Below are 112,655 nucleotides of genomic sequence, written 5' to 3'. Positions count from 1 at the left end.
GACCCGCGAACTGCTGGCCGGCTTCAACCTGATCGTCGCCCGCGACCGCGACGACGCCATGCGCATCGCCCGCGACTTCCCGTGGGCACGCTTCGGCAGCATCGAAGTGCGGCCGCTGGAAGACATGGACGCCGAGCGCGAACGCTGCGGCGCCCCGGCTGCGGCTATGGCAGCAGCCGTACCCTGATCTCGCGCGGGCCGACGCCCTCGTTGCCGCTGTAGTCGCGCACGCTGGCGCGCACGATGTACTCGCCCGGCGGCAGCGCCGCCGGCTGCCAGCGTCCGGTTTCCATCAGGCCGTCGCGCACGGTGTTGGTGGCCAGGTAGCGGAACCGGGTGACCGCGCTGCCATGTACGGTGATGCCGCTGTCCGGTGCGTAGGCCACGCGCACCGCTTCCCGCTGCGGCGGCATGCGGTTGAACACGATGTTCCAGCGCGGCTGCTCGTAGCCCTGCAGCGGTTGTCCCGTAGCATCGAGGATCTGGTAACCCACCTGGTACATGCCCAGGCGGCGCCGCGGCAGGTTGTTGTCGACCTGGTCCCAGGCCTCCACCACGATCTGCACGCCACGCCCCTGCCGCGCGACCATCACCACGCCATCGCTGCCTGCGGCCATCGGCCGGTCGTTGTCGTCCAGCAGTGCGACATCAGTGATGCGCGGTGCGAAGTGATCGGCGTAGTTATGGAAGCCAAGCGCCACCGCATTGGTCTCGAAACCACCGGTACCCACCGCCAGGTGCACGTGCGCCTGGTTGTTGATGCTGCCCAGGCGGTCACCCACATGGATGCGCATGCCACGGCGCACGCGCATCCGCTGCAGCTTGCCCTGCTCGTCGTACAACGCCTGCCAGCGCGCGTCGAACGGTACATCGCGCGGGGTGCGGCCGACGCGCATGTGGATGTACTTGAGGCGGTCCACCGCCAGGCCCTCGGCCTGCTCGCCCAGGTTCCAGGCTGCCACCGGACTGCTGATCTTGCCTTCGGCAATCGCCAGCACGGTCTGGCCCACATCACCGCGCACGTCGAAGCCGCCATGCAGGTGGTGGCGGCTCTCGCCGCTGAAGTTGCCGCGCACTTCGCCGAGGGTGCCGACCACTTCATGCCAACCGTCCTGCGGTGCCAGCGGCCAGCGGCCGTCCGTCTTCGGCAGCGCCGCATCGGCCGCCGGGCCAACCAGTGCCGGTGCCGGCAGGTCGCCTACCGGCAGCGGGCGCAGGCGATGCAGACGGTAGCTGGCGGCGTCGGCCACCAGCACGCTGCCATCTGCATCCATCGCCAGTCCGCTGGGGCGGGCCAGCCGCGGCAGGCGACCATTGCCAACCAGCGCGATCTGGTGGCCCTGCGGCGTCACCTGCACGATGCGGCCATCCATATCCCCCACGTACAGCACGCCGTCGTGGGTGGTGGCCAGCGACAGCGGCCCATTGATCACGCCGCCGGCGGCGACCACGGTGCTGACCGTGCCATCGGCCCCCACCCGGCGCACCGCGTTGTTGAACAGGTCGGCCACCAGCAGCGCGCCCTGCGCATCAAAGGCCAACGCCACCGGCGTATCGAAGCGCGCAGCGGCGCCGGTGCCATCGGCCAGGCCCGGCCGATCACCGCCTGCCAGGGTGCGCACCATGCCGTCGGTGCCGATCACCCGGATGCGGTCATTGAAGGTATCGGCCACGTAGACCTGGCCCTGCGCGTCCACCGCAACGCCCATCGGTGCATCGAAGCGGGCCTGCGTGGCCGGGCCATCGGCGTGGCCCTGTTCACCACCGGCCAGCGTGGTCACCTGGCCATCGGTGCCGATGCGGCGGATCGCATGATTGCCGGTGTCGGCCACGTACAGGTTGCCCTGCGCATCGCCGGCAATGCCCGAGGGCGTATTGAAGCTGGCCTGCAGCGCAGGGCCATCGACACGGCCCTCGCCCTGCCCGGCCACGGTTTCAACGCGGCCATCGGGCAAGCGGCGGCGGATCCGGTTGTTGTCACCGGCATCGGTGAAATAGACGCTGCCATCGGCACTGCGCAGCAATGCATACGGATCGGCGAAGCGCGCCTGCGCGGACGCACCGTCGCGGTCGCCGGGGTGGCCATCACCCGCCAGCGGCTCGATCTGCGCGGTCCAGGCCAGCGGCGTGGGCACCGGGCCTGCAGGGCCGGCCAGCGTTTTCAGCGGGGTGTCCCACCAAGTTGCAGCCAAGCCCACCGCCGTTGCCAACGCCACCCCTGCCGCCATCCATTGCCACCGTGCCATCGTGTTGCGCTGCCTCTGCCTGCCGCTTGAAGAGGCACCGACAATAGACGCTGCGCGTGCGATCCGCCACGGCCGATCATGCGGCAGAAGGCCAGGATTCGCTTCGTCGTGCTTGTCCTCGCTGGCCGTAGCAGGTTCAATGCGGTTCCCACGGATGGAGATTCTCCATGCCCCACGTTCTCCCTCTCACCGCCCTGCTGCTGGCCGCATTGGTCAGCGCGCCCGCCTCCGCCTCGATCACGGTGGCCCCGCAGAAGCCATCGGCCACCGCCGATGCAGTACACGCGGCGTACGCCACGCGCTGGGATGAAGCCATCCAGCAGGCACGCGGCGGCAACACGCTGGGTGCGCTGATCAGCATGGAGCGGCTGATGGAGGATCCGTTGCTGGACGACTTCGATGCCGAGCGTCGCGGCCGCGCCTCGCAGGTCGCCGGCTGGACCGCGCTGATGCAGAAGAAGCCCGACCAGGCCCGCCGCTACCTGCAACGGGCGCAGGAGGCCCTGCCGGAGGATGCACAGATCCTGCTCACCCAGGTGTCGGTGGAACTGTCGGACAACCAGCCGGCCGCAGCCACCACTTTCCTGGTGAAGGCACTGCAGCACGCCGACGCACCGCTGCAGATCGATCACCACGCCATCAACTACCTGCAGTACCGCCTGCGTGACCAGCCGCAGAAGCGCATGGACCTGCTGCAGGCGCTGTTTGACAACGGCTGGAAGAGTGGCGGCCTGGAACCCACCGGGCTGTGGCTGGCGCTGGCCACGCTGCAGGCCGACAACGGCCGTGGCGACAGCATTCCGGCCACGCTGGCGCGCATCGACAGCCCGGCCGAGATCATCCGCCTGCGCAGCGACAAGCGCTTCGATCGCTATGTCGATCGCGGTGACGCGCGTTTCGATCCGGTGCAGGCGGCACAGCGCCACCTCGATGAACTGCGTGTTTCCGGCCTGCTCGACCGCGCACTGGACGCGCGCATGGCCGAGTTCAGCACCACCTTGCTGATGCTGGACCGCAACGAGGAAGTGCTGTCGTTGACCGAGGGCATGGCCGGTGCCGCAAGCAACGGCGAATCGCCTGCCGCCGCGGAAGCGGAATGGGTGGCCTGGCTGCTCAACAGCCGGCTCACCGCACTGCGCCGGCTGGGCCGCACCGATGAGGCACTGGCCACGGCGAAACAGGCCGCCCGCATCGGCGCGCTCGGCCCGGATGGTGTCGAGCACCAGATGAATGTCGGCTTCGTGTTCAGTTCGCTGGGGCGCATGCAGGACGCTGCGCAGGCAGTGAATGACATGCCGGGCCTCGCCGGGTACGGCAAGGCCGCACAGGCGCTGCTGCAGTTCGCCGCCGCCGGCGAGCGCGGTGATGCCAAGGCGCGCGATGCAGCACGCGCGGTGATCCTGGCCCAGCGCGACGATGCCCGCCTGTTCCATCGCGAAATGCTGCTGGAGGAAGGCGACCTGGACGGTGCCGCCGCCGTGCTGATCGAACAGCTGCGCTCGCCGGTTGAACGCGGTGAAACCCTGGCCAGCCTGCAGGACATGCGCACCTATCCGTCATTGCCGGGCGATGTGCGCATCGATGCCGCGTGGCGTGCACTCAAGCAGCGTGCCGACGTGCAGGCCGAGGTGGCACGCGTCGGCCGCATCGAGCGCTACGACCTGGTCAGCAGCTCTACCTCGCGCTGAGCGGCTCGGCTCTACAACGCCACGTGCAGGCAGCACCGTCCGCTAGCGGGCTGGCACTTCAGTGCGGATGCCCATCGCTTCGCGGTAGCGCGCGTACAGCGCCATCACCTTGTCCACATAGGCCAGGGTTTCGGCGTAGGGCGGCACGCCCTTGTAGCGGGTGACCGCACCGATGCCCGCGTTGTACGCAGCCGCCGCCAACGGACGATCGCCGTTGTAACGGCGCAGCAGCGCGCGCATGTAGCGCGCGCCGCCCTCGATCGACTGCTGCGGCGAGAACGGATCGCGCACGCCATACTCCTGTGCGGTCTCCGGCATCAACTGCATCACGCCCTGTGCGCCCTTGGTCGAGACCGCCAGCGGATTGAAATTGCTTTCGGCATGGGCGATCGCGCGCAGCCAGGCATCGTCGACGCCGGTGGCTTTGGCCGCGGCCTTGAACTGCCTGGCGTGCTGCGCGAGCTGCGGCTTGCCGACCTTGCCCAGGCCCTCGTGCGCCGGCTCGCCCGGCGGCGTGGCCACGGTGAACTTCAGGAATACCCGCGAGCCGGGCAGGTTGCGGGTGGAATAGACCAGCACGCCGTCCTGCTCGCGCTCGTACAGCACACCACTGAACACGCCCATGTTGCCCCACAGGTTCGGGGCCTGGATGGCATTGTCGTCGATCTCCTTCGGCGTGCACCGCGATCCCGGCTCTGGTGCGGTGGCCAGGCTGACGGTGTTGCCCTGCACGCAGCGATAGACCGTGCGCGCGGCAGCCATCCCGGGCCACAGGATGGGCAGCAGCACCAGTGCAAGCAGGAGAGGTCGATGGGACATGGCGGCCGGATGATCCGGCCGCGCCCGCGAATGTTGGGTGAATGGGGGCCGGCAGGGCTGCGTCCTGCACCCGTGGTAGTGCCGGCCGCTGGCCGGCCACCTCAACGGCAACAGCCGTTTTCACGCGAGGAGGCGGGGTGGGTCCCGCGACCTGCCGGGGTCAGGTCCCGTTGCTGAGCAACGGGACCTGACCCCACTTCGGATCACTTCGCGGCCCTCCGGCGCACCCAGTACCCCGCGCCCAGCAGCACGAACCACACCGGGCTGGCGATCAGCGCCTGGCGGGTGTCGCCCTGCAGGCTCAGCAGCACCAGCACGGCGGCGAAGAACATCAGGCAGGCCCAGCACATGGCGACGCCCCCAGGCATCTTGAAGATCGATGCAGCGTGGCGCTCCGGGTAGCGACGGCGATAGGCCATGTAGGCCACCAGGATCAGCGACCAGACGAAGATGAACAGCACCGTCGCCAGCGTCGTCACCAGGGTGAAGGCGGTTACCAGGTTGGGAATCAGGTAGATCAGCAGCGTGCCGCCCAGCAGGCACAGGCACGAGAACAGCAGGCCACGGGCCGGCACCGCAGCGCGCGACAGTTTCGACAGCCCGCGCGGAGCGTGGCCCTCTTCGGCCAGGCCGTACAGCATGCGGCTGGTGGAGAAGATGCCACTGTTGGCCGAGGACGTGGCCGAGGTCAGCACCACGAAATTGATCAGGCTGGCCGCGGCGGGAATGCCGGCCAGCACGAACAGCTGCACGAACGGGCTCTTGTCCGGCACCACCTGGCGCCACGGGGTGACGGCCATGATCGCGATCAGCGCCAGCACGTAGAAGATGATGATGCGCACCGGAATCGAGTTGATCGCCTTGGGCAGGTTGCGCTCGGGGTCGGCGGTTTCGGCGGCGGTGGTGCCGACCAGCTCGATGCCGACGAAGGCGAACACCGCAATCTGGAATCCAGCGAAGAAACCGACCAGGCCCATCGGGAACATGCCGCCGTCATTCCACAGGTTCGACAACGACGCGGTGTGGCCGCTCGGCGAGGTGAAGCCCCACGCCACCAGACCGGCGCCGGTGATGATCAGCGCACAGATCGCCACGATCTTGATCAGCGCGAACCAGAATTCCATTTCACCGAACAGCTTCACCGTCACCAGGTTCAACGCCAGCAGCAGCATCACGCAGGCCAGCGCCGGTTTCCAGGCTTCAAGCCCCGGGAACCAGAACTGCGCATAGGCGGCGATCGCGATCACGTCGGCAATGGCGGTGACGATCCAGCAGAACCAGTAGGTCCATCCACAGAAGAACCCGGCCCACGGGCCGAGCAGGTCGGTGGAGAAATCGATGAAGGACTTGTACTGCAGGTTGGACAGCAGCAGCTCGCCCATCGCGCGCATCACGAAGAACAGCATCGCGCCGATGATCAGGTAGACGAAGACGATGGACGGGCCGGCCAGGCTGATGGTCTTGCCCGAGCCCATGAACAGGCCGGTGCCGATGGCACCGCCGATGGCGATCAGTTGCAGGTGGCGGTTGGACAGGCTGCGGCGCAGGTGCTCGGGGGGGCGTGGCGGGCTCGGTCATGGGCGCGGGAAGGGGCGGGCGAAGCGTTCGACGGTAGTCCTCCGCGGCGCCGAGCGCCAGCGCCAGACGGCCCCATTGCGTCAAAGCAGGCCGCTTTCACCACAATGTGACCGAATACCGTATTGATCCCATTCCGCCCGGCCCGGCGCCATGCTCAGATAGCCGCACCTGCCCAAGGACCGGCCCGACCATGCGCCCTGCCCCGCCCGCCCTGCTGGAGCCCCGGCCATGAGCCGCCTGCGCGTCATCATCGGCGGTACCGCACTGGCCCTGCTGGCCGCTGCGGTGCCGATCGCGGTCATGGCCTACGCCACCTGGGACCGCGCGGTCAGCGTCGAACAGCAGCGCCTGCGCGACATCGCCGATCGCACCCTGCGCCGCTCCGACCTGTCCTACCAGGAGGCGCTGGCGGCGCTGAAATCCGCCGAAGCCGGTGCCTACGTGTCCTGCAGCCCCGAGCACATCCGGCGCATGCAGACCCTGGTGATGACCACCCCATCGATTGACCAGATGGGCTACTTCGAAGGAGGCAAGCTGCGCTGCACCTCCTGGGGGCCGTTCCTGTCGGATGTGGATCAGCCCAGGCCGGACCACGTCACCAGCGACGGCGCCGGCATCGCGGTGGACGTGCGCCCGGAAATCAGCGGGCGACGCCAGGTGCTGGCGATCCTGTATGGGTCCTACGACGCACTGGTGGACCCACGCCGCTTCGTCGATGTCATCGCCGACCCGAATGTGCGGCTGGCACTGGCCAGCCCCGATGGACGCCTGCTGGCCAAACAGCCCGGCCTGGATCCGGACCTGCTGCAGGCGCTGCTGCGCGACCCGGGCGAAGGCCTGGACCAGACCACGCTGTTCGCTACCGCGCGCAACGAGGAATGGCTGGCCGTCGCCACTACACCGCGCACCGCGCTCGCTGCGGCCTTCCGCCAACAGGCCTGGCTGTACGTGCCGGTGGGCCTGCTGCTGGCCGCCGCCGGCGCCGGGCTGGTGATCTGGCTGTCGCGGCGCCGCCTTTCCCTGCGCGGCGAACTGGCCACCGCCATCCGCCGCCGCGAGCTGTACCTGCATTACCAGCCGATCATCGAACTGGACACCGGCATCTGCGTCGGCGCCGAGGCGCTGGTGCGCTGGCAGCGCCCGGATGGCACCCAGGTGCGCCCTGACCTGTTCATTCCGCTGGCCGAAGAGGCCGGCATGATCGCCGACGTCACCGACCTGGTGATCGAGAACGTGGTGCGCGACATGCGCGAGCTGCTGGTCGCCGACCGCAGCGCGCACATCGCGATCAACCTCGCCGCCGAAGACATCAGCAGCGGTCGCGCCCTGAAGATGATCTCCCGGCACATGGCCGGCAGCGGCATCCTGCCGCAGCAGATCTGGATGGAGGCCACCGAACGTGGCTTCCTCGATCTGGACCGTGCGCGCACCATGCTCGCCGCCGCCCGCCGCGCCGGCCACAGCGTGGCCATCGATGATTTCGGCGTCGGCTTCTCCAGCCTGCAATACCTGCAGCAGCTGCCACTGGATGCGCTGAAGATCGACAAATCATTCATCGATGCGATCGGCACCGAAAGCGCCACCAGCCCGGTCACGCCGCACATCATCGACATGGCCAAGGAGCTGGGCCTGTGGGTGGTGGCCGAGGGCGTGGAAACCGAAGCGCAGCTGGCCTACCTGCACAGCCGGCATGTGGAATTCGGGCAGGGCTGGCTGTTCTCGCGGCCGCTGCCGCGCGATGAGTTCGTCGCCTTCCATCAGAAGCGGCAGCAGCAGTACGGCGCTGCACGCGAACACATGCAGAACCCGCGCAGCGTGCCGATCGAGCGTGAGGGAGTGGAGTAGGACGGCGAACGGCGGAGCCCCTCGTGGCGGATCGCGCCCGGTGGATCCATCAGGTGAGGCCGCGTGGGTAGGTCGCGCAGGGGGCGCTGCAAGTACCCGTCCAGGGCCCGGCCCAGCCGCTGGCGGCTGTGCGTTCGGACGCTTGCGAAGCAGTGCTTCGCAAGCAAAGCGCCCTCACCCATGTAGGCTCGGTCGCCGCCTGCTCGTGTGCGCTGTCCTGCGCACACGGCAAGACCGGGGTTGGGCGTCCTGCGCAACCCACCCACCCGGCCACGGACACATTGCGGCGGCGTCCCGCCACGGAATCAACGGAAGAAAGCGAAAGCAAAGGCAAACGCGGGTCGCTGCGCTCGGTAGATCCACGCCATGCGGGATGGCGTGGACCACGGTAGTGCCGGCCGCTGGCCGGCACCTCCGTAACGTTTGGCCTGCGCCTACGCCCAGGCCTTCGGCCGTGCCAGCAGCCACGCGGCGGTCACCGCCAGCAGCAGCAACGGCAGCCATCCCAGCTGGCGTGGGCCGCTGGCCTGCAGCAGCACGCCGCCTGCCACGCCGCCGGCCGCAATGGCCAGGTTCCAGCCGGTCACCAGCATCGATTGCGCCAGGTCCGCAGCGGCCCCGGCGCGCCGTGCCAAGGCGGTCTGGAACAGGGTCGGCACGGCGCCGAACGCCACGCCCCACAGGATCGTCGCCAGCAGCAGTGCGCTCGCCACGCCAGGCCACACCAGCAAGGCCAGCACCGGCACGATGAAGCCGATCACCGCCGCCCACACCAGCGCATGCAGGTGGCGATCCACGCCCCAGCCGGCAATCGCGATGCCGGCAATGGCCGCCATGCCGAATGCAAGCAGCAGCCGGTCCAGCCAAGCACCGGCACCCGCGTCGACCGCCAGCGGCTCGATATAGGTGTACAGCACGTTGTGCGCCAGCACGTACAGCGCCATCACCAGCAGCGCACTGCGTACACCGGGCAGGCGCCACACGGTCGCCAGCGAAGTGCGTTGCCCGGCCCCAGCGGCCGGCAGCGCAGGCAACGCCCAGCGCGCGTAGGCCAGCAGCAGCAGACCCAGCACGCTCATCAGCGCGAACGCCCAGCGCCAGCCGATCTGCTGCCCCAGCAGCGTCCCTGCCGGCACCCCCAGCGACAGCGCCAGAGGCGAACCGACCATTGCCACTGCGATGGCCCGTCCCTGCAGCGACGGCACCACCATGCGCGCGGCATAACCGGCCACCAGCGACCACAGCAGTCCACCGCTCACACCGGCCAGGAAGCGCGCAGCCAGGATCAGCGCGTAGCTGCTGCTCAACGCCGTCAGCGTATTGACCACCACGAAGCCGGCGATGGCCGCCAGCAGCAGCGGACGCCGTGGCAGGCGCTGGGTCAGCGCGGTCATCGGCAGTGCGGCCATCACCGAACCCAGCGCATACACGCTCACCAGCTGGCCGACCGCCGCATCACTCACGCCCAGGCTTTCGCCCATCGGCCGCAGCACACCCGCCGGCAGGGTCTCGGTCAACAGGGTGATGAAGCCGCCACCGGCCAAGGCAAGCAGGCCCGCCCACGGCAGGCGCGTGGCCTCGCCGGCCGGACTGGCGGCATCGATGGCATGGCCGCTCATCGCGTTGCCCCCAGGTCGGCATAAATCGCATCGCGCAGTTCATCGACAAAGGCGCCATCCATGCCTTCGTACAGGGTGTTGGTCAGCGCCACCACGCTCAGCCCGCGCGCCGGATCGACGAACCAGCTGTGCCCGTACGCGCCGCCCCAGCGCCAGCTGCCCACGCCCTGCGGGGTACCGCTGGCGGCGGCATCACGCAGCACCGCAAAGCCCAGCCCGAAGCCCCAGCCGGCCGGTTCCGGCGGCCCCTGTTCGCCCACCTGCCCGGTGGCCATCTCCTCCGCCAGCGCGGGTGGCAACAGACCAGAGCGCTGTACGTCGCGCAAGGCCTCGAGCACCGCCATCACCTCGTCGGCGGTGCCGACCAGGCCCGCACCGGCCGAGGCGAAGCGGCTGGCATCGGTGGCGCGCGCAAGGCTGTACTCGATGCCGACCGTGCCCTCGAACGGCGCGACCATCTCGCCTTCCTGCAGGCGATGCGGCTGCGGCGTGTCGCTCACATAGGGCGTTGCCAGGCGCTCGGCAGCGCGGGTGGCGAACGCCGTATCGCGCAGGCCCAACGGGGCAGCCAGCAGACGCTCGAACAGCGCCTGCAGTGGTTCACCGGTCGCGGCTTCGGCCACCGCACCGGCCACGTCCACGCCCAGCGAGTACAGCCACTGGCTGCCCGGCTCGAACAGCAGTGGCGCCTGCGCGATCCGGCGTACGTTCTCGGCCAGGGACACCGGGCTGGCGTCCATGCCATCGCTGACGCCGGCCCGGGCGTACGGTCCGTGCGCATCGGCTTCCAGGAAGCGGTAGCCCAGCCCGCTGCTGTGGCTGAGCAGCCGGCGCAGGCTGATCGGCGGCCTGCGGCCATCGGCCAGTGCCGGCCGGAAGTCCGGCAGCCAGCGCTGCACCGGCGCATCGAGGTCGAGCACGCCCTCGGCCACCAGGCGCAGGATCACCGTGGCCAGCAACGGCTTGCTGACCGATGCCAGCCGGAACAGCTGATCGCGCTGCATCGGCCTGGCCGACTCGCGATCGGCCAGCCCGGTCGCGCTGGCATGGCGCAGCACGCCGTGCTCGCGCACCAGCACCACCGCACCGACCAGGCGCAGCGGGTGGACCTGCTGCAGCAGCCGCTGCACCGAAGGCAGCGTCGGTGCAGGTTCAAGGGAAAGAGCGGCATTCATCGCGGTGATCCGTGGGGAGAGGCCCGCCACGTTAGGCAGCACGGCGCGGCGCAAAAAGCCGGTTGCCGCTCCGGGCATCATGGACCGTGCAGTCCGCAATCGGCATCATGCCCGGAGCTGTAACGCCGCAAGGGCTGCGCGAGGCCCCGCACCACAGTGTTGCGATGGCCGCGCCGCGTGCCGCGATCACCCGCCCCTACCCTGCCGTTTTCATTGCCGGTACGCCCATGTCAGTCCTGGACAACCTCGCCAACCTGCAGACCTTCGTGCACGCCGCCGACACCCGCAGCTTCGTCGAGACCGGTCGCCTGCAGGGCATCTCGGCATCGGCCGCCGGCAAATGCGTTGCGCGGCTGGAGCACGCACTGGGCGTGCGCCTGTTCCACCGCAGCACGCGCAGCATCACGCTCACCGCCGAGGGCCAGCTGTTCCTGGCACGCTGCCGGCGCATCCTCGACGAGCGCGATGCCGCGCGCACCGAACTGGCGCAACCGCACGCTGCACCGAGCGGCACGCTGCGCATCGGCCTACCGTTGGTGGGCGACCTCACCCTGCCGTTGATGGCCGAGTTCATGGCCGCGTATCCGGACATCCGCCTCGACCTGGATTTCAGCGACCGGCTGGTCGATGTCATCGAGGAAGGCTTCGATGCGGTGCTGCGCGTTGGCGAACCCAGCGACTCGCGGATGAACGCACGCCGGCTGGGCGTGTTCCCGCGGCGTGTCGTCGCCTCGCCGGGCTACCTGCAGCGTCGCGGCGTTCCGCGCACGCCGGCGGGACTGATGCAGCACACGCTGCTGCACTATCGCTTCCCCACCACCGGCAAGCTGGAGCCGTGGCCGATCCACTGGCCCGATGACGAAGCACCGCAGGAACTTCCGGTGCACATGGTGGCCAACACCATCGAGGCGCGGGTGGCGCTGGCACTGCGTGATGTCGGCCTGGCCTTCGTGCCGGTGCACTCGGTACGCGAAGCGCTGGCCGACGGCCGCCTGGTCACCGTGCTGGAGGATCATGTGCACTCCTGCGGCACCTTCCACCTGCTGTGGCCGTCGGGCCGACACGTACTGCCGAAGCTGCGGGTGTTCATCGACTTCGTCGGCGCCCGCCTGGACACCGTGCCGTAGATCCACGCCACGCATGGATGCTTCTTGTGGAGTCGAGCCATGCTCGACTCACCGGCACCCCAAGCGAAGATCAGCCGAGCGTGGCTCCGCGCTACAGCTGCACGCAGCCATTCAGCCAACCCCGCTATACTGCCCGCTCATTCCTCCCAGAGGCTCGCGACCAATGCGCCATTGATGCCGCCGTCTTCCCAGCAGACGGCCTGACTCTTCCCGCCCCTGCGCGCAGGGGAGAACCCGGCATCCATGGAGGTCGCATGACCACACATTCCCTCACGCTCGATCGCGTGTCGTATCGGCTGGCCGACGGCCGCCCGCTGTTTTCCGATCTGTCGTTTTCCTTCGATCCGGTCGCCACCGGCCTGGTGGGTGCCAATGGCACCGGCAAGAGCGTGCTCGCACGCCTGCTGGCCGGCCGGGTGCGGCCAGAGAACGGGCAGGTGCGCAGCAGCGGCCGCGTATTCCTGTTGCCGACGCCTGGCTATCCACCCGCCGGCACGGTCGCTGAACTGGCCGGCGTCGGCGCGGAACTGGCCGCGCTGCAACGCATCGAAGCCGGCAGCGTGGATGAGGCCGACTTCGCCTGCGTCGGCGACCATTGGGATCTGCGCGAGCGCCTGCAGCAGCAATGGCAGGCGCTCCGCCTGCCCGACGATCTCGATCCCGCCCAACCCGCCGCGCGTCTCAGTGGCGGCCAGGCCATGCAGGTGGCGCTGTCCGGCGCCTGGGCCAGCGGCGCCGATTGGCTGATCCTGGACGAACCCAGCAACCACCTCGATGCCCGCCATCGCCAGCGGCTATACGAACGGTTGCGGCAGTGGCGCGGCGGCCTGCTGGTGATCAGCCATGATCGCGAGCTGCTGGCGCAGATGCAGCAGATCGTCGAGCTCGATGCGCGCGGACTGCGTCGCTATGGCGGGCCGTGGCAGCACTACGCCGACGCGCGGGCCGCCGAACGCGCAGCGGCCGCCGCACAGCTCGACCACGCACGGGCCCAGCACCGGCAGCAACAGCGCAGCGCGCGCGAGCAGCACGAACGCCAGCAGCAGCGCCAGGCACGTGGCAATCGCGATGCGAAGCAGGCCAACCAGGCACCGATCCTGCTTGGCCGGCAGAAACAGCGTGCAGAGGCCAGCCACGGGCGCGCGCAACAGGTCCAGGCCGATCGTCTGCAGGCCAGCAGCGACCAACTGCGCGCAGCGGCTTCGGCAGTTCACGCCGCGCCAGAGCTGGCGCTGTTCGCCGGTGACGGTGAACGCGGCAGCGCACGTCTGCTGCAGGCGGAGTCGCTGGTGCTGCCGCATGGTTGCAGTGCACCGTTGCAACTGGAGGTCCGCCGCGGCCAGCGCATCGCCGTGGTCGGTGACAACGGCAGTGGCAAGTCCACGCTCCTGCGCGTGCTGGCCGGCCAGCTGCCTGCACGCAGTGGCATCGTGCAGCGTCATGCACCACTGGCGCTGCTCGACCAGCAGCTGCTGGGGCTCTCCGGCGAACGCAGCATTCTCGACACCGTGCAGGCTGCCAACCCGGCGGCCGATACCGGTGAACTGCGCACACGGCTGGCCCTGCTCGGGCTGGACGCGCAGCGCATCCAGCGTGCAGCCCATCGCCTCAGCGATGGCGAACGGGTAAAAGGCGCGCTGGCCAGCGTGCTGTATGCCGATCCCGCACCGCAGCTGTTGCTGCTGGACGAGCCTGGCAATGCACTGGATCTTGATGCCCTGCAGGCGCTGGAAGAACTGCTGGCGGCATGGCCGGGCGCGCTGCTGATGGTCAGCCACGACCGGCACCTGCTGCAGGCGTTGCGGCCGACCCACGTGCTGCAGGTGGGCACCGGGGGTTGGCAGTGGCGTGACGCCTTGTAGATCCACGCCATGCGTGGGTCCACTGCAGCAGCCGAGCATGGGCTCGGCTCTACAGGATTGGCCGCGACGGATCACATTGTAGAGTCGAGCCATGCTCGACTCCGCCATGCATCCATCCACGCATGGCGTATCGACCAGGGGTAGTGCCGCCCGCTGGCCGGCAACCCATGGATCCTCAGTGCACCGTCACCGCTTCCACACCGGGAACGCCTGCGGCAGCTGTTGCCACAGCAGCGGCCCCGCACGCAGTTCCTGATCGTTGAGCAGGCACGCGTCCAGCTCCGCACGCACCGCACGCTCATCCATGTGCACGCCGATCACCACCAGCTCCTGGCGGCGGTCGCCCCACAACGGGTGCCACACGCGCTGCATCGCCGAATGCGCGGCTGCATCCGGGAAGTCTTCCGGTCCCGGCAACGGTGCGCTCCAGCAGTCGGCCTGCTGCCGCGCCCAGCCCAGATCGCTGTACGGCAGCGGCGTGGGCGGCAGCAACGGCGGCGTGTCCTCCAGCCCGGCACGCACGCGATCGCGTGCGGCGTACCAGAACCCCGCCGCCTGCGTCCGCGTCGCGGCGCCCACGGTGTTCAGCTCGCCCACCCAGTCCATGCGGTTGGCCAGCCAGAACCAGCCCTTGCTGCGGATCACGCCGGGCATGCCCGACTGCAGCGCACGGGCGAAGCGCGCGGGATGGAACGGTCGCCGCGAGCGGTAGACGAAACTGGCGATGCCATATTCTTCGGTCTCCGGCGTATGCTCGCCACGCAGTTCCTTTACCCAGCCCGGCGCACGTTGCGCACGCTCGTAGTCGAAGCGGCCGGTGTCCAGCAGCTCGGCCAGTGGCACGTCACCGAAGCGTGACAGCAGCAGCTTCGCGTCGCGGTTCAGGCCACGCAGCACGGCCAGCGTGTCCTGCAGCACTTCGTCATCTGTCTGGTCGACCTTGCTGACCACGATCACGTCGGCGAACTCGACCTGCTCGCACAGCAGGTCGACTACGCCGCGATCGTCATCCGGCCCGGCCTGCTGGCCGCGCTCGGCAAGGCGCAACGTCGAGCCGAAGTCGGCGAGGAAAGCGCTGCCATCCACCACCGTCACCATCGTGTCCAGGCGCGCGATGTCACTCAGGCTGAAGCCCTGCTCGTCGCGTACCGCGAAGGTGGCCGCCACCGGCATCGGCTCACCGATGCCCGTCGACTCGATCAGCAGATAGTCATAGCGCCCCGCATCGGCCAGGCGCCGCACTTCCTGCAGCAGGTCATCGCGCAGCGTGCAGCAGATGCAGCCATTGCTGAACTCCACCAGCGTCTCTTCGGTGCGGTGCAGTTCGGCGCCGCCCTCGCGTAGCAGCTGCGCATCGATGTTGACCTCGCTCATGTCGTTGACGATGACCGCCACGCGCAGGCCCTCGCGATTGCGCAGGATCTGGTTGAGCAGGGTGGTCTTGCCGGCTCCGAGGAAGCCGGACAGCACGGTGACCGGAAGGCGACGGTCGGCGCGGGAAACAGTGTTCATGTCGGAGCGGGTTGGCTGCGGAACGGAAATGTTACTGTATAACAATTGCTGCGCAAGGAACCTCCCCCGATGAAGTCGCCTTCTGCCGCCCTGCTTGATGCCGGCGCGGTCGCCCTGTCCAGCCTGTGCCTGCTGCACTGCCTGGCGCTGCCCCTGCTGGCCGCCGCGCTGCCGCTGTTCGGCACGTGGGCCGAAGCGGAATGGGTGCATCTGCTGTTCGTGGCCATCGCCCTGCCGCTGACCGGGTATGCACTATGGCGGGCCGAGCGCCGCCATCCGTTGCCGGTGCTGGCCTGGGCCACCGCCGGCGCCGGGCTCGGCCTGCTGCTGGCCGGCGCGCTGGCGTTGCCCTCGCACGACTGGGAAACACCGATGACCGTCACCGGCAGCCTGTTGCTGGCCGCCACGCACATCTGGAACGCGCGGCACCGGCACGGGTAATGCCGGTCGCTGGCCGGCAACTTCACGAACGGGGAAGGCAACCTGCGGTTGCCGGCCAGCGGCCGGCACTACCCGGTCATTTGCCGTAGCGGCGCAGCAGTTCGACCAGCACTTCGGCCTCGGCCGCCCGCTGCTGCGGGTCTTCGGCGCCGACCACATGTTCCTGCAGATGCTCGTGCAGCAGCTCCATCAGCAGGCTGTGGGCGGCGCCGCGCACCGCAGCAACCTGCACCAGCACGTCCGCACAGTCGCCGGCCTCACCCTCCGGCCTGTCCAGCGCCTGCTCCAACGCCGCCACCTGGCCGCCGATCCGGCGCACCCGGGTCAGCAGCTGCTTTCGATTCCTGTGTACATGGGCCATGGGCGCATCGTATACCCTATGAGGGTATCCTTCCACCCTCTGGTCTTCCCATGCACCTGGACGCCCTCGCCGCCGCCCGTCGCCACGAACACCGCTTCGACGACGGCAACCCGCTGGCCGAACGCAATACCCGCCGCGCCCTGTGGCTCACCGTCAGCATGATGCTGGTGGAAATTGTCGGCGGCTGGTGGTTCAACTCCATGGCCGTGCTCGCCGACGGCTGGCACATGAGTTCGCACGCACTCGCGTTGGGCCTGGCAGTGTTCGCCTACCGCTGCGCGCGCCGCTACGCGCACGACCCGCGCTTCGCTTTCGGCACCTGGAAGATCGAGATCCTGGCCGGCTATACCAGCGCCATCGCCCTGCTTGGCGTCGCCGCGCTGATGGCGGTGCAATCGCTGGAGCGGCTGTGGGTACCAGCGCCGATCCACTACAACGAAGCCATCGCCATCGCCGCGGTCGGGCTGGGCGTGAACCTGCTGTGTGCCTGGTGGCTGCACGACAGCCCGGGCCACGCGCATCATCACCATGGCCATGACCACGGGCATGGCCACGACCACCACGACCACGGGCATGCGCACGGTCACGACCTCAACCTGCGCTCGGCCTACGTCCACGTGCTGGCCGACGCCGCCACCTCGGTGCTGGCCATCGTCGCCCTGCTCGGCGGCAAGCTGCTTGGCCTGACCTGGCTGGACCCGGTGATGGGCCTGGTCGGCGCCGTGCTGGTCACGGTGTGGGCGATCGGCCTGCTGCGCGACAGCGGCCGCATCCTGCTCGACGCGCAGATGGACGCGCCAGTGGTGGCCGAAGTACGCGAGGTGATCGAACAGGGCCCGTGGCCGGCACGCCTGGCCGACCTGCACGTCTGGCAGGTGGGTCGCGGCAAGTACGCGGTCAGCGCCAGCGTGGTCACCAGCGACGCCACGCTGGATGCCGATACCGTGCGCAGCGCGCTGGCGATCCATGAAGAGCTGGTGCACGTAACGGTGGAGATCCACCGCAGCGCGTGAGACATCCGGTAGTGCCGGCCGCTGGCCGGCAACCCCATGAACACCGCACGCGATCTGCAGTTGCCGGCCAGCGGCCGGCACTACCGCTAGAGCTTCAGCATCATCCGCAACAGGTACATCAGCAGCGGCAGCGCACTCAGCACTGCACCGCCGATGCCGATCCACGGCCAGCGCTCACCGCGCACGCGCGAGGCCACGGCCAGGCCGCCCCCCACCAGCGCCGCACCCAGCACGCCCACGCCCAGCCCTGCGGCCATGCCATTGCCACCCGCGGCGACCGCCGCCTGTGCCGCCACGGTGCCTGCCCCCCACCCCACTGCAATACCCAGCCAACTGGCCACGCCACACCACGGTGCCTTGCCCTGCGCCATCCGAAAACCCCTGTGTCCTTGCCGAATTTCTGTACGGGCCACGCCCGCGTGCTGCCTACACTAGCCGCACCTGCCCTGTAGGGACATCCCATGCGCGCGCTCCGCCTGCTGCTGCCCGGTGCCCTCCTGCTGCTCACTGCCTGCGGCGACGATGCACGGCTTCCCTTCTCCGCCGACCCATTACAGGGCTGCTTCGCCACAGGCGCGCGCAAGCCCGCCGACTTCCGCATCGACAAGGAAGGCGGCCAGTACTTCGTTTCCTTCAGCCGTGGCGCGCAGTGGCAGCGCGAACCCAATGCCCTGCACAAGGCCACCCGCAGCGAGATCGGCCGTTACTTCCGCGACGGCGCCGAGCAGATCGACAGTGCCCTGATCCGCATGTCCGGCGGCTTCGGCATCTTCCACTTCAACAAGGGCGCGACGCTGAAGGGCAAGGCCGGCGACAGCGACTACATGGCGCTGATGCTGATCGGGGCTGGGCCGGTGTATGCGGTGAAGTGCGATTAGGCAATGGATCAACATTCAAACTAGTGAGAAAAGTTTGAAATGTGGTCAAGCACAGCGCAGGTCACAATCTGAAACATGAATATGTTTGAGCCTGATGTCTCCGCAACCGTAGAACGGAGACTCGCAGATGAGCAATCGCACGCTGATCCTGTGTCTGGCAATCGCCACGGCCTCGCCTGCATTCGCAGAAACACCATTGAGTGTCGACAAAACGGAGCTCGGCACCAAGGGGGAGATCATCATTGTTCGCCGTACAACTTGGCCGGACTTCGACGGCGGGCAGATTCCAGTTGATCAGCATCTCAAGCCGGATGGATTTGGACGCCTGATCTATCGATACAGCGACCAGCCGGAGGCGACCAAGCTCTATCATCAAGCCTTCTGCGCTTCCATGGATATGGAACCATCTCAAGGCGAAGGGACGATTGAAGGGCCTGCAGCAGGCTGGGCATGCACTCGTGAAAACACACCTGGTAATCCAACCTCAAAATTGAATTCGAAGAGTATTGACTGGGTTACGGCAACTGCGCCGAATGGACGTGTGCCTGTGGGTGTTTCCTATTACTCAACAGGCCAGATGAACGCAGAGAGCTCCGTCGCCGGAGCCCGAACAGCTAAGATTGGTGTTGACAACGGCAGATGCTACCTTAGCGATACACGTCATTACTCATCCCCCTTCTATCTCAGCGAGGGAATTGGCGTCGTCTGCACCGTAATGGAGTCACGGTTCGTGAGCACCTCCCTGGACGTGTGCATACCAAAGCAATGCGCATCCAATCGCGGAACTCAGTTCGCCCAGTAGGCAACTGATCTTAGGCGGCCTTCAGCCTTTCACTGAAGGCCGTGCCGCGGCATCCCGTCATACTGATTGATTGCACACGCCTCACAGACCGTTGTTCTCAACGACCATGGTCAGAAACCACTCTTTCAACCCATCATGGGGGCTGCGGTAACATGCCCTCCCCCGAACCGCCCCGGTACCCGCCGTGCCCCATTACACCGGCCCCCTGCTGACCCGCGACAGCGCCGACACCCTGCGCCGTGCCCATGACAAGGGCGCCGCCGACTGGCAGGGCTCGCTCGACCTCGGGCGCAGCCAGGACAGCGTGGCGCTGGACGCGGACGGCTTCCACTTCCGGGGCCAGCCCTACCCCTGGCCGGGCAAGCTGAAGGACCGCACGCTGTACTACTGGGATGGCGAGGACTTCGCGCCGATCTCGCGCTACAGCGGCTCGCTGATCAAGCTGGTGCCCACCGAATGGGGCGCACCGACCTTCGAGATCGACGGCATCAAGATGCTGCCCACCTCGAAGCTGTCGCCGTTCGAGGATGCGCGCCGCAAGGTCGAGCTGGTCGCGCCGGCCGGCAAGGTCATCCTCGATACCTGCGGTGGCCTCGGCTACTTCGCCGCCTGTGCGCTGGAAGCCGGTGTCAGCCAGATCCGTTCGTTCGAGAAGAACGCCGATGTGATGTGGCTGCGCACGCTCAACCCGTGGTCGCCGGATCCAGACTCGGCTGCCGCCGGCGGCCGCCTGCAGTTCAGCCACGGCGACGTCTCGCAGCAGATCGAACAGGTGGCCAGCAACAGCGTCGACGCGATCCTGCACGACCCGCCGCGCTTCGGCATCGCCGGCGAGCTGTACTCGCAGGTGTTCTACGACCACCTCGCCCGCGTGATCCGCAAGGGCGGCCGCCTGTTCCACTACACCGGCGCGCCGAACAAGCTGACCAGCGGCCGCGACGTGCCGCGTGAAGTGGCCAAGCGCCTGGAAAAGGCCGGTTTCAAGGCCGAACTGGCGCTGGACGGCGTGCTGGCCGTCAAGCGCTGAGCCTTACTCCGAATCGACCTTGGCCAGCTTCATCACCCACGCCGGCACCTCGGGTTCGCCGGCGTAGAAGTCCTTCGGCTTGTTCTCCGCCATCGCCCAGCGGTGCAGCCAGCTCGGGCCATAGCGGCCGTTGTAGCCCTCGGCACCCCGCGCGTAGGCCGGGTCACGCATCGCCTCGTCCAGCGAAATGAAGCGATAGCCGCGGCGCTTCGTGGCCGCGACCAGTTCGGCGAAGGTGGCCGCGTTGAGCTCATTGGCGTGCATCAGCCACACCTGCGGCAGCGCGTACCCCAGCAGCGCCTGCGACTGCTTCTCGTAGTAATCCAGCTTGTTCAGCATGTACGGCACGTAGCCCTTGCGCAGCTGCGCCAACGTCGCCGCGCGCGCGGGCGAGTCCGCCTGCTCGTTCATCACGTTGGCATAGGCGAACGCCCACACCCACTCGCCGTTGTCCACCGTCACCGGCGCCACGCGGTAGCCATGCTGCTTGAAGAACGCATCCATCTGCGCGCGCTCATCCGCGGTGCGCCCGGCGCGCAGGTAGGGGTGGCGCATCCACTGCGGCGCCTGCCCCTGCTCAGCCAGCAGCGGCCGCAGCACCGTCTCGCCGCGCAGGAAATCCTGCTGGAACGCCGCCACGCCCTTCGCATTCAGATCCATGTGCGAGTAGGTGTGGTTGCCCAGCACATAGCCCGCATCGCGCCAGTCGCGCAGCATCTGCACCCGCGCCGGCTGCACCTGTCCATCCACCTCAAGCTTGTTCTCGTTGACGAAGCCGACCACCGGCACGCCTGCCTGGTGCAGCTGGGCCATCAACGCCTCATGCCGCGCCTGCAGGTCCGGCGGCGCAATCTGGTCAAGTCGTGCCCATGGCAGGTCATCGATGGTCACCGCGATACGGCGGTCCACCTCGGCGGCATGTACCGCCAGCGAACACAGCAACAACGGCAACGCACGCAGCAACAAGCGCATCGGGTCTTCCCTGGAGTGGCGAGGCATCGACTGTAGCGCGATTGCCGCGCGCCGCCGAGCGTGCTCAGCCCGCCCGGGCCCGCGCGATCGCACGCCACAGGGCAACGCCGCCGGCCATTGCGGCCAACAACAGCACCGTCAACACCAGCGCCAGATCATCCGGATTGCGCAGCAGTGGCGCGTTCACCCGCGTCAGGATGTGGAACACCACGCGCTGCGCCTGCTCCAGCGGTACATCACCCTCCGACACCAGCTCCACCAGGCACGCCGTGGGTGACAGCAGCGCCACATTGCTCCACGCATTCTCGTACAGGTGCAGCACCCATCCGGCCAAAGCCAGTGCGCCACCGTGCAGCACCATAAGCGCCACGTTCGCAGTGCGCAGCCGATCGCGCAGCCACAGGGCACGGCTTGCGCATACCGCCATGGCCCCCAGCAACGCCAGCACCACGCCTACCCATGGAATCCAGCCCAGGGGCTGCCAGTCATCCAGTGCGCCCGCACGCGCCATCACTTGTTCGGCAACCTGCAATCGCGCTTGGGCGTCCGGGCCCCCACAGGCCGCCGTCACCGGCTCCAGCAACAGCTCCACGCGGTAATGGAAGAAGCCGGCAGCCAGTACCACAGACAGCAGCGCGACCCACTGGAGCATCAACAGGATCGGCCCCTGCCCACAGATGCGGCGGATTCGGGAAGTGGCGGCGCTCATCGGTTCATCCATGACAGCAAAGAGCCATCCTAACCAAGCGCTTCGCACGTGTCGGCTGGCGGATGCGACACGCACCACGCAGCGCCGTTACGATGACGAGGTTGATTGAATCCGTGTGTGCCAAGCAGGATGTTCCCGATGGTGATGCTGTACCTGATCGTACGAACGCTGCTGCCACTGCTGGCGTTCGTGCTCGCATGGTGGCTGCTGGCGCGCCTGATCAATGCGCGCGTCGCCCGGATGCCACGCGTCCCGTTGAACCTGCCGGAGCACAGCAGCAGCCCCCGCAAGAACGATCGACGCATCTACGCGCGCAAGCTGCGGCGGAAGCCGGGCCTGCGTATGGCAACCCGCGCCGCCACCGCACCCCGCAGCTGGCACGTCGCCGCGGCCATCCTCTTGCTGATGGCGCTGATCGCCACCGTGCTGGCCATCCCCGATGGCGCACGCTTCCAGGTGATGGTGGGCAATCTCATCGGTTATCCGGGAATCGTCATCGAGGCGCAGGTTCCCGTGGCCGCACAGCCCGTCGTGCTGCAGGCATGGCAACCCGCGCTCGCACAGCTGGGGCGGCCCACGGCGATGCGCTACCCGATCGGTCGCACCGGTGGTGAGCATGAAGCCCATGCGGTCGTACCCGTGCAGGTACGGCTGCAGGGTGATCGCCTGCAGGTGGCCGTCGCGCGACCGGTAGACGCTGAAATGCTGCGTGTAGAACTGGCACGGCTGGCCGGGTTGCCAATCGAGGCCATTGACGTACAGCAACGCGACGTTGCGCCGTGGAGGGAGTCGGGCTGGCAGCCACTGCCCGGCCCTTAGAGCAGAGCCCATGCTCCGCTGCCCTTTACCCCTTCCCCGGACGGCACGCGCTGCGCGCGCCAGCCGAGCATCGGCTCGGCTCTACATCAAGCCCACACCCAGCCTTTGAATCACGACCCTCGCGGCAGCTTCGCCGCCCACATGTTGTCGACCAGGTTGGGATAGCGCCGCCCGTTCTCCTCGGCACGTTGCCGTGCCGCCGCCTTCTGCGCATCCGACAGCGGTTGCGACGTCTGGCCCTTGGGGTTGGGCTTCTTCCACGGGGGGGTTCTGGTCTGGCGCATGGCCGCAGCTTAGCGCTTCAGGAAGTTCAGCAGGGCCAGATTGAAGCGGTCGGCGTGGCTGGTGTTGCAGCCATGTGGCGCGCCTTCCAGGATCACCACTTCGCTGCCCTTGATGGCCTTGTGGGTACGCTGGCCGGAGCCCTCGAACGGCACGATGGCGTCACTGTCGCCGTGCAGGATCAAGGTCGGCACCGTGATCTTTTTCAAGTCATCCCGGAAATCGGTCGTGGCGAACGCCTTCATGCAGCCCAGTGCCGCCGTCTGGTCGGATTGATGGCACAGCGCGATGGCCGCCTGGCGCGTTTCTTCGGTCACCATCAGCTGGCCATTGGCGCTGAAGAAGTCGCGGGTGAAGCCGTCGAAGAACGCCTCGCGGTCCTTCTCCAATCCGCTGCGCATTTCATCGGCCTTGGCCTGGGGCAGCGGCCCCTCCGGGTTGTCGTCACTGCGCAGCAGGAACGGCGGCACCGCCGCAGCGAACACCACACTGTGCAGGCGATCCTGGCCGTGGTTGGCCACGTAGCGCGCTACCTCGCCACCGCCCATCGAGAAACCGACCAGGGTGACATCGCGCAGGTCACGTTCCTCGATCAACCCCGCCAGGTCCGCCGCCAGGGTGTCGTAGTCATAGCCGTCGGCCGGTTTGTCGGAGCGGCCGAAACCGCGCCGGTCGTAGCTGATCACGCGGTGCTGTGCATCGCGCAGGATCGCCACCTGGGTCTTCCAGGCGTCGGCAGACAGCGGCCAGCCGTGGATCAGGATGACCGGGCGGCCGTCGCCACCAGTGTCTTCAACGTGCAGGCGGATGCGGGAAGCAGGCATGGGCGCTCCTGTGGAAGGGGAGGATTTCAGGCTAGTGGCCGTCACCTGTGGCGGCTGTGAGGGAATCCCGGCCGCTCATGACATCCCCTGCACAGGCAACGGCCTCAAGGCTGGAACAGGGCCGCCAATATGGGCATTCATTCCGTGGCGAGGCCGTTTCGTCGGAAGCCGGCTGCAGCGGCCCAAACGCCATGCCAGCCTGCGTGAACCCTCCCTGGAGCCTCACCATGCTGCTGCTCACCCTGCCCTTGCTGGCCGCCGGCCTCGTTGCCGCGCCAGCGCCCGCCGACACCCTGCGCGCGCAGGTCCGCCAGGCCGACACCCAGCTGTTCGCCGCCGCCTTCGAGGCCTGCGATGCCGACAAGGCCGCCGCGATGACCACCGAAGACATGGAATTCTTCCATGACAAGGATGGCAAATCGGCCAGCAACCGCGAGGACTTCCGCCGCAGCGTGGCCAGCCTGTGCAGCAGCGCGCGCAAGGGTGGCTGGCAGCTGCGCCGCGAGCTCGTGGAATCTTCGCTGCAGGTGTTTCCGCTGCACGATGAGCGGGCGCTCGAAATCGGCGACCACCGCTTTTACGAGCGCGGCAAGGACGGCGTGGAACGCTGGACCGGCCAGGCCCGCTTCATCCAGGTCTGGCGCCGCGTGGGCGGGCACTGGCTGGCCGAACGGGTGATCAGCTATGACCATCGGCCGGCGGACTGACGTTTCCGGCGCCCTTCACCGGCCGGATCTATACTGGCAGAGTTAACCCCGACCCACCGCTACCGTTCGATCGCCATGGCAGAGATCACCCCCAACCACCCCGACTACGGCCTCAACCAGCAGATCCGTCAGGGCGTGGCCGCACTGGACGCCCAGCATGGCCGTGCGTTCGACCAGACCAGCGAACGCCTGACCGCCAGCCTGACCGTGCTCGCCCGCGAGCAGGGCCTGCAACAGGTCGACCACGTGCTGGTCAGCAACGCCACGGCCCAGCACCCGGCCGGACACAACATCTTCGTGGTGCAGGGCGACCCGGCCAATCCAGCGCACCTGCGCGCGATGATGCCGACCGCGGTGGCGGCGCAGACGCCGGTGGAGCAGTCGATGCAGAAGTTGGGGTTGGGTGTGCAGCAGCAGGTTGAGGCGCAGGCGCAGGAAATGCAGAATCCCGCGCCTCGGATGGGGTGATGCTTCTCTGAAGCTATCTTCACGATTTACGGCATTTTCCAGTAATGGACCTCAATAGAGATAGCGCCGCCCGGCTGACGTCTCGCCACAGAGTAAACACCGTTGGCGTGCATCAGCGTGCGATCGTCGGCGGGCAAGCCCGGATACTTGTCGGCTGCTTGATAATCGCCATAGTACGCAATCCAAAGCCCTACCCACTCAAGCTCTGGTTGAAAATCCCTCAACTGTTGACTTGAGACAAGAAGCCCGCCGAACAACCCAACTACGCCCAGAAGCCGTGCCAATGCGATGTTCTTCTTCCCTTCCAATCTATTCTTTACACGCCGGCCGACAGAAGGGATCAGCATCGCCAGAAGTGGCACTCCGAGCGCCACCAATCCCAACGTGATTTGCCAGACAACGGTCGCCAAGCCTACAAGCAACATTGCCAGCGTCAGCCAAACAAATATGTAAAGCGGAAGCGCTAGTGCTCCGGTAGCCATGACGAAATCCTGCCCCGGAAGACCGGTTGCGCTGGTCATGATGTTTCGCGCGATCATGGCCGCCCCAAGAATAACCCCCAAGTGCAGCATCAGCATTAGCCTGCGCACATAGCCATACCTCCATGCCCCCTGAAAAATTGGGATAAGCCAGGTCATCAACCCCAGCGCCATCAATGTATAGCCAAGGACAAGAGCAGCCTGGCAGCTGTACTGATTCCCGGTTCTTACCACCTCAAAAATCCACACCGCCAGCAGTGATACTCCGAGCAGGTAGAATTTTTTCTCCAAATCCAGCGCTCTGAGGCGATCAACAGTGCGCGCAAGAATTTCCATGTTTTCCGAACTCAGTAGGAGCGGCCAGCATTCTGCAGGTTCATCAATTTGTTGACCACTGTGGATCAAGTCCACAGTGGTCACTCGTTCGACTCCTTACAACTGGATGCGCGCCACGCTCTCGTCAGCGCCCTTGTCATCCTTCTCGCCGTTCTTGATGCTCACGAACAACACGTTGTTCTTCGCATCCAGCGCCAGGCTGTTCGGGTGGGTCGGCACCGTGTAGGTGGCCACCTTCTGGTAGCTGTCACTGTTGTATGCGGTCACCGTACCGGCTTCGCGGTTGGTCACGTACAGGCGCTTGCGCGGTGCATCCAGCAGGATGCCCAGCGGGCCGGCATCGGTCGGGATGCTGGCCAGTTCCTTGCCGGTGCTGCGGTCGAGCACCAGTACGCGCTGGCCCGGATGCTTGCTGACCAGGCCGCTGCTCTTGGCCTGGTAGCCACGCAGGAATTCCGAGCCCTGGTCGGTCACGAACAGGCGCTTGCCCGCCGGGTCCAGCGCGATGTTCATCGGCTGCTCGGCGGCGATCCTGTGCTGCGCCACCACCTTGTTCGAATCGGTACCCACCACCACCAGGTCGGCCAGCAGGTTGCTGGTGTAGACGCGCTTGTTGGCCGCATCCAGTGCCAGGCCCGGCGCCTTGGCATTGCCCAGGCCGTCGATGGTGTTGATCACCTTCAGCGTGTTCGTATCGATCACGAACAGCACGCTGCTCACGTCCGGCTGGCTGCTGTGGCCGGTCACGTACAGGCGGTTGGCCGCGCTGTCGACCACCAGCTCGCGCAGGTCATGGGTGTAGGCGGCCTTGCCGTCCTTGCCGGTCTTCTTCTCCATCAGCTGGATGGTGCCGACGGCCTTGTTCTGCGCGGTGTCGACCACGGTCACCGACAGGTCCACGGTGTTGCCCACGTACAGGCGGTTGTGGGCGTCATCCAGCACCACGCCGAAGGCTTTGCGCTCCAGCGGGATGCGGGTTTCCACCGCCAGCGTGGCCGGGTTCAGGCGCAGCACCTGGGCCGGGCCGGCGTCATCGCCGAAACCGCCAGAGGAGGCCACGAACACGGCGTTCTGCTTCGGGCTGTAGGCCAGCTCGTACAGGCCCTTGGCCACGGCCTGGCGCTGTACAGCGGCGGTGGCACTGGCGGCGGGCGCGTTGTCGGCGAACGCGGAGGGCACGCCGAGGCTGAGCGAAACGGCAACGGCCAGCGCGGCCGAGCGGAAGAGAGGAGTACGGAACATGCGAGCGTCCTTGAATGGGCACGGGAAGGTGTCCTGGCTCGCTGGGCCGTACTTCGACGGCCCGCCCCGCATCTGTCTGCGCGGGGTGGGCTGGCTGGGGTTGCGGGGGGAATGGTAGCAGGTGGGGGGCGTGGCGTGCGCCGGCGCGGGCATGGCCGACGCTCGACCTCGATGCTGCGCCCGCCGCTATGCCATCCGTGGACCGTGGCTCTGCTGAAGCTGCTGCTCCTCCTGCAGGCGCTGCGCGTCTCGCTGCGGCTCATTCTGCTGCAACTGCGCGACCCGATCGAACGAGGCCTCCACCGGTGCCTGCGCAGCCACCTCCGCCGGCATGCTGGCGCGCTGGTGTGCCGGGTCACTGCGGTCCCCCTGCACGATGAACAGCTTCGGTGCGGTATCACCGCGCTGCTCGCCCAGCACCACTTCGTCCACGCGCGAGAACTGCTGCTCCTTCGACAGCGCGAGCAGGCTGGCACTGACATTGCCGTTGCGCGCCCCGAAAGCGCCGAGGTCGGCCACCTGCTGGTGGATCTGGTTGAGGCGGGCATGATCGTCGTGCGCCGGGTCTGCGGGCGTGCCGCTTGCCGCGAGGGTGCTGTTGCCGCGCCACTGCTCGCCGTTCTCGGTGAACATCCACTCGCGGAAGGTCTGCTTCGGCATCGGGTTCCACTGCACCTTGTCCAGCTCGCTGCCCTTCACCTGCTGCGGAATGGCGTTGACCGCGCGGATGTTGTCCAGGACCCTGGTAGCGCCCTCGTAGTTGCTGATCTCCCCGGCCAGCCCGACCGGGCGCAGCCCAGCGTGGTTCAGGGCACCCCATGCGAAATCGGTGCACGCGTTGGAGAAGAAGTCGTACTCCATGTCGAAGCCGTGCTTCTTCGGGTTCGCCGAGAACTCGAGGATGCGGTCGTACTGCTCCTTGCTGATCTCGATCGTGCGCTCGAAGCGGGGCTTGTCGTAGACCCGCAGATCCGTGTCATCGACTTTGCCCAGCGAGGGATTCGCACGGTCGTTCCCCATCGTGAATCCCCTGCTCACGGGTACCGGGTCATTTGATCGCGCCAGCGAAAGAAACATGTGCCCGGCAAATGACGGATCCAACAATCTCTTCTGGCCCGCGTCGCCCACATCGACTCTCGGCGTGCCCGGTGCGGCGAGATGAATCGTGACCGTATAGCGCTCTGCTTCCTTGCTCATGTCTTACTTCCCTAGCGATTGATATCCAACAATCAGTTCGGCTTGGAGCCCTTCCAACTGCGGGCGGTCCTCCATCAGGTCGACAGTCAACCGATACCGGCCCGGCTCCAGCCAACCGACCTGCGCGAACTGAAGCACCTGATACAGCATCTCATCCGAGTGCAAACCGGCCTCGATCAGTGCGTTGTCATCCAAGCTTGTATCAGCCAGATATCGCACAACCTCATCTTCTGGAATTCTCTGTGAGTCGCGCCCGTCAGGAGTGCTCTGCCATAGCTGTACAGGACCAAGTGCGCCGCCATCAATCCGCTCCAGGCGCAATCGCGTGGGTGGCTTTCCCAGCCTGATCTTCTCCCACGCGTCCAGCAACGAGCGCCCATCGGTATCCTGCAGCCGCAACCCGATGTTCAGGATCGGAATGGCCGGCTTCTGGGGCGCCGGCAAATCAAACGTGACCTCGGCAATCCGACCGGCCTTCTGCAACTGCACGGCCCGCGTGAGCGGCACAACCGTGCGGGCCTCGGCCTGTGCGCGCGTCAGCAGGGACGGCGCAACCTCAGGCGCTGGTGACGCACGGCATGCCGTCAGCGCGCCCAGCACCGCCAGTACCACCAGCCCCCGCCGCAGTGGCCGCGTCATTGCTCCTTCAACCGCAGCGAATCGGCCACATCGGTCTTGGCCGCCACCTCGGTGGCGATGCTGGCGCGGCGGTGCCCCGGGTCGTTGCGGTCGCCCTGCACGATGAAGATGCTTTCGGCGGCATGGCTGTTCTGGGTCGGCCGGCTGAGCAGCACGTGGTCCACGCGCGAGAGATTGTTCTGCTTGGCCAGCACCAGCAGGCTGGCGCTGATGCGCTGGCTGGCTGCATCGAACGGGCGGCCGTGCGCGGCGTCCAGCTCCGCCACCTTCTGGATCAGCTGCGAGAACAGGCGATGGTCTGGGTGCGAAGGGTCCAGCAGCGTGCCGGCCACTTCAATCGGCGTCGGCGGCGGCTCGTCGCTGGCGCGGTCACCCTGGCGATGGTGCTCGGCCTCGTGCTCGGGCATCGCGTTGTGGGTTTCGGCATTCAGGTCGCTGCCCGGGAACGGCGCGGCGATGCACTGGATCTCCGGCAGGTTGAACAGCACCGCGAACTCGCCCAGATTGCTGCCGCCATCCAGCGTCGCCGGCAGCGGATGCAGGCCAGCGTAGTGCAGGGCCGCCCAGACGAAATCGCTGCAGCGATTGATGGTGGCCGGGCGATCAACGTCGAATTCGAACTCGGCCGGTTCCTCGGCGAAGTCGCGCAGGCAGCCGTAGTGCTCCTCGGTGATTTCCAGGGTGCGGCTGTAGTACGGGTCCAGGTGCTCGTCGGCATCGTCGTGGCGCACCTGTGCGTACTGCACGCCGGTGCGGGTTTCGCCCGGCGCGTGGCACGGTGGCGCGAAGCCATAGCTGTGGGCCTCGTCGCCCGCAGCGACCTGCAGGTACATGTGGCCGCGCGGCGAGATGCCCCCACTTTTCAGCGGGGTGCCGGGCGCGGCCAGATAAAGGGTTGCGGTGTAGCGTGTTGCCTGCTCCATGCCTGTTCAGCCTTGATGGGTACTGCGGTCCTGGGCGGATGATGGCATAGGTGGGATGGGGGGCAGGTGGAGGTGAAAGCAGTTTCGAGGCCGAGGCGCTCGAAACTGTGATCTGCCGTGCAGTCGCTGGAAGTCAGCCCATCTGCAGCGGCGCCCGGGTTTGTTCCATGGCCAGCTCCTGCGGCGCCAACGAGGCGCGCTCCTGCTGGGCTTTCGAAATCTGCTCGACCTTCGCAAAGGACTGCTCCACTGGCGTTCGCGCGGCCTCCTCCGCCGCCATCGACGCCCGCACGTGGGCCGGATCGTTGAGCTCCCCCTGCACAACGAACAGTCGCTGCGCCGAACCATCGCTTGGCGCATTGCCCAATACCACATGATCAACGCGCTCCAGCCCGCTCTCCTTGGCCGTGGCCAACAACCCCACTGAGATCCTCTCGCTGGTCGCATCGTAGGAACGGCCATGCCCCTCATCGATACCCGCCACTCCCTTGCGGATGGAGTCGAGCATATCCCTGTCCCCCCGCGGCAGTTGCTCATCGCTGATGATTCGCTGGAACAGCGTTCTCTCCGGCATTTTGTTGTAGTGCTCGGTATTCAACGCGCTGTCCGGAAAAGGCGCCCGGATACTACGGATGTACTCGATGTTGGTGAGAGGCTTGAGGCCGCCTTGGAAATCCTTGTCCTGCATGAAAAGCGCATTGGTGCGATGAAGTCCCGCGTGGTTCAACGCACCCCAAGTGAAATCGATACAACTATTGTTGAGCCCGTGATACTCCGTATTGAACCCGTGCTTGTCCGGCGCATCACCAAATTCTTTGAGCTTTTCGTACTGATCTTTCGAGATTTCGAGCGTTCGCTGGTAAAAGGGATTCTGGTAATCACCCGCGTCGGAGTCATAAACCTTGCCGGGACCGGTCGTTGCCCCGTGCTCCTTCGGCGCAAAGCCATAGCTGATGCTCTCACGGCCATCGCCCACCGTGTAGTAGACGTGACCCGCGGCAGACGTTCCGCCCCCCAACAGCGGGGTTCCTGGCGCCGCAACGTAGATTGTCACGCGATATCGTTCGTCCATGAAGCGCTCCTATTTTGACTTGTGCTTGTAGGCGACCAGCAATTCTGCCGGGATTGGCGCAAGGCGCGGTGAGGGGTCAAGTAACTCCACACTCAGGCGATAGCGGCCTGGAGAGAGATTCTGGCCCCACGCCATCGCCAACTGCTTGTAGTGCCCTTGCAGACTGGACAGCCCCGCCGCCTCAAGTGAAGTGTCGTCCACGTCATCGAGCCACACCGTTGAAACTTGCCCATCAGCGTTGATCGGCACAAGAGTGGCGGCCGTTCCTGGCTGCTGCTCAACACGCACGAGTGGAGCATTTGCCTCACCCATTTCCCCGAGCCGAGTGAGGTGCACGCGTGCAGGCAGACCAGCGCGTCGAATCATCAAGGCCCGCTCAAGCGCTGCTGCGCCATCCTCCCCACTTACGCGGACGGCAACCAGGAGTGTTGGCGCGGCGTTTCTACCGGGCGGCTCAAGATTGAACTCTACAACCATGGGCTCGGCCATTGACGTCAACGTAAGCGGCCTGACAAGCGGCACATTGTTCTGCGCAGCACCGGAAGAAGGCTCAGATCGCGGCGGTGCTGTCTGAGCCTGGCAAGCGCTTAGCAGTAGTAAGGCCAAGCATGCGCCTGCCCCCAGCATCCGTCGTCCCAGTCGCAGCATCGTCCGTCCTCGCTTCAACTTTGATTGATAGGTGTTTTCTCACCAGACCTTCTTATACACGCAGGCCTGGAAGCAATCCATGACGACTGCCACCACAGAACGGGAGAGCTGCAAATTGGACAGCGGCTGATTAGTCGCCATGGGCTGCAGAGCACGAGGCATTGACGACCCAATGCGTGCTTGTCCCAGCGCAGCCTATGAAACACCCAATCGTTGAGGCTGTTGACTGTCCAAGTCCTATTTCACGTTGTAGTTGGCGACGAGAAGCTCGAAGTTGAGATGCGCAACGTCTGGATTGCCCTGCAGGTTGGTCACCTTCAGCCGGTACTTCCCGGCCGTCAGATTCCCGGAATCAGCACGGGCCACCTCTTACTCCCTGTCGGCCAGGGACATGTCGTACTTTCCTGCATTGACCAGACTGTTCGAATCCGCGCCGACGGCGCTCCTGTACTCGTACACGTCGCCCTTGGACGGTTGATAGCGGCTGCCCTGCCAGACAGAAGGCAGATCGCGATTCAATACCTGTAGTGCTATAGGCGTTTCGGAGTCGCTCTCCAGCTTCCACAGCTGCACCTTCAGGGGAATCCGGGCGTCTTCAAGGAAGGCGACATCGCCCGGCTTCATGTCCGGGCGCTTGGCAGGCCCACCGGTACGGAAGCCGATCAGGAACGTGCGAGGTTTGGGATCCTTCTCCCAAGGCGGCGGCAGTTCGAAACGCGCCTCTACCGTCGCACCTGCATGGACCAGGTCCATCGGTTTGGCGACGGGGAAACCATCGCCATACATCTGGGGTGCCTGCGTACCACAGCCGCCCATAAGCAGGGGCAGCAGTACCATCCATGGCCTCAGTAGGTGTCGCATCCGTTCCTCGCATTCGGGCACTCACGTGTCGGCAGTCTATACACCGCACCGGCCGGCAGGACCTGAACTGGCTTCACATAACCTTGGGGTGGGACGGGGATTCCTGCCGATGAACATTGCACGGGCCAGTTCTGGAGTTAGCAGGCATGCGATGGTGCAGGCACTATTCCTGCACTCTGGAGGATGCCCATGACCAATATCGACCCCGCATGGCTGGAAGCCTTCGACAAGGGGCTTCTCTACCTGTTCGCCATCGACCACAGCGACGCCAGCATGGATGAGTACCTGCTGGGCTGCTACGCAGACCTTCCTCCACGCGAAGCAGCACTGGCGTTCGGCAGCGACTACGACCTGGAGCGCGACGACGCGCTGTGGCCTCGGCCTTGCGTAGCAATGAAAAGTTAAGCCGTGTCGCAATCGGCCAACTTCGGATCTCAGCCGTGCGGGCGGATTGTCGCTTTTGAGACCCCGATCCTCTGCAAACCGTGCTTTTCAATGCGCATTCGGGCGGTAACTTAACACCGGCCGAAACCACTGCACCGCAAGGGTTCTGCCGCGCGCGCGCCATGCAACAATGCCGTAAGCGTCAGCATCTGCGGCCTCTGCGGCCTACGGTTTCTTGGCATCTCGCAACCATGCGAGTACACCTTGGCATGCCACCTCACACAGGGTGGCACGGGCGTCGAAAACCCGGTCAACAACCATGTGTTTGCGCTTGTCAGCCGGCGTCACGTTTGTGTGACGCCGGCTGGCAATCCGTTCGCGGTCCATGGCGGGCGGTGCGTGGGGGTCTTCGGACCCGCCGGATTGGTTGTTGACCGGTTTTCGAGCCTCGCATCGTCCGCCACTTTTATCGGTGGCGCTGCTGTCTGTCCTGTACGGAGCACTGCCATGAACACATCGGACTTCCGTTCCCTACACGCGCATTACGATCCGGACAACGCCGAGACCGAGCGCGAACCTTCCCCCGATCCCAACGCTTTCGTCGCCACGCTGCGCCGCATCGGATCTGGTGCAGCTGCGGATGGCCAGCCTTGGCCGGAGCGGCATCAACTGCCTGGGCGGTGTCTTCAGCTGGCGGACGCGGATTGCGCGCTGGCGGGTCTGCGTGTGGTGGCGGAGCTGATGCTGGCCGCAGAGCGGACCCGGCAGAACGGTGCGCCCGAGGAGTACGTGGGGGATCGGGTGATGGAAGGGTTGAAGATGGCTTGTGTGGCGTTGACTGCGCAAGCCAGTGCTTGCTTGCAGGTGCGCGGATAGTGCCTGGGTTAACGGTTTTGTGCGCTGCGGCTGTGACGCTGCATCGCCGCCCATGAGGGTTCCGCCCGAAGTTGTCACCACCACGCTCATGGTTATGGGCATGGTGATCGCGGATCACTACCTTCCCCATGCCACGCTGGAGGTGCAGGTCTACCCCAGGCTGTCGGATGCTGAGTTCAGGCTTATGCGGAAGGAGGCTGAGGCGTTTGCGAAGGCCCGGGATGGCGAGGGGGTAGTGGTAAGTTCAAGGGATGAGAGTGCGCGGTACTTTGAGCTACGGGCAAACGGGAAGCCGGTGATGCTGGTGGACAATTCCGTGGCGCAACTAATGGTGATGGTTGCTGGGGATTCGCAGGAGCGGGTTCCGGATTTGCGAAGTTTGCAGCAGCAGTGGCGGGTGCGGACGCTGCCGGATTGGGAGCGGAGGCGCTGATTCGCTCAGTGATCAGACGTGGGCAACCATGAGTCGAGGCATGCGGGCCTTACCTTTGAGCCTTCTGGGCATCGCTAAGGCGCCCCGATATTGGGGCGGCCTGCTAGCGGATGCTCATGCCTACTTTTTCAACAGCACATCCCGATGGTAGCTGAGGTAGCGAGCCTGAGCCGCAGAGAACGGAATGCGGGGTGTCCTTTGCACGACATCCCATTTCACCCGGACCGCATCTGGCAACTGGCTGCTAAGAATTAGACCACCATCATCCTCAAAGGAGATGTAGCCCCGATCGAACAAGCGATCGATGTGGGGTGCGAGCATGAGGCCGTTGTGGCCATCAAGGCGCTCACTGTTCTCGCTCTTTGACCACGGCTTGATGTGACTAGCAACCAGAAAGCTGGCATCACCGGTCCCGGTCACCCGGCAGGCGTTCTCAATGTCGCTGACATTCTTTCGGTAGACACCCTGACCTTTCCTGGCCTTGATCAGCTGGAGCTTCTCGGTCTCGTCAATATTTTTGTCATTCACGATGTCCTGGACCGGCCCCTCGTCCTGCCACTCTCCGACATCATCAAGATCGACTTCGAGGAGCTCCAGCAGCTTGGCAGCCATCGCCTCGGGTACTGGGAACAGGTAGGCCTGATTGCCCTTGCCGTCAGCCTTTAGGGGTGAGTGCTTCACAGGAAGCAGCGGCCCAATCTGAGCCATGTAGTCACTCACCTTCAGCGGAACATCCACCAGATGGTAGTCCACCGAGACGGCCCAACCATCCTTGCGCCATTCCTCGTCCGTCTTCCTGAATTCCTCAGGGCGATCCATCGAATAGTGAGCGCCATTGACGATTGCGATGGCCTTGATTCGGGTGCTCGCAAACGCAAAAACCACGTCACCCGGTCGCACTTGAGTCATGTTCTCGTAGGAGGGGTTAATTTTCCCCTTTACGTTCGTCTTAGGCGACCACAGGTAACCTGCCTTAACGGCTTTGTCGAAGGTCTGCTTCTGGTTCACCCACCAGTACCTCATCCCCGTCCCCTGTCCAACCCAATTGATGCGGCCTATTGGCCGTGGAGACGGTGATAGTACATTCCCATTGTCGTAATCGACACCCCTCGCTAGTCTGCAGCGCCTCCGCGCGTGAACGGCAGCAATCTCCGGATCAGCCACGCAGCTTGACCCTCCATAAGCCGATAGCTAGTCAGGGACAGTCAACCCAGGCGCCTAATGCGCACGGGTTGCATTTGCATTCCCAGCAAAGCCGCAGAACCGCCTATGCCATTGATTTGAATAATTTTTTCTCAAACAGCATTGACAAGGAGGGGGGGTAGCTGGCCAAATACCTACACAAGACAATGTGGGTACGAAGTAGATGGCGGTCGTAACGTCCGGAAGTCACCGTTTCACGCCGGACCCGGGGCTCGACGCCTCTGGAACCGCGCGCCCGTACATCCCCGGGCACTCGGATCGACAGATTCTCTCAGAAGCGATCAAGAGCGCTTGGGTGCGCTCGCGGCATGCTATTGATAGCGGAGATAAGTCTGCCATCCGCCAACTGCACCTACGTGCAAAATCCGCTGATTCATCTGTTAACTACAAGGATCTCCTTGCTGACCTAAAGCGCCTGAAGTCATATTTTCCACAGGCCGCAAAGATCGATCCAGCGAAGATCCGGCCAATCGTAGTTCCAGTTCGCCCCAGGACTAAAGAGGAGAGACTATTCAAGATTTCAAGGGGATACTGGACTATGCCCTACTCGAAGGGATATGGGAGGCGACTTAGATTCCTTGTAATGGACGAGTATCACGGCGCGGTAATAGGAATTATCGGACTTCAATCCCCGTCGGCGGATCTTGCGTGCAGGGACAAATACCTTGGTCTAGACAGACAATTCAAGCTACAGGCAGTAAACAATACACTGGACGCATATACCATAGGCGCAACTCCTACTTATGCCCCACTCTTGGCCGGAAAACTTGTAGCAGGATTTCTGCACTCCCCCATAATTCGCCAAGAATATTGGAGAATTTACGGCGGAAAGAGAACCACCCAGCTTGGAATGCGTATTCCTCAACCGCTACTAGCCATAACCACCGCAAGCGCGTTTGGCCGGAGCTCTATCTACAACAGGATCAAAGATAGCAACGGAACACTTGCGAAACCATTGGGGTACACGAAAGGCTTCGGGACACTCCACCTCGAGGAGATCTACCCACAAATCGTAGAATGGCTTGTAAACTCCAAAAGGCACGTCCCCGCGGGCTTCGGCAACGGACCTAAGGTGCGCTGGCAGAACATCATGCGGGCTCTGACTGATCTAAATCTCTCAAAACACTACCTGGAGCATGGCCTTAAGAGGCAGGTGTATATTTTTGAGCTTGTGGAGAACCTTATCGGTGTTCTTCACGAGCATCAGACCCCGTCGTTCAGAAAGTTCGAAGATGAGTGCTGGTCGGAATACTGGAGGGAGCGCTGGTGCCTTCCAAGAGCCCAGCGCAATCCTAATTGGTATCACTTTGACTCGTACCATGAGATGCAACAAGCTTTGACACAGAGCTGATTATTTCTTATCGCTCTTGAATCCAAGAATGAGACCAATGAATGCCAGAGTAAATACAATCACGGGAAGAATGAAATGATAGTAATCGTTGCTGCTAGCTGTCGGCGCTTTGTACGCTGCGGCGCCAGCTGCGCTGGCCACCATGAATGACGCAACCCAAGGCATTACCCGGCCGACCTTCATAGGGAAATCGTAGCGCGCAAGCGCAACCTCTTCACGCTTCTTTGCGGAAGTAAGACCGTTGCAGGATTTTGCTTCAGCGGGCAAAGATTGACAGAAAGAGACGGAGCGGATAGAGAGATGCCCGCCGACCGTTCGAAATAGAGCAGAAGTAGTTAACTTAACAACTCGAACGTCCCTACGCGAATCAATTCGGACGCGGCGACTGCTCTCGAAACTCGCTGAAGAATGCGAAAGGTCAAAGCAAATTTCCCCGAGTGGATCTTTCAAAGCATCTGCACCAGGTGCCGCGATAGTATGGACGTGCATACTTAAACTCCGACCCGCCTCCATTCTTATGCACCCACTTTCCTCGAGCCTCTTTCGCACTCCAGGACCAATCCCTGCAATATAGAACAGAAACGGGACCAGCCCCGAAACGCACTCGCCGCCCTGCTGGCAGCCTATCGACTCCACTTCGAAGAAAGATGCTGCTGCCGCCTCCCACCCCGCGATGTCTTCGCATGTTTCCAGCGCAGCGCTATCCAACGTCAGGCGCTCGAGGTACTTTGCATCCTTGCCAGGCACATAATTAAAATCATCCGTAAGGCCGGGAGCTAGCGTCCTGACGTTCTCCCAGAATAGGCCGTTATATGACGTCTTCCTGACAAACGATGATAGTGAAACATCAAGCACAAGCACTGACCCCTCGCAGCTTGCGCCAACGACTTCAGCTAATCTGACCGGCCTTACTACATTGCCTCCGGAGTTACTGGTAGCACCTAGGCAAATAATTGCTGAATCACCTTCGATCGATCTTCCATGGGCAACATGGGCCCAAAGCCTCTCGCTAACATAAGGCCGCCGATAACGGAGTCGCAATCTGGCACCCATTGGTAACCCGACTGCGTGCATCGCGTCCTCAATAAACCTCCGATGCCGAAGGGCTGTGAGACAAAGCCAGTACTTCTTCTCCATCATGATTCTTCCGAACCATCGGCACAGACTAGAACAGCCTGTCCAACTGCTGAAAGATTTTTTACCATTGCACCCACGTCTCCTATGTCGATAATGTACTTTCGACCGATGCCATCGGAGTATGCAGATGGAACGAATTTTTGTGGACGTGCGTGCACCACTGAAATTTCACTCCTCGCAGCAACAGCAAACGCGGCGCCGACAGCCTGCAGTTTTGAGCCCATATGGACTAGGTAAAGATTCTGTCCCGACCTAGCATCAGCTTCCCTAAGCACTATCCTCGCAGCATCAGCAGGAGAATGAGTTTCGCAGTCGACTTGAGCTTCTTCGAAGCTTGGCTTGAGCGGGCCGCAATCCGAATTTACGTCGGACTGCGCCATTAGCTTTCGAATCACCTCAATCGTTTCTTGACGACGCCAAATGTGCTCCTCGTTCGTAGTTCTTGGCAGAACCCAAAGCACATTTCGTTCAGCCAGAGTTTCTACCGCTTCGCCACAAAAATTCAAACAACGTGCCACCCTCAATACCGAGTGCGATGGGAACGCTATGATATGGCTGCCCGCGGAATCCTGATGCCTGCCTGGGAAGACGGCGTTATTCCACACTGTCGCCACGCCAAGCTCTGGCGCCTCAAGAACCTCATCACCATCCGAGGATCTACGAGCGACACTGTATCGAGCGGCTTCCGCGTAAACGATTCTTGCACTCACGTCCGGAAGAACCTGCGAAAGCGAACCTAGCACGCTGAATATGAAACTTGAAGACGCACCACTTATATCGAATAGGATACTCGAAGGATTTATGGATTCTGAAATACGAAGCACCGAGCGCAGAACATCCTCTGGAACGTCTGCGTCCACATATCTAATATCAGACGACATTTGACGCAGAAGTGGCTCTACCTGATTAAATCTCAGATCGTTATCTTCCGGATTTGTCTGGTATCGACCGACGAGAATCACCTTGAACCTCGAGCCAGGGGATGCGTTCAACAGCTCGGGAAATGCGCGCACACGCTCCTCGAATCCAGCAGCAAGCACAAGAACATCTGCATTGCACTCAAGATTCTCTACTGGACGAATGGCGGGAAATTCCAGCATTGCCTCTTCCACCGACCTTTTGCGAACAGAAAAACTCTTCCGCGCCGTCATGACTGTATCATCCCTGCGAAAAGGTCGCCCGTCCCCGCCGCAGACGTGTCAGCTGATCGGCTCCACACCCGCTCTGTGAATGATTTTTCGCGATTCAATAGGAGGCAAAGTTCCTGCAGACTTCGTACATCCATGTAGTTTTTCCTAACTAGAGATGTTCCGTAGCTCGGCAGAAGAGAAGACCGAACCTGAATACGCAAAGTTCTTTTGTGCGCCTTGCTTCGCCCCTCTCCCAGATCAATAAATATTGAACGGCGAATTAATTCTTTGTAAAGAAGCCCAGCATGTTCACTTCCAGTGATCTCCTTTAATTGATCCAATATCGTTCCATTTTCTTCCAGGTCGATCTCTAGCCTATATCTGCGCTGCGGCACATCGTGCGCACTGTCATCATCCCGCTGAATTGGCGCTTCCATCAGTATCCTCCGCGCAAGACGAGCGAAAGTATCTAGAACCCCCTTCATCTCGGTTCCAAATGGATGACAATACTCCACCCGCTCCACCAGAGCTTTCGACACGTACACTATTGCTTCATGCTGGTGCCTCTTTGGAATGAGCTCGGAAAAATCCGAATTCACGCCGGCGCGCTGAAACATTTCGCGAACCATGAAGAGCACGGTCGCTACGTCGCCTGACCACGCATTCGAGAGAACCTCGAGCCCGTGGTAGTAGTAGGAATTACCCATACCCGCATTTCGAATTGAGATGGCCAATTCAGTGTCATGTTTGTGAGTACTTTCTCCGATTAGATTACTTACCCGCCCAGCGTATCCAGCCGCGTCGAGCCGCTTGTCAATCAGTCCCTCTACAAATCGGCGTCTTTGGCTCGCGATCTCTGGGGAGCCGCTTATCATCTGATTTCCAGTGTCAGTTACTATAAACTCTCTATTCTGATCAAGCTTCGCTTCGTCTATGTGAGAGCTTGAAAATCCATAGGGCTCACATGAGACCTTGAATACACAGGCAGAATCACGCTGCCACAGAATGGGATTTAGTACCGCCTGAACCTTCTCACCAAGGCGCTGCTGTGTAAAATCGTCGAGCAGGAACACTAGAGGCTTCTCTTTCAATCCTGGCATCAACCTTACTGCTGAGCGCGTCAAATCACGAAGGAATGTTCCAGGAAGTACGATACTGGCAGCGCATCCCTCCAACATGCTTCGGGCAAGCTTGATGCGTATACGATCGAACTCATCTGCAACCCCCTGTGCAGCGTTAGTTCCGACCGCGGTTATGTGTTTCATTTCAACGCCCATATCGTTGGCGATGAACTCCACGAGTCGCGCCACGCTTCCCTCATTGACGCCCAGCACGTCGCTCACCCGCTTGTTCAAACATGCCATGGACAGAGTGCGAAAGAGCTCCCGTGCCGCGACAAGGTTGAAGAACGTCACGATATCTGGTGCAAGTTGCTCGACCCTACCGCGCTCTCTCTTAATCCACAGCAGATCATTCTGGAGATCACTGGCACAGCCAATGTATATTCCGACATATTTCATCGTGGACAACGCATCCTCAGAAATTTCGCCTGAAGCCAGATGCGTTCGGAGCGACATATATCTAAATACCATGGATTTACCACAGCCCCTAGGCCCCGTTAGTACGGTCGGAGTAGGATCGCGAACATTTTCGAACCAACCAAGATTATCCACAAACAACTTAAGCAGCATTTGGTCACTCGCCAAATGCTCAGCGCTAATTGCGGTAAATGGTGAAGCCAAGGCTGTCCCGCTCGCAGAGCGAGTTGGCGAATAGAGTGATCTTCTAACCTGATCTAGTTGACCATGAAGTGACCTGGCATCGATGAAGTTCCGCGTGGGATCCTCCTCGGCCAAAAGTTGTGCAAATTCGAACAGGGCTCTCAGAAACTGCGGATAGCGTGCCGATAGAGCTCTGTCCCGATGGATAACATTGTGAATCCTTACGATGCACTTTACGTATGACGACCAGTCGTCATGCATCTTTTGCGTCGGAGTATCACGACGCTTAATGGATCCCAAATCAATAACACTTATATCGTATTCATCCGACCCGGGCTCAGAAATTATTATTTCCTCTGTCCTTCGAGCGAGCATCACGTTACCTAGATGAAGATCATCGTGTTTCAGCCCTTTCGCTTCCAAGTACAAGACTGCCGATAGGAGTTTTCGCAGAACGAGCAGCGCCAGCTCTGGATTCAATTGGTTAGGTCGCTCCTCCATGATCTGCTCCAGAGTGTTCCCTTCGATCCAGCGACCGATGAAGCACAGCCATGCTGTGTCCATTTCGGGCTGCTGCGGCAGTCCAGTTAGAACTCCTACAAGCTCGTGGGATAAAATTGGCGCGTTGGCATCTATCTCGCTAGCAATTAGCATTTCGTCTTGGAGCTTTTCGGGACTGTAGTCCTCCCTAAGACAAATTTTTGCGGCACATATTCTATTGTTGGCCGCATTGCGTACGCGTAGCGTAAAGCCTTTATTGCCGACGCGGCGAGCCACGCCGGGAACACGCCCGTCCTGCTGCCGGTCCAGCACTTCGAATGCCATTTCTGCGGTATTTGAAAGACGTATCCGAAGCTCTGGTGGGAATCGACCTCCATCGAGCAACCAGTCCCTCATGGGTTTCGAAATTTCCACCCGCGACTTTTGCGCTTCCTGCATGTTCTCTTCGGCACGTATCGAGCTACTCGCGCAGAATACGTAAACCGCCCCGTGTTGATGAACCCGCTTGATGATAGCCTGCTGGAACGATCGCGAACTAGCCCAGGACTATACGTCTCGTGCAAGCCCGCCTGGAACTCAAGGAGTCGCACCACATGCGAAGTTCCATTGCCCCTCCCCATTCTCAGCGGACATTTGAGCTAGATTGTCAGATCAAGGCTTGTTGCAGATCATAAAAAAAGGGCGGCCAATGGCCGCCCTTTCTCACGTCAATTAATTGACTACATCAAACCCCGACAGGATTAGCCTTCTCCGGATCAATCTTGTACTGCTTGATCGCCCGGGCCACATCCTTCGCGGTCATCTTCCCTTCCTTCGCCAGCGCCGCAATCGCGGCATGCGCGATGTAGTAGCGGTCCACTTCAAAGAACCGACGCAGGTTCGCACGCGTATCCGAGCGACCAAACCCATCCGTACCCAGCACCGTATAAGACATCGGCACGAACGCACGAATCTGGTCCGCATACGCACGCACATAGTCGGTGGCGGCAATCGCCGGGCCCTGGCGGCCTTCCAGCAGCTCGGTCACGTAGGCCTTGCGCTGCTCACCTTCCGGATGCAGGCGGTTGGCACGCTCCACGTCGAAACCATCGCGGCGCAGTTCGTTGAAGCTCGGGCAGCTCCAGATGTCGGCGGTCACGCCGAAGTCCTTGTCCAGCAGCTCGGCGGCGGCAATGGCTTCGCGCAGGATCGTGCCCGAACCCAGCAGCTGCACGCGCAGCTCGCCCTTCTTCGGCTTGCCGGCGTCGGTCAGCAGGTACATGCCCTTGACGATGCCTTCGGCTGCGCCTTCCGGCATTTCCGGGTGGGTGTAGTTCTCGTTCATCAGGGTGACGTAGTAATACTCGTCCACCTGGTCTTCCATCATGCGCTTGGTGCCGTGCTGCAGGATCACCGTCACTTCGAAGCCGAAGGTCGGGTCGTAGCTGCGCACGTTCGGGATGCCACCGGCCACCAGATGGCTGAAGCCATCCTCGTGCTGCAGGCCTTCACCGTTCAGCGTGGTGCGGCCGGCGGTGCCACCCAACAGGAAGCCGCGGGTACGCATGTCGGCGGCCTGCCAGGCGATGTCGCCCACGCGCTGGAAGCCGAACATCGAGTAGTAGATGTAGAACGGCAGCATCGGCACGTTGCTGACCGAGTAGCTGGTACCGGCGGCCATCCACGAGCTGATCGCACCCGGCTCGCTGATGCCCTGCTGCAGCACCTGACCGCTCTGGTCTTCGCGGTAGAACATCAGCTGGTCGGCGTCGACCGGCTTGTACTTCTGGCCGAACGGCGCGTAGATGCCGATCTGGCGGAACAGGCCTTCCATACCGAAGGTACGGGCTTCGTCGGCCACGATCGGCACGATGTGCGGGCCCAGTTCCTTGTCACGCAGGGTGATGTTCAGGCTCTGCACGAAGGCCATGGTGGTGGAGTAGCTGCGCTCGCCGCTGCTCTTCAGCAGGCGCTCGTAGGCTTCCAGCTTCGGCGCCACGAAGGTCTTGTCGGCCTTGCGGCGGCGCTGCGGCAGGTAACCGCCCAGCGCGGCACGGCGTTCCTGCAGGTACTGCACTTCCGGCGAATCCGGGCCCGGGTGGTAGAACGGCACCTGGCCGTCGGCCAGCTGCGCATCGGTCACCGGAATGTTGAAGCGGTCGCGGAAGTGGCGCACCGCTTCGTCGTCCAGCTTCTTGGTCTGGTGGGTGGGGTTCAGTGCCTCACCGGCGCTGCCCATGCCGTAACCCTTCACGGTCTTGGCCAGGATGACGGTCGGCATGCCCTTGGTGTTCACGGCCTGGTGGTAGGCGGCGTACACCTTGTGCGGGTCGTGGCCACCACGGTTCAGGCGCCAGATGTCGTCGTCGGAAAGGCCGGCGACCATCGCAGCGGTTTCCGGGTACTTGCCGAAGAAATGCTCGCGGGTATACGCGCCGCCGAAGGCCTTGCAGTTCTGGTATTCGCCGTCGACGGTTTCCATCATCAGCTTCTTCAGGACGCCGTTGGTGTCCTTGGCCAGCAGGGCATCCCAGTAACCGCCCCACAGCAGCTTGATCACGTTCCAGCCGCCGCCACGGAACACGCCTTCCAGTTCCTGGATGATCTTGCCGTTGCCGCGCACCGGGCCGTCCAGGCGCTGCAGGTTGCAGTTCACCACGAAGATCAGGTTGTCCAGGCCTTCACGGCCGGCCAGGGCGATGGCACCCAGGGTTTCCGGCTCGTCGCTCTCGCCGTCGCCGATGAAGCACCACACCTTGCGGTCGGACTTCTCGATCAGGCCACGGTTTTCCAGGTAGCGCATGAACTGCGCCTGGTAGATGGCGGCCAGCGGGCCCAGGCCCATCGACACGGTCGGGGTCTGCCAGTAGTCCGGCATCAGCCACGGGTGCGGGTACGAGGACAGGCCACCGCCGTCCACTTCCATGCGGAACTTGTCCAGCTGCTCTTCGCTGATGCGGCCTTCCAGGAAGGAACGCGCGTAGATGCCCGGGGCGCTGTGGCCCTGGATGAACAGCAGGTCGCCCGGGTGGTTCTCGCTCGGGGCGCGCCAGAAGTGGTTGAAGCCCACGTCGTACAGGGTGGCGCCGGAGGCGAACGAGGCGATGTGGCCGCCCAGGTCACCCGGCTTGCGGTTGGCGCGCACCACGGTGGCCATCGCGTTCCAGCGGATGATCGAACGGATGCGCCATTCCAGCTCGGCGTTGCCCGGGCTCTTGGCCTCGAACTGCGGTTCGATGGTATTGACGTATTCGGTGGTGGGAGAGAACGGCAGGTAGGCGCCCGAACGACGGGTCAGTTCCACCATGCCTTCCAGCAGCTGATGCGCGCGCTCGGAGCCCTCGACATCAATAACGGCCTTCAACGACTCGATCCACTCCTGGGTTTCCACAGGATTCGGGTCGTTGTTCAGCACCTCGTTCAACCAGTTCATTAGCGCTCCCATAACCGCACGCACGCGCGCGACTGTTGTATAGATTTCTAGACCGCAAAGTGTAGCGCACCAAGGGCTTTCGTCACTTGGCTACGCAGGCGTATGGATGCAACCGGCCAGTGTCCGCAAGGGGCTTGCCGGGCCCGCTGATGGCCCTGCGGCAGGCCTTGGCGGCTGCGCGGGCTGTCGCTTGCGGGCCGCTGCGCCCATGTGCAGGACGCAGTGTTACCGCTGCCGATGACGGTTGTAGGGCAACCCCGGCACCGCTGTAGGGGCGGTTTGGGCAACGGTACTGAACCGGCGACAACATGTCGCACCTGCCTCTGGATCGGTACCGGCAGCGGGTCCAGCGTGGGCCGCGAGTGAGGGGCCTGGCGGCCCTGCTCCCTTCCACGGTTCGCCGGGGCGCCCTGCAAGGGGCGCCCCTTTTGCTGTGCACGCGGCCGCCCGTGGCCCAAAACGGACCTGCTTGTGGCCGGATCGATGATTGCCGGCTTCGATATATCGATATATCGTTTGCACACTCGTTTACCGATATATCGAAATGAGCCGCGTCTCCTCTCCCAGAACCCGTTCCACCGATCCGGATGTGCCCCGCCGCAACGGCCAGCCGCGCGTGCTGAGCCGCGGCGACCTGCGCCTGCTGGTGCTGGCCCTGATCGGCGAGCAGCCGCGCCATGGCTACGAGCTGATGCAGCTGATCAGCAACCAGTTCATGCAGGCCTATACGCCCAGCGCCGGCACCATGTACCCGCTGCTGGCCAGCTTCGAGCAGGCCGGCTGGATCGAGGCCGAGGAAGTGGACGGCAAGCGGATCTTCCGCATCACCGCTGCCGGCGAGTTCGAGCTGAAGGTGCAGCGCACCCAGGTGCGGCTGGCGCAGCGACGTGCCTTCGACCGTGCCCGCGAGATCACCAAGGCTTCGCTGCCGCCGCCGCTGGCCACCGCCCTGCGCGAGTTCAAGCGGGCGCTGGTGCATCACCACGGCCGCTGGGCCGAGGGTGAGGCGGACGAAGTGGCGGCGCTGCTGACGCGGGCATCGGCCCTGCTCAACGGTACGGCCGGTAGCGAGAGCCCACCCATTTCAACGACCCAGCCAGACTGAATCCAGCCAGGTCTCCCCTACGCCGCGCGCCCCCGCGCGACACCTTTACAGGTATCCCCATGACCGAACACAACAACACGCGCCTGCGCCTGGATGTGCGCTTCCGTGAACTGACCGTGCTGCGCACCGAAGAGGTCACCCCGCACATGCGCCGCATCGTGCTGGGTGGCGACGACCTGGCCGGCTTCGATTCGCCCGGCGCCGACGACCACATCAAGCTGTTCTTCCCCAACGCTGCGGGCGAGATGGTGTTGCCGGTGCTGACCGCCGAAGGCCGCAGCTATCCAGCCGGCAAGGAGCCTTCGCCGTCGCGCGACTACACCCCGCGCTGGTGGGACCACGAAACCGGCGAGCTGGCCATCGACTTCGTACTGCACGACCAGGGCGTGGCCGGGCCGTGGGCCGAGCGCGCGCAGCCCGGCGACACGCTGGTGATCGGCGGCCCGCGCGGCTCGTTCGTGGTGGCCGACAGCTACGACGCCTACGTGCTGATCGGCGATGAAACCGCGCTGCCGGCCATCGCCCGCTGGCTGGACGTGCTGCCGGACGGTGCCGAGGTGCAGGCCTTCATTGAAGTGCGCGACGAAGCCGAGCGCCAGGACCTGCCGCAGTACGAGAACGTGCGCATCCACTGGCTGGAGCGCAACGGCTTCCCAGCGGCCAGCAGCACGCTGCTGGAAGACATGCTGACCGACTTCGAGGCCCCGGACGGTGATGTCTTCTACTGGATCGCCACCGAATCGCGTCGGGCACGGATGATGCGCAAGTTCATCGAAGGCCACCTGGGCGTACCGCGCGACTGGATTCGTTCCACCGGCTACTGGAAGGCCCACCCGGACGAAGCCGACGGCGATTGACCGGGCAGCCGGCGGGTTGCGCGCCGTTGCCCGCACGCCCATGACTAGGTAGAGCCGAGCCCACGCTCGGCTGCTCTCCGCTCCGCCATCGGAAAACCCTCGCGCGCGATGAGCCGAGCATGGGCTCGGCTCTACGGGTATGCCGCCGCCCGGTTCAACGCATCAGCCGCCAAGCAATGCGACAATCGCGCTCCTTTCCTGCAGCAACGAGGCCCACATGGCCAAACTGACCCTGGCCAGCGTGGATGCGCTGCGTACCCGCTTTGCCGATGACGCCGCCTGCGATGCGGCGCTAGCCGCCTTCGCCGACGCCGCTGCCCTGCGCGCGCCGCTGCGCGAGCTGGTGGCGGCACAGCACCGCTACCTGCAGGCCGAATTCGAAGTGGCCCAGGTGGCCGACGTGCTGCGCCGCGACCAGAAGTACGCGCCGGTGGGCCGGCCGTCGGTGCACATCGTGCAGCTGCGCAAGCAACAGGCCGCGACCAAGCAGGCGGCGCTGATCGCACGCCAGGTGGTGGCGCAGGCCGCGCAGACGTTCGCACGGGCCAGCGGGCTGGCGGTGAAGGCCAAGCAGAGCCCGAGCGAAGCGTGCGTGGCATGGTTGGGTACGTTGCGCTGAGGGATCGTGCGGACCAACGGTCCGCACCCACCAGATGCCGGTTGGCACCTGCCGGGTAGTGCCGGCCGCTGGCCGGCACCCCCCTCATCATCGGGCACCTCGCAAGCAGCCGGCCAGCGGCCGGCTCTACCAGAACCCAAAAAGAAGGCCCGCTTTTCAGCGGGCCCTCTGCCTTCTCACGACGAGTGAGCGGGGTGCATCAAGCCGCCGGCTTTTCGCCGGTGGCTTCGGTGGTGATGCGGATCTTCACTTCATCGCTGACGTTCGGAGCGTAGGCGCCGACGCCGAAATCGCTGCGCTTCAGGGTGGTGGTGGCGTCGAAGCCGGCGGCCGGAACCTTGGCCATCGGGTGCTCGCCGCCGCCGTTGACGGTGACGTCCAGGGTGACCGGCTTGGTGATGCCCTTGATGGTCAGGTCACCGGTAACGGTCAGCTTGTTGGTGCCGGCCGCTTCCACCTTGGTGCTCTTGAAGGTGGCATCGGCGAACTTGGCGGCGTCGAAGAAGTCGGCGCTCTTCAGGTGCTCGTCGAACTTGGCGGTGAAGCTGTTCAGGCCGCTCAGCGGCAGCTTCACTTCCACGGTGGACTTGGTCACGTCTTCAGCGTTGTACACCAGGGTGCCTTCGACGTTGCCGAAGTGCGCGCTCGGGTTGGAGAAGCCGAAGTGGCTCCACTGCGCCAGCACGTCGGTGTGGCTCGGGTCCAGCTTGTAGGTGCCCGAGGCGATCTTGATCGCTTCGGCGGCCGGCGCGGCAGCAGCGGCATCAGCGGCCGGGGTGGCGGCCTGCTCGGTGGTGGCCGGGGCGGCGGCATCGGCCGCCGGGGCAGCGGTGTCGGCCGGCTTGGAGCAGGCGGCGATGGCCAGGGTCAGGGCCAGCGGCAGCAGCAGTTTACGGGTGGCGCTCATCTGAGGAACTCTCCGGATCGTAGGGTGGGTACACGGTGCAGCAATGGCCCGCCGCGGAACAGCGGGCCCGAAACCGATACAGCGACTTACGCGATGCGCGCCGCTTCGTCGAACGACAGGCGCGGCAGGCGCGGGAACAGGCCCGCCGGGTCACCGTAACCCAGGTTGACCAGGAAATTCGACCTGATGGAGGTGCCGGCGAAGAAGGCTTCGTCAACCTTGGCCGGGTCGAAGCCGGACATCGGGCCGGCATCCAGGCCCAGCGCGCGCGCAGCCAGGATCAGGTAGGCGCCCTGCAGGCTGCCGTTGCGGATGGCGGCTTCGTGGCGGCCTTCCTGCGGGCCATCGAACCAGGCCTTGGCATCGGTGTGCGGGAACAGGTACGGCAGCTTCTCGTGGAAGTCCAGGTCGAAACCGATGATGACGGTGACCGGCGCAGCCATGGTCTTGGCCAGGTTGCCTTCGGACAGCGCCGGGGCCAGCTTGTCCTTGGCTTCCTTCGAGGTGACGAAGACGAAGCGCGCCGGCGTGGTGTTGGCCGCGGTGGGGCCCCACTTCACCAGGTCGTACAGTTCCTTCAGCAGGCTCTCGGGGACCGGCTTGTCGAGGAAGGCGTTCTGGGTGCGAGCCGTGCGGAACAGCTGGTCGAGGGCGGCGGCGTCGAGCGCGTGGGACATCGGTGGATCTCCAGGGCGGCGAAGGGAAGTCAGTGCCCGCGGGCGGCGCGGGGCGAAACGACGAGCCGCAGTGTAGAGTGTCGCGACTGTTGCAACACCCAGCAGGGCTGAAACGAATTAATGCCAATGGTGAAACGATCGAGCGCGCCATGGACGGTCACTGATGGCCGCGCGGGCAATGTCCGCCAGGCGGTCGCGCTGGCCTCGGCACTGCGCCAGGGCACCCACCGACCGCTGCTCCTGCAACCGCGCGCGCCCTGGCGCTGGCTGTCGCCGCAGCGCCTGCCCGGCGATGTCAACGGCTACGGCGAGGCCTTTGCGTCACTGGCCAACGAGGCGCCGGCGCTGGCCATCGGCTGCGGGCGCCAGGCGGCCGGTGCCCTGCGCGTGCTGCGTGCACGCGGCAGCCAGGTGGTGCAAATCCTCGACCCGCGCATCGGCGCCCGCCATTGGGACGTGGTGGTGGTGCCCGAACACGATGCCCTGCGCGGCAGCAACGTGCTGACCCTGCTCGGCAGCCTCAACCCGGTGGACGATGACTGGCTGGCCTGGGGCCGCGCCGCGTTCGCCGGCTTCAGTACCCTGCCCGGCCCGCGCACCGCACTGCTGGTCGGCGGGCCGACGCCGCTGGCGCCGTGGGATGAGACGGCAATGGTCGGTGTGTTCCAGGCGCTGGCCGAGCAGATCCGCAGCGAAGGCGGCAGCCTGCTGGCAACGACCTCGCGTCGTACGCCGCCGGCCCTGGCCGAGGTCCTGCGTGCGAAATTCGCCGACCTGCCGCACGTGATCTGGGGCGATGGCGGCGACGGCACCAATCCCTATGGCGGCCTGCTCGGCTGGGCCAACCGCGTGGTGGTCTCACCCGATTCGGTGAACCTGCTCTCTGAGGCCTGCGCCACGCGCATGCCGGTGATGGTGGCGCTGGCCGAGACCGCGCAGGGCCGGCTGGCCCGCTTCCAGCAGCAGCTGCGCGAGCGCGGGCGCCTGCAGCCGCACTGGCTGGACTGGCAGTACGACCGCATCGAGCCACTGCGCGAGACTGCGCGGGTAGCGGCGGAAGTGAAGCAGCGCCTGGCATTGGGGTAGTGCCGGCCGCTGGCCGGCAATGCTGCACGCATTACCGAACACCCTGCCGATGCCGGCCAGCGGCCGGCACTACCCGACTACGCGGCGCAAGGGCGTGGATCGCCCGCTGCGCTGAGCAGCGTATGATCGGCGCGCGGGCCTGCCCGCCGTTGAAGGTACCGACATGGATCGTTTTTCCCGCCTGCGCCGCGCCGCGCTGCTGATCGCCAGCCTGCTGGCGACCGCACCGGCCTGGGCCGACAGCACCGCCTGCCGCGAGCGCTACCCGAGCGTGGCGTCGCAGGCGGCGATGCTGGACGTGGCCTGGACCACCGCCGAACGCCTGGACGCGCTGCCCGATGTGGACGTGGTGATGGCCGCGCGCGGTGGCCAGGACCTGAGCCGCTACGGCCTGCGCCACAGCCACCTGGCCTTCCTGCTGCGCGAGGACGACGGCCGCTGGCGTGCGATGCACCTGCTCAACCGCTGCAAGACCGACCGCTCGCAGCTGTACCACGAGGGCCTGGGCAACTTTGTCGGCGAAAGCGGCGGGCATACCGACCTGCGCATCGGCGTGCCTTCGGCACCGCTGCGTGCTGCATTGAAAGCGATGCTGGTATCGCCGTCGATCCAGCCCAAGGCGCTGCACGAAGCGAAGTACAACGTGGTCGCCTACCCGTTCGCCACCGACTACCAGAACTCCAACCAGTGGGTGCTGGAAGTGCTGGCGGCGGCGATGGCGCAGGCCGAAGGCACGCCGGCCATCGTCAAGCGCGAACAGGCGCAGCAGTGGCTGCGCCAGCACAAATACCAGCCCAGCGTGCTGCACATCGGCCTCGGCAAGCGCGTGGGTGCGCGCCTGTTCGTGGCCAACGCCACCACCACCGACCATCCGGCCGGCGAGCGCATCTCCGGCAACTATTCGGTGGTGACGGTGGAATCGGTGTTCGACTTCCTGCACCAGCGCAGCCAGCTGCAGCAGGAACTGGTCATCCCCCATGTGCCGGTGGCCGGTGCCACCGCCGCCGCCCCCTGATTTCCCCGAGGAGAACGACATGCGTCCGCTGCTTACCTCTGTGTTGTCGATGGTGATCGTCACCGGCCTGGCCTGGTCCACGGCCGCCCACGCCGAACGCCGCATCGTGATCATCCACGACCCGGGTCCGCAGGGACCGAGCCTGGAGATGTCTACGCAGATGGTGGCCTCGGCCCGCGCCGCAGCAGCGAAGGAAGCCCAGGACGCGGCCGACGCCGGCCGGCCGCTGGCCCGCCCGCAGCAGATCAAGCTGCCGCAGATGGAGGTGAGTGCCATCGCCACCACCGTCGATGGCCGCCGCGAAGTGCTGCTGCGTGATGCCAACGATCCGCAGAACACCGCATCGATGCAGTATCCGCGCGGCGTCGGCGACCCAGCCGTGCAGTTCACCGTGGGCCAGACCGTGAACTTCGAGCCAACCGGCAACGACCAGGGCTGGCAGCTGAAGGACAACCAGGGCCGCCCGCTGGAATACCTGCCCGAGGCCACCGGCCCGCGCGACATCTTTGACACCCGGCGCTGAGCCGCCGTCCCACGCTGACCAGGAGGTCTCCATGCTCCGTTGCCTGCGCGTTCCCACCACTGCATTGCTGCTCTCGGCGCTGCTGGTGCCCACCGTCCATGCCGGCGCCGCGCCGCAGTTGAACAGCAGCGAGGCCAGCGTGATCGTGACCTCGTTCGTGGTGCTGTCGCTGCCGCTGGCGGCGTCGATGGGCCTGTCCGAACTGTCCAAGGCGCCGTTCAAGGCCAGCGAACGCAACGCCAGGGCTGCCCGCACCAAGGCGGTGCCGCTGCCGCCGATGGAAGTGAAGAAGGTGGAGACCACGCCGTCGGGCGAGCGCCAGGTGCAGCTGCAGGTACCCGACAAGGCCGACCACACCGCCACCCTGCGCTGGCCGGTGCAGCCGCAGGGCGAGAACCCGACGGCGGCCTTCGTGGTCGGGCAACGGGTGCATTTCGACCCCACCGAGGCCGGTGCCGGCTGGAACGTGAAGAGCGCGCAGGGCCAGACCCTGGCCTATGTGCCGACGGCCTATGCCGCCGGTGACGTGATGAGTGAAGCGCTGTAAAGCTGAACGACCGGTTTTGGCTTTGCCGCAGGCCGGGCGGATAATGGGCGATCCCCTTTGTCCCCCTGGCTCGCCATGTCCGTGCGTCCTGCCCCTCTGTTTGCCCCGCTGACCCCGCGCGCCCTGGTGCTGGCGGTGCTGGCGATGGGCGCGGTGGTGCTGCTGTCCAACGTACTGGTGCAGTACCCGATCAACGACTGGCTGACCTGGGGCGCCTTCAGCTATCCGGTCGCGTTCCTGGTCAGCAACCTGATCAACCGTCGCTTCGGTCCGGCCCCGGCGCGCCGCGTGGCGTGGATCGGTTTCGCGGTGGCGGTGCTGCTGTCGATCTGGGTGGCCACCCCGCGCATCGCCATTGCCTCGTGCTCGGCGTTCATCGTGGCCCAGCTGCTGGACATCACCGTGTTCGACCGCCTGCGCCGTGGCAGCTGGTGGCGCGCACCAATGGTGGCCACCACCTGCAGCGCGACGGTGGATACCACGATTTTCTGGTCGATCGCGTTTGCCGGTTCCACCTTGCCGTGGGTGAGCTGGGCCGCTGGCGACCTGGCAGTGAAGCTGGCGATCGGCGTCTGCCTGCTGGCCCCATTCCGCGCGCTGCTGTGGAAGATGGCGCCGCTGCGCGCCACCAGCTGAACGCACATGCTCTGGTAGGTGCCAACCTTGGATGGCACATGAGCACGGTAGGTGCCGACCGTTGGTCGGCACGCTCCATCAGAGTTCATCACCGCTGACAGATTGTGCCGACCAACGGTCGGCACCTACCAACAGCGGATCATCCCCGGGCAATTGCTCTAATGGGTGCACCCACTCACCCGAACGGCAACGCCGCCGCTCTGCACGCCGCCGTAATCGCCGCACACGCGTCTTCAATCGCCGGCGTGGTCGGTGCCAGTCGCGGGCGCCGGTCCAGCGTGCAGGCCAGGCCTACGTCGAGCAGCGTGGCATGCGCGGTGTGCAGCGCCTGCGCCGTGGCATCGGGAACGAAACCGATAACTGCCAGCGCATCAATCAACGACGGTGTATCGCGCGGCTGCAGCAGCGCCGGATGCTGCGCGCTGCGTGCCAGCACGCCGGTCTGCAGCAGGAACTCCAGGTCCACCACGCCACCGGCACCCTGCTTCAGGTCCAGCCGCACGGCGTCGCTGCGGTCCAGTTCGGTGCGCATGCGGCCACGCATCTTCAACACATCGGCATACAGCACACCGGCATCGCGTTCGCGGCCCAGTGTCTGCGCACGCACCTGCTCGAAGTCGGCCAGCAGGCTGGCATCACCGGCCACGCCGCGTGCACGTACCAGGGCCTGGTGTTCCCAGGTCCATGCGCGTTCGCGCTGGTACTCGGTGTAGCTGGCCAACGAAGACACCAGCGATCCTTTGCCACCGTCCGGGCGCAGGCGCACGTCGATGTCGTACAGGCGCCCGGCGGCGGTGACCGCACCAAGCAGCGCCATCACCTTCTGCGCCAGCCGCGCATACCAGCGCCCCGGTTCCAGCGGACGTGCGCCGTCGCTGGCCTCCACGCCGGCCGGGTTGTCGTGCAGGAATACCAGGTCCAGGTCGGAACCGAAGCCCAGCTCGAGCCCACCGAGGCTGCCGTAGCCGATGATCGCGAAACGTCCACCGGGAATCGCGCCGTGCGCGGCGCGCATGTCCGCCTCGGCCATCGCCAGCACGGTGGTGACCACCGCCTGCGCCAGCTCGGCCAGTTGCCGCGTGCTGTCCACCGCCCCCTGGCGACCATCCAGCGTGGCCATCGCCATGCGGAAACTGAGCGCCAGCCGCGTCTCGTTGAGCCAGCGCAGTGCCGATTCGGGATCTTCCACCGCCAGCACCTGCCGGCATTCGGCCAGCATGCCGGCGGCATCGGGCATCGGACCGGACACGCGCACGTCCAGCAGTTCGTCCAGCAGCAGCGGGTACGCGGCCAGACGCTCGGCCAGCAGCGCGCTGCGCGCCAGCACGTCGACCAGACGCGCCAGCGCGCTCGGTTGTTCGTCCAGCAGCGCGAGATAGCTGGTCCGGCGCAGCACCGCCTGCAGCAGGCCAAGCACGCGCTTGAGCGCGGCATCGGGCTGCGGCGAACGCGTGGCCGCATGCAGCAACGCAGGCAGTACGCGATCCAGCCGCGCACGCGCGGCATCGGACAATGACTTCACGCCGGTGCCCTGCGCGAAATCACGCAATGACTGGTCGGCGCCGTTGGCATCGAGGAAACCGGCTTCGGCCAGCAACGCCGCGTTGCTGCCCTCGGGCAGGCTGCGCCAGTAGTTGGCCAGCGCGTCGGGCGCGGCCTGGCCCTTGCGCGGGGCCAGCAGCGCGGCGAATTCGGTACTGACCCGCTGCTGCTGTTCGGCCAGCGCCGCGCGCAGCACGTCCCAGTCCGGGTAGCCGAGGCCGACGGCGATGCGCTCGCGGTCCAGCGCGTCGCTGGGCAGCACGTGGGTCTGTGCGTCGCGCAGCATCTGCAGGCGGTTCTCCAGGCGGCGCAGGAACAGGTAGGCCTCACGCAGCGCGCTGCCATCCTCGGGCGCGATCTGCCCCGCGGCCACCAGCGCGTCCAGCGCCACCAGCAGGCGGCGCTCGCGCAGCGCAGGCTCGCGGCCACCGCGGATCAGCTGCAGCGCCTGGCACAGGAACTCGATTTCGCGGATGCCACCGGCACCGCGCTTGATGTCTTCATGCAGCTCGCGGCGCGCGACTTCGGCGGTGATCGCTGCCTTCATCTCGCGCAGGCCATCGAGCGCGGTGAAATCCAGGTAGCGGCGGTACACGAACGGGCGCAGGGTCTGCAGCCACGCCTCACCCGCCTGGACATCGCCGGCGACCGCGCGCGCCTTCAGCCATGCATAGCGCTCCCAGTCGCGGCCTTCGCGCTGGAAGTACTGGTCCATCGCCGCGAACGACAGTGCGACGCGGCCGGCGCTGCCGAACGGGCGCAGGCGCAGGTCGACGCGGTGGCTGAAGCCATCAACGGTGGTTTCGTCCAGCAGCTTGGCCAGGCGCTGGCCGAGGCGGGCGAAATACTCTTCGGCGGCCAGCGCGCGCGGACCGTCGGATTCGCCGCCGTGCGGATAGGCGTAGACCAGATCAATGTCGGAACTGAAGTTGAGCTCGCCGCCGCCGAGCTTGCCGAGGCCGAACACCACCAGCTGCTGCGGCGTGCCTGCGTTATCTCGGACCACGCCGTGGCGCTGGGCGAATTCCTGCTGCAGGGCGTCCAGCGCCAGCCGCAGGCAGTCCTCGGCCAGGGTGGTGGCGCCGGCCAGGGTCTGTGCCACGTCGTCCAGACCGGTCAGGTCGCGCCAGATCAGCCGTGTCGACATGGCAGTACGCCAGCGCCGGATTTGCGCCGGCCAGTCGCTGGGCTGCAGCGGATCGAGCACCGGTGGCGGGATCGGCGGGCAGCCGGGGGTGGCCAGCTGCGCCAGCAGGGCCGGTTGCCGCACCAGCGTGTCCAGTGCGAAATCGCTGGCCACCGCCAGTCGGGACAGCAGCGGCTGCAGGTCGCTCGGGATGGGCTCGGGCAGGACCTGGGCCAGACGCGCCAGCGCGCGGTCGACAAGGGGCTGCAGGGGGGCGGGCAGGTCAGCGGGGGCGAGGGTCATGGGCGGATTGTATCGACCCGGTGGGGACGCGACGGACCCGGTAGTGCCGGCCGCTGGCCGGCAGATCCGATGACCTGGTAGTGCCGGCCGCTGGCCGGCAGATCCGATGATCCCGCCGAAGGTTGCTGGGGTTGCCGGCCAGCGGCCGGCACTACCGATACTGGGAGCCGCGTATTCATACTGGGCGACAGGCAATAAAAAAGCCCGCTTGCAGCGAACTGCCAGCGGGCTCTGCTCCCTCCCCCACGTCGGGATGCAGGGCCATCGTGCGGGCTGCGAAAGCACTTTGCACGCTGCACTGCAAAACAAAACCGGTGGGTATGGGTGAGCCCCTGGGGGAAAAGCCATTCCACGAAGGTAGAACCCCCCGTACGGATGAGGATGGCCGATAATCGGGATTCCCCCCAGAAACACTGTCGTCATGTCTGTTGATCGCATCGCCAACGCGCGTCTCCGTGACCGCGTGGTCTCCGCCGAGGCCGCAGCCGCGCTGATCCAGCCCGGTGAAACCGTGGCCATGAGCGGCTTTACCGGCTCCGGCTATCCCAAGGCCGTTCCCGTCGAACTGGCCCGCCGCATCGAAGCGGTGCACGCCCAGGGCCAGCCCTTCCAGATCAAGCTGATGACCGGCGCCTCCACCGCGCCGGAACTCGATGGCGCGCTGGCCAAGGCCGATGGCATCGCCATGCGCATGCCGTTCCAGAGCGATCCGGACGCGCGCAACCGCATCAACGAGGGCAAGCTGGATTACATCGACATCCACCTCAGCCACGTCGCCCAGCACGTGTGGTTCGGCTTCTATGGCGAGATCGATACTGCCGTCATCGAAGTCTCGGCCATCCGCGAAGATGGTTCGCTGGTGCCCTCCACCTCGGTCGGCAACAACAAGACCTGGCTGGACCTAGCCAAGAAGGTGATCGTCGAGGTCAACGAGTGGCAGCCGGCCGGCGTCGACGGCATGCATGACATCTACTACGGCACCGCGCTGCCGCCGCACCGCAAGCCGATTCCGCTGGTGAACGCCAACGACCGCATCGGCGATACCGCGCTGCGCTGCGACCCGGACAAGATCGTGGCCGTGGTGCGTACCAACGGCCCGGACCGCAACAGCCCGTTCAGCCCGATCGATGCGACCAGCGAACAGATCGCTTCGCACCTGATCGAGTTCCTCAAGCACGAGGTGAAGAAGGGCCGCCTGCCGCCGAACCTGCTGCCGCTGCAGTCGGGCGTGGGCAACATCCCCAACGCTGTGCTGGCCGGCCTGGCCAAGAGCGGTTTCCGCGACCTGGCCGCGTTCACCGAAGTGATCCAGGACGGCATGCTCGACCTGCTGCGCGACGGCGTGCTGAGCTATGCCTCGTGCACCGGCTTCGCGCTGAGCCCGCAGGCCAACGAGACATTCAAGGAGAACATCGATTTCTACCGCGAGCGCATCATCATGCGCACGCAGGAAATCTCCAACCATCCGGAACTGGTGCGCCGTCTGGGCTGCATCGGCATGAACGGCATGATCGAGGTGGACATCTACGGCAACGTCAATTCGACGCACGTGATGGGCACGCGGATCATGAACGGCATTGGCGGTTCGGGTGACTTCGCCCGCAACGGTTTCCTGTCGGCCTTCCTGAGCCCGTCCACTGCCAAGAACGGCACCATCTCGGCGATCGTGCCGATGGCCAGCCATGTCGACCACACCGAGCACGATGTGTCGGTGATCGTCACCGAACAGGGCCTGGCCGATCTGCGCGGCCTGACCCCGCGCAAGCGCGCGCAGGTGCTGATCGACAACTGCGCGCACCCGGACTTCCGCCCGCAGCTGCAGGATTACTTCGACCGTGCCAGCCGCGAGAGCTACGGCAAGCACACCCCGCACCTGCTGCCGGAAGCGTTGTCGTGGCACCAGCGCTGGCTGGATACCGGCACAATGAAGGGCTGAGACCCGCTACGGACTTCGGGTAGAGCCGGGCGCTGGCCGGCTTCCCCCTACAGCCGGCCAGCGGCCGGCTCTACCTTCACGCGGTGCGCAGGCTCGCCAGCGATTCGGCCTGCAGCCGCTCGTAGATCTCGAACTCGTCATTCACCGCCACGCCCAGCGCCTGCTCGAAGGCCTCGCGGTTGGCATGTGCGGCATACGCGCGTTGTTCTTCGCCGCCCAGGTTCGACTGGAAGATGCCCGCGGCACTGACCGGCAGGAAATCCTCGTAGACGATCGGATCGGCCGTGGCCAGGCCGGCGGCCACCAGCACTTCGGCCGGCAGATCGGCCACGCGCTCCGGCGCGGCGCGGCCAGCGTCGGTCAGCTGGTAGCGGTAATACCCCAGGCCTTCCTGGCGCAGGGTGTCATGATCATCCGGGAAGCTGGCGAACACCGCCTGCAGGCGCTGGCCGTAGTCGCCACCGGTACTGCCTTCGCCGCCGGCATCACGTGCCTGCGACAGCAGCTGGTCGTACAGCGCGCGGCCCTTCGGGGTCAGCGCAAGGCCGCGCTGTTCGATCTCGCCGAAGCGCGCGGTGTGGGTGCCGGCATCGCCACCGTCCGCATCCGGGAAATGCACGGCCTCTTCCAGCGCCTTGAAGCTGGTCTGGCGCAGCAGGATCGGGCAGGCGCGGCGCGGCGGGCCTTCGATCACTGCCTTGGCCGCCATGCCATGCTCGATCATTGCCGCCTGTGCAGCGTCGATGTCCAGCGTGCGCGGGGTCAGGTGGTTGATGTGCGGGCCGCGGAAACTGACCACGTCGGCCACCAGCCGGTGCGCGTTGTGCAGCGCGCGGTAGGTTGGCAGGTCGACCGTGGCGTCGCCGTGCCAGCGGAAGGTTTCCAGTGCTTCATCGACGAAGCGCTCGGCATCGGCCTGCGACAGCCCACCGTCACGCTCGGCCAGGTCGATCAGCGCCAGCGCGCCGTCGGTGAAGATGCGGCGGCGTGCCAGGATCTTCGCCGACTCGGCACGCAGGGCTTCGTCTTCGATCAGCTCCAGGCGCAGCAGCGAGGTGAACACGCGGAACGGATTCTGCGCCAGCGCCGCGCCGGTCAGCGGGCGGAACGCGGTGGAGTGCACCGGCACGCCGGCCACCGACAGGTCGTAGTAGCCGACGGGGTACATGCCCATCACCGCGAACAGGCGGCGCAGCGTGGCCAGCTCCTGCACGGTACCGACGCGGATCGCGCCATGACGCTCTTCATCCAGGCGCGCACGCTCGTCGTTGCGCTGCAGCTGCGCGGCCAGCGCCGGGTCCTGGGCAAGCACCTGCGCGTTGATCCCCTCCACCAGTTCCACCAGCGTGCCGTACAGCGGCACTTCGGTACGGTACATGCGGGACATGGCCTGCGCGAACAGGCGGCGGATCACATCAGGCGAAACGAAAGAGGCGCTCATCAGTCACTCGATTACGGGAACGGGGAACAGCTCGGACCCGTATTGTCGCCGGAGCGCGCGGCGGCGGCGATATGCACAGCAACATAAGGAAATCGGTAGTGCCGGCCGCTGGCCGGCAACCCCGGATGCCTGGAAGGGATGCAATAGCCGGCCAGCGGCCGCCGCTACCGCTTCAACTGGCGCTTCAGCGTGGCATCCAGCGTGATCGGCCGGTCCCAGTGCTGGTAGCTGGCCACGATGGCATGGCGCACAGCCCGGTAGTGCAGATTGTCCGGCTTGGTGGGCATGCGCTTGACCACCGCCTCCCAGCCGCCCTCCGGGTCCTGGCTGAAGGCACGCACGCTGTCGCGGCAGGTCTGGCCACTGGCCTTGGCCCAGAAGCAGGCGAAATAGATGTCTCCGGCCTGCCAGCCGTGGGTGGTGAACAGCGCGCTGATGTAGCCGCGCGGCACGTCGGCATAGCGCGACACTTCGTCGAGGAAGGCGTCGGGGTAGCGTTCGGCGTAATGGTTGATGTCCTGCAGCTGGGCATCGACCCAGCTGTCGCCGGTGTCCACTTCGTAGGCGCTTGAGCGCTCGGCGGTCTGCTGGGCCAGCACGGTGGCCGGCACCAGCAGCAGGGACAACAACAGCGCGCGCAGTCGGTGGTTCATGCCCCGATTCTGCCGCAGCCGACGGGCCCTGTCAGGCCGCAGCGGCCTTGGCCTCGATCGCCGCCAGTGCGGCCGGCCAGTCGTGGGCGGTATCGGCAGTGACCATGCGCGGTTCGTCGTCGGCCACGCCATGCTGGGTCTCGTGGGCCCAGGTCACTGCGTACGGGGTATGCACGCCCCAGCCACCCAGGGTGACCACCGGCTCGATGTCCGAGCGCAGCGAGTTGCCGACCATCACGAAGCGCTGCATCGGCAGGTCGAATTCGGCCAGCACGCGGGCGTAGGTCTCCGGGTCCTTCTCGGAAACGATCTCGATGCGCGGGAAGAGCTCGGCCAGGTTGGCGACCTTGATCTTGGCTTCCTGGTGGAACAGGTCGCCCTTGGTGATCAGCACCACCGGGTAGTGCTCGGCGATGGCCGCCACCGCTTCGCGCACACCGTCGATCAGCTCGACCGGGTGGCGCAGGGTGTCGTGGCCGATATCGAGGATGCGCTGGATGTCCTTGGCCTCGATGCGCTGGCCGGTGATGTCGATGGCCGCTTCGATCATCGACAGGGTCATGCTCTTGACGCCGTAGCCGAAGGTGCCCAGGTGGCGCTGCTGCACTTCCAGCAGGTGGCGCGCGGTCTGGGTGTCATGCACGTCGACGTAGCGCGACAGCAGGTCAAGATAATCCTGCTCGGCCTTGCGGTAGTAGTCCTCGCTCTTCCACAGCGTATCGTCACCGTCAAAACCGACCAGGCCGATGGCGCGCGACGGCGCAGGCGTGGGGGTGTTCATCACGCAAGGATACAGGGGCCGTGGTGACGAAAAAAACCCGGGCGGCCGAAGACGCCCGGGTTCCCATACGCCCCGATGCAGGACTTACCTGCCCTGTGCACCCTGCGCTGCGCCACCGGCGCCGGCCTGCTGGGCGGCCACGTAGGCCTTGTACTCATCGGCGCTCAGCTCGCCGTCCTTGTTGGTATCGGCCTGGTCGAACACCTGGGCCAGGCCGGCGTTCACCTGCGCCTCGGTCTTGCTGATGGTGCCGTTGCCATCGGTATCGATGCTGGCCCAGGTCTGGCCACCGCCGTTGGCCTGGGCCGAGGCCGCTGCGGCCGCATTGGTTGCCTGGTCAGCCGCCTGGCCCGCCTGTGCCGCTGCCTGCTGCGCCTGGGCGGCCTCGTTCTGTGCCTGCGCGGCCTGCTGCTTGGCCGACTGGGCCATCGCCGGAATGGCCAGCACGCTGCCGGCGGCGACGATCAGGGCGATCAGGGGCTTGCGGTTGCGAATAGTCATCAGGGGTGTCTCCTACCGATTGGGTGGTGTTGCGCGGCGTGTTGATTCCGCACGGCACCTACCCTGCCACCGCGTTTCTGAATCGATTTTGCGCCGCGACCGGCGTCCACACGCGCGATTAACCACTGGCCTCCACGCATGCGTTAGCGCGGTGGTTAGGGCGAAGTGAGTGCCTCATAAGATGCGCATTCAGCGCCTCTGCACTTAACCGGCAGGCAACGAAAAACCTGCGTCAGTCGACGGTTTTTTCCGATGACCGCGAACTGAACAACACCCACGCAAGAGCAACACCGGCGAGCGCACCGGCGATTTCCAGCACCACACGGCTGCCAAGTTCGTTCGGATCGTGGATGGTGGCCAGGAAGATGCGCGCGTACAGCGGCGATTCCAGCCGCACGATGCCCATGTAGAACAGCTTCCACGCATCGATGCCGGCGGCGATGATCACGGCGATGACGCAGGACCAGCCGATCGCGTGCCCCATCGACCACCGCAGCAGGCGGCACAGCTGCGACCACAGGAGGTACACGAACAGGCCGACCAGCAGGGCGATGGCGCCCGCTTCCAGGGTGCCGAGCAGGCCGAAGTGCAGGGGAAGATTCATCGGGTGGGCAAACGTAGGATGGCGGCCAGTGTAAGGGTATCGGCAGGAGGGCGCTCTGCACCTGCGGTAGCGCCGGCCGCTGGCCGGCAACATCAACGAGAGATGGCGCACCAAATCGTTGCGAGGGTCGGGGTCAGATCCGTTTTTCTATGGAGAACGGCTCTGACCCCAGTCCATCAAGGGTGCCAGCTACCGCACAGGAACGTCGTAGGCGGTAACGGGATCCGGTTCCGGCTGGAACGTGTAATGCCACCACTCCTGCGGATAGTTCACGAAACCACGGCGTGCCATTGCCTGCACCAGTTGTCGCCGGTTCGCCTGCTGAGTCTCACTCAGCCCGCTCGTCTGCGTATGCGCACGTGGCCCGAAGAAGTCGAAGTCAGTGCCCATGTCCAACGGCGTACATGCACCGATGCGGCAATCCAGCAGGCCCAGGTCCACCGTGGCACCGCGGCTGTGGCCGGAGCGCTCGGCGATGTAGCCGTCAGCCAGCAGGCGTGGCTTGTCCAGATCCGGGTACTGCTGCGCCTTGCGCGAGAGCTCGCGCGGATCGTTCACCCAGGCCATGAACGCCTGCACCGAACGCACCGGCCGGTAGCAGTCGTAGAGGCGCAGGCCGAAACCATCGGCGCGCAGGTCCTGTTCCACCTGTGCCAGCGCCTTCGCCACCGGCGCCAGCAGGTAGCACGAAGGCGCCTCGTAGCCGGGCACGCGCGCGCCGGTGAAGTTGTTGGCACCCGCATAGCGGATATCCCGCTCGATGCGCGGCGACAGCGTGCGGATCTCCACCAGTCCGGCGCTGGCCGCGTCGGTGGCCGGTGAAACGCGCGGTGGCTCAGCGGCGCGGGTGGTCGCCGCCAGGGCAATCGCCAGTACGAGTGAAATGCAGGTCCTGGAAGTCATAGCTGAAGTCGGTGTCCGGATCGATGGCGCGCAGGTCCAGTGTTGGTGCGCGGCCTTCGCCGGGCTGCAGCCACGCCTGCGCGTCTTCGCCCAGCGTATCCCAACGCAGCAGCCAGCGCCCCTGCAGCTGCCGCACGGCCCCCTGCAGCCGGGGCGACTTGTCCACGCTGAAGCGCAGGCCGTCCTTGCCCGGGCAAAGCGAGGCCGGCCCCAGCCACGGATCGGTGTAGCGGCCCTGCCAGCGCGGCAGATCGGCGTCCGATGTCGGCCATGCCTCCGACGTCGCCGGCCGCTGATGGCCGCTTGCCGCGCGCGTAGCCTGGTCAGCCTTCAGTTCGGCCAGGTACGCCAGCGCCGGACGCGCCTCATCGGGGGCGGTGAAGCGCTTCAGCGCGGCCTGCATCAATGCGGTGCGCGCATCCTCGCCTTCACCGTTGATCAGCATCACCACGCCCACCTTGCGGTCAGGCAACAGCGCCAGCGACGAGTACATGCCCGACAGGGTGCCGGTGTGCGCCACCTTCCACTGCCCATCCATGTCCGACACCCGCCAGCCATAGCCGTAGCCATAGAAATGCGCGTTGTCCCAGCGCCGCTGGCGTTCACCCAGCGCCATCGGCATGTGCAGGGTCCACAGCGTACGGCGCTGCTCAGCGTCCAACCAGCCGGGCGCGAGCGTGGGATCGAGCAGCACCTGCATCCAGCGCGTCATGTCGCGCAGCGAACAGCGGATGCCGCCGGCGGCCATCGAGGGCAGGTCCGGGCTGATCGCTCCATCCGCGTTCACTACCGCGTTGCGATCACCGCGCCAGGCATGCGGCTGCGCCACGTTGCCCACGCGCTTCACCGACCACGCCCCCACCTGGCAGCGGGTCATGCCCAGTGGTTCGAACACCTGCTCGCGCATCAGCTGGTCATACGGCTTGCCACCCGCTGCCGCCGCCACTTCGCCGGCCACCACGTACATCAGGTTGTCGTAGGCGTAGCGGCTGCGGAAACTGCTGACCGGTTTCAGGTGCGCCAGCCCCGCGATGATGTCGGCACGGGTGAACGCGTTCGGCTCCGGCCACAGCATCAGGTCACCGGCGCCCAGGCCGAGGCCGCTGTTGTGGATCAGCAGGTCGCGCACCTGCATCTGCTCGCCCACCCACGCATCGTGCATGCGGAAGCCCGGCAGATGTTGCTGCACCGGATCCTCCCAGCGCAGCATCCCCTGCTGCACCAGCCGCGCCAGCAGCGCGGCGGTGATCGCCTTGCTGTTGGAGGCGATCTTGAACAGCGTGTCCTGGTCGATGCGGCCGCCGTCGCCGCGGGTCCCCTCGGCGTGGCGATAGACCACCTGCCCGTTGTCGACCACCGCCATGGCCAGCCCGGGCAGGTGCTCGTGCTGGACGACTGCGGCGACGTCGGCATCGAGGGAGGCGGTCGCGGTGGTCTGTGCCACCGCAACCGGGAACACCGCCAGCGCCGCCGCGCAGACGCAGTTTCGAGCCTGCCGTGCGGGCTTCAGTAGGCCCATGTCACGGTCAACTGCGCATAGCGCGGTGACTGGAAGCCGGTGCCGTAGCGGTACAGCGGGTTCGGCGTGCCGATGCTGTCCTGCGGCTCGTAGTCCTGGTCCACGGTCACCACGCGCTGCTGGTTGAGCACGTTGTACACCGCCAGCTTCAGGCGCAGATCGGTGGGAATCGGCACCTTGTACGAGACGCTCACGTCCAGGTCATAGGTCCAGGGCGTGCGGCCATCGCCACCGCGTGGCGAATGCACGAACACGCGCTGGGACGGAACCGTCGCCTGGCAATTGGACACGCACACGTAGTAGCTGTGGAAGTCGGTGTCGTCGAACGGATTACCGGCGCCGAAGCGGGTAATCGGGCTGCCCGACTGCACGCCCAGCGTGGCCGCCACACTGAGGTTCTCGGTCAATGCGTAGCTGCCACGGAACTTGAACTGGTGGCGGCGGTCGTTGGCCAGGTAGCCATAGCCACCGTAGTTGACCCAGGGGTTGTCGAAGTTCTCGGTGCGCCCTGCATCGGCGAAGTCGGTATCGGAGTTGACCGGGCCTTCTGCGTTGCCGCGACCGTATGCAAGGGTGTAGGACGCGTTGAAGCCCCACTTGCCGTCCCAGGCGCGGTCGACCTGCAGTTCCAGCGCCTTGTAGTCACGCTTGGGCTTCACCCAGCCGCGCTGGCCGACATAATTGCCGTTGTCGTCATACAGCGCCCAACCTTCCTTCGAGGTGTCGATGCTGATCCAGCCATCGTTGCGGCCGTCGCAGTCGGTGTCACCCCACACGGTGTTGGTGCGCCCCGGGTTGCCCATGATCCACACGCCGTCGATGGCACCACACTGCCCGGTCGCGGTGATGTTCATGTCATCGATGGCATTGTGCAGGCGCCGGTAGGTCACGCTGGCGCCTACCGACCAGGCCTCGTTGATCATCTGCTGGAAGCCCAGGATCGCTTCATCCTGGTAGACCGGGTCCATGTCCCGGTTCACTTCCGCGCGCAGGTCCGGCACGCTGCCGTCGCCCTGCGAGTTGTCCACTGGGCCGATCTGCGCGCCCAGGTTGGGGATGTTGTTGGCTGCGCCGGTGTAGCCGAGGAACTCATACCAGGTGCGCTCGTCGAGGAAACCACCGGCCTGCTTGATGTTGATGACGTTGGCCACCGGCAGGAAGTATCGGCCCAGGTTGCCGAACACCTTGGTCGTGCCATCGCCGCGCACGTCCCAGGAGAAGCCCAGGCGCGGGGCCAGCATGTCGTCGATCTTGATGTAGCTGCTGCCGTCGCCGCCCTTGTTGTCGAAGGCTTCCAGGCGCAGGCCCATGTTCAGCAGCAGATTCGGCGTCACCTGCCAGTTGTCTTCCAGGTAGTAGGCCGAGTTGATCGTCTCGAAGGCCCCTTCCACTTCATAGCGACGGGTGCGCACGACCACGCCGCTGGCCGGCACCACGCCACCGTTCAGCGAGCTGCCGGGAGTGCGGTAGTAGATGTCGTAGCGGAAGCCGCCCGGGCCCGGATAGGCGCGGCTGTAATCGGAGGTGTTCTCTTCCCGATCCAGGCCGAACCGCAACAGGTGGTCGCCCAACGTCCATTCGAAGTCCGCGCGCGCGGCCTTGCGCGTGTCCAGCGCCGACTCCAGCTGCGAGCTGCTGGTGCAGCTGCGGTCGCCCTGCAGCGACGGCGGCACGCCCTGGCCGGCCGTGCGGTTGTCGAACACGCGGTTGCAGTTCTGGTCCATCAACGAGCTCTGCACACGGTTGCGCTTGTTCTCGCCGTACATCAGCTTCATGGTCAGGTCGTTGTTGACCTGCCAGCTGTAGGTACCGGACCAGTTCTTGCCACCCACCGTGTTGTAGATCTGGTTGCTGCGCTCGCCCACGGTCTGCCCCGTGGCGTAATCGTAGGCGTAGACGTCGGTGAGGGTCTTGCTCTTGTCCGAGAAGCCGAACAGCGACAGCATCTGGGTGTCGGTGATCTGCCAGTCGATCTTGCCGCCCCAGAACGGATCATCGGCCTTGCCCTGGCTCAGGCGCGTGCCGGCATCATTGGTCGAGGTGGGACGGTAGTCGCGCGCCTCGTACATGCCGAAGAAGAACAGGCGATCCTGCACCAGCGCACCGGAAGCGAACACATTCAGCGCGCTGCGGCTGTAGTCGTCGCGGCTGGCGGTGATGTAGCGGCTGCCGCTGCCGTCGTAGCGGTCGCGTGCCTGCGACTGCCACGCGCGCGGCTCGAACACCAGTTCGGCACCGGCCTTGAAATCGTTGCTGCCCGAGCGGGTCACCGCATTGATGACGCCGCCGGTGCTGCGCCCGAACTCCACCGAGTAGCCGCCCGTCTTGACTTGGAACTCCTGGTAGAACGAGAACGGCACCGACGAGAAGCCGACCCGGTTGTAGAAGTCGGTGACGTTCAGGCCATTGATGTAGACGGTGTTCTCGGCCACCGACGAACCGCCGAAGGAAATGCCCTGCCCGCCCAAGGACCCCTTGCCCTTCACCGCGCCCGGCGCGAGCAGCGCCACCGCGGTGATGTCACGGTCCACTGGCAGGCGCGACAGTTCCTCGCGGGTGATGTTGGTGGCCGACTCGGTGGACTTCACATCCACCATCGACACCACCTGCGGCGCCCGCACTTCGACGGTGCCCAGGGTACTGACCGCACCCAGCGGCACGTTGACCGTGGTGGCACTGCCGAGGCTGACCGTCACCTGGCCGACGCGGCTGGCCCCTCCGACGGGCAGGCTCACCTCCATCTCATAGGTGCCGACCGGCAGCAGCGGAATGCGGTAGCTGCCGTTTGCGTCGGCCTGCACGGAGCGCACGAAGCCCGTTGCCGGGTTGCGTACGGTCACCGTGGCACCGGCCGGGACCTGGCCGGCATCGCTGACCAGCCGGCCGACCACTGAACCATCCTGTGCGAATGCGCTGGGCGCGATCACGCCCAGACACGCCCCAAGGGCGACGCACAACGCCGCCCGCTTGATGCTGTAAGCCTTCATCCCCTGCTCTCTCCTGCAAGAATTGAATGGTGTGGAATGCGATGTGTCGCGCTAGCGTTGCCTGGCTGGCAGTACCCGCCACTGGAAGTCGTAGCTCCATTGGTCGAAGTACAGGTTGCCGCCTGCCCACTCGGCCTCGCCACGCTGCGAGTCGACCGTTTCCGAGCGGTAATGCTGTTTGGCCGGCACGAAGGGCTGGCCGAAATCATCGTTGAAGGCGATGCGGTAGCCATCGAGGCCACCCAGGTAGAAGTCGCGCAGTGCCGGTACATCGCTGGCCAGTGCGCCAGTGGTCACGTCCATCGGCAGCCAGCCATACGGCGCCAGGTAGACCTGTCCCCAGTCATGCAGGTTGCTGTAACCACTGCCATCGTCGGAGAACACCATGCCCGACTGCCAGCGTGCGGGGATGCCGTTCAGGCGCAGCAGCGCGATCAGCAGCAGGGTCTGCTGCCCGCAGTCGGCATGGCCGGCACGCAGTGCGTAGTCGCTGATGTTGCTGAGCGTGGAATATTCGCGCGCACCGGCCCACGGAATGCGGTCGACCGCGGCAAACAGCTTGCGCACCACTTCATACGGGCGCGTCTCGCCCTGCAGCACCTGGTCGGAGAACAGCTTCAGCGCCGGGGTGAAGCGCACATGCGGCAGCTGCTCGGCCAGGTAGGGCTTCAGGGCCGGATCGGCCGGGGTCGGTTGCACTACGGCCGGGTTGATCGCGGTATGCCGGGCGAAGATCGTGACCGCGTAGCGGATCTCGAAGCGGGTCGGCTGCCCGGCGACCGCTTTGGCTTCGAGGTAGGCGGTGCGTTGCCGGGTATGGGCCGGAGCCACGCGCGCCTTGCCCGGGCTGCTGCCCAGCCACTGCACCTGCTCCTGCTGGCCGGGGATCTCGCGCGGGTACGGAATCCACGCGCGGATCGTTTCACCGGCGGGCACCACATCGGCTTTCACCGTGAGCGACTGGGTGAATTCATAGCGCTGCGGCAGTACCGACGCCTGGCCACTCTGTTCGGCCGCGGCAACCACGCCTGCGTGGTGGGCGTTGAGCACTTCGTTGGGGCCCGGAGGCGGCATCGGTGCATCCGCGCGGCGGCGCGCGCGTGCTTCGTCGCTGAGCAGGAACAGGTTCGAGGGTGCGCGCTTGAAGTACCAACGCTTGCCATCGATATCGAGATGCTCGATCAGGCCGAGTTGGTCCCAGCGCGCAAATTCCTCGTCGGTCAGATCGGGAATGCCGCGCCGTACGGCGTCCTTGGCGGCGTTTTCGTCGAGGGCGAAATCCAGGCGGATGCGGCGCATGCGCTCGCGCTGGAACGCCTCGTCTGTGGCGGCGGGTGTAGTGGCCAGCTGCGCATCGGCGTCGCGGAAACGGCCGCTGTCGACCAGGTCGATCACCTGCACTCCCCGCGCGCGCTGCTGGCTGCTGCGCTCGCCTGCTGCGTGCGTGGCCGACACCCACAGCAGCAACACGGCAACCAGGCCGGCGGCGGCAGTCAGACGCGGTTTGCGAACGGCAGGATCCACAGCGACACTTCCCCAGCGCGGGTGGTAACGGCTGTGTAACACGGGCCGGGATGTTGGTCAATAATTTATTCTTGCTTTCGGGGCCAAAAGGAATAAATATTCCAACAGGCATTCGAGGAGGGTGTGCACCGCATGAGCCTGGCTTTCCGCGAACGGCACCGGCATTGGCCGCGCCGCTTGACCCTGGCCCTGTGCCTGCTGGCCGCTCCGGCCTTTGCACAGGCGGCCCCACCGGCCGACCCGGGTGCGCCGCTGCCCTATGTGATCGGCCTGCACGAGGCCTATCTGACCCCGCAGTACTGGGCCGCGCGCCTGGACAACGCCGATGCGCCGATTCTGGATCGCGCGCAGATCGAAGCACAGAACGCGCGGATGCGGGCGCAGGACAGCCACATCCAGGACATCGCCACACTGCCCGCCCAGCTTGATGCGGCGACGGTTCGCGCCAGCATCACCGCGCTGTCGAGCTGGCCCACCCGCGCCCTCTACAACGACAAGGGCCAGGCGATCGCACCCGCGCTGCGCAGCACGATCGAAGCCAACCTCGGCCTCGATGCGATTCCCACACAGGTGGCACCGGCCTACGGGCTGGTGGTGAAGCGTGCCGCGCTGCGCACCTTCCCCACCCGCGAGCGCGTCTTCAGCACCGTCGGTGACACCGACATCGACCGCTTCCAGGAATCGGCACTGTTCCCCGGCGACAAGGTCGCCGTGGTCCACCGCAGCGCCGACGGCCGCTGGCTGTTCGTGCACAGCGAGCGCTACAGCGCGTGGATCGAGGCCGAGGCCATCGCCAGCGGCGACAAGGCCACGGTGCTCGGCTACGGCGCAAAGGGCCCGTACCGGATCGTCACCGGCGCCACCGCACAGACCGCCTACACTCCGGAAGAACCGCGTGTCTCGCGCCTGCAGCTGGACATGGGTATACGCCTGCCGGTGCTGGCCGACTGGCCTGCCGCCGAACCGGTGAACGGCCAGCAGGCCCATGCCTCGTGGGTGGTGCAGTTGCCGGTGCGCGAAGCCGATGGCCGCCTGAAGCTGGTACCAGCGCTGCTGCCGCGCTCGCAGGACACCGCCGCCGATTACCTGCCGCTGACCCCACGCCTGTTGCTGCAGCAGGCCTTCAAGTTCCTGGGCGAACGCTACGGCTGGGGCCACGACTACGACACCCGCGACTGCAGCGGTTTCGTCTCCGAGATCTACCGCAGCTTCGGCGTGCTGCTGCCACGCAATACCAGTGCACAGGCAGTCAGTCCGGCACTGGACCGCCTGCCGTTCAGCGGCAAGGACGGCAAGGCGGTGCGCGACCGGGCCGTCACCAGCCTGCAGGTGGGCGACCTGGTCTACATTCCCGGTCATGTGATGATGGCCATCGGCCACGTCGACGGCCGCACCTGGGTCATCCACGATACGGCGGGCGGCAGCTGGTTCGGTGCCGACGGCACGCGCGTGCAGGCCCATCTCAATGGTGTTTCGGTCACGCCGCTGGAGCCGATGATGGCCAGCGATACCGTCCGCTACATCGACCGCATCACCAACATCCAGCGCCTGCGGGCCAAGACCCTCTGAATGAAGATCACTGCCATCGAACTGGGCATGCTGCGCGTGCCGTTGAAGACACCGTTCAAGACCGCTTTGCGCACGGTGGAAACCGTGGAAGACGTGGTGGTGTTGATCCGTACCGACACCGGTCACACGGGTTACGGCGAGGCACCGGCCACCGCGGTGATCACCGGCGATACGCACGGCTCGATCATCGAAGCGATCCGCCACTTCATCGCCCCGCGCCTGATCGGCCAGGACGTGGTCAACCTCAACCACCTGTGCACGCTGGTGCAGACCGCGATGGAGCGCAACACCAGCGCCAAGGCGGCGGTGGAGATCGCGCTGTACGACCTGTGGGCGCAGCTGCACGGTGCCCCGCTGTACCAGATGCTCGGTGGCGGCGACCCGGTGATCACCACCGACATCACCATCAGCGTGGACTACATCGACAAGATGGTGGCCGACTCGCTGTCGGCAATCGAACGCGGCTTCGAGTCGTTGAAGATCAAGGTCGGCAAGGACATCGGCCTGGACATCGAACGGGTCAAGGCGATCCATGCCGCCGTGGAAGGCCGCGCCCTGCTGCGCCTGGATGCCAACCAGGGCTGGACCGCCAAGCAGGCGGTGCATGCGATGCGCACGCTGGAGGAAGCCGGCGTGGTACTGGAGCTGCTGGAGCAGCCGGTGAAGGCCGCGGACATCAGTGGCCTGAAGTACGTCACCGACCGCGTCAACACGCCGGTGATGGCCGACGAAAGCGTGTTCAGCCCCAGCCAGGTGATGGACCTGATCCAGCAGCGCGCGGCCGACATCATCAACATCAAGCTGATGAAGACCGGCGGCCTGTCCAACGCGATCCGCATCGCCGACATCGCCGGCATCTACGGCGTGCCGTGCATGATCGGCTGCATGATCGAATCGAGCATCAGCGTGGCTGCGGCTGTGCACCTGGCCGTGGCCAAGAGCGATGTGATCACCAAGGTCGACCTCGACGGTCCCTCGCTGGGCCAGTTCGACCCGGTCAGCGGCGGCGTGCATTTCAACGAATCGGAGATCAGCATCAGCGACGTGCCGGGGTTGGGCATCACCGAAGTGCGTGGGCTGGAGATGCTGGGTTGATTTCTGCCTTGCGGCTGACGTTGCGTGCCACTGACGCTGGGTCGCGCGTTACTTTTCTTTTCGCGAAAAGAAAAGTAACCAAAAGAAACGCTCCGCCGGCCGCGAGCCGGTGCTACGCACCGGTTCCCTGCGCTCCTCGGCCCGTCGAGGGACGGCGCGGGAACTCGCTACGCTCAGACACCCGCGCCTCTTCGCCCTCGCCGGACCTGCGGTGCTCGGCTCGCTACAAGGCGGACTCAACGTCAAAGGCAACAACTGCATCCCGTGGATCCACGCCATGCGTGGATGCTTTTGCTCTTGCTTCTGCTCTACCCCGTATCCCCTTCGCGGCTGGCACGCGCGCGATCTGTCCGGGATCGGGCGGGTGGGGCTTGCAGGGGTGTCCGCGCCAAGGATGGCGCGGCCAAGCCTCCATGGACGGATTCACGGCGTCCCCTGCAAACCCCACCCGCCCGACCCACTCCATGACCTGCTCTACGCTGCCAACCGCAACGCGTTCCCCTATGCTCCAACGCACGCCCCTCGGACACCCCGCATGCCGCCCCTGCTGAAGATCCGCACCGAGCGTGGGCAGATGTCGGCCATCGAGCGCCGCATCGCCGATTTCATCCTCGACAACGCCCACCTGCTGCGCGACTACTCGTCGCAGCAGCTGGCCAGCGCGTTGGGCATCAGCCAGTCCAGCGTGGTGAAGTTCAGCCAGAAACTCGGCTTCAAGGGCTACCCGGACCTGAAGTACTCGATCGGCCAGGACGTGGCCCGCGCCGGTGCCGACCCGCAGCAGGCGCCCAGCGAACCCGACGGCGGCGATGACTACCTGCGCCTGGGCGAGGCCCTGCGCCGCAGCAAGGCCCAAGCCGAGGAGGAAACACGCCAGGCCAATCCACGCGAGGAGATCGAGCGCATCGTGCAGCTGCTCGACGGCGCACCCAAGCTGTTCGTCCATGGCCTGGGTGACGACGGCCTGTTCGCCCGCGAGTTCGCCATGCGGCTGTCGCTGCTCGGCCTGCTGGTCGTGCCGCACACCGACCCGATCCTGATGCTGGCCAACCTGTCGGCCGCCCGTCCCGGCGATGCGCTGCTGGTGTTCTCCGAATTCGGCAACCTGCCACAGCTTTCGCAGCTGTCGCGGCAGTTCCAGGACATGGGGGGCAAGGTGATTTCCATTACCCGCCACACTGCCAACCCGCTGCGCGCTCATGCTGATGCGGCACTGGCGGTCTGCGCGCACGACCGCACGCCGCAGGTCGCGCAGCTGCTGTACCGTAGCGCCATGCACGCCCTGCTCGATTTCCTGTTCGTGCTGCTCTGCCACACCAATCCGGACCGCCGGCAGCAGCTGGCGGTGAACCTGGAGCGGATCGACCACCTGCTGGATTCCTGACCGGAGCACCTGTTGATGAAATCGCTGGTCCGCCTTGCCACCACCGCACTGCTGCTTGCTGCGACGGTGTCCGTTCACGCGGCGCCGCTGGATGGCGCGCGCCAGCTGATCGTGGTCACCAGCGAAGGCTGGGACAGCACCCAGGGGCAACTACAGGCCTATGTGCGCGACGGCCAGGGCTGGCACCCGCATGGCAAGGCGTTCCCGGTGGCGCTCGGCCGCACCGGCAGCGCCTGGGGCCTGGGCCTGCATCCGGCGCAGGCCGATGGACCGCAGAAGCAGGAAGGCGATGGCCGCAGCCCGGCCGGCATATTCGCGCTCGGCAGTGCGTTCGGCTATGCCGTCACCCGCCGCGGCACCGCCATGCCCTACCAGCCGATGCTGGACAGCAGCTACTGCATGGACGTACCCGGTTCGCCGTTCTACAACCGCATCGTCGATGAAAAGAAGGTCGGCAATGCAGCGGTCAAGGGCTCCACCGAGCCGATGCGGCTGGACCTGCACAACAAGGGCGACGTGCGCTACCGGGAGGGCTTCGTCATCGCCCACAACCCGGACAACCAGCCTGGCAAGGGCAGCTGCATCTTCGCCCATCTGTGGCGCACGCCCGGCGAGGCCACCGCCGGCTGTACCGCCATGCCACAAGCACGCATGCAGGCGCTGCTGGACTGGCTGCGGCCGCAGGATACGCCGCGCTTCGTGCTGCTGCCGCGCACCGAGTACCAGCGACTGCAGGTGCAGTGGCAGCTGCCCGCGCTGAGCGGAGGCGCCCGTTGAGCGCGCAGGACGAACCACAGCTGCAGCGCGCGGTCAGCCGCTGGCAGATCGTCGGCCTGTCGATCAACGATGTGATCGGTAGCGGCATCTACCTGCTGCCGGCCGCCACCGTCGCCCTGCTCGGCCCCTTCAGCCTGTGGGGCGTGGTCGCCGCTGGCATCGTCGTCGCGCTGCTGGTGCTGTGCTACGCGCAGGCCGCCAGCTACTTCGATGAACCCGGTGGCAGCTACCTCTACGCACGCGAGGCCTTCGGCCGCTTCGCCGGATTCGAGATCGGCTGGATGATCTGGCTGACCCGCATCAGCTCGGCGGCCGCACTCAGCAACGCGCTGGCCGATGCGGTCGCGCGCTTCTGGCCATGGGCCGGCGTCGGCATGGGCCGCATCGCGGTGATCGTGGTGTCGCTGGGCTTCCTGACCGGCGTCAACATCATCGGCGTGCGCTCGGCCGCGCGCACCGGCGTGGTGCTGGTGATCGGCAAGATGCTGCCGTTGCTGCTGTTCGTGGCCATCGGCGCGTTCTATATCGACCCACAGCTGGCCTTCTCCGGCCAGCGCCCGGACCCGCATGACCTGCAACGGATGGGTGAGGCCGCCTTGCTGCTGCTGTACGCCTACGCCGGCTTCGAGAACATCCCGGCCGCCGCCGGCGAGTACCGCAATCCACGCCGCGATATTCCGTTCGCGCTGATCACCATGATCATCACCGTCACCGTCATCTATGGCGCGGTGCAGGTGGTGGCGCAGGGTACGCTGGCCGGCCTGGCCAGCTCGGCCACGCCGCTGGCCGATGCCGCAGCCGGTTTCGGCGGCGAGGCGCTGGCGCTGATCCTGACCATCGGCGCGACCATCTCCATCCTCGGTACCAACAGCAACACGATGATGATGGGCCCGCGTTTCCTGTTCGCGCTGGCCCGCGATGGCTACGGGCCGAAGATCCTGGCGCAGGTGCATCCGCGCTTCCATACGCCGGCCGCATCGATCCTGTGCCAGGGCCTGATCGCGCTCGGACTGGCGCTGTCCGGTTCGTTCGTGCAGCTCGCCCTGCTGTCGATGACCACGCGGTTGTTCGCCTACATCGGCACCGCTGCCGCCGTCCTGGTGCTGGCCAAGCGCTACGCGGATCGCCCAGGCGCGTTGAAGCTGCCCGGTGGCCCGCTGATTCCGGTGCTGGCGCTGCTGCTGTGCCTGGCCCTGTTTGCCAGCGCCAGCTGGCAGAACATTGCCGCCGCACTGGTCGCGTTTGCCATCGGCGCGGTGATCTACAGGCTGCCGCGCAAGGATGCCAGCGCCGGGTGATCGATGGTGCCGGGCCACGCCGGGCGGATTGACTTGGCGATCACGCTGCCGGACCGGGCGGTTAACCGCCACGCAGGCACGATCAGGCTTCGTCCATAACGGAGCCTTCCATGACCGAGTACCAGATTCCCGGCCGCGTACCGGACGACAGCACACCGCGCGATGCGGTCAGCAACTACTGGCGCGAACGCTACACCGCCGAACCGTACTACGACGACCAGCTGTTCTTCGAGGACTACGAGCCGGCCTACCGGATCGGCCACGCCGCGCGCGCGCAGGACATGATCCGCGCGTACGAGCAGGTCGAAGCCGAGCTGGAATCGCGCTGGGCCAACGAGCGTGGCCACAGCCGCCTGGAATGGACGCAGGCACGCAATGCGGTGCGCCGTGGCTGGGAAGACGCACAACTGGCGGATCCGCGGCTGGCACGATAGCGCCAGGCTGCTGTAGAGCCGAGCCTACGCTCGGCTCTCGCACCACGTCTATAACGTCGAGCCATGCTCGACTGAGCCGAGCATGGCTCGGCTCTACACCGGATCGATCATTCCTGTTCCGGCAGCGGCGGCACGATCGCGCTGCGCTTGCGCTCGCCACCACCGGCGGCGATCAGGTCGCGGGTGTTCTTCTGCACAGTCACTGCACCGAACAGCGACAGCGCATATGCCATGCCGTAGAAGCCCTTCTCGCTGGGTGCCAGCGTGGCGTTCCACAGGCCGACCAGCAGCAGCATCAGTGCCGACAGCAACGCGAACCAGCACAGCGCGTAATACAGGCCGCTGACCGGAATGCCTTCGACGCGGTCGCGCACGCTCTTCTGCAGCGACACCGCCGCGAACAGGCCGAACAGCAGCAGGGTCAGGTAGTAGCCCTTCTCGTTGAGCGCCATCGTGGCATTGAACAGGCCGATCAGGTACGCCGCCGCCCCCAGCAGCAGGGCCACCCAGGAGGCGGCGATGAAGGCGGTGGACGGCTTGTGGGGCATGGCAGTATTCATTGCAGGTCCTTGGCAGGCAGGCGGGCACGCTTTGCCCGGGCGTGCCCACCCTAGACGATCCCGCCGCGCTCGCACAGGGGGCGCAGGACCTTCGGGCCACGACGCTCACGGCGCCGGTGGTATACAAGGGACAGCCCGGCCATCCGCATCCCCGCACTGGAGATACCCATGACCCGCACGCCCCTGCTGCTCGCCCTCGGCCTTGTGCCGATCCTTGCCACCTCCGCCTGCAATGCCGCCGATCCGGCTTCGGGTACCGCCCAGGCCACAGCTCCTGCAGCCACCGCCACCGACCAGCGGCCGTTCACCGCCACCGACGTCAGCCGCTTCGACCAGCCCTGGGCCATGACCTTCCTGCCCGACGGCAGCCTGCTGGTCACCGAAAAGCGCGGCAAGCTGCAGCACCTGGACCCGGCCAACGGGCAGAAGCACGAGATCACCGGCGTTCCCAAGGTTGCCTATGGTGGCCAGGGTGGTTTCGGCGACATCATCCTGCACCCGGACTTCGCCCGGAATCATGTTGTTTACGTCAGCTACGCCGAGGAAGGCACGCTCGACACCCGCGGTGCCGCGGTGGCCCGGGCCACGCTGGCACTGGACGCCAACGGCGGTGGCCAACTGAAGGACCTGAAGGTGATCTGGCGGCAGAGCCCCAAGGTCAGCGGCGAGGGCCACTACGGGCATCGCCTCGCGTTCGGCCCCGACGGCAAGCTGTGGATCAGTTCCAGCGAGCGCCAGAAGTTCGATCCGGCCCAGGACATGGGCGGCAACCTCGGCAAGATCATCCGCCTCAACGACGATGGCAGCCTGCCCGCCGACAACCCGTTCGCCTCGCAGGGCGGGGTTGCCGCACAGGTGTGGTCGCTGGGCCATCGCAACATCCTGGGCATGGCCTTCGACGCCAACGGCAAGCTGTGGGCGCATGAGATGGGACCCGCCGGTGGCGACGAGTTGAACCTGATCGTGCGTGGCGCCAACTACGGCTACCCGATCGTTTCCAACGGTGACCACTACGACGGCCGTCCGATTCCCGACCACGACACCCGCCCGGAATTCGCCGCCCCTAAGGTGACCTGGACGCCGGTGATCTCGCCGGCCGGCTTCGTGATCTACAGCGGAAGCCTGTTCCCGCAGTGGAAGGGCAGCGGCTTCATCGGCGGCCTGTCGTCGACCTCGCTGGTGCGCGTGGCCTTCGACGGCGACAGCGCGCGCGAAGCCGAACGCTTCAACATGGGCGAGCGCATCCGCGAAGTGGAACAGGGCCCGGATGGCGCCCTGTGGCTGCTGGAAGACGGCAGCAAGGCGCGCCTGCTGAAGCTCACACCGAAGACCTGAGGTAGTGCCGGCCGCTGGCCGGCACCCTGGATCCTTCCGGCATCCTGCGGCTGCCGGCCAGCGGCCGGCACTACCCTTGCCAGACGGCCCCGCACGCGGGGGACCTTCACCTCGGTCTTCGATGGGCGAGCGCACCCGACGGTGCGCTGTGGCTGCTGGAAGACGGCAGCAAGGCGCGCCGGTAGTGCCGGGCGCTGGCCGGCACCCTGGATCCTTCCGGCATCCTGCGGTTTGCCGGCCAGCGGCCGGCACTACCCTTGCCAGACGGCCCCGCACGCGGGGGACCTTCACCTCGGTCTTCGTGATGGGCGAGCGCACCCGACGGTGCGCTGTGGCTGCTGGAAGACGGCAGCAAGGCACGCCGGTAGTGCCGGGCGCTGGCCGGCACCCTGGATCCTTCCGGCATCCTGCGGTTGCCGGCCAGCGGCCGGCACTACCCTTGCCAGACGGCCCCACGAGCGGGGCCGTCTGCGTTCATTGGATGGTGATGACCTTCACCTCGATCTTCGTGCAGGCCTGGTCCAGGCACTGGCCGCTCAACCACACTTGGCCGCTGCCAATCATCACGCCCTGCTGGTTGACGAAGACCTTGCCGAAGTCCTGCCCGGACACCGCCTTGACCACCGCCGGGGTGATGATCTTCTCGTAGTTCCGCTGGAACTCACCGGGGCCAGTGATCTTCTTTCCGTCGCTGATGTTCAGCGGGAAGCGCACTTGCTCGACCACCGCAGCGCGATCTCCGCCAACCACAGCGGCCTTGAACGCATTGAACACCTTCTCGAACTGCGCGGCATCGCCGAGCAGCGATTCGATGCGCGCACGCGCGTCCTCGGCAGGCGCCTCCGCTTCGGGCACGGCCGGTGCGGCGGCAGTGGGTTCAGCGGCAGGCGTAGCTGCCGCGTTGGCCTCCATCGGCGGCGGCGCATCCGCTGCAGGCTCGGCCGGCGGCGCCGGCTGCGAACAGGCCGCCAGCAAGAGGGCGGGAATCAAGACAGCGATCGTGCGCATGCGCGGGCATCCATCGTTGAAGAACACCGATGGTAGCGCCGCCACAGTGACGGCAACAAAAAGGGGACGGAGGGGATTAAGTCGTCAGTGCCACTAACGACTTAATCCCCTCCGTCCCCTTTTTTCGATCAGGCCTTCAGAAGTTCGAACTGCACCGCTTCGCCGGCGGCCGACGAGGCGCACACCCACAGGTCGAACTGGCCCGGCTCGGCACGCAGCACGCCGTCACGGCCGGTGAACGCCAGCTGCTCACGGGTGAGGGTGAACACCACGTCGGTCGACTCGCCCGGCTGCAGCGCTACCTTGCGGAAGTCCTTCAGCTCACGCACCGGACGTACGCGGCTGGCCACGCGGTCGTGGATGTACAGCTGCACCACTTCCTCGCCGGCCACGTCGCCGCTGTTGGTCAGCGTGGTGGTGATGGTCAGGGTGTCGTCCCAGCCGAGCTGTGCCGTGCTCAGCTGCGGCACGCCGTAGGCAAAGGTGGTGTAGCCGATGCCGTGGCCGAACGGGTACAGCGGCTCGTTCGGAATCTCGCGCCAGCGGGCCTTGAACTCCGACATCGTCGGCAGTTCCGGGCGACCGGTACGCGGGTGATTGTAGAAGTACGGCTGCTGGCCGGATACCTGCGGGAAGCTGACCGGCAGGCGGCCGGACGGGCTGTAGTCGCCGAACAGCACATCGGCCACGGCATGGCCGGTCTGCGTGCCCAGGTACCAGGTCACTGCCACGGCCTGTGCATTGCGCACCGCGCCCTGCAGTGCCAGCGCACGGCCGTTGCGCAGCAGCACCACCAGCGGCTTGCCGGTCATCGCCACCGCCTCGGCCAGTGCCTGCTGTGCCGGCGGCAGGGTGATCTCCACGCGCGACTGCGCTTCACCGCTGTAACGCTGCGGTTCGCCCAGCGCCAGCACCACCACATCGGCGCGCAGCGCGGCAGCCACCGCCGCTTCGGTACCGCCCGGAATGGCCGCTTCCAGTTCGCAGCCCGGCACGATTTCCAGCAGCGCTTCGTCGCCGATGGCGGCACGCACGCCGGTTTCCAGGTCCACGTAACGCTGCTTGTCGCCGAACAGCGTCCAGCAGCCTTCGATGTTGTCGCGGTCCTGCACGAACGGGCCGATCAGCGCGATCTTCTGCCCGGTCTTCTGCAACGGCAGCACGTTGTCACGGTTGTTCAGCAGCACGATCGAACGCCGCGCGGCGTCGCGCGACAGTTCGTCATGCGCGGCGATATGCGAGGTATCCGCTTCGCGCGCCGGGTCCAGCGAACGGTACGGGTCGTCGAACAGGCCGATGGTCTCCTTCAGCCACAGGATGCGGCGCACGCCTTCATCCAGCACCGCCATCGGCACTTCGCCGCTCTCGACCAGGCCCGGCAGGTGCTCGGCGTAGAAGCCGCTCTGCATGCTCAGGTCCAGGCCGGCGGTGAACGCCTTGGCGGTGGCATCGCGGTCGTCGGCGGCGTAGCCGTGCGCGACCAGTTCCATGTCGGCGGTGTAGTCGGAGATCACCACGCCCGGGAACTTCCACTCACCGCGCAGGATGTCGGTCAGCAGTTCGGCATTGGCGCTGGCCGGCACGCCGTTGATGTCGTTGAACGAGGACATCACGGTGATCGCGCCGGCCTCGAAGGCGGCCTTGAACGGCGGCAGGTGCACATCGCGCAGGGTCTGCGGCGAGATGTCCACCATGTTGTATTCCATGCCGGCCATCACCGCGCCGTAGGCGGCGAAGTGCTTCGGCGTGGCCAGCAGCGAATCGGCCGCGCGCAGGTCGCTGCCCTGGAAGCCACGCACGCGGGCGGCGGCGAACGCACAACCCAGCACCACGTCCTCACCGGCACCCTCGGCCCCCCGGCCCCAGCGCTGGTCGCGGGCGATGTCCACGGCCGGGGCATAGGTCCAGTGCAGGCCGGCAGCGGTGGCTTCGATGGCGGTGGCGCGCGCGGTGCGCTCGGCCAGGTCCGGCTCGAAGCTGGCGGCCTCGCCCAGCGGGATCGGGAACACGGTACGCATGCCGTGGATGACGTCGGCGGCCAGGATCACCGGGATGCCCAGGCGGCTCTCCTCGGTGGCGACCTGCTGGATGCGGCGGCCCAACTCGGCGCCCACGCCATTGAACAGCGAGCCGACCTTGCCCTCGCGCACCTGCTGCAGCACCTGGTCGGCATTGCGCACGTTGGCTTCCGGGTTCACGTCCGGAGCGAACGGGCGGACCATGTCCGCGAAGACACCCAGCTGGCCGACTTTTTCCTCGACGGTCATCTGGGCAATGAGGGATTCGATGCGATCGGAGGCCACCGGCAGTCCTTGATGAAAACGTTTACAAGCCCGGCATTCTAGCGATCCCGAGCCATTTGGCGAGAGGTTTCTTCGTTCAGTTTCAGCCAACAGCGGGGCCCGTATGGTCCTGCCGGGGGCACCGCAGCTTACTCCGAGCCGGCCAACTGGCGCTGCCCGGCCATCAACATGGCGTCGCTGGAGGCCTGGAACACCCGCAGGCCGAACGCCGGCAGAATCGCCAGCAGGTGGTCGAAGATGTCCGACTGCACGGCCTCGTACTCGCTCCAGGCGGTGCTGCGGGTGAAGCAGTACAGCTCCAGCGGCAGGCCTTCGGTGGTGGGCTGCAGCTGCCGCACCAGCAGGGTCATGTCGGTATGGATGCCCGGATGGCTGCGCAGGTAGCGCTCCACATAGGCACGGAAGGTACCCAGGTTGGTCACCCGGCGGCTGTTGACCTCAGCCACGCCCTGCTCGCGCAGGCGCCCGTTCCACTGCCCCAGTTCCTGCTCCTTGTCACGCAGGTACTCACGCAGCAGCGCGAATTCGCCGAGGAAGGCCAGGTCGCCGTCGTCGAGGAAACCAACGCTGTGCTGGTCCAGGTACAGCGCGCGCTTGATCCGGCGGCCACCGGCCTCCTGCATGCCGCGCCAGTTCTTGAACGACTCGGTCACCAGCTTCTTGGTCGGGATGGTGGTGATGGTCTTGTCGAAGTTCTGCACGGTGATGGTGTGCAGCGCGATGTCGATGACGTCGCCGTCGGCGTTCTGGCTGGGCATCTCGATCCAGTCGCCGATGCGCACGCGGCCATCGCCACTGATCTGCACGCTGGCCACCAGCGACAGGATGGTGTCCTGGAAGATCAGCATCAGCACCGCCGTGGCCGCGCCGAGGCCGGTGACCAGATAGCGCAGGTCGACGCCGGCCAGGGTAGCGACGATCGACAGGCCGGCGATCACGAAGAGGACGATCTTGGCGACCTGCAGGTAGCCCTTGATCGGCTTGTTGCGTGCCTCAGGGCGGCGCTCGTACAGATCGTTGGCCGCATCCAGCGCATGCGAGATGGCCAGCACCACGGTCAGGATCGCCCACGCCTGGCAAGCGCCGATGATGAAGCTGACCAGGCCCGGCGGCAGGTCCGGCACGATGCGGATGCCCGAGGCGATCACCTGGCTGGGCACCACGTTGGACAGGCGCGAGATCACCCGCATCAGGTGGCTGCCGCGGCCGGTGTCAGCGCCGGGGAGGCGGCTGAGCAGGCGCCGCAGGCCACGCAGCAGGATGCGCTTGGTCACCCAGTTGGCCAGGCCAGCCGCGATCAGCAGCGCCGAGATCATCAACGCCAGGTAGGCGCCGGGATAGGGTTCCAGTGTGTTCTGCAGCCGTTCCAGCCACTGTACCGCCACCACCGCATCCACCATCAGTTGTCTCCTGTCTGTTTCGTTGTTGCCAAGGTTGCCGGCCAGCGGCCGGCACTACCGGGGTTGCTGGCCAATGGCCGGCGCGACCGGGTCAGTCCCGCGTGCGTTCGATGATCACGCCCACCGCGCGCGCGCCGCGCACCGCGCCCGGCTTGCTCAGCTTCAGGCGCAGCCACTTCACGTCGAATTCGTCCAGCACGATCTGCGCGCAGCGCTCGGCCAGCGTCTCGACCAGGCCGAACTCCGACTCGCGCACGAACTGCTCCAGGCGCTTGCTCACCGCCTTGTAGTTCAGGGTGTGGGCGATGTCGTCGGTGGCCGCGGGGCGACGGTTGTCGAAGCCCATTTCCAGGTCGAACACCAGGTCCTGGCGGATCCGTCGTTCCCAATCGTAGATACCGATCAGGGCGTCGATCGTCAGCCCTTCGATGAAAACCTTGTCCATTGCGCTTACCGGCACGAATACAGGCGGCCATGGTAACGGCACGGCGGTGAGCCTGCCCGGAACGGGCGGTGAGCGGCCGACAGGGAGACGGCGCCGGAAAAAACAAAGGGCCCCACTAGCAGGGCCCTTTGGTACTACCGTTTGTCCCCGGGGGGAGCTGGAATCCAGCCGCGAGTCCCGGTGGCGCAGGCACGCAGATTAGGCAAGGACCAGATCGCCGGTCAAGGCCAATTCCGACAGGGCAGGTCAGGTATTCGTCCGAGGCAAAACGCAGAAAATCTGCCGCGCGGACAACGACGTTCCCTGATGGTCGCCGCCGCCCACTCTCGCGAACATCGATCCCTCCTTCACCACCGCACATGACGATGGCTCCATACGATGTACTGCGGCGCGCGTTGTCAGCGGAGCGTCTGTCTACTTACGAGAGAATCGCATCGACCTGCAGCCCCGACGTCACAGCCGAATCCCTGTACCTGTGGAACATGCGGATGTGCAGTGCACTGATGATGCCGGTCCATCTGTGCGAAGTGGTCACCCGCAACGCCGCTGCAGCTGTGCTCGCCAGGCAGCATGGCCCGCGTTGGCCGTGGAATGGTGCCTTCCGACGGAGGCTGCCAACCTCATCCAGTACTTCTCCGCGCACGGTACTGGAACAACTTGCCAGCCGCGTCACCGATACACCTGGGATCGTCGCCAACCTGCCGATGGTGTTCTGGCAGCAGCTCTTCACCTGTCGCTTCGACTCCACGCTTTGGATACCCGCACTCAGCAGGGTTCTGCAGCATGCTCCCTCTGCTCATCCCAGTGCCGTCAGGAAAGCCATCCATGCGGATATCGGACGCATCCGCCACCTGCGCAACCGCATCGCGCACCACGAGCCCATCTTGGAACGCGACATCGGCGCCGACCTGGCCGCGATCGGGCGGCTGATCCACGCCCGCTGCCCGCACACGCTGGGCTGGCTGCAGCGCCATGAGCGGGCGACGACGGTGCTGGCGGCGTCGCCGTTGGCAGTGCATCGGTAATGCGTCCGCCGGGCATGGCCCAACGCTATCGGTTCACACCGCCGGCAGGGTCGCCATGTCCCAGCGCGGGGTCACATCCACCTTCGGCGGGCTGCGCTGGCCGGCCTGCAGGCGCAGCGCGCCGGCGAAGGCGATCATCGCGCCGTTGTCGGTGCACAGTGCCGGCCGCGGGAAGCAGGCACGGCCGCCGAGACGCTCGGCCATCTGCTGCAGGCGGGCGCGCAGGCGCTTGTTGGCGCCGACGCCGCCGGCCACCACGATCACGTTGGTGCCCGCTGCTTCCAGCGCGCGCTCGCACTTGATCGACAGCGTCTCGACCACCGCATCTTCAAAGCCACGGGCGATATCGGCACGGGTCTGCTCGCTCTGGTCGCTGTCGCGCCAGGCCATCAGGACCTGGGTCTTCAGGCCGGAGAAGCTGAAATCCAGCCCCGGGCGGTCGGTCATCGGCCGCGCGAAGCGGTACACGCCCGGCGTGCCCTGCTCGGCCAGCCTGGCCAGCTGCGGGCCACCGGGGTACGGCAGGCCCATCATCTTGGCGGTCTTGTCGAAGGCCTCGCCGGCCGCATCATCCAGGGTTTCGCCCAGCAGGCGGTACTGGCCGATCGCATCCACCGCCACCAGCTGGGTATGGCCACCGGATACCAGCAGTGCCACGAACGGCGCTTCCGGCGGGTCGTCTTCCATCAGCGGTGCCAGCAGGTGGCCTTCCATATGGTGTACGCCCACCGCCGGTACCTCCAGCGCCCAGGCCAGCGATCGGGCCACGCCGGCGCCGACCAGCAGCGCGCCAACCAGGCCAGGACCGGCCGTGTAGGCCACCCCGTCGATGTCGCCGACATCCAGACCGGCGTCGGCCAGGGTCTGGCGCACCAGCGGCAGCAGCTTGCGGACGTGGTCGCGGCTGGCCAGCTCGGGCACCACGCCACCGTATTCGGCGTGCAGGGCGATCTGGCTGTAGACCGCATGGGCGCGCAGGGCCGCGCTGCCGGCCAGGCCGGTGTCATACACCGCCACGCCGGTCTCATCACAGGAAGATTCGATGCCAAGGACTCGCATGCCTGCTATTATGACGCCCCTGCCGCCCCCTCGGGGGATGTGCAGATCTCACTGCTTTCGAACCCCCGGCCCGTATTCAGGGTTGGCCGCTTGCAGTTTGTCTATTCGCCGCTATAATGTGCGGCTCGCCGGGCGTGACCCGGTTCTACTGTGTCCCGGAGATTCCATGCCCAGCGTCAAAGTCCGCGAGAACGAGCCCTTCGAGTTTGCTCTTCGCCGCTTCAAGCGCACTTGCGAAAAGGCCGGTGTGCTGGCCGAAACCCGCAAGCGCGAGTTCTACGAAAAGCCGACCCAGGAGCGCAAGCGCAAGGCCGCCGCTGCTGTGAAGCGTCAGCTGCGCCGCTCGTCGCGCGACGTCACCAAGCGTCAGCGCCTGTACTGATCGGACGCATCTTCATTGCGGCGGGGCTGCCTGTCGCGATGGAGCCGAAGCCGGCACGCGCGAGCGTCGCCGGCTTTTTGCGTTTCCGGGTTCGGGCATCCGCCCCGCCCCACCTACCACCACGAGGTTCCTCATGAGCATGAAGCAGCAGCTCACCGAAGACATGAAGGCCGCCATGAAGGCGGGCGAGAAGCACAAGCTGGGCGTGATCCGCCTGATCAACGCTGCCATCAAGCAGCGCGAAGTGGACGAGCGCATCGAGCTGGACGACACCGCCGTGATCGCCGTGCTCGACAAGATGGTCAAGCAGCGCAAGGACTCGGTCAGCCAGTACGAAGCGGCCAACCGCGAAGACCTGGCCGAGATCGAGCGCGCCGAGATCGTGGTCATCGAAGCCTACCTGCCGGCCAAGATGGGCGAAGCCGAGATCGTGGCCGCCATCCAGGCCGCCATCGCCGAGACCGGCGCCTCCGGCCCGGCCGACATGGGCAAGCTGATGGGCGCACTGAAGCCCAAGCTCGCTGGCCAGGCCGACATGGGCCTGGTGTCCAAGCTGGTCAAGCAGCAGCTGGCGTAATCCGGCACACGGGGTCGGATCCCTTTCGCAACGCGAAAGGGCTCTGACCCCATTGATGCACCCGCTTCACCGCACCTTCGTCGGTCGCCTGCTACAACCACACCCATGGTTGAACCCGAGCCCAACGTTCCCGTGTCCCTGCACAAGTACCTCAAGCGCCTGCAGGACAGCTTTCCGATGGCGGTGGCCAAGCGCTTCATCGACGTCGACGTGCTGACCCAGGCCGCCTCCGTTTCCTTCTACGCCCTGCTGTCGATGGCACCGCTGCTGGTGCTGCTGCTGTGGTTGACCGCTTCGCTGTACCCGCCGGCACAGCAGGCGCTGATCGACCAGATCAGCTCGGTGGCTGGCAGCAGCGCGGCTACGGTGGCCGAAACCGTCCTGAAGAACGCCGACAACCAGCCCGACGTCGGCTCGTTGGCGGGGCTGTGGAGCACGCTGCTGCTGTTCGTCGGCGCCACCGCCGTGTTCGCGCAGCTGCAGAACGCGCTCAACCTGATCTTCCGCACCAGTGGCGAGCGCCTGGAGGGCATCAAGGCCTGGCTGCGCAAGCGTGTGTTCTCGTTCGGCGTGGTGCTGGCCCTGGGCTTCCTGCTGATCCTGTCGATGACGGCCACCACGGTGCTGCAGGTGGCCTTCGCGCAACTGCCCTCGATCCTCCCCGCGCTGGGGTACGTCACCAGCCTGCTGCTGTACGCGGTGGGGTTCGCCTTCATGTACCACTACCTGCCCGACCGCCGCGTGGCGTGGCGCCAGGCCTTCATCGGCGGCGTCATCACCTCGGCACTGTTTGCACTGGGCCGCTACGGCATCGGCGTCTACATCGCCACCGTGGCCCCCGGCAGTGCCTACGGCTCGATGGGCGCCCTGGTGATCTCGCTGGTCTGGATCTATTACGCGACCGTGGTCTTCTTCGTTGGCGCGTTGATGACCGCGGTGATCGATGAGCGACTGCGCGCGCGCCATCACCTGGCCGCCGCCGGCATCGATCCGGCCGCCGCCAGCCAGGTGCCCGACAGGGGGTAAACTAGGGCAACCGCCCCCGGTTCCGTCGCGTGGTCCTGTACCGCGCCCTGCCCTGTTGCCCATGGCCCGTATCCCCGACGCTTTCATCGACGACCTGCTGGCCCGCACCGACATCGTCGAGGTGGTGGGCAGCCGCGTGCCGTTGAAGCGCCAGGGCAAGGAATACGCCGCACGCTGCCCGTTCCATGACGAGCGCTCGGCCTCGTTCACGGTCTCGCCCACCAAGCAGTTCTATCACTGCTTCGGCTGCGGCGCGCACGGCACCGCGATCAGCTTCCTGATGAACTACGACCGCCTCGAGTTCCTCGACGCGGTGGATGAACTGGCCAAGCGCGCGGGCATGGACGTGCCGCGCAACGAGAACCCGCGCAGCCCCCAGCAGCAGGACGACAGCCGCGAGCTGTACTCGGCGCTGGACGCCGCCACGAAGTTCTTCCAGAAGAACCTGGAAGGCAGCGAGAAGGCACGCGCGTATCTTGAAAGCCGCGGCGTGGACGAAGAGAACCGCGCACGCTTCCAGATCGGCTACGCGCCGAATGGCTACAGCGGACTGCGCGATGCACTGGGCAAGGACGAGCGGCGCATGAAGCTGCTCGACCGCGCCGGCCTGTTCTCGAAGAACGACCGCGGCCACGTCTACGACAAGTTCCGCGACCGGGTGATGTTCCCGATCTTCGACCGCCGTGGCCGGGTGATCGCCTTCGGTGGCCGCGTGTTCGAGAAGGACGACGGCCCCAAGTACCTCAACTCGCCCGAGACCGCGCTGTTCCACAAGGGCCGCGAACTGTACGGCCTGTGGCAGGTACGCCAGGCCAACCAGAAGATCGAGCGGCTGATCGTGGTCGAAGGCTACATGGACGTGGTCTCGCTGTTCCAGTTCGGTGTCACCCAGGCGGTGGCAACGCTGGGTACCGCGACCACGCCGGACCATGCCGAGCTGCTGTTCCGCAACGCGCCGGACGTGTTCTTCTGCTTCGACGGCGACGCCGCCGGCCGCCGCGCCGGCTGGAAGGCGCTGGAGTCGGTGCTGCCGCGCATGAAGGATGGCCGCCAGGCCTTCTTCCTGTTCCTGCCCGATGGCGAGGACCCGGACACCATCGTGCGCAAGGAAGGCGCCGAGGCCTTCAACGAGCGCCTCAAGCAGGCTACGCCGCTGTCGCAGTTCTTCTTCGACGAACTGACCCGCGAGATCAACCTGGGCACGCTGGACGGCAAGGCACGCCTGGCAGAACGGGCAAAGCCGATGCTGGCGCAGATTCCCGACGGCGCCTTCGGCGACCTGATGAAGCAGCAGCTGGCGCAGCTGACCGGCCTGGGCGGCACTGCCCAGGCCACGCGCGCGCCGATGCCGCAACGCCAGCCGCAGCGGACGATCCAGCCCGTGGCCAAGCGCAGCCTGGTGCGCGGCGCGATCGCCGTGCTGCTGCAGCAGCCGTCGCTGGCGCTGACGCTGGGCGGCAAGCACCACTTCCAGGGCCTGCGCCTGCCCGGCGTGGAACTGCTGCTGGAGCTGCTGGGGCTGGTCGAACAGCGCCCGGACATCAGCACCGGCGCCCTGCTGGAACACTTCGACGGCCGCGAGGAACAGGCCTCGCTGCATACCCTGGCCGCACAGACGCTGCCCGGCACCGAGGCCAGCTGGACCCAGGAACTGCACGATGCTGTGGCCCAGCTGGAGAAACAGCTGCTGGTGCAACGTCTGGAGGAGTTGTTGGCAAAGCAGCGCCAGCAGGGCCTGGATGATACTGACAAATACGAACTGCGCGAGCTGCTGAAGGCGCGCGCCGGACTGCGCCTGTAGAGGGCAGAACGTTTTCACGGAGAGGACCATGCTGCTGCGCCTGACCTGCCTGCTGTTGTTGTCGCTCTGCCTGCCACTGGCGGCCCTGGCCGCAGATGGCCCGCTCAATGAAGTCCGCCCGGGCCTGTATGCCGGCGGCCAGCCCTCCGCCGCACAGCTGCGCGAACTTGCCGCGCAAGGCGTGCGCACCGTGATCGACCTGCGCCAGCCCGGCGAGGACCGGGGCTTCGACGAAACCCGCCTCGCCGAATCATTGGGCCTGCGCTACGTGCGCATTCCGGTGGCCGGTGCCGAGGGGCTCGATGCCGCCAACGTGCGCGCCGTGCACCAGGCCCTGCGGCAGAGCCAGGGGCCGGTGCTGCTGCACTGTGCGTCCGGCAACCGCGCCGGCGCCGTGCTCGGCCTGGTCAACGCACGCTACGAACATGCCGGCCCCGAACAGGCTCTTCAGCTGGGCCAGCGTGCTGGCCTGACCTCGCTGGAAGCCGCCACCCGCCAACGCCTGGCCACGCCGGTCACCTCGCCCTGAACCCTCCGCACCAAGGACTCTGCCCACCATGACCCGCTGGTGGTCGCGCCTGCGACCGGACAACTTCACCCTCGCCCTGCTGTGCACCGTCGGCCTGGCCTCGCTACTGCCGATGAAGGGCGCCGCCGCCATCGTCCTCGACGATGTCACCACCGTCGCCATCGCTGCACTGTTCTTCCTGCATGGCGCGCGCCTGCCGCGCGAGTCGATCATCGGCGGCATGCTGCACTGGCGGCTGCACCTGACCATCCTGGCCTGCACCTTCCTCCTGTTCCCGCTGCTGGGGCTGATGTTCAAGCCGCTGTCGGGCTGGCTGCTGACCCCGGAGCTGTACCTCGGCGTGCTGTTCCTGTGCACCCTGCCCTCCACCGTGCAGTCGTCCATCGCGTTCACTTCGATGGCGCATGGCAACGTGCCCGCAGCGGTGTGCAGCGCCTCGCTGTCGAGCATCCTCGGCGTGTTCCTGACCCCGCTGCTGCTGACCGCGCTTGCGGGCACCTCCGGCGGCGTGCACGACCCGCTGCATGCGATCGGCGGCATCATGCTGCAGCTGCTGGTGCCGTTCGTGGCCGGCCACCTGCTGCGGCCGTGGATTGCCGGCTGGGTGGAACGCCAGCGCGCGCTGCTGCGCTACACCGACCAGGCCACCATCCTGCTGGTGGTGTACTCGGCGTTCGGTGAAGCGGTGACTGAAGGCCTGTGGAGCAAGACGCCGCTGCTCTCGCTGCTGGCCGTGGCGGTCGTGGCCGCCGTGCTGCTCGGCATCGCGATGCCGCTGATTACCTTCATCGCGCGTCGCCTGCGTTTCAACCGCGAGGACGAGATCGCCATCGTGTTCTGCGGTTCGAAGAAGAGCCTGGCCACCGGCGTGCCGATCGCCAAGGTGCTGTTCGCCGGCGGCAGCCTGGGCGCCATCGTGCTGCCGGTGATGATCTACCACCAGATCCAGCTGATCGTCTGCGGCGTGATCGCGCAGCGGTACGCGAAGCGCGCGCCCTGACCCGGCGGGAGGACATCCACGCATGGCGCGGATCAACTGTAGAGCCGAGCCCACGCTCGGCTGACACCTGTGGTCCGGAGTAGATCCACGCCATGCGTGGATGGATTGCCTGACGCTACGGATCCACCAGCGTCCCGACGCTCAGTTCCGGCATCCATACCCACAGGTCGTACGGCCGTTCCGCACCGGCAGCGACCCGCGGCCCCGTGGCAACCTGCTCTCGAAGTGGCCGCGCCATGCAACCGCCCGCGCATCTCCACGTCTGACCACGTTGCGCGCCCATCCGTACGCTGTAGATATCCAGGTCCCGCAGCTGCGACGCCATCGGATGCATCTGCATTTCCGGAGGCATACCTTGCGGCCTTTGCAGCATGGCGTGCACGTTACCAGTCAGCACCAGCATGCGCGCATTGGCCGGTAGGCCTCGATAGAGCCGCCGCAACTCGGCTGCCATGAGGTCATCGCGTACCTGGTTGCCGCCCTTGCTGGCGTTGACGTCATAGCCAACGACGTCGATCACACGTCCCTGCGACTTCAGCACGCGCAGGCTTTCGATCATTGCCAGCATGTCGCGGCTGCGACGGCCGTCATGCTGGTCATCGCGCACGGTCCAGAACGCACGCCCGCGCAGATGCTGGCGTGCCTTCTCCCCGCCATCGGAAGCCAGGTAATCGCGCAGCGTGGGGGTTTCCCCGCGTGGCAGTTCCAGCGCCAGCAGGACCGGCCCGGTGCGGCTGTAGCCGTCCACCAGCTGCCGCACCAGCAGCGGCGTCTCGCGGGTTCCATGGAATTCGCCCAGCACCAGCAGGCGGTGATCACCGGCGTGCTGGCGGATCTGCGCGGCGGTGTCGTCGGCATGCGCGGTCACGGCCATGCCCAGCGCCAGCAGCAGCGCGGTGGTCCAGCGGAAGATCGAATGCATCCCTGCTCGCTCCTTTCCTTGGGGTCAGGAACAGCAATGGCGACGCCGCTGGAAGAGATCAAGTGTAGAGCCGAGCCCACGCTCGGCTGCTCTTCCAATCCCCCCTCAGCCGAGCATGGGCTCGGCTCTACAGGTGGCGCTTCACAACCAGGGCAGGATCCAGTGGTCGACCAGCAGGAACGCGAACAGCGCCATCAGGTAGACGATGGAGTAATAGAACATCTTCATCGAGAACAGCTCATCCGGCGGGTCGAGCATGCGCCAGGCGTACCAGAGGAACACGGCGTTGAGCACGATCGCGCCGCCCAGGTAGAACGCACCACTCATGCCCACCAGGTATGGCAACAGGCAGACCAGCGCCAGCACCACCGAATACACCATGATCTGCTTGCGGGTGTGCGCCACGCCGTGGGTCACCGGCAGCATCGGGATCTCCGCCTTGGCGTAATCCTCGCGGCGGAAGATCGCCAGCGCCCAGAAATGCGGTGGCGTCCAGATGAAGATGATCAGCACCAGCAGCGACGAGTACGCCCAGTCCGACGAGCCCTGCATGCCGGTCACCGCAGCCCAGCCCAGCATCGGCGGCATCGCGCCGGCCAGGCCACCGATGACGATGTTCTGCGAGGTCGCACGCTTCAGGTACACGGTGTAGATCACCGCGTAGCCGATCAGCGAGGCGAAGGTCAGCACTGCAGTGATCAGGTTCACCCACAGCACCAGGATGGTCATCGACAACACGATCAGCACGCCGGCGAACACCAGCACCTGCCATGGCTTGACCTTGCCGACCACCAGCGGGCGCCACGACGTGCGTGCCATCTGCGCATCGATGTGCGCATCCAGCAACTGGTTGATCGCGGCGGCCGCCGAAGCGGCCAGCCAGATGCCGAGGAAGCCGAGCAGGCCGGCGCGCACCTGCTCCCAGCTGGGCACGCCCGGGATAGCCAGGACCATGCCGACCAGGGCAGTGAAGACAATGAGGGCGACGACCTTGGGCTTGGTCAGGTCCCAGTACTGGCGGTAGTTGGAAAACATGGAATCAGTCCGGGGCGCGCAGACGGGCCAGCAGGCTGACCAGCACGAACAACAGGGCAACGGCCACGCCGTTGTGGGCCACGGCCACTTCCAGTGGCAGCGCCAGCTTCACATTGAGGATGCCGAGGGTGACCTGCAGCACCAGCAGCGCGATCAGCGCGCTGGCCCAGCCGCGCATGCTCGGCAACCGGAACAGGCGCACACCCAGCCACAGCAGGTAGATGGCCACCACCACCGCGAACAGGCGGTGCGCCATCTGGATGGCGATACGCGAGGCGCCATCGAGCACGCCGCCTTCGTAGTCCACGCCGATGCCACGCCACAGGGTGAAGCCTTCGACGAAGTTGTGCTGCGGCCACCACTGGTTGGCACAGCGCGGGAAGTTGTCCAGCGATGCACTGCCGCCGCCGCAGGCCAGCGCCGCGTAGTTGGCACTGACCCAGCCGCCCAGTGCGATCTGGGTGACCAGCACCGCCAGGCCGATGCGCAGCAGCCACTTCAGCTTCGGTGCCTCGGCCAGGGTGATCGGCATGTGCGTCGCACGCCAGGCCATCCAGGCCAGCAGCGCGAACATCAGCATGCCGCCCAGCAGATGGCCCATCACCACGATGGGTTTGAGCAGCAGGGTCACCGTCCACATGCCCAGCAGGGCCTGGAAGATCACCACCGCCAGGGTCAGCAGTGCAGCGCGTGCCAGGTCGATGTTGCTCCAGCGCAGCGCGGCGATCAGCAGGATCGCCTCGCCGATCAGGGCCAATGCGCTGGCGGTGCCATGCCAGCCCATCATGTACAGCGGTATGCCAGCGGCCACCAGCACGCAGGCGGTCACCACTGCCGTGGTTCCAAAGCGGCGCTTGCGCGTAGCCAGCAGGGCCAGGGTCAGGATCTCGATGCCCAGCGCGCCAGCCAGGAAGCGGTGCACCTGCTCACGCCAGGCCTTGTGGGTCTCCAGCGGGCGGATCTCCACCGCCGGGTGGCCGATGGTCTCTTCCACGTGCTGCGGCCAGGTGGCCTGGCCATAGCAGGTCGGCCAGTCCGGGCAGCTCAGGCCGGCATCGGACAGGCGTACGAACGCGCCGAACATGATCGTGCTCGCGGTCATGATCATGGCGAACCACGCCAGGCGGTGGAAATTGCGGTGCAGCGCCGGACGCGCGGAAAGGCTCATCAAACGGGACTCACTTCAGTTTCAGCAACGTGGCCATGTCCTTGCGCAGGCCACCGAGGTCGGAACCCGGGGCATGGCGCATGATCACGAAGCCGTTCGGATCGATCACGTAGACCGGCAGTCCCGCCGGATCATCGACGCCCGGCAACGCCGCACGCAGGGCTGGCGACGGAGCCAGCGGCCGCAGCGCGGGCAGCGAGGCGATCGACGCCGGTGGCGTACCCAGCCACAGGATCTCGACATTATCGGCGTTATGGCCGAACAGCTGCCACACCTTGCCCAGCCCCTGCGACAAAGTGACGCACTGCGCGTCGCAGGCACCGGCCGGCGCCACCAGCAGGCGCCAGGTGCGGGTTTCAGGGTTCCACGGATAGGCCTGGCCATTGGCCAGGGTCGGCGCCTGCTGGCGCAGATCGACCGGCGGCTTCAGCAGCTGTCCTGCATTGCGGTGGCCGGTCGGCTGCCAGCCAGAGAAGCGCAATACCGCGGCCAGCGCCATCGCCCCGAAGAACACGGCAAACAGCAGCACCAGGGTCCGGCGGCCGGAGCCGCGCGCCTGCGGGGACGTAGCAGTGTTCATGCGGGGCATTTTCTCATGGTTGGGTAAGGGATGCCGGTAGTGCCGGCCGCTGGCTGGCATCCGGGGATCCGGGAATTGCCGGCCAGCGGCCGGCACTACCCGGCGATGGGCCGTCTCCGGCGCCGCTCCAGCACCAGCGCCACCACCAGCACGGTCAGGGCCAGGCCGAACCACTGCACCGCGTAGCCCAGGTGGCGCCGCGGCGGCAGCGTGTTCGGCAGCAGGTCCAGGTCGCGTTCGTCGCCGAAGGGCAGCGCCGGATCAAGTCGCAGCACCCGTTCAGGCAGTGCTGGCAGGCCAAGCGCTGCCGCCAGGCCCTCGGCCGGCAACCGGCTGGCCAGCCAGCGCCCGGCCTCACCGGTGGCGGAGAACGGCGGACCCAGTACCAGCCCCGCCGAAGGCGGTGGCGCCAGCAACCCGCGCACCGCCACCGGCGAAGGCGGCGCCGGTATGTCCGGCAGCGTGCGATCCGGCGGCAGCGCGCGCCAGCCGAGATCGACCAGCAGCACGCTGCCGTCGTCACTGCGGAACGGGCGATAGATCTTTACGCCGGCACGGCCATGCCGGGTCTGGTTGTCCAGCAGCACCAGGCCAGGCAGGAAGCGACCGTGATCGGCCACACCGTGCAGCGCGCCGGGGGCTGCCAGGGCCCGCGCCAGCGGCAGCGCCTGTGCCACCGCTGGCCCCTGCGCATCCAACATTGACTGTTTGGCATGCATGCGCTGCAGCTGCCACAGCCCCAATGCAGTGAAACCGGCCATCGCCAGCACGGCCAGCAACCATCCGATCACGCGTGTGTGCTGGCGCATCATGACAAGTCCGCGCAAACGCGGTCAGATAGGCACATCCACCCTGCCGTCGAGCCGCGCATGAGTGATTCGCTGAAGACCCTGCTGGTAATCGCGTTTCTGATCGTCATCGTCTGGAACCTGGGCGCCGGCCTGTACTACCTGCTGGTCGACCGCGGCCAGACCAAGCGCACGGTCAACGCACTGACACGTCGCATCGCGGTGTCGGTCGCGTTGATCCTGCTGGTGATCGTGAGCATCTACATGGGCTGGATCAAGCCGCACGGCGTCGGCGGTTGAGGCCACCGACGCGTGCGTGGTCAAAGCACGTAGACGAACAGGAACAGCATCAGCCACACCACGTCGACGAAGTGCCAATACCACGCGGCCGCTTCGAAACCGAAATGGTTGTCGCGGGTGAAGTGTCCCTTGGCCGAACGCAGCCACATCACGATCAACATGATCGTGCCCAGCAGCACGTGCGCACCGTGGAAGCCGGTCAGCATGAAGAACGTCGAACCGTAGATGCCCGAGCCCAGCGTCAGGTTCAGCTCCTTGTAGGCGTGGATGTACTCTTCCGCCTGCAGGGTCAGGAAACCGAGGCCGAGCACCACGGTCAGGCCCAGCCAGATCAGCAGCTGGCGGCGGTTGCCGGCCTTCAGCGCGTGATGGGCGATGGTCAGGGTCACGCCGGAGGTGAGCAGGATCAGCGTGTTGATCAGCGGCAGGCCCCACGCCGGGATCGTCTGGAAGGCACCACCGATCGCCGCCGGGCCATTGGTCGGCCATCCGGCGGAGTAGCCCTGCCAGAGCAGCTCGTTGGTCATCACCCCGCGGCCTTCGCCGCTCAGCCACGACAGGCCCAGGTTGCGGGTGTAGAACAGCGCGCCGAAGAACGCACCGAAGAACATCACTTCGGAGAAGATGAACCAGATCATCCCCATCCGGAACGAGCCATCGACCTGGTGGTTGTAGTTGCCGGCCTGCGATTCGCGCACCACGTCGCTGAACCACCAGAACAGGGTCAGCACCAGCATCGCGATGCCGATGTAGAACGTCCAGCGCCCCCAGCTGGCATCGTTGAGCCAGCTGGCCACGCCCACCATGGTCACCATCATCGCGATGGACCCCACGAAGGGCCATTTGCTCTGGGCCGGGACGAAGTACACGTTGGCGTCGGTCGGTGTCTGGGCCATGTCGGTATCCGGGTCAGGGTGCGGCGTGCGCGCCGTCCGAGGTGGCGGCCGGGGGCAGCCGATCGGACAACGCGTCGTTGCGGTAGAAGGTGTAGGACAAGGTGATCGTCTTGATTTCCGGCGGCAGGTCCGGATCGACGATGAAGCGCACCGGCATGTCGCGCTTCTCGCCGGCCTGCAGCGTCTGCGCGGTGAAACAGAAGCACTCGGTCTTGCTGAAGAAGCCCGATGCGCGTGCCGGCGCCACCGAAGGCACCGCGCTGCCAACGACTGCCTGCTGGCTGTCGTTGCGGGCGAAGTACAGCGCCTCGTTGAGTTCGCCGGGCACCACATCCATGGTCAGCTGCTCGGGATGGAACGACCACGGCAGGCGCGAATTGACGCCGCCATCGAACTCCACCCGCACGGTACGCTTGCCAGCTGCAGCACCCGTACTGGCTTCACCACCCGGGCCGCGTTCCAGGCGCACGCCGAATACCTTTTCGCAGGCAATGCGGTACAGCGGCACCAGCGAGAAGGTCAGCAGGAACACCGCCACTGCCACGCCGATCAGGCGCGGCAGCCCGGCACTGGGTGACGGCGTGCTGGCCGGTGCCTCGCTCATCGGCCGATCACCCCGCTGAGGATGAAGCCGACGTAGACCAGCACCGCGATGGCGCCGACCCACATCGCCGTGCGCCTGGCGCGCTTGCGTTGCTGCTCGATGCTTCCGCCCTGGTAGAGCCGACCGCTGGTCGGCTGCTTCTCATCCACCGAGCATGGCTCGGCTCTACAGGTCTGCAGTGGGCTCTCGTTATGCATGCCCCACCTCAATGCGTGATGTCGTCATGCGCCAGATCCCCCGGACGGATGGTCGGCGGCGTGGTGAAGGTGTGCGCCGGTGCCGGCGATGGCAGCGTCCACTCCAGCCCGCGCGCGCCTTCCCAGCTTCGCGCTTCGGCCTTCTCGCCGTTGCGCAGCGACGACAGCAGGATCACGGCCATCATGAACGGCGTGACGAACATGCCGAACGCACCGATCGAGCTGATCAGGTTCCAGTCGGCGAACGCCACGCTGTAGTCCGGAATGCGGCGCGGCATGCCGGCCAGGCCGAGGAAGTGCTGCGGGAAGAACAGCAGGTTGACGAACACGATCGACCACCAGAAGTGCACCTTGGCCCACTTCTCGCTGTACATGCGTCCGGTCCACTTCGGCCACCAGTAGTACACCGCCGCGATCAGCGCGAACACTGCGCCGGTCACCAGCACGTAGTGGAAATGCGCAACCACGAAGTAGGTGTCGTGGTACTGGAAGTCGGCCGCCACGATGGCCAGCATCAGGCCGGAGAAGCCACCGATGGTGAACAGGATGACGAAGGCCACCGACCACAGCATTGGCGCCTCGAACGTCAGCGAGCCCCGCCACATGGTGCTGACCCAGTTGAACACCTTCACCCCGGTCGGGATCGAGATCAGCATGGTGGCGAACATGAAGTAGATCTCGCCGCCCAGCGGCATGCCCACGGTGAACATGTGGTGGGCCCAGACGATGAACGACAGGAACGCGATCGCGGCGGTGGCGTACACCATCGCCTGGTAGCCGAACAGCGGCTTGCGGCTGAAGGTCGGGATGATCTCGCTGACCACGCCGAAGGCGGGCAGGATCATGATGTAGACCTCGGGATGGCCGAAGAACCAGAAGATGTGCTGGTACATCACCGGGTCACCGCCACCGGCGGCATTGAAGAAGCTGGTGCCGAAGAACTTGTCGGTCAGCAGCATGGTCACCGCACCGGCCAGCACCGGCATCACCGCGATCAGCAGGAAGGCGGTGATCAGCCAGGCCCAGCAGAAGATCGGCATCTTCAGCAGGTCGATGCCCGGCGCGCGCATGTTGAGCACGGTGGCGATGATGTTGATCGCACCCATGATCGAGCTGATACCGGCCACGTGGATGGCGAACACGCTGAAGGCCACGTTGTAGCCGCCCTGCAGCGACAGCGGCGGGTACAGCGTCCAGCCGCCGGCCGGTGCACCACCGGGCAGGAACAGCGTCAGCAGCAGCAGGCTGAAGGCCACCGGCAGCAGCCAGAACGACCAGTTGTTCATGCGCGGCAGCGCCATGTCCGGCGCGCCGATCTGCAGCGGGATCATCCAGTTGGCGAGACCGACGAACGCCGGCATCACGCCACCGAAGATCATCACCAGCGCATGCACGGTCGTCATCTGGTTGAAGAACTCGGGCTTGACGAACTGCAGGCCCGGCTGCGCCAGCTCGGCGCGGATCACCACGCTCATCGCCGCGCCGATGATGAACATGATGAAGCTGAAACCCAGGTACAGCGTGCCGATGTCCTTGTGGTTGGTCGAGAAGAACCAACGCTCGAAGAAACTCTGGTGGTGATGGTGATCGTCGTGCCCAACTGCCGAGTGCGCCATTGCAAAACACCTCTCAGAATCGGTTGTCACCACGGCCGCGAGCGGCCGCGGGCTTTACATCACGCGCCGCTGGCCGCAACCGCAGGTGCGCTGCCGGCTTCGGCAGCAGCCGGTGCCGCCGGTGCTTCGCCCGCAGGCGCAGCCGGTTCTGCAGGTGCCGCAGGGGGGGCGGGCTCGGCCGGCGGTGCAGGCTTGCGCTGCGCCAGCCACTGCTTGAAGTCCTCCTTGGACACCGCCTCGACCACGATCGGCATGAAGCCGTGGTCCTTGCCGCACAGCTCGGCGCACTGGCCGCGATACACCCCGGGCTGCTCGATGCTGGTCCAGGCTTCATTGATGAAGCCGGGGATCGCGTCCTGCTTCCAGCCCAGCGCCGGCACCCACCAGGCGTGGATCACATCATCGGAAGTGATGACGAAGCGGACCTTGGTATCGACCGGCAACACCAGCCGGTTGTCGACGTCCAGCAGGTAATGCGGATGGCTTTCGCGGGTCGGCACGATGCCACTCTGCCGCACGCGGTCGGACTCGCGATCCAGGCGGCTGGTGAAGGTGACGTTCTCGCCGAGGTATTCGTACTTCCACATCCACTGGTAGCCGGTGACCTTGACCGTCATCTCGGCATCGCGGGTGTCGTACATCTTGATCAGGTTGGCCGTGGCCGGCCATGCCATCACGACCAGGATGATCACCGGGATCACCGTCCAGATGATCTCGGCCTTGGTGTTGTGGCTGAAGGTGGCGGCGACTGCGCCCTTGGATTTGCGGAACTTGAAGATGGCGTAGGCCATCGCCCCGAACACGATGACGCCGATCACCGTGCAGATGATCAACGACAGGTTGTTCGATTCCCAGGCCAGGCGCGAGGTCTGGGTCACCCCCTTGCCCATGTTCAGCTGCCACGGCTTGGGATCGGCCGCCTGGGCCCAGGCCGACGCCGGAATCAATCCCCCGGTCGCCAGCATCGCGGCGACCGCGTTCACGCACTTCGTGCCCCACCTGCTGCTTTGCTTCATTGCCTAGACCCTTAGCGTCGTCGGTTGCCGCCATCGCTGGCGGCGAGCAAGCTTTCAAGTGTCTCTGCGAGCGTCTGGCGTTCGGCCGGCGCGAGGAAACTCCCCACCTCCACCTGCCGGCCGCTGGATGCCAGCCGGACCCTCTCATCGTCGGTGAGCAGGCGCACCCAGTGCGGGTGGGCCCGGAACACCGGCGATCCACCGGGTACGGGGATGACCTCCACGTACGCCGGCACTACCCGGATCTCCTCCTGCCGTTCACCGCTGCGCCACAAGGCACGCAGCGCCGCCGCCAGCACCAGGCTGTACAGCAGCGCGAACAGGGGGGCGAATGCATTGCCGGCCCACCACCCGAGGGCGGACACCAGCCACATCGCACCCGACAACACGGTGAACAACAGGACGAACTGCCGGGCATCGAGCGCCCGTGGGGGACGCAGCCGCAGCTGCGTACCTGACCCATCCGGAGCTGGAAGCACCTCGATCATGTCGCAACCGCGTTCCTGCCGCGGGAAACGTCTCGATGGTAGCCCCGCCCTCTCGCCGGTAGCAAGGGTGCATTCACACTTTTTCCGATGCTGCAACACAGCATGAGGTCGGCGGCGCGAATGACGAATTCAGCACAAATCTTGCCGGGTTTGCTGAACACGCCGAATCCACCACCGTTAGTAGCTATCAGCCCTTCATGAAGGTGTCTGCAGGGCACTTCCGAAGGCCGCAAAAATGATTAAAATCGCCAAGTTTTCCACTGGCCGGACCGGCATGAACGCACCTTCCTCCTCCCCTGCCGCCCACGACGCCCCGCGTCCGGGCGCGCTGCTGTCGCCGGAACTGCCGGCGCCCCCCAACCCGTTCCGCCAGGCCATCACCGATGCCTGGTTGAAGGACGAGGCCAGCCACGTGCGTGAGCTGCTGGCGCAGGCGCGCCTGCCCGCCGAGGAACAGGCCAGGGTGCAGGCGCTGGCCGCCGATCTGGTCGGCCGCGTGCGCGTGCGTGCCAAGGACCAGGGCGCGATCGAAGCCTTCATGCGCCAGTACGACCTGGGCAGCGAGGAAGGCGTGCTGCTGATGTGCGTGGCCGAAGCGCTGCTGCGCATTCCGGACCAGGACACTGCCGACAAGCTGATCCGCGACAAGCTGGCCGATGCCGACTGGGAAAAGCATCTGGGCGGCAGCGACTCGGTGCTGGTCAACGCCTCCACCTGGGGCCTGATGCTGACCGGCAAGCTGGTGCAGATGAACGACGCCACCCGCGCCGATGCGCCCAGCGCATTCAAGCGCCTGGTCGGCCGCGTCGGTGAGCCGGTGGTGCGCCTGGCCGTGCGCCAGGCGATGAAGATCATGGGCCACCAGTTCGTCATGGGCCGCACCATCAGCGAGGCGCTGTCGCGCTCGCACAAGGGCGACAACGCCAGCTACCGCTACTCGTTCGACATGCTCGGCGAAGGCGCGCTGACCATGAAGGATGCACTTCGCTACCTGGAAGACTACCGTCGTGCGATCCACGCCATCGGCGGTGATCACAAGGCCCGCGGCGGCCGCCGGGACGGCGACGTCAACAACGCGCCGGGCATCTCGATCAAGCTGTCGGCGCTGTACCCGCGCTACGAGCACGCCAAGCGCGAGCGCGTGCTGAAGGACCTGGTGCCGGGCGTGCTGGAACTGGCACAGCTGGCCAAGAGCTACGGCATCGGCTGCACCGTCGACGCCGAAGAGTCCGATCGCCTGGAACTGTCGCTGGACATCATCGAGCAGGTGTTCTCCGACGCCTCGCTGGCCGGCTGGGACGGCTTCGGCGTGGTCGTGCAGGCCTACCAGAAGCGCACGCCGTACACGATCGACCACCTGGCCGACATGGCGCGCCGCGCCGGTCGCCGCCTGCAGGTGCGCCTGGTCAAGGGCGCCTACTGGGATGCCGAGATCAAGCGCGCGCAGATCGAAGGCTATCCGAGCTACCCGGTGTTCACCCGCAAGCAGAACACCGACGTGTCCTACCTGGCCTGCGCCAAGCGGCTGTTCACCCATGCCGATGCGATCTACCCGATGTTCGCCACGCACAACGCGCACACCATCGCGGCGGTGCGCAGCATCGCCAACGGCGGCGTGTACGAGCACCAGAAGCTGCATGGCATGGGCGACGACCTGTATGCCGAAGTGGTGCCGGCCGACCGCCTGGGCCTGCCCTGCCGCGTGTACGCCCCGGTCGGTTCGCATGAAGACCTGCTGCCGTACCTGGTGCGCCGCCTGCTGGAGAACGGCGCCAACTCCAGCTTCGTCAACCGCATCACCGACGAGCGCGTGCCGATCGCCGACCTGATCCGCGATCCGGTCGAGATGGTCGCCTCGTTCGAATCGATTCCGCATCCCAAGATCCCGCTGCCGGTTGACCTGCTGCGCAGCCAGAACCACGACAGGAAGAACTCCATGGGCGCCAACCTCGCCAACGACAACGAACTGCGCGCCCTGGCCGAGCAGATCAACGCGGCCGTCAAGCCGTGGCAGGCCGCTCCGCTGGTACCGGGTGCGAACCCGGCCGGCGCCTCGCTGCCGGTGACCAACCCGGCCGACACCCGCGAAGTGGTCGGCCAGTGGCTGGCCGCCGATGCCGCCACCGTGCAGAAGGCGCTGGCGAATGCCGTAGCCGCGCAGCCGGCCTGGAACCGCACCCCGGCCGCCAGCCGCGCCGCCATCCTCGAACACGCCGCCGACCAGCTGGAAGCGCGCATGCCGGAGTTCATGGCGCTGTGCGTGAAGGAAGCCGGCAAGAGCCTGCCCGACAGCATCGCCGAAGTGCGCGAAGCCGTGGATTTCCTGCGCTACTACGCCAAGCAGGCGCGCGAACAGTTCAGCCACGCCGAGAAGCTGCCCAGCCCGACCGGTGAATCCAACGAGCTGCAGCTGCACGGCCGCGGCGTGTTCGTCTGCATCAGCCCGTGGAACTTCCCGCTGGCGATCTTCCTGGGCCAGGTCGCCGCCGCACTGGCCGCCGGCAACAGCGTCATCGCCAAGCCGGCCGAGCAGACCAACCTGATCGGCTACTACGCGGTGAAGCTGCTGCACGATGCCGGCGTGCCGGCCGAGGTGGTGCAGTTCCTGCCGGGCGACGGCGCCACCGTGGGTGCGGCGCTGACCGCCGACCCGCGCGTGGCCGGCGTGGCCTTCACCGGCTCCACCGAGACCGCCCGTGCGATCAACCGTGCGATGGCCGCGCGTGACGCCGCCATCGGCGTGCTGATCGCCGAGACCGGTGGCCAGAACGCCTTCATCGCCGACTCCTCGGCACTGCCGGAACAGCTGGTCAAGGACGCGATCGGTTCGGCCTTCACCTCCGCCGGCCAGCGTTGCTCGGCCGCGCGCGTGCTGTTCGTGCAGGACGACATCGCTGACAAGGTGATGACCATGCTGGCCGGCGCGATGAAGGAGCTGAAGGTCGGCAACCCGGGCCTGCTGTCCACCGACGTCGGCCCGGTGATCGATGCCGACGCGCTGAAGATCCTGCAGGACCACGCCGAACGCATGGACCGCGAAGCGCGCCTGATCGCCGCCGCCGAGCTGTCCGCCGAAACCGCCAACGGCACCTTCTTCGCACCGCGCGCGTATGAACTGAAGGACCTGGGCCAGCTGCAGAAGGAAGTCTTCGGTCCGGTCCTGCACGTGATCCGCTGGAAGGGCGACCAGCTCGACGCGGTGATCGACCAGATCAACGCTACCGGCTACGGCCTGACCCTGGGCGTGCATTCGCGCATCGACGAAACCGTTGACCGCATCAGCAACGGCGTCCACGTCGGCAACGTGTACGTCAACCGCAACCAGATCGGTGCAGTGGTCGGCGTGCAGCCGTTCGGCGGCCAGGGCCTGTCCGGCACCGGCCCGAAGGCCGGCGGCCCGCACTACCTGCTGCGCTTTGCCACCGAAAAGACGGTGACGGTGAACACCACCGCCGCCGGCGGCAACGCCTCGCTGCTGACCCTGGGCGACTGATCGCCTGCTTGATGCAGTAAACAAAAAACCCCGCGAACGCGGGGTTTTTTATGCGTTGCTTCCTGTAGCGCCGAGCCCATGCTCGGCTTTTCTGGTGCTTTACAGAGGCTGGGCCACACTGAACCGATTGTCCGCCCGCTTCGCCAGCTCGCCCTGCACGCGTGCGATGCGCGTCTCCAGATCGCCTTCCAGCAGCACGTGCTCGACACCCTCTGCCTGCAGCTGCTCTAGGTACCACGCATGCTGCCGCGCCCGGAAGGCTTCGCCCACGCGCGTGCCATCCTGGTCAAACGGAATATCCGGCGCGCACAGGAACAGCAGGTCGTAGCGTCGTCTTGCCGCTTGCCGCAGCGGCTGCGGCGCCGTGCCTAACATCCAGCCGCTGTAGCCCAGCGTCACCAGCGGCGTGGTATCGCAGAACAGCCAGCGATGCGCACGCCGCACAGCTTCGTCTTCGTGCTGTGGCTGTGTCATTGCGATGCGCAGCAGATCGCCCGGCGTCAGCTCTCCGCCTCGCTGCTCCCACAGCGTGCGGCCATACTCCGGCACCCAGACAGTCTGCAGACGCTCGGCCATCACCCGCGCCAGCGTGGTCTTGCCACTGGACTCGCCACCAATGAAGGCCACGCGCTGCACGTATCCGGCGTACACCTCCGGTGCGAGACCATGGCGGTGCGCGTGCGGATCGGCGCGCAGCTCGGTGCCGCACGCCTGCCCGGCGTCCAATGCGCGTTCGAGCCGCTCATGGCGTACCGGCGCACCGAAGTGCGTGGCCAGCGCCTGCGCGAAGCCGTCACCGTAGTCCTCGCCGGTGAATACCGCCTGCACCGGGCCACCGAACAGGTGCTGGCACAGCCAGGCGGTGAACATGCGCTGCACTTGCTCGCTGTCGCTGTCGTGCGGCAACGCGCGTGGCGGCACGCCATGTTCGGCACACAGGGCTGCCAGCCGCGCATCATCCAGCACCGCCACCGTTGCCCGGGGGAAGCGCGCACGCAACCAGCGTTCGCGGCGAGCAGCGCTGTAGCCGGCAAAGCCCGGCTGCGACCAGCCGATCACCAGCAGCTGCTGGCAGCGCGTGGCGGCGAAGTCGATCAGTCGTTCATGGCCGAGATGCATCGGGCAGAACTTGCCCACCACCAGGCCGCGTGCAACGCGCTCAGGCAGCGGCATTGGCCGCCCTGGCCTCGTCCCGCATCAGGTGCCGCCAATGGCGCAGTGCCACCAGCGCGTTGATCCAGAAGCCCACGTACAGGATCGAGGTCAGATGCAGGCCACGGCTGTAGTACAGCGGCACCGCCACGGTGTTCACCAGCAGCCACACCCACCACGATTCCAGCTTGCGCCGCATCATCAGGATCTGCGCGATCACACTCAGCACCAGCACCGCCGAATCGATATACGGCGCATAGGCATTGGTCAGGCGGGTCAGCATCCAGCCGTAGCCGAAGGTGGCCACCACCGCCAGCGGCGCCAGCCAGGCCCAGGCACGCGGTCGCAGGGAAGTGATCGGCAACGGCGCGCCATGGTCACCACGCAGCCACTGCCACCAGCCCAGCACGCTGATGGCGATGAAGAAGAACTGCAGCACCATGTCCGCATACAGATGCGATCGTTCGAACACGGCAGCAAACAAGGCACAGCCGACGATGCCCAGCCACCAGGTGTGCACGTTGTTGCGGCCGGCCAGCAGGATCGAGCCGGCGACGGCGATGTTGGCGGCCAGCTCCAGCTGGAAGTTCGGGTCGGACAGGTCCATCGCGCCATTGTCGCGTAGATCCGCGCCCTGCGTCGTCGGACCAGTAGATCCACGCCATGCGTGGATACCCTCCGCAAAAAGAAAGCCCCGCTTGCGCGGGGCTCCCCTCGTACTGCTTCAGGCAATCGCCCGGATCAGAACTTGTACTGCATCGACGCCGCCAGCACGTCGCCGCTGACCTTGTACTTGCCGGTCACGGTGTTGGCAGTGGCCGAGGTCGAGGTGATGTTCGGATCCTTGGTGAACAGGTGGGTGTAGCCCACGCTGTATTCCATCTTGTCCGAAGCGGCGTAGGTCAGGCCCAGCGACAGCCACTTGCGGGTGGTGTCCGGCACGCGCACGTCGCGGTGGGCGTCGGTGGTCGGGGTCTGGTCGTAGGCCAGGCCGCCACGCAGGGTCAGCTTGTCGTTCACGCGGAAATCGGTACCGATCGACGCGAAGGTGGTGTCGCGGTAGTGGAACGGCAGCACGCTGTCCGGCTGGTTGGAGTCATAGTCGACCGTGACCTGGTCGAACTTGCTCCACGCCGTGCGCGTGACCTCGGCCATGATCTGCCACTGGTCGTTCACGCGGTGGGTGAAGCCCACGGTGGCGCTGGCCGGCAGGGTGATGGTGGCGCGGCCGTTGCTGTCGATGAAGGTACCCGGGGCGGCAGTGGCCAGGAAGGCGGCCGCGTTCTGCGGGATGGTGAAGTCGGCCTTGCCGTCGGTGATCTTGTGCTCGACCTTCGAGCGGTAGCTGAAGGCGATGTTGGTGCCTTCCACCGGGGTGACCGTCATGCCCAGGGTGTAGCCGACCGACACTTCGTCGCCCTTGATGCGCAGGTAGCCATCGGCGGTGCCCGGCGAGAAGCCGAGCTGGGCGGCCTGGCGTGCAGCGGCCTGCGAGGCCGCCGCAGCCTGGGCTGCGGTGCCGCCGGCAGCCAGCACACGCGCCGCAGCGGTGCGCTGGGCCGTGGCGTTGATCGCGGTGCCGGTGTCGACAGCGCTGGTCAGGTCGACGTTCAGGCGCTCGGCGAACACCGACGCACCGAACGACAGGTACGGGTTGACGTCATAGGAGAACGCCACGCCCAGGTCGATGGCCTGCAGCTCGGTCTTGACGCCGTTGTAGCGGCCAACCCAGTCGCGGTCGTATTCGGTCTTGAAGCCGAACGGCACGGTCAGCGAAGCACCGAAGTGCATGTTGTCGTTCTCGCCGAACGGCACGTGGAAGTACGCGGCCGGAACCGGGGCGATCATGCCGGCGTCGCCGCCGTTGCCACCGGAAATCGGCGCGCCGTTGCCGTACTGGCCCTGGCCTCGGAACTTGGCGCCGAAGCTGATGGCGCTGACGTCGCCCTGGACCAGGGTGCCGTCGAGCAGGCGCATGGAGGCCGGGTTGGTGGCGATGACCGAGGCGTCACCTTCGGTCGAGGTGGAGCCGGCGAACGCGCGGCCCAGGCCCTTGGCACTGTTTTCCTTCAGCTGGAAGGCGGCAGCATTGGCATCGGCGGCGGCCAGCGCACCGGCAACGCCGACGGCCAGCAGGGTCAGTCGGGCAATGGTGGAAGCGGTTTGCATCGTAGTTCTCTCTCCGGTAAGCGGTGATGGTGCTCTGAGTGCGCCTGCGCCCGCCGGGTCCTGGGACCCATCGGAGCGCGCCGGATTCCCCTCCCGACATACGACGCCGTATGCGAGTATTACCCAGAGCTGTTAATGAAACAATAACAGCGCAGGCGGTTTTTTCGTCTCAAAAGCTGAACAGGACCGTCCCCACCGAAAGTGGCCGCACGCTAGGCTATTGGCATGTTCGTCTCGCTCCCGTCCCGCAAGAAGGCGGCCCTGCGCTGGGCCACGCCCGTGCTGTTTGCGGCACTATGGCTGGCGTTCCTGTGGTCGATCTCGCGCCCGGACGATGCCCGCGGCAGCCTCTGGCTGGACTGGGGCGCCCTGTCCACCGGCCTGACCCACCCGCTGGACTGGTGGGCGACGCTGCAGGACGGCAGCGTGCTGCGCCTGTTCACCGCGCTGTTCCTGCACGCCGACTGGTCACACCTGCTGGGCAACCTGGTGTTCCTGCTGATCTTCGGCCTGCCCGCCGAGCGGGTGCTGGGGCCGTGGCGCCTGCTGCTGCTGTTCCTCGTCGGCGGCGCAGTGTCGAACCTGGTGGCGATCTACACCATGGGCAGCCCGGACCAGATCATCATCGGCGCCAGCGGCGCAGTGTCGGCCCTGATCGGCGCCTATCTGGCCCTGTTCCCGGGCGCCCGGCTGGGCGTGGTGATCCCGCTCGGCCTGTTCCTGGAGTTCGTGCGCGCCCCGGCGTACCTGCTGATCGGCGTCTGGGCGGCGCTGCAGGTGGTGTTCGCCCACATCGGCCCAAGCTTCGGCATGGTGGCCTGGTGGGCGCACATCGGTGGCTTCGTGTTCGGCGTCGTGTACGGGGTCTACGTGCGTGCGGCCATCGCCCGCCGACTGCGCAAGCGCCACGGCTTCTGACCGCCCAGGTAGTGCCGGCCGCTGGCCGGCTCCACGCTCCCCCGCTCGTTCGTAGATCAGTCGAGCATGGCTCGACTCTACAGAATCAAGGCTTGGCCGGGGCCGGCGCGGGCTTTGCTTCCGGCTTTGCTTCCGGCTTAGGTTCGACCTTCGCTTCCGGCTTCGCCGCAGCGGCCTTCGCGGCCTTGGTGGCATCCGCCTTCTCGGCTTCGGCCTTCAGCCGTGCGGCCACCGAACCTGGGTTCTTCAGCTCGGCCAGCGCGTCGTTGATCGGGCCGTCGCCCGGCAGCACCGCACCGGCGTGGTAGCCCTCGGTGCCTTCGTCGTCGCCGCGCAGATGGCCTGGCAGGGTGGCTTCGCTGTAATCGCTCAGGCTGGCCGGCAGGGCATCCTCCGCCGACGTAGCGGCGGGCTTCAACTCAACATCCGGCACGATGCCGGTGGCCTGGATCGACTTGCCGCTGGGCGTGTAATAGCGCGCGGTGGTCAGCTTCACCGAATCACCGTTGTCCAGCGGCAGCACGGTCTGCACCGAGCCCTTGCCGAAGGTGCGGCTGCCCACCACGCGGGCGCGCTTGTTGTCGCGCAGCGCGCCGGCGAGTACTTCCGAGGCACTGGCCGAACCGGCATCGGCCAGCACAACCACCGGTGCGCCCTTCAGCAGGTCGCCTGGGGTCGCGTCGAACCGGGCATCGCTGATACTGATGCGGCCACGGGTGCTGACGATGTTGCCCTTGTCGAGCAGATCGTCGGCTACCTGCACGGCGGCCGTCAGCAGGCCACCCGGGTTGCTGCGCAGATCCAGCACCAGGCCCTTGAGCTGGCCACCGGACTGCTTCTGCAGCTGCTGCACGTGCTTCTGGAAGTCCGAGCCGGTATCGGCCTGGAAGGTGCTCAGGCGGATATAGCCATAGCCCGGCTCGAGCAGGCGGCTGCGCACGCTGGTCACGCGGATGGTCTGGCGGGTCAGGCTGACATCGAACGGCTTCGGCTTGCCGTCACGCACGATGGTCAGCACCACCTTGCTGCCGGCCGGGCCGCGCAGCGGTTCACTCGCATCGATCGCGCTGATCGGCTTGCCGTCGATGGCGATGATCAAATCGCCGGCAAGGATGCCGGCCTTGGCTGCCGGCGTGTCGTCGATCGGCGCGATCACCTTCATGCTGGCGTTGTCCGGCTGCTGCTGCAGCTCCACGCCGATGCCCTCGTAGGCACCGTTGGCCTGCTCGTCGAAGGCCTGCGCATCTTCCTTGTTGAAGTAGGTGCTGTGCGGATCAAGGTCGAGCAGCAGGCCACGCACGGCCGACTGCATCAGCTTCTTGTCATCGACCGGGTCGACATAGGCGGCGCGCACCGCGTTGTACACGGCCACGAAACGGCGGATGTCCTCCAGCGGCACCTTCGAGGTCACCGCCTCCTCGCTGTTCGCTGCCTGCCCGCTGGTTTCCTGGCTCGGGGCGGGCGCGGTCTGCTGCGCCCAGGACAGCGCTGGCAACAGGGCCAGCAAGAGGGTGGCGGTACGGGCTGCGCGCATGGATCACTCCTGTCGACGGTGGCATGGTGCCCAAGGCACATGCACCGATTATGCGCGAAGCACAGCTAAATTCCCGTTGAATCCAGCCCGCATCCGGCGGGCCGGGATTCAGCGCCGCTGCAGCCAGCTGTCCGGATTGACCGGCTGCCCGCCACGGCGCAGCTCGAAGTACAGCGCGGTGACGCCCTGGCCGCCGGAATTGCCGACCTTGGCCACCGCATCGCCGCGGCTGACCCGCGCGCCAGCATCCTTCAGCAGGGTGTCGTTATGCGCGTAAAGGCTCATGTAGCCGTTGCCGTGGTCGACGATCAGGATCATGCCGTAGCCGGTCATCCAGTCGGAGAACACCACGGTGCCATCGGCCACGGCCGTGACCGTGCTGCCGGCTGGCGCGCCGATCAGCACACCGCTGCTGGTGCGCCCATCGGGCAGCTTGCCGCCATAGCGGGCCAGCAGGTTGCCGGACAACGGCCAGCCCAGGCCGCCGACCTTCGGCGCCGGTGCCGACGCCACCGCAGGTGGAACCTTGGTGGGCGGCGGTGGACGGCCCTGCGCGGCGGCCTGGCGTGCGGCGCGCTCGGCAGCGGCTTTCTCGGCGGCGGCCCGGCGTGCAGCGGCGCGCCGCTCGGCTTCGGCCCGCGCGGCAGCGGCACGCAGGTTGGCCAGCAGCGTTTCCAGTGCCTTGGCGTCCTGGCCCAGTGCCTGTTCCTTCTCGCGCTGGTCCTTGAAGCGCTCTTCCAGCGAGGCAACGGTCTTTGCGCGATCGCGGCGGTCCGCTTCCAGGGCGGCTGCCTGCTGTTTCTGGTCCTGCTGCGTCCCCTGCAGCTTCTGCTTGCGCTCGGCGATCTGCGCCTGCAGCGCTTCCAGTTCCTTCAGGTCGGCGGTCAGCGTGGTGATCCGCTGCGCACGCTCGCGCTGCAGGTAGCGATGGTAGGCCAGGGCGCGGTTGGCATCAGCCACCGTGTCCTGCGACAGCAGCAGCTTCAGCGGTGCGTGGTTGCCCAGCTGATACGCCGCGCGCAACAGCCCGGCCAGTTCGCGGTGCTGCTGGGCCAGGTTGCCCTGCAGCGTGCTGCGGCGCTGCTCGGCTTCGGCCAGGGCGCGGCCCTGCTCGCGCAGCGCGGCTTCCGTCTGCGCAAGGGCACGGCCGGTGCGGGCGACCTTCTCGTCGGCCTCGCGCAGCTGTTGCGATGCCTGCCCGCGCTGGCCCTCGATCTGCCGTCGCTCCTGCGCCACGCCCTTCAGTTCGGTACGCAGTTTCTGCAGCTTTCGCTCGGTCTCGCGGGTGGTCTGCGCACCGCTGGGCAGCGGCAGGGCCAGCGCCAACGCCAGCCCCAGCAACAGGCAGCGACCGCCGCGGGCAGCAGCGATGTGATGTCGGCGTGATGGGAAGGCATTGTCGCGCAAGGGCTTTCCAGTGACTTCAGGCAGTTGCGGGGGCTACCGGGGAATGGTGACATCTCCGCACGCGGCCTGCCAGCCGCACATCCATCGAGGTCGCCATGAAAACTCGTTCCATTCCGCTGCTGTTGGGCGTACTGCTGGCCACCGGGCCGGTCTGTGCGCAGGAGAACATCAGCAAGGTCAACGGCAGCATCAGCGCCGAACCCGGTCAACGCTACGGCAAGCTGGACACCGTGAACGGCGGCATCCGCGTCGGTGAAGGCGTCGAGACCGGCAGCATCGACACCGTCAACGGCGGGGTGAAGGTCGCCGACCGCGCGCGCACCGGCAAGATCGAAACGGTCAACGGCGGTGTGCGCCTGGGTCGTGAAGTGATCGCCAGTGGCGGCGTCAGCACCGTCAACGGCAGCATCTTCACTGATCGCGGCAGCCAGATCGAAGGCGGCGTCGAGACCGTCAACGGCGGCATCGGCCTGGTCGAGAGCCGCGTCGGCAAGGACGTCGAGACCGTCAACGGTGACATCACCGTCGGCATCGGTTCGCAGGTCAACGGCGGTGTGCATGTGCGCAAGCCGAACTTCAGTGTCTCGCTGACCGCCAGCCGCAAGCCGCGCGTGATCATCGGCCCGAATGCGGTAGTCAACGGCCCCCTGCAGTTCGAACGCGAAGTGGTGCTGTACGTGCATCGCTCCGCGCGCATCGGCCCGGTGACCGGCGCCGAGCCAATCCCGTTCGACACCGAAACCGCCCCGGCGGACTGAACCCGCCGGACCTGCCGGTTCGGTGATACTCACTGTTACTGGTCGCGCATCAGGTGCGGCCGCCCTTTGTTCTCCAGGAATCGACGATGCCCCGCAAACTCCTCCTGTGCCTGGCCGCCGCGGCCGCGCTCAGTGCCTGCAAAGGCGAAAACACGCCCGCCGCCGCGCCGGCCACCGACACCGCTGCGGCGAAGCCGGCCGCCCATTCGTTCTCCCCGGAGATCAATGCCGGCGACTTCGCCGAGATGGTCAAGACGCTGGCCTCGGATGAGTTCGAAGGCCGCGCTCCGGGCAGCAAGGGCGAAGAGCTGACGGTCAACTACATCCGCGACCAGATGCAGCGCATCGGCCTGCAGCCCGGCAACGGCGACAGCTGGTTCCAGGATGTGCCGATGACCGAGACCACGGCCGACGAATCGACCGTGCTGAAGATCACCCAGGGCGGCAAGACCACCGAGCTGAAGTTCGGCACCGACATGGTGGTGGGTACCCGCACCGGCCAGGCCGAGGTAAAGGTCGATGCCAGCGACCTGGTGTTCGTTGGCTATGGCGTCGACGCGCCGGAACAGAAGTGGAACGACTACGCCGGCCAGGACTGGAAGGGCAAGACGGTCGTGATGTTCGTCAACGACCCGGGCTTCCACGTCGAGGACGAGAAGCTGTTCGACGGCAAGCGCATGACCTACTACGGCCGCTGGACCTACAAGTTCGAGGAAGCCGCCCGCAAGGGCGCCGCCGCCGCGCTGATCGTGCACGATACCGCCGGCGCCTCCTACGGCTGGGACGTGGTGAAGAATTCCTGGGCTGGCCCGCAGTACGACCTGCCGGCGAAGGACGATCCGGAAGCGCGTATCCCGGTGCAGGGCTGGCTGAGCGCCGACGCAGCCAAGGCACTGTTCGCCGGTGCCGGCCTGGATCTGGCGCAGGCCTACAAGGACGCCAGCAAGCGCGGTTTCAAGCCGGTGCCGCTGAAGGCCACCGCAGCGGTCGACCTGAAGAGCCAGATCGCCCAGAAGCAGTCGCGCAACGTGGTCGGCGTGCTGCCGGGCAGCAAGCGTGCCGACGAGGCCGTGCTGTACATGGCGCACTGGGACCACCTGGGCAAGCATGAGGGTGAAACCGGCGACAACATCTACAACGGCGCCGTCGACAACGCGACCGGCGTGGCCGGCATTCTCGAAGTGGCCGAAGCCATGGCCCACCAGGACCCGAAGCCGGAGCGTTCGGTGGTGTTCCTGGCCGTGACCCTGGAAGAATCCGGCCTGCTGGGCTCGAAGTACTACGTCGCCCATCCGACCTTCCCGCTGGACAAGATCGCCGGTGTGATCAACATCGATGCGATGTCGGTGGCCGGCCGTGCCAAGGACGTGACCGTCACCGGCTTCGGCAGCTCGGAGCTGGAGGACATCCTCAAGCCGTTGGCCGCCGCCCAGGACCGTACTCTGCACGGTGAGACCGCAGTGCAAAGCGGCTTCTACTTCCGTTCGGATCACTTCAACTTCGCCAAGGCCGGTGTGCCGGCCCTGTACGCCGATGGCGGCGAGGACCTGCGCGAGGGTGGCGTGGAAGCGGGCCGCAAGGCCGCAGCGGACTACGGCGCCAACCGCTACCATGGCCCGAAGGACGAGTTCGACGCGGCCACCTGGAAACTGGACGGCACCGTTGAAGACCTGCAGCTGATGTACGGCGTGGGCAAGGAATTGGCCGGTGGTGATCGTTGGCCGAACTGGTATGCAGGCAACCCGTTCAAGGCCGCCCGCGACGCGATGATGAAGGACAAGGCCCCGGCCAAGTAAAGTCGGGCCATGCCCGACTGAGCACTGTTGAGAGCAGAGCGGCGCCCCCACGGGGCGCCGCTTTTCTTTTGCGTACCGTCGGCGGCTCATCCACGGCTGGTGTGGATCTGCCGGTAGTGCGGGCCGCTGGCCGGCAATCGATTGGTAGCGGCCAACCTTTGTTGGCGCCATGCTTCCTCGCGAAGGGCATCCACGCATGGCGTGGATCAACCGGGCGATGTAACGCCATCGGGTTGCCGGCCAGCGGCCGGCACTACCTGTATTACTGCGCCCAAAGAAAAACCCCGCTGCGCGGGCAGCGGGGTTTGGGGTGTAAACCCTGGCGATGACCTACTCTCGCATGGCTTGAGCCACACTACCATCGGCGCAGCTGCGTTTCACTTCCGAGTTCGGGATGGGATCGGGTGGTTCCACAGCGCTAATTTCACCAGGGAGACGGTTGCAGCAGCGCTTGCAGCGCCAGCTTCGCGATCTTGCCCTTGGGCGGAAGATATCCAGAAAAGCAATGCCTTCACTTAATAAGAAAAACCCCGCTGCATGAGCAGCGGGGTTTTGGGTATAAACCCTGGCGATGACCTACTCTCGCATGGCTTGAGCCACACTACCATCGGCGCAGCTGCGTTTCACTTCCGAGTTCGGGATGGGATCGGGTGGTTCCACAGCGCTAATTTCACCAGGGAGGCTTTTGGAGAGTCGCACT

Annotated in this window: 105 protein-coding genes and 2 rRNA genes (1 of these 107 running past the window's edge); 45 read left to right on the top strand and 62 right to left on the bottom strand. The window is 65.9% G+C overall.

Annotation, left to right across the window (positions count from 1 at the left end):
• Positions 1-187: the 3' end of a YciI family protein gene (locus AC5P66_RS11470; RefSeq protein ID WP_049413606.1), read on the top strand. Its footprint begins 221 nt before the window's first position; the window shows 187 of its 408 coding nt (coding positions 222-408); its start codon lies beyond the left edge, outside the window; the stop codon is at positions 185-187.
• On the opposite strand, the gene AC5P66_RS11465 is transcribed toward AC5P66_RS11470, so the two are convergent.
• The gene (locus tag AC5P66_RS11465) at positions 165-2,246 is read right to left on the bottom strand and encodes an NHL repeat-containing protein (RefSeq protein WP_099495194.1); all 2,082 of its coding nucleotides are present in this window, start codon (positions 2,244-2,246) and stop codon (positions 165-167) included. The genes AC5P66_RS11470 and AC5P66_RS11465 overlap by 23 nt on opposite strands.
• Positions 2,247-2,413: 167 nt before the next feature.
• Between AC5P66_RS11465 and AC5P66_RS11460 the strand changes: the two genes are divergently transcribed.
• On the top strand, positions 2,414-3,934 hold the full coding sequence (locus AC5P66_RS11460; protein WP_111097392.1) for a tetratricopeptide repeat protein: 1,521 nt from the start codon (positions 2,414-2,416) through the stop codon (positions 3,932-3,934).
• Positions 3,935-3,976: 42 nt separating this feature from the next.
• Here the strand turns inward: AC5P66_RS11460 and AC5P66_RS11455 are convergent, their stop codons facing one another.
• A complete protein-coding gene (locus AC5P66_RS11455; protein ID WP_111097393.1) occupies positions 3,977-4,753 on the bottom strand; it encodes a lytic transglycosylase domain-containing protein in 777 nt (258 codons plus the stop codon).
• A gap of 203 nt (positions 4,754-4,956) precedes the next feature.
• Positions 4,957-6,300 (bottom strand): D-serine/D-alanine/glycine transporter, encoded by a 1,344-nt coding sequence (gene cycA / locus AC5P66_RS11450; protein WP_495216382.1) that lies wholly within the window; start codon positions 6,298-6,300, stop codon positions 4,957-4,959.
• A gap of 259 nt (positions 6,301-6,559) precedes the next feature.
• Between cycA and AC5P66_RS11445 the strand changes: the two genes are divergently transcribed.
• Positions 6,560-8,176, top strand: coding sequence for an EAL domain-containing protein (locus AC5P66_RS11445; RefSeq protein WP_049413610.1), 1,617 nt, complete (start codon positions 6,560-6,562; stop codon positions 8,174-8,176).
• A gap of 434 nt (positions 8,177-8,610) precedes the next feature.
• Here AC5P66_RS11445 and AC5P66_RS11440 read toward each other — a convergent pair whose 3' ends face one another.
• A complete protein-coding gene (locus AC5P66_RS11440) occupies positions 8,611-9,795 on the bottom strand; it encodes an MFS transporter (protein WP_099495197.1) in 1,185 nt (394 codons plus the stop codon).
• Positions 9,792-10,970, bottom strand: a complete 1,179-nt coding sequence (locus AC5P66_RS11435; RefSeq protein ID WP_111097144.1) for a serine hydrolase domain-containing protein — start codon at positions 10,968-10,970, stop codon at positions 9,792-9,794. Before AC5P66_RS11435 ends, AC5P66_RS11440 begins: the two co-directional genes overlap by 4 nt.
• 227 nt (positions 10,971-11,197) lie before the next feature.
• Here AC5P66_RS11435 and AC5P66_RS11430 point away from each other — a divergent pair, with 227 nt between their 5' ends.
• On the top strand, positions 11,198-12,097 hold the full coding sequence (locus tag AC5P66_RS11430; protein ID WP_049417321.1) for a LysR family transcriptional regulator: 900 nt from the start codon (positions 11,198-11,200) through the stop codon (positions 12,095-12,097).
• A 254-nt stretch (positions 12,098-12,351) separates the two neighbouring features.
• On the top strand, positions 12,352-13,959 hold the full coding sequence (locus AC5P66_RS11425; protein ID WP_111097143.1) for an ATP-binding cassette domain-containing protein: 1,608 nt from the start codon (positions 12,352-12,354) through the stop codon (positions 13,957-13,959).
• Between the two features lie 186 nt (positions 13,960-14,145).
• Here the strand turns inward: AC5P66_RS11425 and AC5P66_RS11420 are convergent, their stop codons facing one another.
• Positions 14,146-15,471 (bottom strand): GTP-binding protein, encoded by a 1,326-nt coding sequence (locus AC5P66_RS11420; RefSeq protein WP_111097142.1) that lies wholly within the window; start codon positions 15,469-15,471, stop codon positions 14,146-14,148.
• A gap of 69 nt (positions 15,472-15,540) precedes the next feature.
• Between AC5P66_RS11420 and AC5P66_RS11415 the strand changes: the two genes are divergently transcribed.
• A complete protein-coding gene (locus tag AC5P66_RS11415; RefSeq protein ID WP_014645760.1) occupies positions 15,541-15,912 on the top strand; it encodes a MerC domain-containing protein in 372 nt (123 codons plus the stop codon).
• A 76-nt stretch (positions 15,913-15,988) separates the two neighbouring features.
• Here the strand turns inward: AC5P66_RS11415 and AC5P66_RS11410 are convergent, their stop codons facing one another.
• On the bottom strand, positions 15,989-16,273 hold the full coding sequence (locus AC5P66_RS11410; RefSeq protein WP_049417302.1) for a metal-sensing transcriptional repressor: 285 nt from the start codon (positions 16,271-16,273) through the stop codon (positions 15,989-15,991).
• A gap of 50 nt (positions 16,274-16,323) precedes the next feature.
• On the opposite strand from AC5P66_RS11410, the gene dmeF reads away from it, so the two are divergent.
• Entirely contained in the window at positions 16,324-17,286 is a 963-nt protein-coding gene (gene dmeF, locus AC5P66_RS11405) for a CDF family Co(II)/Ni(II) efflux transporter DmeF (RefSeq protein WP_049417304.1), read from the top strand.
• Between the two features lie 86 nt (positions 17,287-17,372).
• Here the strand turns inward: dmeF and AC5P66_RS11400 are convergent, their stop codons facing one another.
• A complete protein-coding gene (locus tag AC5P66_RS11400; RefSeq protein WP_005415073.1) occupies positions 17,373-17,657 on the bottom strand; it encodes a hypothetical protein in 285 nt (94 codons plus the stop codon).
• Between the two features lie 90 nt (positions 17,658-17,747).
• Between AC5P66_RS11400 and AC5P66_RS11395 the strand changes: the two genes are divergently transcribed.
• The 3 genes from AC5P66_RS11395 to AC5P66_RS11385 all read left to right on the top strand — a co-directional run bounded on the left by AC5P66_RS11395 (position 17,748) and on the right by AC5P66_RS11385 (position 19,993).
• The gene (locus AC5P66_RS11395; RefSeq protein WP_099495202.1) at positions 17,748-18,164 is read left to right on the top strand and encodes a hypothetical protein; all 417 of its coding nucleotides are present in this window, start codon (positions 17,748-17,750) and stop codon (positions 18,162-18,164) included.
• A gap of 127 nt (positions 18,165-18,291) precedes the next feature.
• Complete coding sequence (locus AC5P66_RS11390; RefSeq protein WP_143566455.1) at positions 18,292-18,966, top strand: hypothetical protein; 675 nt, start codon at positions 18,292-18,294, stop codon at positions 18,964-18,966.
• Positions 18,967-19,150: 184 nt separating this feature from the next.
• Positions 19,151-19,993 carry a class I SAM-dependent methyltransferase gene (locus tag AC5P66_RS11385; RefSeq protein WP_099591125.1) on the top strand — a complete coding sequence of 281 codons (843 nt, stop codon included), beginning with the start codon at positions 19,151-19,153 and terminating at the stop codon, positions 19,991-19,993.
• Between the two features lie 3 nt (positions 19,994-19,996).
• Here the strand turns inward: AC5P66_RS11385 and AC5P66_RS11380 are convergent, their stop codons facing one another.
• Positions 19,997-20,965: a polysaccharide deacetylase family protein gene (locus AC5P66_RS11380; RefSeq protein ID WP_099495376.1), complete on the bottom strand. Its 969-nt coding sequence runs from the start codon at positions 20,963-20,965 to the stop codon at positions 19,997-19,999.
• 64 nt (positions 20,966-21,029) lie between these two features.
• Positions 21,030-21,674, bottom strand: a complete 645-nt coding sequence (locus tag AC5P66_RS11375) for a hypothetical protein (RefSeq protein WP_099495375.1) — start codon at positions 21,672-21,674, stop codon at positions 21,030-21,032.
• 138 nt (positions 21,675-21,812) lie between these two features.
• On the opposite strand from AC5P66_RS11375, the gene AC5P66_RS11370 reads away from it, so the two are divergent.
• Complete coding sequence (locus AC5P66_RS11370; protein WP_099495380.1) at positions 21,813-22,493, top strand: hypothetical protein; 681 nt, start codon at positions 21,813-21,815, stop codon at positions 22,491-22,493.
• A 110-nt stretch (positions 22,494-22,603) separates the two neighbouring features.
• On the opposite strand, the gene AC5P66_RS11365 is transcribed toward AC5P66_RS11370, so the two are convergent.
• Together AC5P66_RS11365 and AC5P66_RS11360 are read right to left on the bottom strand one after the other, a co-directional pair.
• Positions 22,604-22,777, bottom strand: coding sequence for a hypothetical protein (locus AC5P66_RS11365; RefSeq protein ID WP_005415066.1), 174 nt, complete (start codon positions 22,775-22,777; stop codon positions 22,604-22,606).
• 9 nt (positions 22,778-22,786) lie between these two features.
• The gene (locus tag AC5P66_RS11360) at positions 22,787-23,599 is read right to left on the bottom strand and encodes an alpha/beta fold hydrolase (protein ID WP_099495374.1); all 813 of its coding nucleotides are present in this window, start codon (positions 23,597-23,599) and stop codon (positions 22,787-22,789) included.
• Positions 23,600-23,826: 227 nt separating this feature from the next.
• On the opposite strand from AC5P66_RS11360, the gene AC5P66_RS11355 reads away from it, so the two are divergent.
• The gene (locus AC5P66_RS11355) at positions 23,827-24,306 is read left to right on the top strand and encodes a nuclear transport factor 2 family protein (RefSeq protein WP_111097141.1); all 480 of its coding nucleotides are present in this window, start codon (positions 23,827-23,829) and stop codon (positions 24,304-24,306) included.
• A 75-nt stretch (positions 24,307-24,381) separates the two neighbouring features.
• Positions 24,382-24,774, top strand: a complete 393-nt coding sequence (locus tag AC5P66_RS11350; RefSeq protein ID WP_111097140.1) for an XVIPCD domain-containing protein — start codon at positions 24,382-24,384, stop codon at positions 24,772-24,774.
• A gap of 26 nt (positions 24,775-24,800) precedes the next feature.
• Here AC5P66_RS11350 and AC5P66_RS11345 read toward each other — a convergent pair whose 3' ends face one another.
• From AC5P66_RS11345 to AC5P66_RS11305, 9 genes are all read right to left on the bottom strand, one after another.
• Complete coding sequence (locus AC5P66_RS11345) at positions 24,801-25,673, bottom strand: hypothetical protein (RefSeq protein ID WP_146256750.1); 873 nt, start codon at positions 25,671-25,673, stop codon at positions 24,801-24,803.
• 12 nt (positions 25,674-25,685) lie between these two features.
• Positions 25,686-26,831 (bottom strand): YncE family protein, encoded by a 1,146-nt coding sequence (locus AC5P66_RS11340; protein WP_111097139.1) that lies wholly within the window; start codon positions 26,829-26,831, stop codon positions 25,686-25,688.
• A gap of 186 nt (positions 26,832-27,017) precedes the next feature.
• Positions 27,018-27,851 (bottom strand): XVIPCD domain-containing protein, encoded by an 834-nt coding sequence (locus AC5P66_RS11335; protein WP_258390918.1) that lies wholly within the window; start codon positions 27,849-27,851, stop codon positions 27,018-27,020.
• Between the two features lie 180 nt (positions 27,852-28,031).
• Positions 28,032-28,667 carry a hypothetical protein gene (locus AC5P66_RS11330; RefSeq protein WP_111097001.1) on the bottom strand — a complete coding sequence of 212 codons (636 nt, stop codon included), beginning with the start codon at positions 28,665-28,667 and terminating at the stop codon, positions 28,032-28,034.
• The gene (locus tag AC5P66_RS11325) at positions 28,664-29,590 is read right to left on the bottom strand and encodes an XVIPCD domain-containing protein (RefSeq protein WP_111097002.1); all 927 of its coding nucleotides are present in this window, start codon (positions 29,588-29,590) and stop codon (positions 28,664-28,666) included. Before AC5P66_RS11325 ends, AC5P66_RS11330 begins: the two co-directional genes overlap by 4 nt.
• 133 nt (positions 29,591-29,723) lie before the next feature.
• Complete coding sequence (locus AC5P66_RS11320; protein WP_111097003.1) at positions 29,724-30,662, bottom strand: XVIPCD domain-containing protein; 939 nt, start codon at positions 30,660-30,662, stop codon at positions 29,724-29,726.
• Between the two features lie 9 nt (positions 30,663-30,671).
• Complete coding sequence (locus tag AC5P66_RS11315; protein ID WP_258390919.1) at positions 30,672-31,139, bottom strand: hypothetical protein; 468 nt, start codon at positions 31,137-31,139, stop codon at positions 30,672-30,674.
• A gap of 408 nt (positions 31,140-31,547) precedes the next feature.
• Positions 31,548-31,676, bottom strand: a complete 129-nt coding sequence (locus tag AC5P66_RS11310; RefSeq protein ID WP_495216335.1) for a hypothetical protein — start codon at positions 31,674-31,676, stop codon at positions 31,548-31,550.
• A 3-nt stretch (positions 31,677-31,679) separates the two neighbouring features.
• Positions 31,680-32,147: a hypothetical protein gene (locus tag AC5P66_RS11305; protein WP_495216334.1), complete on the bottom strand. Its 468-nt coding sequence runs from the start codon at positions 32,145-32,147 to the stop codon at positions 31,680-31,682.
• A gap of 213 nt (positions 32,148-32,360) precedes the next feature.
• Here AC5P66_RS11305 and AC5P66_RS11300 point away from each other — a divergent pair, with 213 nt between their 5' ends.
• The 3 genes from AC5P66_RS11300 (at position 32,361) to AC5P66_RS11290 (ending at position 33,864) form a co-directional block, all read left to right on the top strand.
• Positions 32,361-32,576: a hypothetical protein gene (locus AC5P66_RS11300; protein ID WP_495216333.1), complete on the top strand. Its 216-nt coding sequence runs from the start codon at positions 32,361-32,363 to the stop codon at positions 32,574-32,576.
• 486 nt (positions 32,577-33,062) lie between these two features.
• Positions 33,063-33,431: a hypothetical protein gene (locus AC5P66_RS11295; protein WP_495216332.1), complete on the top strand. Its 369-nt coding sequence runs from the start codon at positions 33,063-33,065 to the stop codon at positions 33,429-33,431.
• Between the two features lie 52 nt (positions 33,432-33,483).
• Complete coding sequence (locus tag AC5P66_RS11290; RefSeq protein ID WP_495216331.1) at positions 33,484-33,864, top strand: hypothetical protein; 381 nt, start codon at positions 33,484-33,486, stop codon at positions 33,862-33,864.
• A gap of 120 nt (positions 33,865-33,984) precedes the next feature.
• Here AC5P66_RS11290 and AC5P66_RS11285 read toward each other — a convergent pair whose 3' ends face one another.
• Positions 33,985-34,872 (bottom strand): HNH endonuclease, encoded by an 888-nt coding sequence (locus AC5P66_RS11285; protein ID WP_495216330.1) that lies wholly within the window; start codon positions 34,870-34,872, stop codon positions 33,985-33,987.
• Positions 34,873-35,362: 490 nt separating this feature from the next.
• Here AC5P66_RS11285 and AC5P66_RS11280 point away from each other — a divergent pair, with 490 nt between their 5' ends.
• Positions 35,363-36,418: a Druantia anti-phage system protein DruA gene (locus AC5P66_RS11280; RefSeq protein ID WP_495216329.1), complete on the top strand. Its 1,056-nt coding sequence runs from the start codon at positions 35,363-35,365 to the stop codon at positions 36,416-36,418.
• Here AC5P66_RS11280 and AC5P66_RS11275 read toward each other — a convergent pair whose 3' ends face one another.
• The 4 genes from AC5P66_RS11275 to aceE form a co-directional block, all read right to left on the bottom strand.
• Positions 36,419-37,279, bottom strand: a complete 861-nt coding sequence (locus tag AC5P66_RS11275) for a hypothetical protein (protein WP_495216328.1) — start codon at positions 37,277-37,279, stop codon at positions 36,419-36,421.
• 275 nt (positions 37,280-37,554) lie between these two features.
• Positions 37,555-38,706: a hypothetical protein gene (locus AC5P66_RS11270; RefSeq protein WP_495216327.1), complete on the bottom strand. Its 1,152-nt coding sequence runs from the start codon at positions 38,704-38,706 to the stop codon at positions 37,555-37,557.
• The gene (locus tag AC5P66_RS11265; protein ID WP_495216326.1) at positions 38,703-41,345 is read right to left on the bottom strand and encodes an ORC-CDC6 family AAA ATPase; all 2,643 of its coding nucleotides are present in this window, start codon (positions 41,343-41,345) and stop codon (positions 38,703-38,705) included. The genes AC5P66_RS11270 and AC5P66_RS11265 overlap by 4 nt, the downstream gene beginning before the upstream one ends.
• 286 nt (positions 41,346-41,631) lie before the next feature.
• Positions 41,632-44,319 (bottom strand): pyruvate dehydrogenase (acetyl-transferring), homodimeric type, encoded by a 2,688-nt coding sequence (aceE, locus tag AC5P66_RS11260; protein ID WP_012478970.1) that lies wholly within the window; start codon positions 44,317-44,319, stop codon positions 41,632-41,634.
• Positions 44,320-44,863: 544 nt separating this feature from the next.
• On the opposite strand from aceE, the gene AC5P66_RS11255 reads away from it, so the two are divergent.
• The 3 genes from AC5P66_RS11255 (at position 44,864) to AC5P66_RS11245 (ending at position 46,900) form a co-directional block, all read left to right on the top strand.
• On the top strand, positions 44,864-45,424 hold the full coding sequence (locus AC5P66_RS11255) for a PadR family transcriptional regulator (protein WP_099496177.1): 561 nt from the start codon (positions 44,864-44,866) through the stop codon (positions 45,422-45,424).
• A gap of 59 nt (positions 45,425-45,483) precedes the next feature.
• Positions 45,484-46,281, top strand: a complete 798-nt coding sequence (locus AC5P66_RS11250) for a siderophore-interacting protein (protein ID WP_099496176.1) — start codon at positions 45,484-45,486, stop codon at positions 46,279-46,281.
• 217 nt (positions 46,282-46,498) lie between these two features.
• On the top strand, positions 46,499-46,900 hold the full coding sequence (locus tag AC5P66_RS11245; RefSeq protein WP_263467949.1) for a hypothetical protein: 402 nt from the start codon (positions 46,499-46,501) through the stop codon (positions 46,898-46,900).
• A gap of 199 nt (positions 46,901-47,099) precedes the next feature.
• Here AC5P66_RS11245 and AC5P66_RS11240 read toward each other — a convergent pair whose 3' ends face one another.
• Positions 47,100-47,807, bottom strand: coding sequence for a YceI family protein (locus tag AC5P66_RS11240; RefSeq protein WP_005415047.1), 708 nt, complete (start codon positions 47,805-47,807; stop codon positions 47,100-47,102).
• An 86-nt stretch (positions 47,808-47,893) separates the two neighbouring features.
• Positions 47,894-48,484, bottom strand: a complete 591-nt coding sequence (locus AC5P66_RS11235) for a malonic semialdehyde reductase (RefSeq protein WP_099487351.1) — start codon at positions 48,482-48,484, stop codon at positions 47,894-47,896.
• Positions 48,485-48,610: 126 nt separating this feature from the next.
• Here AC5P66_RS11235 and AC5P66_RS11230 point away from each other — a divergent pair, with 126 nt between their 5' ends.
• The 5 genes from AC5P66_RS11230 to AC5P66_RS11210 all read left to right on the top strand — a co-directional run bounded on the left by AC5P66_RS11230 (position 48,611) and on the right by AC5P66_RS11210 (position 52,291).
• A complete protein-coding gene (locus tag AC5P66_RS11230) occupies positions 48,611-49,570 on the top strand; it encodes a mitochondrial fission ELM1 family protein (protein WP_263467950.1) in 960 nt (319 codons plus the stop codon).
• Positions 49,571-49,733: 163 nt separating this feature from the next.
• On the top strand, positions 49,734-50,585 hold the full coding sequence (locus tag AC5P66_RS11225) for a DUF2145 domain-containing protein (RefSeq protein WP_262223457.1): 852 nt from the start codon (positions 49,734-49,736) through the stop codon (positions 50,583-50,585).
• A 19-nt stretch (positions 50,586-50,604) separates the two neighbouring features.
• Positions 50,605-51,108 carry a hypothetical protein gene (locus AC5P66_RS11220; RefSeq protein ID WP_049412302.1) on the top strand — a complete coding sequence of 168 codons (504 nt, stop codon included), beginning with the start codon at positions 50,605-50,607 and terminating at the stop codon, positions 51,106-51,108.
• Positions 51,109-51,139: 31 nt separating this feature from the next.
• Positions 51,140-51,655, top strand: a complete 516-nt coding sequence (locus tag AC5P66_RS11215) for a hypothetical protein (RefSeq protein WP_263467951.1) — start codon at positions 51,140-51,142, stop codon at positions 51,653-51,655.
• A gap of 75 nt (positions 51,656-51,730) precedes the next feature.
• A complete protein-coding gene (locus tag AC5P66_RS11210; protein WP_263467952.1) occupies positions 51,731-52,291 on the top strand; it encodes a queuosine precursor transporter in 561 nt (186 codons plus the stop codon).
• A gap of 175 nt (positions 52,292-52,466) precedes the next feature.
• Here AC5P66_RS11210 and glnE read toward each other — a convergent pair whose 3' ends face one another.
• Positions 52,467-55,262 carry a bifunctional [glutamate--ammonia ligase]-adenylyl-L-tyrosine phosphorylase/[glutamate--ammonia-ligase] adenylyltransferase gene (gene glnE / locus AC5P66_RS11205; protein WP_111097016.1) on the bottom strand — a complete coding sequence of 932 codons (2,796 nt, stop codon included), beginning with the start codon at positions 55,260-55,262 and terminating at the stop codon, positions 52,467-52,469.
• Positions 55,263-55,683: 421 nt separating this feature from the next.
• On the opposite strand from glnE, the gene scpC reads away from it, so the two are divergent.
• Positions 55,684-57,198 carry a succinyl-CoA:acetate CoA-transferase ScpC gene (scpC, locus tag AC5P66_RS11200; protein ID WP_049412239.1) on the top strand — a complete coding sequence of 505 codons (1,515 nt, stop codon included), beginning with the start codon at positions 55,684-55,686 and terminating at the stop codon, positions 57,196-57,198.
• Between the two features lie 76 nt (positions 57,199-57,274).
• On the opposite strand, the gene hglS is transcribed toward scpC, so the two are convergent.
• The 9 genes from hglS to AC5P66_RS11155 all read right to left on the bottom strand — a co-directional run bounded on the left by hglS (position 57,275) and on the right by AC5P66_RS11155 (position 68,111).
• Positions 57,275-58,639 carry a 2-oxoadipate dioxygenase/decarboxylase HglS gene (gene hglS, locus AC5P66_RS11195; protein WP_495216325.1) on the bottom strand — a complete coding sequence of 455 codons (1,365 nt, stop codon included), beginning with the start codon at positions 58,637-58,639 and terminating at the stop codon, positions 57,275-57,277.
• Between the two features lie 164 nt (positions 58,640-58,803).
• Positions 58,804-59,292: a hypothetical protein gene (locus AC5P66_RS11190; RefSeq protein ID WP_495216324.1), complete on the bottom strand. Its 489-nt coding sequence runs from the start codon at positions 59,290-59,292 to the stop codon at positions 58,804-58,806.
• A 31-nt stretch (positions 59,293-59,323) separates the two neighbouring features.
• Positions 59,324-60,073 (bottom strand): HAD family hydrolase, encoded by a 750-nt coding sequence (locus AC5P66_RS11185; protein ID WP_495216323.1) that lies wholly within the window; start codon positions 60,071-60,073, stop codon positions 59,324-59,326.
• Between the two features lie 84 nt (positions 60,074-60,157).
• Positions 60,158-60,574, bottom strand: coding sequence for an EF-hand domain-containing protein (locus AC5P66_RS11180; RefSeq protein ID WP_019662197.1), 417 nt, complete (start codon positions 60,572-60,574; stop codon positions 60,158-60,160).
• Between the two features lie 232 nt (positions 60,575-60,806).
• Positions 60,807-61,178 carry a hypothetical protein gene (locus AC5P66_RS11175; RefSeq protein ID WP_111190825.1) on the bottom strand — a complete coding sequence of 124 codons (372 nt, stop codon included), beginning with the start codon at positions 61,176-61,178 and terminating at the stop codon, positions 60,807-60,809.
• A gap of 189 nt (positions 61,179-61,367) precedes the next feature.
• Complete coding sequence (locus tag AC5P66_RS11170) at positions 61,368-62,081, bottom strand: M15 family metallopeptidase (protein ID WP_495216322.1); 714 nt, start codon at positions 62,079-62,081, stop codon at positions 61,368-61,370.
• A complete protein-coding gene (locus AC5P66_RS11165; RefSeq protein ID WP_495216321.1) occupies positions 62,014-63,600 on the bottom strand; it encodes a serine hydrolase domain-containing protein in 1,587 nt (528 codons plus the stop codon). The genes AC5P66_RS11170 and AC5P66_RS11165 overlap by 68 nt, the downstream gene beginning before the upstream one ends.
• Complete coding sequence (locus tag AC5P66_RS11160) at positions 63,588-66,587, bottom strand: TonB-dependent receptor (RefSeq protein WP_495216319.1); 3,000 nt, start codon at positions 66,585-66,587, stop codon at positions 63,588-63,590. Before AC5P66_RS11160 ends, AC5P66_RS11165 begins: the two co-directional genes overlap by 13 nt.
• Positions 66,588-66,638: 51 nt before the next feature.
• Positions 66,639-68,111, bottom strand: a complete 1,473-nt coding sequence (locus AC5P66_RS11155; protein ID WP_495216318.1) for a transglutaminase-like domain-containing protein — start codon at positions 68,109-68,111, stop codon at positions 66,639-66,641.
• Between the two features lie 132 nt (positions 68,112-68,243).
• Here AC5P66_RS11155 and AC5P66_RS11150 point away from each other — a divergent pair, with 132 nt between their 5' ends.
• From AC5P66_RS11150 to AC5P66_RS11125, 6 genes are all read left to right on the top strand, one after another.
• Positions 68,244-69,680: a C40 family peptidase gene (locus AC5P66_RS11150; protein WP_495216317.1), complete on the top strand. Its 1,437-nt coding sequence runs from the start codon at positions 68,244-68,246 to the stop codon at positions 69,678-69,680.
• Positions 69,681-70,775 (top strand): dipeptide epimerase, encoded by a 1,095-nt coding sequence (locus tag AC5P66_RS11145; RefSeq protein WP_012478950.1) that lies wholly within the window; start codon positions 69,681-69,683, stop codon positions 70,773-70,775.
• A 535-nt stretch (positions 70,776-71,310) separates the two neighbouring features.
• Entirely contained in the window at positions 71,311-72,159 is an 849-nt protein-coding gene (locus AC5P66_RS11140; RefSeq protein WP_049411335.1) for a MurR/RpiR family transcriptional regulator, read from the top strand.
• A gap of 15 nt (positions 72,160-72,174) precedes the next feature.
• A complete protein-coding gene (locus AC5P66_RS11135) occupies positions 72,175-72,936 on the top strand; it encodes a L,D-transpeptidase family protein (protein ID WP_495216315.1) in 762 nt (253 codons plus the stop codon).
• Entirely contained in the window at positions 72,933-74,234 is a 1,302-nt protein-coding gene (locus AC5P66_RS11130) for an APC family permease (protein ID WP_099495491.1), read from the top strand. Before AC5P66_RS11135 ends, AC5P66_RS11130 begins: the two co-directional genes overlap by 4 nt.
• A 110-nt stretch (positions 74,235-74,344) precedes the next feature.
• The gene (locus tag AC5P66_RS11125) at positions 74,345-74,668 is read left to right on the top strand and encodes a hypothetical protein (RefSeq protein ID WP_049411344.1); all 324 of its coding nucleotides are present in this window, start codon (positions 74,345-74,347) and stop codon (positions 74,666-74,668) included.
• Positions 74,669-74,775: 107 nt separating this feature from the next.
• Here the strand turns inward: AC5P66_RS11125 and yiaA are convergent, their stop codons facing one another.
• The gene (yiaA, locus tag AC5P66_RS11120) at positions 74,776-75,228 is read right to left on the bottom strand and encodes an inner membrane protein YiaA (RefSeq protein ID WP_495216313.1); all 453 of its coding nucleotides are present in this window, start codon (positions 75,226-75,228) and stop codon (positions 74,776-74,778) included.
• A 168-nt stretch (positions 75,229-75,396) separates the two neighbouring features.
• On the opposite strand from yiaA, the gene AC5P66_RS11115 reads away from it, so the two are divergent.
• Positions 75,397-76,563 carry a PQQ-dependent sugar dehydrogenase gene (locus AC5P66_RS11115; protein WP_478489058.1) on the top strand — a complete coding sequence of 389 codons (1,167 nt, stop codon included), beginning with the start codon at positions 75,397-75,399 and terminating at the stop codon, positions 76,561-76,563.
• A gap of 474 nt (positions 76,564-77,037) precedes the next feature.
• Here AC5P66_RS11115 and AC5P66_RS11110 read toward each other — a convergent pair whose 3' ends face one another.
• The 4 genes from AC5P66_RS11110 to folB all read right to left on the bottom strand — a co-directional run bounded on the left by AC5P66_RS11110 (position 77,038) and on the right by folB (position 81,719).
• Positions 77,038-77,571 (bottom strand): hypothetical protein, encoded by a 534-nt coding sequence (locus AC5P66_RS11110; protein ID WP_495216312.1) that lies wholly within the window; start codon positions 77,569-77,571, stop codon positions 77,038-77,040.
• A gap of 128 nt (positions 77,572-77,699) precedes the next feature.
• Complete coding sequence (locus tag AC5P66_RS11105; protein ID WP_448140721.1) at positions 77,700-79,874, bottom strand: glycoside hydrolase family 3 N-terminal domain-containing protein; 2,175 nt, start codon at positions 79,872-79,874, stop codon at positions 77,700-77,702.
• A gap of 128 nt (positions 79,875-80,002) precedes the next feature.
• Entirely contained in the window at positions 80,003-81,274 is a 1,272-nt protein-coding gene (locus tag AC5P66_RS11100) for a mechanosensitive ion channel family protein (RefSeq protein ID WP_495216311.1), read from the bottom strand.
• 91 nt (positions 81,275-81,365) lie between these two features.
• On the bottom strand, positions 81,366-81,719 hold the full coding sequence (folB, locus tag AC5P66_RS11095) for a dihydroneopterin aldolase (protein WP_005407807.1): 354 nt from the start codon (positions 81,717-81,719) through the stop codon (positions 81,366-81,368).
• Positions 81,720-82,078: 359 nt separating this feature from the next.
• Here folB and AC5P66_RS11090 point away from each other — a divergent pair, with 359 nt between their 5' ends.
• Entirely contained in the window at positions 82,079-82,744 is a 666-nt protein-coding gene (locus AC5P66_RS11090; RefSeq protein ID WP_099487982.1) for a hypothetical protein, read from the top strand.
• A gap of 33 nt (positions 82,745-82,777) precedes the next feature.
• Here the strand turns inward: AC5P66_RS11090 and tsaD are convergent, their stop codons facing one another.
• Positions 82,778-83,803, bottom strand: coding sequence for a tRNA (adenosine(37)-N6)-threonylcarbamoyltransferase complex transferase subunit TsaD (tsaD, locus tag AC5P66_RS11085; protein ID WP_099495486.1), 1,026 nt, complete (start codon positions 83,801-83,803; stop codon positions 82,778-82,780).
• Positions 83,804-83,969: 166 nt separating this feature from the next.
• Between tsaD and rpsU the strand changes: the two genes are divergently transcribed.
• From rpsU to AC5P66_RS11055, 6 genes are all read left to right on the top strand, one after another.
• Entirely contained in the window at positions 83,970-84,185 is a 216-nt protein-coding gene (gene rpsU / locus AC5P66_RS11080) for a 30S ribosomal protein S21 (RefSeq protein WP_002808376.1), read from the top strand.
• A 133-nt stretch (positions 84,186-84,318) separates the two neighbouring features.
• Positions 84,319-84,762, top strand: coding sequence for a GatB/YqeY domain-containing protein (locus AC5P66_RS11075; protein ID WP_005415013.1), 444 nt, complete (start codon positions 84,319-84,321; stop codon positions 84,760-84,762).
• A gap of 105 nt (positions 84,763-84,867) precedes the next feature.
• Positions 84,868-85,788: a YihY/virulence factor BrkB family protein gene (locus tag AC5P66_RS11070; RefSeq protein WP_049416765.1), complete on the top strand. Its 921-nt coding sequence runs from the start codon at positions 84,868-84,870 to the stop codon at positions 85,786-85,788.
• Between the two features lie 61 nt (positions 85,789-85,849).
• On the top strand, positions 85,850-87,589 hold the full coding sequence (gene dnaG, locus AC5P66_RS11065; protein ID WP_099495485.1) for a DNA primase: 1,740 nt from the start codon (positions 85,850-85,852) through the stop codon (positions 87,587-87,589).
• A 28-nt stretch (positions 87,590-87,617) separates the two neighbouring features.
• Positions 87,618-88,118 (top strand): protein tyrosine phosphatase family protein, encoded by a 501-nt coding sequence (locus AC5P66_RS11060; RefSeq protein WP_049416770.1) that lies wholly within the window; start codon positions 87,618-87,620, stop codon positions 88,116-88,118.
• 28 nt (positions 88,119-88,146) lie between these two features.
• A complete protein-coding gene (locus tag AC5P66_RS11055) occupies positions 88,147-89,118 on the top strand; it encodes a bile acid:sodium symporter family protein (protein ID WP_049416772.1) in 972 nt (323 codons plus the stop codon).
• Positions 89,119-89,233: 115 nt separating this feature from the next.
• Here the strand turns inward: AC5P66_RS11055 and AC5P66_RS11050 are convergent, their stop codons facing one another.
• The 5 genes from AC5P66_RS11050 to AC5P66_RS11030 all read right to left on the bottom strand — a co-directional run bounded on the left by AC5P66_RS11050 (position 89,234) and on the right by AC5P66_RS11030 (position 93,635).
• Positions 89,234-90,040 carry a calcium-binding protein gene (locus tag AC5P66_RS11050; protein WP_495216310.1) on the bottom strand — a complete coding sequence of 269 codons (807 nt, stop codon included), beginning with the start codon at positions 90,038-90,040 and terminating at the stop codon, positions 89,234-89,236.
• Between the two features lie 141 nt (positions 90,041-90,181).
• Positions 90,182-91,075 carry a heme o synthase gene (gene cyoE, locus AC5P66_RS11045; protein ID WP_049416773.1) on the bottom strand — a complete coding sequence of 298 codons (894 nt, stop codon included), beginning with the start codon at positions 91,073-91,075 and terminating at the stop codon, positions 90,182-90,184.
• A 4-nt stretch (positions 91,076-91,079) separates the two neighbouring features.
• A complete protein-coding gene (locus AC5P66_RS11040; RefSeq protein ID WP_099495483.1) occupies positions 91,080-92,243 on the bottom strand; it encodes a COX15/CtaA family protein in 1,164 nt (387 codons plus the stop codon).
• 10 nt (positions 92,244-92,253) lie between these two features.
• On the bottom strand, positions 92,254-92,823 hold the full coding sequence (locus tag AC5P66_RS11035) for a redox-active disulfide-containing membrane protein (RefSeq protein WP_049416777.1): 570 nt from the start codon (positions 92,821-92,823) through the stop codon (positions 92,254-92,256).
• A 95-nt stretch (positions 92,824-92,918) separates the two neighbouring features.
• A complete protein-coding gene (locus AC5P66_RS11030; RefSeq protein WP_495216309.1) occupies positions 92,919-93,635 on the bottom strand; it encodes an SURF1 family protein in 717 nt (238 codons plus the stop codon).
• Between the two features lie 57 nt (positions 93,636-93,692).
• Between AC5P66_RS11030 and AC5P66_RS11025 the strand changes: the two genes are divergently transcribed.
• On the top strand, positions 93,693-93,911 hold the full coding sequence (locus tag AC5P66_RS11025; RefSeq protein ID WP_005415003.1) for a twin transmembrane helix small protein: 219 nt from the start codon (positions 93,693-93,695) through the stop codon (positions 93,909-93,911).
• Positions 93,912-93,931: 20 nt separating this feature from the next.
• Here the strand turns inward: AC5P66_RS11025 and AC5P66_RS11020 are convergent, their stop codons facing one another.
• From AC5P66_RS11020 to AC5P66_RS10995, 6 genes are read right to left on the bottom strand one after another with little or no spacing between them, the layout of a single operon-like run.
• The gene (locus tag AC5P66_RS11020) at positions 93,932-94,807 is read right to left on the bottom strand and encodes a cytochrome c oxidase subunit 3 (RefSeq protein WP_005407793.1); all 876 of its coding nucleotides are present in this window, start codon (positions 94,805-94,807) and stop codon (positions 93,932-93,934) included.
• A gap of 13 nt (positions 94,808-94,820) precedes the next feature.
• Positions 94,821-95,411 (bottom strand): cytochrome c oxidase assembly protein, encoded by a 591-nt coding sequence (locus AC5P66_RS11015; RefSeq protein ID WP_049416784.1) that lies wholly within the window; start codon positions 95,409-95,411, stop codon positions 94,821-94,823.
• The gene (locus AC5P66_RS11010; protein WP_049416786.1) at positions 95,408-95,608 is read right to left on the bottom strand and encodes a hypothetical protein; all 201 of its coding nucleotides are present in this window, start codon (positions 95,606-95,608) and stop codon (positions 95,408-95,410) included. Before AC5P66_RS11010 ends, AC5P66_RS11015 begins: the two co-directional genes overlap by 4 nt.
• Positions 95,609-95,616: 8 nt before the next feature.
• Positions 95,617-97,224, bottom strand: coding sequence for a cytochrome c oxidase subunit I (gene ctaD / locus AC5P66_RS11005; RefSeq protein ID WP_049416790.1), 1,608 nt, complete (start codon positions 97,222-97,224; stop codon positions 95,617-95,619).
• A gap of 59 nt (positions 97,225-97,283) precedes the next feature.
• Positions 97,284-98,240, bottom strand: a complete 957-nt coding sequence (gene coxB, locus AC5P66_RS11000) for a cytochrome c oxidase subunit II (protein ID WP_049416792.1) — start codon at positions 98,238-98,240, stop codon at positions 97,284-97,286.
• Positions 98,241-98,251: 11 nt separating this feature from the next.
• Complete coding sequence (locus tag AC5P66_RS10995) at positions 98,252-98,728, bottom strand: DUF2244 domain-containing protein (protein WP_021202927.1); 477 nt, start codon at positions 98,726-98,728, stop codon at positions 98,252-98,254.
• 274 nt (positions 98,729-99,002) lie between these two features.
• On the opposite strand from AC5P66_RS10995, the gene putA reads away from it, so the two are divergent.
• A complete protein-coding gene (gene putA / locus AC5P66_RS10990) occupies positions 99,003-102,221 on the top strand; it encodes a bifunctional proline dehydrogenase/L-glutamate gamma-semialdehyde dehydrogenase PutA (protein ID WP_495216308.1) in 3,219 nt (1,072 codons plus the stop codon).
• Positions 102,222-102,320: 99 nt separating this feature from the next.
• On the opposite strand, the gene AC5P66_RS10985 is transcribed toward putA, so the two are convergent.
• The 3 genes from AC5P66_RS10985 to AC5P66_RS10975 form a co-directional block, all read right to left on the bottom strand.
• Positions 102,321-103,394 (bottom strand): AAA family ATPase, encoded by a 1,074-nt coding sequence (locus AC5P66_RS10985; RefSeq protein ID WP_495216307.1) that lies wholly within the window; start codon positions 103,392-103,394, stop codon positions 102,321-102,323.
• Entirely contained in the window at positions 103,381-103,980 is a 600-nt protein-coding gene (gene pnuC, locus AC5P66_RS10980; RefSeq protein ID WP_448140713.1) for a nicotinamide riboside transporter PnuC, read from the bottom strand. The genes AC5P66_RS10985 and pnuC overlap by 14 nt, the downstream gene beginning before the upstream one ends.
• A 134-nt stretch (positions 103,981-104,114) precedes the next feature.
• Positions 104,115-105,542, bottom strand: a complete 1,428-nt coding sequence (locus AC5P66_RS10975) for an outer membrane protein transport protein (RefSeq protein ID WP_005414995.1) — start codon at positions 105,540-105,542, stop codon at positions 104,115-104,117.
• A 225-nt stretch (positions 105,543-105,767) separates the two neighbouring features.
• Here AC5P66_RS10975 and AC5P66_RS10970 point away from each other — a divergent pair, with 225 nt between their 5' ends.
• On the top strand, positions 105,768-106,460 hold the full coding sequence (locus AC5P66_RS10970) for a rhomboid family intramembrane serine protease (protein ID WP_019662230.1): 693 nt from the start codon (positions 105,768-105,770) through the stop codon (positions 106,458-106,460).
• A gap of 85 nt (positions 106,461-106,545) precedes the next feature.
• On the opposite strand, the gene AC5P66_RS10965 is transcribed toward AC5P66_RS10970, so the two are convergent.
• Positions 106,546-107,994, bottom strand: a complete 1,449-nt coding sequence (locus AC5P66_RS10965; protein WP_164284394.1) for a S41 family peptidase — start codon at positions 107,992-107,994, stop codon at positions 106,546-106,548.
• A gap of 108 nt (positions 107,995-108,102) precedes the next feature.
• Positions 108,103-109,401 (bottom strand): murein hydrolase activator EnvC family protein, encoded by a 1,299-nt coding sequence (locus AC5P66_RS10960; RefSeq protein ID WP_033834985.1) that lies wholly within the window; start codon positions 109,399-109,401, stop codon positions 108,103-108,105.
• Between the two features lie 95 nt (positions 109,402-109,496).
• On the opposite strand from AC5P66_RS10960, the gene AC5P66_RS10955 reads away from it, so the two are divergent.
• Together AC5P66_RS10955 and AC5P66_RS10950 are read left to right on the top strand one after the other, a co-directional pair.
• Positions 109,497-110,159, top strand: a complete 663-nt coding sequence (locus AC5P66_RS10955) for a DUF4097 family beta strand repeat-containing protein (RefSeq protein ID WP_049411766.1) — start codon at positions 109,497-109,499, stop codon at positions 110,157-110,159.
• Between the two features lie 86 nt (positions 110,160-110,245).
• Entirely contained in the window at positions 110,246-111,955 is a 1,710-nt protein-coding gene (locus AC5P66_RS10950; protein ID WP_049411769.1) for a M28 family metallopeptidase, read from the top strand.
• Between the two features lie 317 nt (positions 111,956-112,272).
• On the opposite strand, the gene rrf (AC5P66_RS10945) is transcribed toward AC5P66_RS10950, so the two are convergent.
• Both rrf (AC5P66_RS10945) and rrf (AC5P66_RS10940) read right to left on the bottom strand, forming a co-directional pair.
• Positions 112,273-112,387: ribosomal RNA gene (gene rrf / locus AC5P66_RS10945) — 5S ribosomal RNA — on the bottom strand.
• 131 nt (positions 112,388-112,518) lie between these two features.
• Positions 112,519-112,633 (bottom strand): 5S ribosomal RNA (gene rrf, locus AC5P66_RS10940).
• Between the last annotated feature and the right edge of the window lie 22 nt (positions 112,634-112,655).

The sequence above is a fragment of the Stenotrophomonas sp. YJH_SMC_122 genome (genome assembly GCF_059369535.1).
The sequence above is the reverse complement of the archived record's forward strand: the minus strand, read 5'-3'. Positions and strand labels throughout refer to the sequence as shown.

Coding starts and splice junctions, on each gene's coding strand:
- AC5P66_RS11100 (WP_495216311.1), bottom strand. CDS start 81,274: ATGGTGGATGCGGTGGTGGCGGTACAGTGGCTGGAACGGCTGCAGAAC.
- putA (WP_495216308.1), top strand. CDS start 99,003: ATGAACGCACCTTCCTCCTCCCCTGCCGCCCACGACGCCCCGCGTCCG.
- AC5P66_RS11025 (WP_005415003.1), top strand. CDS start 93,693: ATGAGTGATTCGCTGAAGACCCTGCTGGTAATCGCGTTTCTGATCGTC.
- AC5P66_RS11270 (WP_495216327.1), bottom strand. CDS start 38,706: ATGACGGCGCGGAAGAGTTTTTCTGTTCGCAAAAGGTCGGTGGAAGAG.
- AC5P66_RS11210 (WP_263467952.1), top strand. CDS start 51,731: ATGTCCGTGCGTCCTGCCCCTCTGTTTGCCCCGCTGACCCCGCGCGCC.
- AC5P66_RS11035 (WP_049416777.1), bottom strand. CDS start 92,823: ATGAACACTGCTACGTCCCCGCAGGCGCGCGGCTCCGGCCGCCGGACC.
- AC5P66_RS11050 (WP_495216310.1), bottom strand. CDS start 90,040: ATGCATTCGATCTTCCGCTGGACCACCGCGCTGCTGCTGGCGCTGGGC.
- AC5P66_RS11400 (WP_005415073.1), bottom strand. CDS start 17,657: ATGGCGCAGGGCAAGGCACCGTGGTGTGGCGTGGCCAGTTGGCTGGGT.
- tsaD (WP_099495486.1), bottom strand. CDS start 83,803: ATGCGAGTCCTTGGCATCGAATCTTCCTGTGATGAGACCGGCGTGGCG.
- AC5P66_RS10970 (WP_019662230.1), top strand. CDS start 105,768: ATGTTCGTCTCGCTCCCGTCCCGCAAGAAGGCGGCCCTGCGCTGGGCC.
- AC5P66_RS11055 (WP_049416772.1), top strand. CDS start 88,147: ATGACCCGCTGGTGGTCGCGCCTGCGACCGGACAACTTCACCCTCGCC.
- AC5P66_RS11415 (WP_014645760.1), top strand. CDS start 15,541: ATGAAGTCGCCTTCTGCCGCCCTGCTTGATGCCGGCGCGGTCGCCCTG.
- AC5P66_RS11090 (WP_099487982.1), top strand. CDS start 82,079: ATGACGATGGCTCCATACGATGTACTGCGGCGCGCGTTGTCAGCGGAG.
- AC5P66_RS11160 (WP_495216319.1), bottom strand. CDS start 66,587: ATGAAGGCTTACAGCATCAAGCGGGCGGCGTTGTGCGTCGCCCTTGGG.
- AC5P66_RS11115 (WP_478489058.1), top strand. CDS start 75,397: ATGACCCGCACGCCCCTGCTGCTCGCCCTCGGCCTTGTGCCGATCCTT.
- AC5P66_RS11175 (WP_111190825.1), bottom strand. CDS start 61,178: ATGAATCTTCCCCTGCACTTCGGCCTGCTCGGCACCCTGGAAGCGGGC.
- AC5P66_RS11220 (WP_049412302.1), top strand. CDS start 50,605: ATGCGTCCGCTGCTTACCTCTGTGTTGTCGATGGTGATCGTCACCGGC.
- AC5P66_RS11460 (WP_111097392.1), top strand. CDS start 2,414: ATGCCCCACGTTCTCCCTCTCACCGCCCTGCTGCTGGCCGCATTGGTC.
- AC5P66_RS11140 (WP_049411335.1), top strand. CDS start 71,311: ATGCCGCCCCTGCTGAAGATCCGCACCGAGCGTGGGCAGATGTCGGCC.
- AC5P66_RS11060 (WP_049416770.1), top strand. CDS start 87,618: ATGCTGCTGCGCCTGACCTGCCTGCTGTTGTTGTCGCTCTGCCTGCCA.
- AC5P66_RS11370 (WP_099495380.1), top strand. CDS start 21,813: ATGGTGATGCTGTACCTGATCGTACGAACGCTGCTGCCACTGCTGGCG.
- AC5P66_RS10985 (WP_495216307.1), bottom strand. CDS start 103,394: ATGCCGCTGCCTGAGCGCGTTGCACGCGGCCTGGTGGTGGGCAAGTTC.
- AC5P66_RS11255 (WP_099496177.1), top strand. CDS start 44,864: ATGAGCCGCGTCTCCTCTCCCAGAACCCGTTCCACCGATCCGGATGTG.
- AC5P66_RS11350 (WP_111097140.1), top strand. CDS start 24,382: ATGGCAGAGATCACCCCCAACCACCCCGACTACGGCCTCAACCAGCAG.
- AC5P66_RS11075 (WP_005415013.1), top strand. CDS start 84,319: ATGAGCATGAAGCAGCAGCTCACCGAAGACATGAAGGCCGCCATGAAG.
- AC5P66_RS11245 (WP_263467949.1), top strand. CDS start 46,499: ATGGCCAAACTGACCCTGGCCAGCGTGGATGCGCTGCGTACCCGCTTT.
- AC5P66_RS11070 (WP_049416765.1), top strand. CDS start 84,868: ATGGTTGAACCCGAGCCCAACGTTCCCGTGTCCCTGCACAAGTACCTC.
- AC5P66_RS11110 (WP_495216312.1), bottom strand. CDS start 77,571: ATGCGCACGATCGCTGTCTTGATTCCCGCCCTCTTGCTGGCGGCCTGT.
- dnaG (WP_099495485.1), top strand. CDS start 85,850: ATGGCCCGTATCCCCGACGCTTTCATCGACGACCTGCTGGCCCGCACC.
- ctaD (WP_049416790.1), bottom strand. CDS start 97,224: ATGGCGCACTCGGCAGTTGGGCACGACGATCACCATCACCACCAGAGT.
- AC5P66_RS11445 (WP_049413610.1), top strand. CDS start 6,560: ATGAGCCGCCTGCGCGTCATCATCGGCGGTACCGCACTGGCCCTGCTG.
- AC5P66_RS11320 (WP_111097003.1), bottom strand. CDS start 30,662: ATGGACGAACGATATCGCGTGACAATCTACGTTGCGGCGCCAGGAACC.
- rpsU (WP_002808376.1), top strand. CDS start 83,970: ATGCCCAGCGTCAAAGTCCGCGAGAACGAGCCCTTCGAGTTTGCTCTT.
- AC5P66_RS11360 (WP_099495374.1), bottom strand. CDS start 23,599: ATGCCTGCTTCCCGCATCCGCCTGCACGTTGAAGACACTGGTGGCGAC.
- AC5P66_RS11465 (WP_099495194.1), bottom strand. CDS start 2,246: ATGGCACGGTGGCAATGGATGGCGGCAGGGGTGGCGTTGGCAACGGCG.
- AC5P66_RS11190 (WP_495216324.1), bottom strand. CDS start 59,292: ATGAACCACCGACTGCGCGCGCTGTTGTTGTCCCTGCTGCTGGTGCCG.
- AC5P66_RS11215 (WP_263467951.1), top strand. CDS start 51,140: ATGCTCCGTTGCCTGCGCGTTCCCACCACTGCATTGCTGCTCTCGGCG.
- AC5P66_RS11375 (WP_099495375.1), bottom strand. CDS start 21,674: ATGAGCGCCGCCACTTCCCGAATCCGCCGCATCTGTGGGCAGGGGCCG.
- dmeF (WP_049417304.1), top strand. CDS start 16,324: ATGCACCTGGACGCCCTCGCCGCCGCCCGTCGCCACGAACACCGCTTC.
- folB (WP_005407807.1), bottom strand. CDS start 81,719: ATGGACAAGGTTTTCATCGAAGGGCTGACGATCGACGCCCTGATCGGT.
- AC5P66_RS11165 (WP_495216321.1), bottom strand. CDS start 63,600: ATGGGCCTACTGAAGCCCGCACGGCAGGCTCGAAACTGCGTCTGCGCG.
- AC5P66_RS11315 (WP_258390919.1), bottom strand. CDS start 31,139: ATGGTTGTAGAGTTCAATCTTGAGCCGCCCGGTAGAAACGCCGCGCCA.
- AC5P66_RS11395 (WP_099495202.1), top strand. CDS start 17,748: ATGCGCGCGCTCCGCCTGCTGCTGCCCGGTGCCCTCCTGCTGCTCACT.
- AC5P66_RS11410 (WP_049417302.1), bottom strand. CDS start 16,273: ATGGCCCATGTACACAGGAATCGAAAGCAGCTGCTGACCCGGGTGCGC.
- AC5P66_RS11420 (WP_111097142.1), bottom strand. CDS start 15,471: ATGAACACTGTTTCCCGCGCCGACCGTCGCCTTCCGGTCACCGTGCTG.
- AC5P66_RS10975 (WP_005414995.1), bottom strand. CDS start 105,542: ATGCAAACCGCTTCCACCATTGCCCGACTGACCCTGCTGGCCGTCGGC.
- AC5P66_RS11300 (WP_495216333.1), top strand. CDS start 32,361: ATGACCAATATCGACCCCGCATGGCTGGAAGCCTTCGACAAGGGGCTT.
- AC5P66_RS11290 (WP_495216331.1), top strand. CDS start 33,484: ATGAGGGTTCCGCCCGAAGTTGTCACCACCACGCTCATGGTTATGGGC.
- AC5P66_RS11430 (WP_049417321.1), top strand. CDS start 11,198: ATGTCAGTCCTGGACAACCTCGCCAACCTGCAGACCTTCGTGCACGCC.
- scpC (WP_049412239.1), top strand. CDS start 55,684: ATGTCTGTTGATCGCATCGCCAACGCGCGTCTCCGTGACCGCGTGGTC.
- AC5P66_RS11390 (WP_143566455.1), top strand. CDS start 18,292: ATGAGCAATCGCACGCTGATCCTGTGTCTGGCAATCGCCACGGCCTCG.
- AC5P66_RS11235 (WP_099487351.1), bottom strand. CDS start 48,484: ATGTCCCACGCGCTCGACGCCGCCGCCCTCGACCAGCTGTTCCGCACG.
- AC5P66_RS11180 (WP_019662197.1), bottom strand. CDS start 60,574: ATGACTATTCGCAACCGCAAGCCCCTGATCGCCCTGATCGTCGCCGCC.
- glnE (WP_111097016.1), bottom strand. CDS start 55,262: ATGACCCTCGCCCCCGCTGACCTGCCCGCCCCCCTGCAGCCCCTTGTC.
- AC5P66_RS11010 (WP_049416786.1), bottom strand. CDS start 95,608: ATGCATAACGAGAGCCCACTGCAGACCTGTAGAGCCGAGCCATGCTCG.
- pnuC (WP_448140713.1), bottom strand. CDS start 103,980: ATGGACCTGTCCGACCCGAACTTCCAGCTGGAGCTGGCCGCCAACATC.
- AC5P66_RS11305 (WP_495216334.1), bottom strand. CDS start 32,147: ATGGTACTGCTGCCCCTGCTTATGGGCGGCTGTGGTACGCAGGCACCC.
- AC5P66_RS11425 (WP_111097143.1), top strand. CDS start 12,352: ATGACCACACATTCCCTCACGCTCGATCGCGTGTCGTATCGGCTGGCC.
- AC5P66_RS11225 (WP_262223457.1), top strand. CDS start 49,734: ATGGATCGTTTTTCCCGCCTGCGCCGCGCCGCGCTGCTGATCGCCAGC.
- AC5P66_RS11230 (WP_263467950.1), top strand. CDS start 48,611: ATGGTGAAACGATCGAGCGCGCCATGGACGGTCACTGATGGCCGCGCG.
- AC5P66_RS10950 (WP_049411769.1), top strand. CDS start 110,246: ATGCCCCGCAAACTCCTCCTGTGCCTGGCCGCCGCGGCCGCGCTCAGT.
- cyoE (WP_049416773.1), bottom strand. CDS start 91,075: ATGTTTTCCAACTACCGCCAGTACTGGGACCTGACCAAGCCCAAGGTC.
- AC5P66_RS10995 (WP_021202927.1), bottom strand. CDS start 98,728: ATGATCGAGGTGCTTCCAGCTCCGGATGGGTCAGGTACGCAGCTGCGG.
- AC5P66_RS11355 (WP_111097141.1), top strand. CDS start 23,827: ATGCTGCTGCTCACCCTGCCCTTGCTGGCCGCCGGCCTCGTTGCCGCG.
- AC5P66_RS11170 (WP_495216322.1), bottom strand. CDS start 62,081: ATGACTTCCAGGACCTGCATTTCACTCGTACTGGCGATTGCCCTGGCG.
- AC5P66_RS11145 (WP_012478950.1), top strand. CDS start 69,681: ATGAAGATCACTGCCATCGAACTGGGCATGCTGCGCGTGCCGTTGAAG.
- AC5P66_RS11295 (WP_495216332.1), top strand. CDS start 33,063: ATGAACACATCGGACTTCCGTTCCCTACACGCGCATTACGATCCGGAC.
- AC5P66_RS11125 (WP_049411344.1), top strand. CDS start 74,345: ATGACCGAGTACCAGATTCCCGGCCGCGTACCGGACGACAGCACACCG.
- AC5P66_RS10955 (WP_049411766.1), top strand. CDS start 109,497: ATGAAAACTCGTTCCATTCCGCTGCTGTTGGGCGTACTGCTGGCCACC.
- AC5P66_RS11435 (WP_111097144.1), bottom strand. CDS start 10,970: ATGAATGCCGCTCTTTCCCTTGAACCTGCACCGACGCTGCCTTCGGTG.
- AC5P66_RS11330 (WP_111097001.1), bottom strand. CDS start 28,667: ATGACGCGGCCACTGCGGCGGGGGCTGGTGGTACTGGCGGTGCTGGGC.
- AC5P66_RS11135 (WP_495216315.1), top strand. CDS start 72,175: ATGAAATCGCTGGTCCGCCTTGCCACCACCGCACTGCTGCTTGCTGCG.
- AC5P66_RS11455 (WP_111097393.1), bottom strand. CDS start 4,753: ATGTCCCATCGACCTCTCCTGCTTGCACTGGTGCTGCTGCCCATCCTG.
- AC5P66_RS11150 (WP_495216317.1), top strand. CDS start 68,244: ATGAGCCTGGCTTTCCGCGAACGGCACCGGCATTGGCCGCGCCGCTTG.
- AC5P66_RS11240 (WP_005415047.1), bottom strand. CDS start 47,807: ATGAGCGCCACCCGTAAACTGCTGCTGCCGCTGGCCCTGACCCTGGCC.
- aceE (WP_012478970.1), bottom strand. CDS start 44,319: ATGAACTGGTTGAACGAGGTGCTGAACAACGACCCGAATCCTGTGGAA.
- AC5P66_RS11020 (WP_005407793.1), bottom strand. CDS start 94,807: ATGGCCCAGACACCGACCGACGCCAACGTGTACTTCGTCCCGGCCCAG.
- AC5P66_RS11325 (WP_111097002.1), bottom strand. CDS start 29,590: ATGGAGCAGGCAACACGCTACACCGCAACCCTTTATCTGGCCGCGCCC.
- AC5P66_RS11380 (WP_099495376.1), bottom strand. CDS start 20,965: ATGCGCTTGTTGCTGCGTGCGTTGCCGTTGTTGCTGTGTTCGCTGGCG.
- AC5P66_RS11365 (WP_005415066.1), bottom strand. CDS start 22,777: ATGCGCCAGACCAGAACCCCCCCGTGGAAGAAGCCCAACCCCAAGGGC.
- AC5P66_RS11250 (WP_099496176.1), top strand. CDS start 45,484: ATGACCGAACACAACAACACGCGCCTGCGCCTGGATGTGCGCTTCCGT.
- AC5P66_RS11340 (WP_111097139.1), bottom strand. CDS start 26,831: ATGTTCCGTACTCCTCTCTTCCGCTCGGCCGCGCTGGCCGTTGCCGTT.
- coxB (WP_049416792.1), bottom strand. CDS start 98,240: ATGAAGCAAAGCAGCAGGTGGGGCACGAAGTGCGTGAACGCGGTCGCC.
- AC5P66_RS11185 (WP_495216323.1), bottom strand. CDS start 60,073: ATGAACACCCCCACGCCTGCGCCGTCGCGCGCCATCGGCCTGGTCGGT.
- hglS (WP_495216325.1), bottom strand. CDS start 58,639: ATGAGCGCCTCTTTCGTTTCGCCTGATGTGATCCGCCGCCTGTTCGCG.
- yiaA (WP_495216313.1), bottom strand. CDS start 75,228: ATGAATACTGCCATGCCCCACAAGCCGTCCACCGCCTTCATCGCCGCC.
- AC5P66_RS11030 (WP_495216309.1), bottom strand. CDS start 93,635: ATGATGCGCCAGCACACACGCGTGATCGGATGGTTGCTGGCCGTGCTG.
- AC5P66_RS11015 (WP_049416784.1), bottom strand. CDS start 95,411: ATGAGCGAGGCACCGGCCAGCACGCCGTCACCCAGTGCCGGGCTGCCG.
- AC5P66_RS10965 (WP_164284394.1), bottom strand. CDS start 107,994: ATGCGCGCAGCCCGTACCGCCACCCTCTTGCTGGCCCTGTTGCCAGCG.
- AC5P66_RS11440 (WP_099495197.1), bottom strand. CDS start 9,795: ATGAGCGGCCATGCCATCGATGCCGCCAGTCCGGCCGGCGAGGCCACG.
- AC5P66_RS11040 (WP_099495483.1), bottom strand. CDS start 92,243: ATGAGCCTTTCCGCGCGTCCGGCGCTGCACCGCAATTTCCACCGCCTG.
- AC5P66_RS11335 (WP_258390918.1), bottom strand. CDS start 27,851: ATGGGGAACGACCGTGCGAATCCCTCGCTGGGCAAAGTCGATGACACG.
- AC5P66_RS11265 (WP_495216326.1), bottom strand. CDS start 41,345: ATGCAGGAAGCGCAAAAGTCGCGGGTGGAAATTTCGAAACCCATGAGG.